We start from the raw sequence: 112,701 nt of genomic DNA, 5'->3' as shown, positions 1-112,701 counted from the left end.
GTCATAGACGCGGGTATGCACCACCGGCCTCTCGCCATAGTGGCGCACGAAGTCGCGCACCCGCGCCGACAGCGCGGCGTCGTCGAGGCTCACGCCGCGCAGCGCGAAAGCCTTGCGGGTGCGGACCCGGCCGCCTTCGCCCATCAGCGAGCGCATGGTCGCCTCGTCGAGCGGCTCCAGACCATGCTCGGCCAGCACGCGATTGACCGCGTCGCCGACGTCGCGGGCGCTGTCGATCAGGGTGCCGTCGAGGTCGAAGACGATGGTGCGGAAGGGAAAGGTGGCGAGGTCCAGCGGCATGCGCCGCTTCTCTTGCGGCAGGGGATGATCGATGGCAAGGGGGCGCCTGCATGCTAGTCTGGGCGCCGCCCGCCGCGGCGGGCCAACCAACACGGGATCGATGCCCCTGACCCTCTCTGTCGTCGTGCTGGCGGCGGGCGCCGGCAAGCGGATGAACTCGGACCTGCCCAAGGTGCTGCACCGCGTCGCGGGCGTGCCGATGATCAATCACGTGGTCGCCGCGGTGCGCGCCCTGGAGCCCTCGACCATCGTGGTCGTGGTCGGCGCCGGGCACGAGGCGGTCGGCCGTGCCGTCGCGCCGTGCCCGACCGTCGTGCAGGATCCGCCCAAGGGCACCGGCCATGCGGTGATGACGGCCCTGCCGGCGCTGCCCGCCGGTGGCGAGGTGCTGGTGGTGCTCGGCGATACGCCGTTGCTGAGCGCCGACACGACGCGTCGGCTGGCCGAGGCGCGCCGCGCGGCCAATGCCGCCGTCGCCGTCCTGGGTTTCCGGGCGGCCGATCCGGCACCTTACGGACGTCTGGTCTGCGACGCGGCCGGTGAGCCGCTGAAGATCGTCGAGGCGCGCGACTGCACGCCGGAGCAGCTGGAGATCGACCTGGTGAATTCCGGCGTGATGGCCTTCGACGGCGCGTCGCTGCCCGGCCTGCTGGAGCGGCTGCGGCCGACCAATGCGCAGGGCGAGTACTACGTCACCGACCTGATCGAGCACGCCCGCGCCGATGGCAGGCGCTGCGTGGCAGTCGAGGCGCCGGAGGTCGAGGTCCTGGGCGTCAACTCGCGCGCCGAGCTGGCGGCAGTCGAGGCGGCGATGCAGGACCGCCTGCGCCGGCGGGCGATGGAGGGCGGCGTGACGATGATCGACCCGTCGTCGGTCTGGCTGAGCGCCGATACGGTGCTGGGCCGCGACGTGCGCATCGAGCCCAACGCCGTGTTCGGCCCGGGCGTGCGCGTCGGCGATCGGGTGGAGATCAAGGCGTTCTGCCATATCGAGGGCGCCGAGATCGGCGACGACGCCATCGTCGGGCCCTACGCGCGCGTGCGGCCGGGCAGCCGGATCGGCCGCGCCGCGCATATCGGCAATTTCGTCGAGGTCAAGAACGCCACCCTGGGCGAGGGCGTGAAGGCCAACCATCTCGCCTATCTCGGCGACGCCGACATCGGCGCGCGCAGCAATATCGGCGCCGGCGTGATCTGCGTGAACTACGACGGCTTCGGCAAGTGGCGCACGGTGGTCGGCGCCGATGCCTTCGTCGGCTCGAACGCCGCGCTGGTCGCGCCCGTGCGCGTCGGCGATCGCGCCAACGTCGCCGCCGGCAGCGTGATCACGAGCGACGTCGCCGACGACACGGTGGCCTTCGGCCGTGCACGCCAGGACGACAAGCCGGGCACCGCCCCGGTCATGCGCGCCAAGCTCAAGGCACGCGCCGCCGACCCGGCGATGAAGAACCGCAAGGCCTGAAAGGACCCCTCACGATGTGCGGCATCATCGGCATCATCGGCAAGGCACCGGTCACGCCCCTGCTTCTCGACGCGCTCAAGCGCCTCGAGTATCGCGGCTACGACTCGGCCGGCGTCGCCACCCTGATCAACGGCCACATCGATCGCCGCCGCGCCGAGGGCAAGCTGGTGAACCTCGAGGCGCGGCTGAAGGCCGAGCCGCTGCCCGGCACGATCGGCATCGGCCACACACGCTGGGCGACGCACGGCAAGCCCTCGGAGCGCAACGCGCACCCGATCGCCACCGATCGCGTCGCCATCGTGCACAACGGCATCATCGAGAACTTCCAGGAGCTCAAGGACGAGCTGGTGGCCGAAGGCCGCCGCTTCGACACCGACACCGACACCGAGGCGGTGGCGCAGCTGCTGACATCCTATCTCGAGCGCCAGATGTCGCCCGAGGCGGCGATGGGCAAGGCGATGGAGCGCCTCAAGGGAGCCTTCGCGCTGGTCGCCATGTTCAGCGGCCGCCACGACATCCTGATGGGCGCGCGGCGCGGCAGCTCGCTGGCGGTCGGCCACGGCGACGGCGAAATGTATGTCGGCACCGACGCCCTGGCGCTGGCACCCTTCACCAGCCGCGTGACGTATCTTGAGGACGACGACTGGGTGGTGCTGAACGCGACCGGCTGCACGGTCTACCAGGGCGCGACGCCGGTCGAGCGACCGGAGAAGAAGAGCGGGTTGTCGGGGGCGCTGATCGGCAAGGGCAACCATCAGCACTTCATGCTGAAGGAGATCTACGAGCAGCCGGCGGTGGTCGGTGACACGCTGCAATCCTACCTCGACCCGGCGACGCGCTCCGTGCGCGCGCCGGCGATGCCGCTCGACTGGACCAAGGTCAGTCGCGTGACCATGACGGCCTGCGGCACGGCGTTCTACGCCTGCATGATCGCCAAGTACTGGTTCGAGAAGCTGGCCCGCCTGCCGGTCGAGATCGAGGTCGCCTCGGAGTTCCGCTATCGCGAGCCGCCGCTGCCGGAGGGCGGCGTGTGCATCGCCGTCTCGCAGTCGGGCGAGACCATCGACACGCTCGAGGCGCTGCGCTACGCCAGATCGCAGAAGCAGATCCTGCTGTCGGTCGTGAACGTGCCGGAAAGCGCCATCGCGCGGCTCTCGCACGCCGTGCTGCCGACGCTCGCCGGGCCGGAGATCGGCGTCGCCTCGACCAAGGCCTTCACGACGCAGCTCGTCGTGCTGCTCGGCGCCGCGATCGCCGCCGGTCGCGCGCGCGGCAGGCTCGACCGCGAGCAGGAGGAGAAGCTCGCCCTGGCGATGATCGAGCTGCCGGCGCGCATCAACGAGACGCTCAACATGGAGGCCGACTACCGCCGCATCGCCGAGAACACCCTCGCCGCGGCGCGCGACGTGCTCTATCTCGGCCGCGGCTCGTCCTTCCCCGTCGCGCTCGAGGGCGCGCTGAAGCTCAAGGAGCTCAGCTACATCCACGCCGAGGGTTATGCCGGCGGCGAGATGAAGCACGGGCCGATCGCGCTGATCGACGATGCCGTGCCGGTCGTGGTCGTGGCGCCCAGCGACTCGATCTTCGACAAGATCGCCTCGAATTTCGAGCAGGTGCGCGCGCGCGGCGGCAAGCTGGTGCTGCTGAGCGACGCCCGGGGCGTCGCGCGGCTGGGCGCCAAGGCCGAGACCTCGATCGCCGTGCCCGACATCGATCCGATCGTGGCGCCGATCCTCTATAGCGTCGCCGTGCAGTTGCTGGCGTACTACACGGCGCTGGCCAAGGGCACCGACATCGACCAGCCGCGCAACCTCGCCAAGAGCGTCACGGTCGAGTAGCCTTGGAGGGTGACATGGACCTCGAAGCCAAGAAGCGTGAGCTGCTCGACAACGGATTCTGCGTCGTGCCTGGCGTCCTCTCGCCAACCGAGACGGATCTGGTCCGCGAAAGACTGTGGCAGGCGGCGGAGGAAAGCGAGCGGCTTGGCGTGCCGACGCGCCAGATCGGGCTGGATCCCAACGAGCACAATGTGCGCGTCTTCTACCTGCTCGAGCGCGACGCGATCTTCCGCGAGCTCATCCAGCATCCGACGGCCATCGAGCTCGTCACCGCGCTGCTGACCAGCGACTTCCTGATCTCCAACTTCACCGCGAATATCGCGCTGCCCGGAAGCAAGTCGATGGAGCTGCACTCCGACCAGGGCATTGTCGTGCCGGAGCCATGGCTGCAGCCCTGGAGCGTCAACGTCATCTGGTGCCTCAACGACGTCGACGAGGAAAACGGCGCCACGCGCTACATCCCGGGCAGCCACCGGATCCGCACGGTGTCGGAGCTTCCGGAGAACGCCGCCGAGAGGACCGTAGCGTTCGAGGCGCCGGCGGGGTCGATCGTCGTCATGGACGGCCGTGTCTGGCACACCTCGGGCGCCAACGTCTCCAGCTCGCGCGAGCGCGCGTTGCTGTTCGGCTACTATTCGCGCTCGTTCGTTCGCCAGCAGCAGAACTGGAACGTCAGCCTGTCGCCGGAAACGCTCGCCGGGCTCTCGCCGCAGCTGCAGGCATGGCTCGGGCTGGAGGCTCGCGCAAACGTGAAGCTGGGCGCCCGGCTCCGGATCCACCCAGCGCCCGGCCGACGATCGGCGACGTGATGGCCGGCCGGCCGCGGCAGGATCGCCGCCGGCCTATTTCAGCGGCGTGCCCGGTTGCAGGCCGCCACGTGGTGGTGGTGGCGGGGGCGGCGGCGCCCTGACCGGTCCAGGGGCGGGCTTGGCTTGCGGCTTGCCCGCGGTGGGCGGCTGCTTGGGAGTCGTCGCCGGCGGCTTCGGCGGCGGCGGCGTCTCGCTCTGCGGCGTGTTGGCGATCAGCCATTCCGACGGGTTGAGCTTGCCGTCGCCATCCAGATCCAGGCGCTTGAAGACGGCGGTTGCCCAGGCGCGGATCTCGCCGGCGTCGATCACGCCGTTCTTGTCGGCATCGATTTCGTTGAAGCGCTGGGTCACCTGCTCGCGCCGCTGCTGGTAGGTCGGCTGACCCGGGACGTTGGCCGGCGATCCGGCGAGCGCGAGGAATGATTGCAGGGTGATCCTGCCGTCATTGTCCTGATCGAGCCGCTCCATGAGACGGGCGGTCTCGTAGCCGACGAACTCCTCGAGATCGATCACGCCGTCGCCGTTGCAGTCGACGTTCGTGCGGCAATGCGCGTCCCGCGCCTTCTTCCGCGCATCCTCGGCGAGGCGCTCGACCAGCATCACTTCCTCGCGCGTGGCCCGGCCGTCGCCATCGAGGTCGACTTCGCGGAAGCTCAGCGCCGCGGAGACCTGGAACTCCGCCTTGCTCACCTTGCCGTCGTCGTTGGTGTCGATGGCGCTGAACTGCCGATCGTAGACGGCGCGAAGGCCGACCAGGGTTTCGGCGTCCGGCGGCGCCGGAGCGAAGGGCGGCTCGGCCAGCTTGATGAACTCCAACCGGCTCAGCTGGCCGTCCTTGTCCACATCGAGCTGCTCGAAGACCTTCAGTCTATGGGCGATGAACTGCTCGCGGGAGACGACGCCCGCGTTGGCGGTATCGATCTCCGAGAACCAGGGCGGCAGTTGCACCGCACGCCGCTGCTCCGCCGGCTGCTGCCCGGATGCCGGCGATTGCAGCAATGGCAGCGCCGCGGCGATCGCCGTCAGAAGCCTCGTCGTAGGTCCGATCAGCTGCGTCCTCCCTGGTGGTTCAGCGGCCCAGCGGCACGCCAGGCTGCAACCCGCCCGGGCCGGGTGCCGGCGCGGGACGCGGTGCCGGCGCCGGGCGCGGCTGGGCGGCGGGCGCGGGCCTGGGTGCCGCCTTCGGCGCTGCCGCAGGCGGCTGCGGCGTATTGGCGGTCTGCCATTCCTGCGGCGTGATCTTGCCGTTACCGTCGAGATCGATACGCTTGAACAGCGCCAGCGCCATGGCGCGGATCTCGGTCTGGTCGAGCTGCCCGTCCTTGTTGGTGTCGATCTCCTGGAAGCGCCTGGTGAGCGCTTCGCGGCGCTGCTGGTAGGTCGGCTGCCCCGGCGGGTTCTGGTTCGCCGCGCCGGCGAGCACCAGCCACTCCTGCAGGTTGATCTTGCCGTCCTTGTTGGTGTCGAGTTCCAGCATGCGAGCGGTCTCGAACGCGACGAATTCGTCCGGATCGATCACGCCGTCGCCATTGCGGTCGGGGTTGTTCCGGTTGCGCTCGGCGATGGCCCTGTCGATCTCGTCCTGTCGCTGCTGCGCCTGGCGGACCACCAGCAAGACCTCCTCGCGCGTCGCGCGCCCGTCCATATCGATGTCGAACTCGCGAAAGCCCAGCGCGATATAGGCCTGCACCTCGGCGCGCGTCAGCTTGCCGTCGGCGTCGGTGTCGATGGCTTCGAACTGCTTCTCGAAGACCGACTTGCGCTGGTCCAGCGGCGGGAGATTCGGCCCCTCCGGGGTGAACGGCGGCTCCGCCAGCTTGAGGAACTCCTCCTTGGCCAGCACGCCATCCTTGTTGGCGTCGAGCTGGTCGAAGAGCTTCATGCGGTGGGCGATGAATTGCTCGCGAGTGACGACGCCAGTGTTGGCTGTGTCGATCTCCTTGAACCAGTCAGGCAGCTGAGCTGCGCGCGGCGCGGTGGATGCCGCAGCAGGCGCCGGAGCGGGCGCAGGACCGGGTGGTTTCGCCGCTGGAGGCGCGGGGGCGATACGTGGCGGGCCGGGTGGCGTCTGCTGGGCGAGGGCGCTCAGCGGCGGCACGAGGGTCAGCGCCGCGGTCAGGCTGATCGCCACAAATTTCATCATCCCGTCACCCCGCCATGCATCGAGCGCGGCGGTCCCGTACCGCGTGCACCCCGCGGCGGCGAGATATCGGTCCCTGTGCCGGCGCCTGTCAACCCTGCGGGGGCATTGAGTCGCCATTGAGGCGTGTCCGCTCAGCGGAATCGCATTGCGAGGACGATGCTGCGTCGGGGTGCCGCTATTGAAAGGCCAGATCGAATCGTACAAGGTGCGCCGCCACGACGGGCGGCACACGCCCGCACCGGCAGGGAGCGGTGAACGTTTCCAGCATCCGCGACGCGACGGCTCCGCCGTGCGCTCGGTGAACCGGGACGGCGACGCCATCGGGCGACAAGCCGTGCCGGCGGGGGTTGGGGACAAGCCGCGAAGGAGACAACCGGACGCTCATGATGGCCATTGCAGAGAACAGCCGCGACCTGCGGCCATCGTCCGGCGACCCACTATTGAGTGTCCAAGGCGTGTCCGTTCGTTTCGGCGGCATCGTCGCGCTCGATGGCGTGAGCTTCGAGGTCTTCTCCGGTCAGATCGCCGGCCTGATCGGGCCCAACGGCGCCGGCAAGACCACGCTGTTCAACTGCCTCAGCCGGCTCTACCAGCCGAGCAGCGGCGACATCCTGTTCGAGGGCCGCTCGATCCTCGGCTCGCAGCGTCACGACATCCCGGTCATCGGGCTGGGGCGCACGTTCCAGAACGTGGCGCTGTTCGACAAGATGACGGTGATCGACAACGTCAAGGTCGGCTGCCACAGCCAGACAAGCGCCAGCTTCTTCGCCAACGCGCTGCGCCTGCCTTCGGTGCGCGAGGAGGAGCGGCGTATCACCGAGCGGGCGCACGAGCTGATCGAGTTCATGGATCTCAAGCCGTTCACCAGCATGCCGGCCGGCCCGCTGCCGTTCCCGATCCGCAAGCGCGTCGAGCTGGCGCGTGCGCTGGCGGCCAGCCCCAAGCTGCTGCTGCTCGACGAGCCCGCCGCTGGCCTGAACCACGACGAGATCGAGGTGCTGAAGGAGCAGATCCGCCGCGTGCGCGACCTGCAGCACGTCACCGTCCTGCTGGTCGAGCATCACATGAGCCTGGTGATGTCGGTGTCCGACAAGGTCGTGGCCATCGATTTCGGCAAGAAGATCGCCGACGGCACGCCGGCGGAAGTGCAGCGCGATCCCGAGGTGATCCGCGCCTATCTGGGGACTTCGTGAGATGACGGCGGTTCTCGAGGTCAAGGACCTCAAGGCCTACTATGGCCAGACCCAGGCACTGCACGGCGTCAGCTTCGAGCTCGAGCAAGGCGGTATCACCACGCTGCTGGGCGCCAACGGCGCCGGCAAGACGACGACGCTGCGGGCCATCTGCAACCTGGTGCGCACCGAAGGCGACGTTCTCTACCAGGGCCGCTCGATCCGCGGCCAGGCCACCGAGTCGATCGTGCGCCTCGGCTTCGCGCACGTGCCCGAAGGCCGCGGCACCTTCACCACGCTGACCGTCGACGAGAATCTGCGCATCGCCGCCTACACGCGGTCCGACAAGGCCGCCGTGAAGCGCGACCTCGAGATGGTGTTCGAGTACTTCCCGCGCCTGCGCGAGCGCATCCAGCAGCAGGCCGGCACGCTTTCCGGCGGCGAGCAGCAGATGCTGGCGATCAGCCGCGCCCTGATGCTCGGGCCGCGCGTCATGCTGCTCGACGAGCCCTCCTTCGGTCTCGCGCCGCTGATCGTGCAGGAGATATTCCGCATCATGCGGCGCATCAACAGCGAGGCCAAGTGCAGCATGCTGCTGGTCGAGCAGAACGCCGCGCTGGCGCTCGAGCTGGCCGACCACGCCTATGTGCTGGAGACCGGCCGAGTCGTGATGTCGGGGGCGTCGGACGTCGTGAAGAACGACGAGAACATCCGCAAATCGTACCTGGGATACTGAGGGCCGCGCCATGGAACAGCTGCTGCAGCAGGTCGTCTCAGGCCTCGCCAACGGCGCGATCTACGCCTGTGTCGCGCTGGCGCTGGTGATGATCTTCGTCTCCACCGACCGCATCAATTTCGCCCAGGGCGAGATGGCGATGTTCTCGACCTACATCGCGTGGCAGCTGATGCAGTGGGGCCTGGGCTTCTGGCCCGCCTTCTTCGCCGCCATCGTCGTATCCTTCGTCGCCGGCCTGGCGATCGAACGCACGGTGCTGCGGTCGCTGCACTCCGCGCCGATCCTGTCGATCGTCGTGGTCTTCATCGGCCTGCTGGCGATCTGCAACTCGGTCGCCGGAACGATCTGGAGCTACCTGATCAAGGAGTTTCCCTCGCCGTTCCCGAAGGAGCAGTTCGGCCTGTCGGGCCTGATCGGCGCCCACCAGTTCGGCGTGGTCCTGGTCACGGTCGGGGTGCTGACGCTGCTGTTCCTGTTCTTCCGCTTCACGCCGCTGGGGCTCGCGATGCGCGCCGCGGCGCAGAACCCGGTCTCCGCGCGTCTCGCGGGTGTGCGCGTTGACTGGATGCTGGCGCTGGGCTGGGGACTGGCCGCCGCTGTCGGCGCCGTGGCCGGCACCATGGTCGCGCACATCGTCTATCTCGACCCCAACATGATGGGCGGCATTCTGCTGTACGCCTTCGCGGGGGCGCTGCTGGGCGGCATCTCCAGCCCGGGCGGCGCCGTCGTCGGCGGCTTCATTGTCGGCGTGCTCGAGAACCTCGTGGCCTTCTTCGGCAACCTGATCGAGAAGGTCAGCGGCGTCTACATCATCGGCAATGGTGAGAAGCTGACGGTGGCGCTGATCATCGTCATCGCCGTGCTGACCCTGAAGCCGAGCGGTCTGTTCGGCCGACACGAAGTGAAGAGGGTGTAGCCATGGCCAGCACCGAGACTGCCGACGCGGCACCGCAGGAAGTGGCCGTCCCGGCGCCGCCGGCGGCTCCTGCCGCGGTAAAGCCCTGGGTCTGGATCGTCGTCGCCGTGGCCTTCGTGCTGCCGCTGCTGAAGTTCGTCGTTCCCAACGTGATCTCCGATTACCGGCTGTTCGTCATCAGCACGATGATGATCGCCGCGATCGCGGTTCTCGGCCTCAACCTGCTGACCGGCTTCAACGGCCAGATCTCGCTCGGCCACGGCGCGTTCTACGCCGTCGGCGCCTACACCGCGGCCGTCCTGCTCGACAAGATCTCGTGGATGCCGGACTTCTACTTCCTGACCATCCCGGCGGCGGCGGTGATGTGCTTCATCGTCGGCTACCTGTTCGGACTGCCGGCGCTCAGGCTGGAGGGCCACTACCTCGCCCTGGCGACGTTCGCGCTGGCGCTCGCCGTGCCGCAGCTGCTGAAATACCGATGGCTCGAAGGCATGACCGGCGGCGTGCAGGGCATCGTGCTGCTCAAGCCCGAGCCGCCCTTCGGATTGCCGCTGAGCGAGGATCAGTGGCTCTACTACTACATCCTCGTCATCATGGTGGCGCTGTACTTCATCGCCTTCAACATCCTGCGCGGCCGCAACGGGCGCGCGATGATGGCGATCCGCGACCACCACATGGCCGCCGACACGATGGGCATCAACAGCGCCCAGTACAAGACGGTGACCTTCGGCATCAGCGCGGCCTATACCGGCATCGCCGGCGCGCTTTCGGCCTCGACCATCGCCTTCGTGGCGCCCGACAGCTTCGGCTTCTTCCTGTCGATCTCGCTGCTGATCGGCCTGGTGGTCGGCGGCGTTGCATCGCTCGCCGGCTCGATCATCGGCGGCGTCTTCACGGTGATCGTGCAGAACTCGGCGCAGGCGCTGTCGAACTTCGTGAAGAACGACCTTGGCCTGCCGTTCGACCTGTCGGCCTACGCCGTCTACGGCATCCTGCTGCTGATCCTGATGTACGTCATGCCGCTGGGCATCGCCGGCGGCATCGTCATGGCCTGGCGGCGGCTGAAGCGCTGAGCCCGAGCACGCGTTGAGTTCGCGCACCTGACGGAGGTGCGTCCTGGTGGAGGAGTGAGTGCGTATGCGTACGAGTAGGCGTAGCTTTGTCGGCGGCGCGTCGGCCGCCGCGGCGTTGTTGGGCAGTGGCGTCGCGTTCGCGCAGAAGAAGTACGACGATGGCGCGAGCGACGGCGAGATCAGGATCGGCCACACCGGGCCGTACAGCGGGCCGGCGTCGGCCTACGGCGTGATCGGCAAGGCGATCGAAGCCTATTGGAGGATGGTGAACGACCAGGGCGGCATCAACGGCCGCAAGGTGAAGTTCGTCACCCTCGACGACGGCTACAGCCCGCCCAAGATGGTCGAGATGGTGCGCCAGCTGGTCGAGCAGGAGAAGGTGCTGTGCACCTTCAACACGCTGGGCACGCCGACAAACACGGCGATCCATCGCTACATGAACCAGCGCAAGGTGCCGCACCTCTTCGTCGCCACCGGCGCCTCGAAGTGGGGCAAGCCGAAGGACTTCCCGTGGACCATGGGCTTCCAGCCCGACTACCACACCGAGGGCGCGATCTACGCCAGGCACGTGCTGGAGTCCGTCAAGGATGCCAGGATCGGCGTGCTGATGCAGAACGACGACTACGGCAAGGACTACTGGGAGGGTTTCAAGGACGGTCTCGGCAAGGAGACCGGCAAGGTGGTCAAGCACGTGACCTTCGAAGTCACGGACCCGACTGTCGATTCGCAGGTCATCCAGCTCAAGGATTCGGGCGCCAACGTCTTCTTCAACATCGCCACGCCCAGGGCCGCGGCGCAGGCGATCCGCAAGGCGGCCGACCTCGGCTGGAAACCGGCGCACTATCTCAACAACGTCTCGGCGTCGGTCGGCGCGGTGCTCAAGCCGGCGGGTTTCGACAACAGCCAGGACATCATCACCGCACAGTACCTAAAGGATCCCACCGACAAGCAGTGGGACGAGGCGCCCGACATGAAGGCCTGGCGCGAGTTCATGGCCAAGTACATGCCCGGCGCCAACACGTCGGACGCCAACTACATCTTCGCCTTCGCCGTCTCGTTCCTGATGCACGAGACGCTGAAGAAGTGCGGCGACGAGCTGACCCGGGCCAACGTCATGAAGCAGGCGGCCAACCACAAGAAGCTGGCGGTGCCGCTGCTGCAGCCCGGCATCACCGTCAGCACCAGCCCGACGGACTACTATCCGATCCAGGCAGTGCGGCTGTCACGCTTCAAGGGTGAGACGTGGGAGCTGTTCGGCGACGTGCTGTCGGCCGAAAGTACCTGAGCGACTGACCTGCCTGTTTTTCGGGCGGTCGCCGGCAAGACGCCAGCGACCGCCCCGGCGCGCCCGCGCATCTGCGATTTCAGCCGCGGTGCGGAATGGTCGCAGGTCCGGGGGGAGTGAAAAACCCAAGCCGGCAGCGCATTCTCCCATCCATGGCGGATCACAGAACACCGCCTGGAAATCGGAGGATCCTGATGGGAACGACTAGGCGTAGCTTTGTGGGTGGTGGCACGGCGGCGACAGTGTTGCTGTCGAGTGGCGTCGCGTTCGCGCAGAAGAAGTACGACGACGGTGCGACCGACACCGAGATCAAGATCGGCCATACCAACCCGTATTCCGGCCCCGCGTCATCCTACGGCGTGATCGGCAAGGGCATCGAAGGCTACTGGAAGATGGTCAACGACCAGGGCGGCATCAACGGCCGCAAGGTCAAGTTCGTGACCCTCGACGATGGCTACAGTCCGCCAAAGACCGTGGAGATGGTGCGTCAGCTGGTCGAGCAGGAGAAGGTGCTGTGCGTGTTCAACACGCTGGGCACGCCGACCAACACGGCGATCCACCGCTACATGAACCAGAAGAAGGTCCCGCACCTCTTCGTCGCCACAGGTGCCTCGAAGTGGGGCAAGCCGAAGGACTTCCCCTGGACCATGGGCTTCCAGCCCGACTACCACACCGAGGGCGCAATCTACGCCAAGCATATCCTGGCCAACGTCAAGGACGCCAAGATCGGCGTGCTGATGCAGAATGACGACTACGGCAAGGACTACTGGGAAGGCTTCAAGGACGGCCTCGGCAAGGAGACCGGCAAGGTGGTCAAGCACGTGACCTACGAGGTCACCGATCCCACGGTCGACTCGCAGATCATCCAGCTCAAGGACTCGGGCGCCAACGTATTCTTCAACATCGCCATCCCGAAGTTCGCCGCCCAGGCGATCCGCAAGGCGGCCGATCTCGGCTGGAAGCCGATCCACTACCTCAACAACGTCTCGTCCTCGGTCGCCTCGACGCTCAAGCCGGCGGGCTACGACAACAGCCAGGGCATCATCACCGGGCTATGGCTGATGGATCCCACCGACAAGCAGTGGAACGACCACCCCGAGATGAAGGCCTGGCGCGAGTGGATGGCCAAGTACATGCCCGGCGCCAACACCGAGGACGGCAACTACATCTACGCCTACGCCGTCTCCTCGCTGATGCGCGAGACGCTGAAGAAGGCCGGCGACACGCTCACGCGCGCGAACGTGATGAAGCAGGCCGCCAACCATCAGAAGCTGCGCGTGCCGCTGATCCTGCCGGGCATCAACGTCAGCACCAGCCCGACGGATTTCTACCCCGTGCAGGCGATCCGGCTGGCCCGCTTCAAGGGCGAGACCTGGGAGCTGTTCGGCGACGTGCTGTCGGCCGAGAGCACCTGAGCCCGGGCCTCGCACCGCAATTTCGCAGATCGACGCCGCCGGGCTCCGTCCGGCGGCGTTTTCACGACTCCGGGATTCGACTCCGGCAGGCGATTGGCCCATTCTTCCCGGGTGACCGAGCGTTAAGTTTCGGCATTCAGGGAGGATATCGTGAAGACCAGTAGACGCCTACTCATGGGCGGCGCGGCGGCCATGCCCGCGCTCTATGTCCTTGGACCCGCATTCGCGCAGAAGGCCGGGGCGAAATACGATGACGGCGCGACCGACAGCGAGATCAAGATCGGTCATACCAATCCGTATTCGGGTCCGGCCTCGTCGTACGGCGTGATCGGCAAGGCCATCGAGTCGTACTGGAAGATGGTCAACGACAACGGCGGCATCAACGGCCGCAAGGTCAGGTTCGTGACCCTCGATGACGGCTACAGCCCGCCGAAGACCGTCGAGATGGTGCGACAGCTGGTCGAGCAGGAGAAGGTTCTCGCGCTGTTCAACACGCTGGGCACGCCGACCAACACCGCGATTCACCGCTACATGAACCAGAAGAAGGTGCCGCACCTCTTCCTGGCCACCGGCGCCTCGAAGTGGGGCAAGCCCAAGGACTTCCCGTGGACCATGGGCTTCCAGCCCGACTACCACACCGAGGCGGTGATCTACGCCAAGCACATCCTGGCCAATGTCAAGGATCCGAAGATCGCCGTGCTGATGCAGAACGACGACTACGGCAAGGACTACTGGGAAGGCTTCAAGGAGGGACTCGGCAAGGACGCCAACAAGGTGGTCAAGCACGTGACCTACGAGGTCACCGATCCGACGGTCGACTCGCAGACCATCCAGATGAAGGATTCCGGCGCCAACGTCTTCTTCAACATCTCGATCCCGAAATTCGCCGCTCAGTCGATGCGCAAGGCGGCTGAGATCGGCTGGAAGCCGGTGCAGTACCTCAACAACGTCTCGGGCCAGGTCTCGACGACGATGAAGCCGGCCGGCTTCGACAACGTGCAGGGCGTCATCACCGCGGCCTGGCTGATGGATCCCACCGACAAGCAGTGGGCCGACCACGCCGAGATGAAGACGTGGCGCGAGTGGATGGCCAAGTACAACCCGCAGGGCAACGTGCAGGACGTCAACTACTGCTACGCCTACGCCGTCTCGTTCACCATGCACGAGACGCTGAAGAAGTGCGGCGACGACCTGACCCGCGCCAACCTGATGAGGCAGGCCGCCAACCACAAGAAGCTGCGCGTGCCGCTCTTGCTGCCGGGCATCACGCTCAGCACCAGCCCGACCGACTTCTACCCGGTGCAGGCGGTGCGCCTGCAGCGCTTCAAGGGCGAGACCTGGGAGCTGTTCGGCGACATCCTGTCGGCCGAGAGCACCTGAGTCGCACGCCTGCATCCGCTGGGCGATGGGGGCCGCCGGCGCCGAGCCGGCGGCCCCTTCATTTGGCCGGGGTGCCCTTGAAGCGGATCATGGGCTGGCAGCCCGACTGCCCAAGGGTCAGCGGGCCTTGCGTGCCTTGCGCTGGCTGAACTCGGCGAAGCTGAGCTTGCCGTCCTTGTCGGTGTCGCGGCGCGCCAGCGACTTCTCGGCACGGGCGACGAACTCGTCGCGGCTGATGGTGCGCTGGGCGTTGGCGGCGCGCTGACTCCGGCTCGGACGGCCGGCGCGCATCTCCTCGGTCGTGAGCTGGCCGTCCTTGTTGGTGTCGAGGCGGTCGAACAGGGCGGCGCGACTGGCGCGCATCTCGGCGAGGTCGACGAAGCCGTCCTTGTTGGCGTCGAGACGGTCGAACGCCGCCTGGGCGCGGCCCTGACGAGCACCTGTATCGGCGGGGGGTGGCGCGGCCTGGGCCAGCGCGGGCAGGGCCATGAGGCCGGCGACCAGGGCGGCGGCGGCGATACGGATCGTGGACATGTCGGTGGGACTCCTGTTCAAGGCGGTTGCAATCTCCGCCCTTCCTTCGACCCTTACGATGCGTGAGAGCAATTCATCCCCGCAGACTTCAAACCGGGCCGGCGAAACCGATATAGTCGGCTTCCGAAGGCGGGTTGGAGACGGTTTCGCGGCGGAAACGCGGCGAAGCGTTACAGAGGAAGTCGCATGAGCGCGTATGACTACGACCTGTTCGTCATCGGCGCCGGTTCCGGCGGGGTGCGCGCCAGCCGCGTCGCCGCCGGCCACGGCGCGCGGGTGGGCATCTGCGAGGACGACCTGGTGGGCGGCACCTGTGTCATCCGCGGATGCGTGCCGAAGAAGCTGCTCGTCTACGGCAGCCACGTGCATGAGGAGGTCGAGGACGCGGCCGCCTATGGCTGGACCATCCCCGCGCCGAGCTTCGACTGGGCCACGTTGCGCGACAACGTGCAGAAGGAGGTCATGCGGCTCAACGGCATCTACAAGAACCTGCTGAAGAACGCCGGCGTCGAGCTGGTGGTCGGCCGCGGCCGGCTGATGGACGCCCATACCGTCGCCGTCGGCGAGAAGATGATCACCGCCGACAGGATCCTGTTGGCGACCGGCGCGCGGCCGTGGCGGCCCTCGATCCCGGGCGCCGAGCTGGCGATCGTCTCCGACGACGCCTTCCACCTGCCCAGCCTGCCCAAGCGCATCCTGATCGTCGGCGGCGGCTATATCGCGGTGGAGTTCGCCGGCATCTTCAACGGGCTGGGCTCCGAGGTGACGCTGGTGCCGCGCCGCGAGCTGGTGCTGCGCGGCTTCGATGAGGAATGCCGCAAGGTCGTGCAGAGCGGCATGGCCGACAAGGGCGTGCGCTTCAGGACCGAGACCGAGCTGGCGAGGATCGAGCGGCGCGGCGGAGCGTTGGTCGCGACCACGACGAGCGGCCAGGCGATCGAGACCGATTGCGTGATGTACGCCACCGGCCGCGTGCCAAACACCGCCGGGCTGGGCCTGGACAAGGTCGGCGTCACGCTCAACAAGGCCGGCGCCGTCGCGGTCGACGAGTGGTCGGCCTCCACGGTGCCCAACATCTACGCCGTCGGCGACCTGACCGACCGCATCAACCTCACGCCGGTGGCGCTGATGGAAGGCCACGCCTTCGCCGACACCGTGTTCGGCAAGAAGCCGCGCAAGGCCGACCACCAGGATGTGCCGTCGGCGGTGTTCAGCCAGCCGCAGATGGCGACGGTGGGCCTGACCGAGGAGCAGGCGCGGCGGGTCTATCCCCGGCTCGACGTCTACGCCTCGAGCTTCACGCCGATGAAGCACACGCTGACCGGCCGCAAGGGCAAGACCTTCATGAAGCTGCTGGTCGACGCCGAGAGCGACCGGGTGGTCGGTGCACACATGGTGGGCGACGACGCGGCCGAGCTGATCCAGGGCATCGGCATTGCGGTGAAGGCCAGGGCGACCAAGGCGATGTTCGACGCCACCGTGGGCATCCACCCCACGGCCGGCGAGGAGTTTGTCACCATGCGCACCAGGCGGCCCGACCCGAAGCCGGCGGCGAAGGCGGCGGAGTAGGTTAAGCCACTGAAATACCGATACCTTCCCCCGGAGGGGAAGGTGCCCGCAGGGCGGATGGGGGATGTCGAAGACGGACAGCGGTGTCGTTGAGACATCCCCCATCCGTCGCTTCGCGCCACCTTCCCCCTCTTGGGGGAAGGAAAAATGGCCGCGCTCCCCCAACGCTGGCGGCGTCTGTGGAAAAATCGTAGAACCTTGCGCCCGCCGCGACCGGCGGATGCATGGAGGAAGTCATGAACGCGATCCAGGCTGCGACGCAGCGCAAACCGACCACCCTCGGGGCGGCGGGCGCGGCTTCGTTTCCCTGGTCCCCCGAATCGTGGCGCTCCTTTCCCGCCCAGCAGATGCCGGTCTACGAGGACAAGGTCTCTCTGGAGAGCGCCGAGGCGCGCCTGCGCCGCTACCCGCCGCTGGTCTTCGCCGGCGAGGCGCGCAAGCTGACCGCGGCGCTGGCCAACGTGGCGGAGGGCAAGGCCTTCCTGCTGCAGGGCGGCGATTGTGCCGAAAGCTTCCAGGACTTCACCGCCAACACTATTCGCGACACGTTCCGCGTGCTCCTGCAGATGGCGGTGGTGCTGACCTACGGCGCCGGCGTGCCCGTGGTGAAGGTCGGCCGCATGGCCGGCCAGTTCGCCAAGCCGCGCTCCTCGGACGTCGAGGAGATCGACGGCGTGACGCTGCCGAGCTATCGCGGCGACAACGTCAACGGCTTCGAGTTCACGCCCCAGGCGCGCCGGCCCGATCCCGAGCGCATGGTGCAGGCCTACAACCAGTCGGCCGCCACCTTGAACCTATTGCGCGCCTTCGCGCAGGGCGGTTATGCCGACCTGCACGAGGTCCATCGCTGGAATCTCGACTTCGTGTCGAACTCGCCGGCCTCGGCGCAGTACGAGGATCTCGCCAAGCGGCTGGACGAGACGCTGACCTTCATGGCGGCGTGCGGTCTGACCTCGTCGACCACGCCGCAGATCGCCGAGACCGATTTCTTCACCAGCCACGAGGCGCTGCTGCTGCAGTACGAGCAGGCGCTGACCCGCGTCGATTCGACCTCGGGCGACTGGTATGACTGCTCGGCCCACATGCTGTGGATCGGCGATCGCACGCGTCAGCCCGACGGCGCGCATGTCGAGTTCCTGCGCGGCGTGAAGAACCCTCTGGGCTTCAAGGCCGGCCCGACGACCAGGCCCGACGACTTCCTGCGCCTGCTCGATTCGCTGAACCCGCGCAACACCGCGGGCCGCATCACCGTCATCGCCCGCATGGGCGCCGGCAAAGTGGGCGACCACCTGCCGGCGCTGATCCGCGCCGCCAAGCGCGAGGGCCGCTCGATCGTCTGGTCGTGCGATCCCATGCACGGCAACACGGTGAAGGCGGCCAACGGGCTGAAGACCCGGCATGTCAGCGCCGTGCTGCAGGAAGTGCGGGAGTTCTTCGCCATCCACCGCGCCGAGGGCACGCATCCCGGCGGCGTGCATTTCGAGATGACCGGCCAGGAGGTCACGGAATGCGTCGGCGGCGCCGTCGACATCACCGTCGAGGGCCTGACCGCGCGCTACGAGACGCAGTGCGATCCCAGGCTCAACGCCAGCCAGGCGCTCGAGCTCGCCTTCCTGCTCGCCGAGCAGCTCAAGTCCGAGAGGCTGACGCGCGAGCGGCCCGCCGCTTCCGGCAAGTAAACGATCGTCCGCTTTCCGCCGCCGCGAGGCGGCGGAAAAAGGCGAGGGGGACCCCATGCATCCGGTCGACAACGATATCGCCCGGTTCACCGACCATTACTTCAACCGCACCAAGGCGGTGATCGGCAGGTTCGGCGACAGCCGGGTGACCTACGCGATTTTCATGCGCCGCCCGGTGATCTGCGCGCCCAAGCTGGCGCTCGACTGGCTGCGCGAGCTGATGGCCACGCGCGGCACGCAGATCGAGATCGATTTGCGCTACCCCGAGGGCAAGTGGGTCGGCGCCGGCGAGCCGATGCTGTACATCACCGGCTCGTTCTTCCATCTCGTCGACCTCGAGACGATCTTCCTGCAGAAGCTCGGTCCCGCCTGCGTCGCCGCCTACAACGCCTACACCATGTGCGCGGAGATGCCCAAGACGGCCTTCCTCGCCATGGACGCGCGCCACTGCGCCGGCACCGAGATGGCCGAGATGATGGCCTACGCCGCCTCGGTCGGCTCCAGGCGCGCCCAGCGCAAGGACGGCGCCGTCGGCTTCATCGGCAACGCCACGCACGCCACGGCGCATTTCTTCGGCCGCGAGCAGGGGCTGGGCACCATGCCGCACGCCCTGATCGGCTATGCCGGCTCGACCCTGCGCGCCGCGCAGATGTTCGCCGCGACCTTCCCGGGCGAGCCGATGACCGTGCTGGTCGACTACTTCGCGCACGAGGTCACCGATTCGCTCGCGGTCTGCCGCGGCTTTCCCGAGCTGGCCGCCGCCGGCAACCTCTCGCTGCGCCTCGATACGACCGGCGGCCGCTACATCGAGGGCCTCGATCCGGCGCGCTCCTACGCGGTGATGGAGAAGCACGCGCGCGAGGCGACGCGCGGCTATCGCTCCGAGGAGGAGCTGCGCCACCTGATCGGCACCGGCGTGTCGGCGGCGGCGATCTTCCATCTGCGCGAGAACCTCGATGCCGCCGGCTTCCCCAGGGTGAAGATCGTCGCCTCCTCGGGCTTCGGCCCGGCCAAGTGCCGCGTCATGGCCGAGGCCGGCGCGCCGATCGACGTGGTCGGCTCGGGCTCGTTCCTGCCGGCCAACTGGACCGAGACCTACGCCACCGCCGACATCGTCGAGTACGACGGCACGCCGCGCGTGAAGGTCGGCCGCGAGTTCCTCCATCGCCGCCGCGCCGGCAACGGAGAGCTGAAGCAGCCCTGATATGACGAGGGTTATCGCAAATCGGCTTGGCCCACTTCCCTTCTCCCCGCGAATGCGGGGAGAAGGTGCCCGAAGGGCGGATGAGGGCTTCGCGGAGTCTCCACAATGACAGCGTTCGTCGTTGCGCGAGGAAGCCCCTCATCCGCCTCGCTGACGCTCGGCACCTTCTCCCCGCCTCCGCGGGGAGAAGCAAAGACGTCATGACGCTCGCGCTGCCGGGTTTCGTCGACGGCCACTGCCATCTCGACAAGACGCTGTGGGGCATGCCCTGGCGGCCGCATGCCGCCGGCGCCACCGTGGCCGAACGCATCGAGGCCGAGCGGGCGGTGCGTGGTTCATTGCCGGTGCCGACCATCGAGCGCGGCCGCGCGCTGCTGGAGCAGATGATCGCCTGCGGTACCACCGCGCTGCGCACCCATGTCGACATCGACACGGCGCGCAAGCTCGACGACCTGCACGCGATCCTCGAATTGCGCGAGCAGAACCGCGATCGTGTCGACATGCAGATCGTCGCCTTCCCGCAATCCGGCATCCTGCGCGATCCCGGCGTTGCCGATCTGCTTGACGCCGCGTTGAAGGAAGGTGCCGATCTGGTGGGCGGCCTTGATCCTGTCGGGATCGACCGCGATCCGAAGGGTCATCTCGACGTCGTCTTCGCCGTCGCCTCGCGCCACGGCAAGGGCGTCGACATCCACCTGCACGACGGTGGCGACGGCGGCCTGGCGCAGATCGAGGACATCGCCGCGCGCACGGCGGCGCACGGGCTGGGCGGCAGGGTCGCGATCAGCCACGCCTTCGCGCTGGGTGACGCCAGGCCCGATGCGCTGAAGCGCGTGGCCGACGATCTCGCGAGAGCCGGCGTGGCGATCATGACCCATGCGCCGGGCGCCGCCCCGATGCCGCCGGTGAAGGCGCTGCGCGCGGCCGGCGTCGAGGTGTTCTCCGGCTCCGACAACATCCGCGATCTGTGGTCGCCCTACGGCAATGGCGACATGCTCGAGCGCGCGCGCCTGATCGGCTACCGGCAGAACTTCCGCAAGGACGAGGAGATGCTGATCGCGCTCGATCTCGTCACCGAGGCCGGCCGGCGCGCCACCGGCCTGGGCGGCGGCGACACGGTCGTCGAGGTCGAGGCCGAGACGATCGCCGAAGCGATCGCGACGTGCCCGCCGCGGCTTGCCGTGCGGCGGGGCGCCTCTAGAGTGGTGACATGACCGATCAGCTTTCCATCGCCATCGCCCAGCTCAATCCGATCGTCGGCGACGTCGCCGGCAACACCGCCAAGGTACGCGCCGCGCGCGCCGAGGCGGCCAGGCAGGGCGCCGACATCGTGATCTTCGCCGAGCTGGTGCTGTCGGGCTATCCGCCGGAGGACCTGGTGCTGAAGCCGGCCTTCCAGCGCCGCCTGCACCAGGCCGTCGAGGAATTGCGCGCCGACACCGCCGACGGCGGCCCGGCCCTGCTGGTGACCACGCCGTGGCGCGAGGACGACAAGCTCTACAATGCCATCATCGCGCTCGACCGCGGCGAGATCATCGGCAAGCGCTTCAAGGTCGACCTGCCGAACTACGGCGTGTTCGACGAGAAGCGCGTCTTCGCACCCGGCCCGATGCCCGGCCCGATCGTCTTCAGGGGCGTACGCATCGGCGTGCCGATCTGCGAGGACGTGTGGACCGCCGACGTCGTCGAATGCATCACCGAGACCGGCGGCGAGATCATCCTGGTGCCCAACGGCTCGCCCTTCGACGTCAACAAGCCGGAGATGCGCCTGCAGCTGGGCGTCGCGCGCGTCGTCGAAAGCGGCCTGCCGTTCTGCTACGTCAACCAGGTCGGCGGCCAGGACGAGCTGATCTTCGACGGCGGCTCCTTCGTCATCGGCGCCGATCGCAAGATGCGCACCGTGCTGCCAAGCTTCCGCGAAGCCGTCGTGACCACGAAATGGCTGCGCACCGCCGATGGCGGCTGGGACTGCCAGCCCGGCCCGATCGCGCCCACGCCCTCGCGGCTGGAATCGATCTACGAGGCCATGGTGCTGGGCCTGCGCGACTACGTGAACAAGAACAAGTTCCCCGGCGTGGTAATCGGCCTGTCCGGCGGCATCGACTCGGCGATCACCGCCGCCGTCGCCGCCGACGCGCTGGGGGCCGACCGCGTGCGTACGGTGATGATGCCCTCGCCCTACACCAGCAAGGACAGCCTGGAGGACGCGCAGCAATGCGCCGACATGCTGGGCATCCGCTACGACATCGTCTCGATCGAGCCGGCGATGAAGGCCTTCGGCGCGATGCTGGCGCCGATCTTCGCCGGGAAGAACGCCGACGTCACCGAGGAGAACATCCAGGCGCGCGCCCGCGGGCTCACCCTGATGGCGATTTCCAACAAGTTCGGCGGCATGGTGGTGACCACCGGCAACAAGTCGGAGATGGCGGTCGGCTACTCGACGCTCTACGGCGACATGTGCGGCGGCTACAACGCGTTGAAGGACGTCTACAAGACGACCGTCTTCCAGCTCTGCCACTGGCGCAACCAGCACCGCCCCGAGGGCGCGCTGGGGCCCGAGGGACGCGTGATCCCCGAGCGCATCATCACCAAGCCGCCCTCGGCCGAGCTCAAGCCCGACCAGAAGGACCAGGACACGCTGCCGCCCTACGACCAGCTCGACCGCATCCTCGAGGGCCTGATCGAGCGCGACCTCGCCACCGAGGAGCTGGTCGCCGAGGGCCATGACGCGGCTACCGTGGCCCGCGTCTGGCGCATGCTCGAGAACGCCGAGTACAAGCGTCGCCAGGCGCCGCCGGGGGTGAAGATCACCACCCGCTCGATCTCCAGGGACCGGCGGTATCCGATTACCAACGCCTTCCGGGGCTGACCCGGCACCGGATCAGTGCCGTCAGTGCCGTTTTGGACGTTTGTGCCGTTATCTGCCCTCTCCCCTTCTCCTCTTTCAGAGAAAGGGGGAGGAAGAGGCAAACAAACGTCCAAAACGGCACTGGACGTCCAAACGACACCCCTTCTTTCAGAGAAGAGGGAGGGGGAAGAGGCAAACGAACGTCCAGAACGGCACTGAACGTCCAAACGGCACCCCGACGACATCGTGAACGGCGGTGATCGGCCGACTTGCCTATTCTGATGGCATGGCGGAACTGAGCAGACGGCACTGGGTTCTGGGCGTGGGCGCGCTGGCGATCGGCGGCGTGGCCGGGCGCACGGGTTCGGCCAGGGAGCCGGGACCGTTCGAGGTCGTCCACTCGGACGAGGAATGGCGCAAGCGGCTGACGCCGGAGCAGTACCGGGTGCTGCGCAAGGCCGGTACCGAGCGCGCCTACACCTCGCCGCTCGATCGCGAGAAGCGCGCCGGCGTCTATCACTGCGCGGGGTGCGAGAAGCCCCTGTTCTCCTCGGCGCACAAGTACGACAGCCGGACCGGCTGGCCAAGCTTCTGGCAGCCGATCGAGCCCTCCGCCATCGGCACCAAGCCCGAATGGTCGATATTCGGGCGCCAGACCGAGGTGCATTGCGCGCGCTGCGGCGGCCATCAGGGCCATGTCTTCGACGACGGCCCCAAGCCCACCGGCCTGCGCTACTGCATCAACGGCGTGGCGCTGCAGTTCCGCCCGTCCGCCGCCTGAGGGTCCCGCCCATGCGCCGCTGGTTGATCGCGCTGACAATGTCGCTGCTCGCCCTGCCGGCGCTGGCGCAGGCGCCGACCCCGAAGCCCGGCCTCGCCGTGGCGATCTTCGCTGGCGGCTGCTTCTGGTGCATGGAGCCGCCCTACGACAAGCTCGAGGGCGTGGTGGCGACCACTTCGGGCTACACCGGCGGCACCAAGGCCAATCCGCGCTACGAGGAGGTCACCTCGGGCCGCACCGGCCACTACGAAGCGGTGCGCATCGACTACGATCCGGCCAAGGTGACGTACGAAACCTTGCTGCAGGTGTTCTGGCGCAACATCGATCCGCTCGATGCCCGCGGCCAGTTCTGCGACAAGGGCCCGATGTACCGCTCGGCGATCTTCCCGGTTGACGAGGCGCAGCGCACGGCAGCCGAGGCATCGAAGGCGGCGCTGGAGAAATCCGGCACGCTGCCCGGCAAGGTGGTCACCGAGATCCTGCCGGCGGCGCCGTTCTACGACGCGGAGGACTACCACCAGGACTACTACAAGAAGAACAGCCTGAAGTACTCATATTACCGCTGGAACTGCGGCCGCGACCGAAGGCTCGAGCAGCTCTGGGGACCGCAGCCCAAGAGCTGACTCAGTCTCGCCGTCTCCGGGACGTTCTCCGCGCCGTTCGGGCCGCGTCGCGCCGGCGACGCATCATGGGCATCGCTGGCGCGGCGCGGCCCGACTGCCGGCGTGCCGTCTCGTCAGCGGCGCTTGACCGCTCGCAAGCCAGCGCTCACAACCACGCCCGCCATGGCCAGCGCCCCGATCGTCCGTTTCGCGCCCAGCCCCACGGGCCGACTGCATGTCGGCAACGTGCGCGCCGCGCTGCTCAACTGGCTGTTCGCGCGCAGGCATGACGGGTGCTTCATCCTGCGCCTGGACGACACCGACCGCGAGCGCTCGACCCGGGAGTTCGCCGAGGGTATCGCCGATGACCTCGTCTGGCTGGGGCTGGGCTGGGACCGGCTGGAACACCAGTCGGCCCGCTTCGCCCGCTACGACCGCGCCCGCGACCTGCTGATCGCCGCCGGCCGGCTTTACGCCTGCTACGAGACCCCGCAGGAGCTGGAGTTCAAGCGCAAGCGCCAGATGGCGCAGGGCAGGCCGCCGGTCTACGACCGCGCCGCGTTGCGGCTCACCGATGCCGATCGCGCCCGCCTGCAGGCCGAGGGCCGCGCGCCGCATTGGCGCTTCAGGCTCGAGCCCGGCGACGTGCGCTGGACCGACATGGTGCGCGGCGAGCAGCACATCGACGAATCGAGCCAGAGCGATCCGGTGCTGATCCGCGCCGACGGGACCTATCTCTACACGCTGCCCTCGGTGGTCGACGACATCGACTTCGCCGTCAGCCACGTGATCCGCGGCGAGGATCACGTCACCAACACCGGCACGCAGATCCAGCTCTTCACCGCGCTTGGCGCCACGCCGCCCGCCTTCGGCCACTTCCCGCTGCTGACCGATGCGCAAGGCGGCGGCCTCTCCAAGCGCGCTGGCTCGCTTGCGGTGCAGGAGTTGCGCGAGCAGGGCATCGAGGCGCTGGCGATCGCCGCGCTGCTGGCGCGGCTGGGCACCAGCCACGCCATCGAGCCGGTGAGCGCGCTGACGCCGCTGATCGAGACCGTCGATCTCGGCCATGTCGGCCGCGCCGCCGCGCGCTTCTCCCTCGACGAGCTGCGCACGCTCTCGGCGCGCACCGTGCACGGCCTGCCCTACGACGCGGTGCGGCCGCGGCTGCAGGCGCTGGACGCCGATTTCGGCGAGGCCTTCTGGCTGGCGGTGCGCGGCAACATCGCCACCGTCTTCGACGCGCGCATCTGGGCGGACGTCGTGCGCGGGCCCATCACGCCCGTGCTCGAGGACGCGCCGCTGCTGGCCGCCGCGGCCCGGTCGCTGCCGCCCGAGCCGTGGAACGGCGGCACCTGGAAAGCCTGGAGTGCCGCCGTCGGCGCGGCCGCCGGCAAGAAGGGCCGGGCACTGTTCCACCCGCTGCGGCTGGCGCTGACGGGCCGCGAGCAGGGCCCGGAAATGGCGGGGATGCTTCCCCTGATCGGCCGTGCTAAGGTGCTGTCCAGGCTTCGAGGAGACGTCTCGTGACGTTCGGACGGCGATGTAGGGAGGGCGGCCCCGCCTGAGGGGTTCGATCAACGCGGGCGATCACGTCGCCGCGCGCGTCCTGCCGTCTTGAATCCCGGAGTTTCCCGTGTCGCTGCTCATCCACAACACGCTGACGCGCGAGAAGGAACCGTTCGCGCCGCTCGATCCCTCGCATGTGCGCATGTATGTCTGCGGCCCGACCGTCTACGACTACGTGCATATCGGCAACGCGCGGCCGGTCGTCGCCTTCGACGTGCTCTACCGCCTGCTGAGGCGGCGCTATCCACGCGTCACCTACGTGCGCAACATCACCGACATCGACGACCGCATCATGACGCGCGCCGCCGACAACGGCGAGAGCATCGAGGCGCTGACCACGCGCACCGCCGACGCCTACCAGGGTGACATGAAGCGGCTCGGCGCGCTGCCGCCGGACTTCGAGCCGCGCGCCACCGAGTTCGTGGCGCAGATGGTCGGCATCATCGAGCGCCTGGTCGCCAAGGGCCACGCCTACGCCGCCGAGGGCCACGTGCTGTTCAGCGTGCCCTCGATGCACGACTACGGCCGCCTCTCGCGGCGAACGCGCGACGAGCTGGTGGCCGGTGCGCGCGTCGAGGTCGCGCCCTACAAGAAGGATCCCGCCGACTTCGTGCTGTGGAAGCCCTCGACGCCGGACCAGCCGGGCTGGGCCAGCCCCTGGGGCCGCGGCCGCCCGGGCTGGCACATCGAGTGCTCGGCGATGAGCGCCGAGCATCTGGGCGAGACCTTCGACATCCATGCCGGCGGCCTCGACCTGATCTTCCCGCACCACGAGAACGAGATCGCCCAGAGCCGCTGCGCCTTCGGCCACGGCCTGATGGCGAAGTACTGGATGCACAACGGCTTCCTCAACATCTCGGGCGAGAAGATGAGCAAGTCGCTGGGCAACTTCTTCACCGTGCACGAGCTGCTCGAGCAGTATCCCGGCGAGGCGATCCGCCTGCTGCTGCTGTCGGCCCACTACCGCCAGCCGCTCGACTTCACGCATGAGGGGCTGGTGCAGGCCAAGGCGACGCTCGATCGCTGGTACGGTCAGCTGCGCGGCAAGCCGGTGGCGGTGCTCGACGCGGTGCCGTCCTCGGTCGAGGACGCATTGTCGGACGACCTCAACACGCCGCTGGCGATCAGCGCGATCCACCAGCTCGACGATTCCGCCCGGCTGCGGGCCGGCGCGCTGGCGCTCGGCGTGCTGCAGCAGGATCCCGAGGCCTGGTTCCGCTGGACGCCCGCGGGCACCAGCGGGCCGACCGAGGCCGAGATCGACACGGCGATCGCCGCGCGGCAGGCGGCGCGCAAGGCGAGGAACTTCGCCGAGGCCGACCGCATCCGCGACGATCTCGCGGCGAAGGGCGTGGTGCTCGAGGACGGCCCGAAAGGCACGGTGTGGAAGCGGGGCTGACCTTTGATACCTTCCCCCGGAGGGGGAAGGTGCCCGAAGGGTGGATGGGGGATGTCAAAGACGGACTCCCGCGTTCGTCTTCAACATCCCCCTTCCGTCGCTCCGCGCCGGCTTCCCCCTCCGGGGGAAGGTAGTTTGATGCGCGTCTATCACATCGCCGAGGCTGACAACTGGCCGTCGATCGAGCGCGATGGCCTGCTGTCGGCGCGCGCGTTGTTCGAGCGTGCCGGTGCGCGGCCGGAGGATCGTGCGGCGGTCGAGCAGCATCGCCCGGTGCGCGCCGTGCTGAGCGACGGCACGGTGATCCGCGATCAGTCGCCGATGCCGCCGGCGGCGTTGAAGCCCTGCCTGCGCGGCGTGACGCCGACTCAGTGGTACGCGCTGCTCAACGGCAAGGTCTTCTTCTGGTTCGACGAGGAGCGCGTCGCGCGGCACCTGCACGCCTGCCGGCGCACGGCGCAGATCGTGCTGACGATCGACGCCGGGGCGCTGCTGGCGCGTCACGCCGTGCGCGCAGCGGTGGCGCCGTTCAACACCGGCAATGCGCGGCGCAAGCCGGCGGTGCGCGGCCGCGCCACCTTCGTGCCGTGGCTGTCGTGGCAGGCATCCGGCTGGCGCGCCGAAAGCGACGGGCTTGGCACGAGCCTGCGCGCCAGCAGCCACAAGCCGGCCGAGCTCACCATCGATCACGCGGTGCCGGACATCCTCGACTTCGTCGTCGCGCGGCGCGCGGTGGCAGCCTCCGCTCACGTCGGGTCGTAGCGATCCTTCAGGCGCACCCAGGCCATCGGAAAGTCCAGCCCTTCTTCGTCGCGGCCCTTGGGCACCAGATCGAGCAGCTGGTAGGTGCCGTTGAGCGCGTCCAGGCCGCGTGAATAGGTCGAGTAGGTGTGGAAGATCGCGCCGTCGGCATCGCGCATGAACACGCTGAGCCCCGGCGCCTCGCCGCCGCCGAAGGTCTGAGTGCCGAAATTGTAGTTGGGCTGGCGCGGCCTGCCGTCGTCGGGCGGGAACGACACGGCGAAGTCGAAGTTGAAGTCGCTGCCCAGCGACGACACCCAGGGGAAGCGCCAGCCGAAGCGCTGCTTGAACCGCTCGATCTTCTCGACAGGCGCACGCGACACCGCGGCCAGCTCGACATCGCGATGCGCCAGATGCACGCGCGTGGCGTCGTGATGCTCGGCCCAGAACGAGCAGCTCTTGCACGGCTCGTTCCAGTCCGGCCCGAGCATGAAGTGATAGACGATGAGCTGGCTGCGACCGGCGAAGAGCGCGCCCAGGCTCACCGGGCCGGACGGTCCGGCGAACACGTAGTCCTTGTCGATGCGCACGCGCGGCAGGGCGCGACGCAGCGCCGCGACCTCGTCGCGCAGGCGGGTGAGGTCCTTCTCCTTGCGCAGCAGCGCGCGGCGGGCGTCGAGCCAATCGCCGCGATCGACGGTCCTGGTCATGAGTCCTCCATACGTGGCCGCTTGACTCGGGACAGGGAGACGTTTACTTAACCGAGGAGTTAATAACAGCATACCGCGTGTCGCGGAAGAGGTCGATCATGGACGGCGTCACCGAGCTTGACACCAGGCGATTGCGCATCGTCAGGCGCTTCAAGGCGCCGCGCGAGATGGTGTTCAATGCGTGGACCGACGGCGCGACGTTCGCCCGGTGGTTCGGCCCGGATCATTACCGCACCACGCGCTGCGCGCTCGACGTGCGCGAGGGCGGCGCCTGGTCGGCGACCATGAAAGGGCCGCAGCGCATGCATTCGGTCAGCGGCCGGTTCCTCAAGGTGAAGCGTCCCTCGACCCTGGAGTTCACCTGGGCGTGGCACGAGTCCGGCGATCCCGCAGCGCCGCGCGAGCACGAGACGATCGTCAGCGTCGAGCTGGTCGATCGCGGCGAGGAGACCGACATGGTCTTCACTCAGGGCCTGTTCCGCGACGAGGAGGGCACCAGGAGTCACACCGAGGGCTGGGACAGCGGTTTTGAGTGCCTCGACCGCCTGCTGGCCGGACAAGAGCCGAAGACCGCCTGAGGAGGACAAGCATGGCCGAGCTCAAGATCCACGGCTTCGCACCGAGCACTTTCGTGCGCGCCACGCGCCTGGTGGCGCACGAGAAGGGCCTGGACTACGACCTGCTGCCGCCGGAGGAGGCCGGCGCGGCGGCACATCCCTACCGCCGAATGCCCGTGGCGCGCCTGGGGGCCACGGTGGTCTACGAGACCCTGGCGATCACCACCTGGTTTGACGCCATCGGCAGCGGCCCCGCGCTGATCCCGGCCGATCCCCTGAAGCGCGCGCGCATGTACCAGTGGATCAGCGTGGTGTGCGACTACCTCTACGGCACGATCTCGCGCGGTATCCTGCTGCCGCGCTTCGGCCTGCGTCCGGCGCCGGAAGAGAGCGTGCGCGCCAGCCTCGCGCAGGTGGCGGAGCTGTGGCGGCCGATCGAGGCCGAGCTCGCCGCCAACCGGTATCTCGTCGGCGATCAGCCTTCGCTGGCCGATTTCTTCCTGGTGCCGATCATGTTCTACGTGCCCGAAGCGCCCGAGCTGGCCGCCATCGCCGACCGCAGCCATCCCTCGATCGTGCGCTGGGCGCGCGACATGGGCGGGCGCGCCAGCGTGCGCGCCACCGATCCCATGCCCGCGCTGCGCGAGATCATGGCCGCGCACACGGCTTCCGCGGCCGCTTCCTAGGAGACAACGACCATGGCCGACGCACCCCAGCCCCACGTCATGCCGCATCTCGACGTCGATGGCGCTGCTGCGGCGCTCGACTTCTACAAGAAGGCGTTCGACGCCGTGGAGATGGTCCGCATGCCGGCCCAGGACGGCAAGCGGCTGATGCACGCATCGATCAGGATCGGCGATGGCGTGATCATGCTGCATGACAGCTTCCCCGAGTATGCCGAGATGGGCGGCACCAGCAATCCGAAGGCGCTGGGCAAGAGCACCGTGACCATCCATCTCTATGCGCCCGATGTCGACAAGACCTACAGGCAGGCGATCGATGCCGGCGCCACCGGCCTGATGACGCCCGAGGACATGTTCTGGGGCGACCGCTACGCCAAGCTGCGCGATCCCTTCGGCCATGTCTGGTCGCTGGGCGCGCCGATCAAGAAGTAGGTCGCGCTACCAAGCCATGACATACTCAACCGCCGCGGTCGCGGCGGGGGGGATGTCATGGCCAACAACGCCACCTGCGACGTCCTGGAACGGGACGAGACGCCTGGGCCACCGGTGATCGAGGCGGCCGACATCCGCCATCAGATCAAGGTCGACCTGATCGACAAGGAGGTCCAGAGCGCGGCGACCTATTCCTATCTCTGGATGGCTGACCAGATGGGCCATATCGGCATCGGCCTGCTGATCGCCGCCGTCGCCGGGGCGCTGGTCTCGATCTTCGGCGCGCTTTCGGTGTGGTGGCACTGGCTGGTCGCCGCGGCGCTGCTCGGCGCCATCCCGGCGCTCAAGGAGGTCAAGGACTTCCACAAGTTCAACGTCGGCGCCAATCGCTACTTCGCCGTAGATCGCAAGCTGCTGATCCGCAACGCGACCACGGCCACGCTGTACATGCTGGCCGGCCTGCTGATCGGTGTCGTCGTGGCAATGCCGTTGCCTTTGGTCTCGGCGCTGGCGCCGTGGACCTGGACCATCCTGGGCATCGACATCGCCATCTCGCCGGCGATGCTGGTGCGCACCGCGATCGTCGTGGCGATCGGCGCCTTGGCGCTGAGCGGCGCGTGGTGGTGGCTGCGCCAGAAGATCGTCTGGCAGAAGGCGGCGCTGCCCTACCTGTCGCGCCTGTCGCGCGTCGAGGTGGCCTTCGCGCCGGCCGCGCCCCCGGTGTCCGATGACCCCGGCCCGACCATCGAGGCCTACATCGCCGGGGCGAGCAAGGTCGACGGCGGCACGACCGAGCGGCCCCTGCTGCTGCTGGGCCCGCTGGGCGTCGGCAAGACCGACCTCGCCGCGGCGATCGGCACCGAGGCCGCCTTCGCCGGCGCCAAGGTGCGCTACGTGCCGTTCAGCAAGCTCGCCCAGTCGGCGCTGGCGCAGCGGGCCACGCATGGGCGCGGCCCCTATGCCGGGCCGATCGAGCGCGTGCAGGCGATCGATGCCGCCGATGCCGGCCCGCCGAACATCCTCTACTGGCAGTGGCGCCGCGCCCAGCTGGTGATCATCGACGACATCCGTCCCGGGCTGGGCGAACGCGACTACATCACCCTCGAGGAGTTCTGCGAGCGCTTCGCCGAGGACCGCAAGCTGGGCGCCGACGGGCTGGGCACGCTGCGGCGGCGCCGCTCCGTCTGGGTGATCGGCGTTACCGCGGCCGAGGAGCCGGACTGGATCGCCGCCTTCGGCGAGCTGTTCGGCGTGAAGCCGCTGGTGGTGCGCATGCGCCTGACCGAGCGCCACAGCTCCGGCCTCGAGGCCATCGCCCTGCGGACCTGAAACGGGGTGCGCGCCGATGACTCGAACTCGAGCGATCGGACACGCATGTCCATCACCTGTCGGCGAACGCCGCGTTGTGCATCAGGTCTTGATCTCGAAACCACCGACCCGGCAGTCCCTGAGGATCTCGGGCCTGAAGCGCAGACCGTGTCCGGGCGCTTCGGGCGGCACCAGGAAGCCGTCGACCGGGATCGCCGGCTCGACCCACAGGTCGTCGTTCCAGTCCATGTACTCGAGGTAGTTGGCGTTGGGGATCGAGGCCATCAGGTGCACCGTCAGCTCGTGGAAGAGATGCGGCGCGATGGCGATGCCCCAGGTCTCGGCGACGGCGGCGATCTTGCGCAGTTCGGTGAGCCCGCCGCGCATCGGGTCGGGCTGCAGGATCGGCGTGCTGGGCGGGCTGACGAAGAACGGCCGCAAATCGTAGCGCGTGAAGTGGCTCTCGCCGCCGACCACGCGAGTCTTCAGCGCCTGGGCGACGCGCTTGTAGCCCTCGAAATCCTCGCAGACCACCGGCTCCTCGAGCCAGTAGGGATCGGCCTCGTCGATGTGGTGGCCGGCCTGGATCGCGGTGTCGGCACTCCAGCCCATGTTGACGTCGATCATGATCTCGATGTCGGGCCCCAGCGCCTCGCGCATGGCGTGGACGTTCTTCACGTCTTCGCGCCACGGCCTGATGTGCGCCACCTGCATCTTGATCGCCGTCAGGCCCATTCCGGTGAAGTACCTGGCGCGTTCGATCATGCCGTCGCGGCCCAGCCCGCGCCAGCAACCCGAGCCATAGGCCGGCACCCTGTCGCGCGCGTTGCCCCACAGGCGATGCAGCGGCAGTCCGGCCTTCTTGCCCAGAATGTCCCACAGCGCGATGTCGACGGCCGACTGGCAGAAGGTGGCGATGCCGCCGCGGCCCAGCCAGTAGGTGCTCTTCCACAACGTGGTCCAGATGCCCTCGATCTCGGTGGCGTCGCGGCCCAGTACCTTGGGCGCGATCATCTCCCTGAGGCAGGCATCCAGCGTGAGCAGCCCGCCCGACAGCGGCTGCAGGTAGCCCGTGCCGGTGATGCCGCCGGCCGTCTCGATCTCCAGCACCAGGAGTTCGCGGTGCGTCGGCGGCATGATGCCATTGGCCGGCGGCGCGCCGACGAAGGGCACCTGCAGCAGGCTCGTGCGCAGCGCGGCGATGGTCGTCGCCGATGGCATCAAAGCTGCTTGACGTAGTTGATGCTGATGCCGATCGCTTCGTCGAGGCCGCGGCGCTGCCGGAAGCCGGTCTCGAAGCCCTGCACGATGGCGGCGGCGCGCTCGTCGGGCCGGCCGTGATGCTTGGGCGAGTTCACCATGTTGTCGCCGAAATTGTACTGCGTGAGCGCGTAGACGGCGGCCGGATATTGTGGACGCGAGAGCTTGCGCACGCCGGCGAAGTAGCCGGCGAAGAAATCGGCCTGCAGCTCGACGCGCTTCACCGTCGGCTGGCCGGCGCCGACGATGGCGGTCAGGCCGCGCTTGTACTGCAGGATATGGCCGAACTCATGGGCGCAGACGGCGGCGACGCTGACGTCGGGATGCTCCTTCTGGCCCATCAGCCGGCGCAGCAGGCGCTGGCCGAACAGCACCGTGCCGTCGCCGCGGTTGAGCCTGACGCGGTTGGTGGCATAGGCGTTCATGGCCTCCGAATCGTCGAAGTAGCAGAAGCCGGGCAGCACGTGCAGCAGCTCGGACATCGCCGACAGGGTGTGCGCCAGGGCGTAGTCGAACTGCGCGTCGCCCGATTTCGGGAACATCTCCTCGTTGCCGCTGAGCGACAGCCAGGGCGGAGCGCTGCGGTTGAGCAGGATGTTGGCCGCCGGGTCAGGCAGCATGCATCCAGTCACCTCATGGCCGCCGATCCTGGCGTGCGCGCAGGTCGCGCCGACGCCCCACAGGATGCTCAACGCTCCACCGAAGATCGTCTCACGGCGCGTCCACATGGTTCGCTCCCGGGATCAGCACAGATTGGGGAACCGTCGGCAGGCTTCCGACGACGGCGGATTGATGTCAGGCCGGGGACTGGGATCACTGGCCGGCGACGGCCTCGGCGCCGGTTGCGGGGCAGGCTGGGGCTGGGGCTGGGGCTGCGGCTGAGCCTGGGGTGGCGGTGCCCAGGAAGGGGCAGGCGATGCCGGTCCGCCGCCGGGCCCCGCCGGCTCGGGCTCGGTCACCAGCTTGGTCGGCTGGCGCTGCGGTGGTTGCGAAGGTGGCGACGGAGTGTTGACGGGCGGCGCAGGCCGACGCTGTGGCGGCGGGGCGGCGCGGGGATCGGCCGGCTCCGGCTCGGTGACCACCCGGCCGCGCTGGGCCAGCAGCTCCGCGTTCGCCGGCGCGGTCGGGATGGCTGCCACGAGGACGGACAGCGCGAACGCCACCGTCCAGGCCTGTCGGCGAACTCCCCCTCGAGCCAGCATCCGCCCCAAAGCTCCCCTGATGCGAACCTGATTACCCTACACCACCCGCACGTCGGCGCCGAGGCAGGAAAATGGCGACGGCGGGGCAGACGCCGTCTGGCGGAGGCGGCGAATGCTTCGCAGAATGAGCGCCGACCGCCGGGAGCACGCACGCCATGAACGACAGCACGAAGCCAGCACCGACCGCCGTCATTGCCGCGTCGGTCGCGCCACGCACCAAGCCTTCGAACTATCCCGAGCCGTTCTTCAGCCGCATGGCCCGACGCGAGAAGCGTCAGCTGGGCGACGTGTTCGGGCTGAAGAACTTCGGCGTCAACCTCACGCGCCTGGCGCCGGGCGGCGAGTCGGCGCTGCTGCACACCCACAGCAAGCAGGACGAGTTCATCTACATCCTGCAGGGCCAGCCGACCCTGGTGACGGAAAAGGGCGAGACGCAGCTCGAGCCCGGCATGTGCGCCGGCTTCCCGGCCAAGGGCATGGCGCATCAGCTGGTCAATCGTACCAGCGACGATGTCTTCATCCTCGAGGTCGGCGACCGCACGCCCGGCGACGAGGGCAGCTATCCGCGTGACGACATCCAGGCGGTGCTGGGCGCTGACGGCAAATGGCAGTTCACCCACAAGGACGGGCGGCCGTACTGATGCCCTGGACCATCGCCATCACCGGACCTGATCTGGCCAAGCCCGGCCTCGACGTGCTGAACGCCGCCGGCTGTCGCGTGCATTTCGTCGCCGACAACAGCAGCGATGCTGAGCTCTTGGCCCTGGTGCGCAAGGAGACGATCGACGGCATCCTCGCGCGGCACGGCGTGTCGGGCAATGTCATCCGCGCCGGCGATTCGATCCGCTGCATCTCGCGCCACGGCGCCGGCTACAACAGCGTCGACATTCCCGCCGCGACGGCGAAGCGGATCCCGGTGTTGGTCGCCGCCGGCGTCAACGCCCAGTCGGTCGCCGAGCTGACGATCGGCCTGATGATCGCCGTGGCGCGCGCCATTCCGACGCACGATGCCAACCTGCGTGGCGCACGGTGGATCAAGGGACCGGCGGGCGTGCAGCTCGGCGGTCGTACCATGGGCATCGTCGGGCTGGGTGCCGTCGGCAAGCGCGTGGCCCGGGCTGCGGCGGGGCTGGGCCTGAAGGTGATGGCCTACGATCCCTACATCAACGCCGTGATCGAAGGTGTCGAGCGCGTGGCCTCGCTTGGCGATCTGCTGGCGCGCGCCGAGGTGCTCAGCCTGCACTGCCCGCTGACGGAGGAGACCGAGGGCATGATCGGCGCCGCGCAGCTCGCCGCGCTGCCCAGGGGTGCGGTCCTGCTCAACGCCGCGCGTGGCCCGGTGGTCGACGAGGGCGCCCTGGTGGCGGCCTTGCGCGCCGGCCATCTGCTGGGCGCCGGCCTCGACACCTTCCGCGACGAGCCGCCGGCTCCCGACTGTGCGCTGCTGGGGCTGCCCAATGTCGTGCTGAGCCCGCATATCGGTGCCCATACCGGCTACGCCACCGACGCGGTATCGGCGACGGCGGCCGAGAACCTGCTGCGCGTGCTCGACGGCAAGCCGGTCGATCCGGCGCTGTGCGTCAACCGCGCGGTGCTGGCGTGAGGACGTCGCGCAGCCACCGCAGGGTATCGGCGGTGATCTCGTCGCGGTTGGTCTCGTTGAGCAGCTCGTGGCGGGCGTCGTCGTAGAAGCGGTGCGTGACGTTGCGCAGGCCAGCGTCGCGATAGGCGATCAGCAGTGACGGCAGGCCTTTCGCGCCATCGCTCACCGGGTCGGCAGTGCCGGCGATGACGAGGATCGGCAGCTCCTTGGGGATCCGGCCGACCAGCGCCGGGTCGGTCTGTCGCGCGACGCCGCCGATCAAGTCGATCCAGAGCTGGCCGGTGGGCACGAAGCCGCACAGCCTGTCGGCGACATAGGCGTCGACCTCGGCCGTATCGCGCGACAGCCAGTCGGCGTCGGTGCGGTTGGGCCGGAAGCGCTTGTTGAAGTCGGCGAAGGACAGCGTGAGCAGCAGCGAGCTGCGCCCGCGCGGGCCCAGCCGCCAGCGCTCGAAGCGGGCGATCAGCTTGCCCAGGGTGGCGATCGGCGGGGGCTTGCCGTTGGAGCCGCAGAGCACCGCGCCGGCATAGTCTGCGCCGCGCTCGGCGATCGTCCACTGAGTCAGGAACGAGCCCATGGAATGGCCGAAGATCGCCACCGGCAGGCCCGGATGGTCGGCCGCGACGCGCTTGCGCAGCAGCGCCATGTCGGCGAGCACGCGGCGCCAGCCATCGTGCTCGGCGAAGAAGCCCAGATCGTCAGCCGTGGGCGCGGTCAGGCCGTGCCCGCGATGGTCGTTGGCGTGCACCGCCCAGCCGGCGTCGGTCAGCGCCTGGGCGAAGCGGGCGTAGCGGCCGGCATGCTCGCCCAGCCCATGGGCGATCTGCACCACGGCCCGGGGCTCGCCGTCCGGCAGCCAGCGATGGACATGCAGGGCGTAGTCGTCGTCGGCCGGCAGGATGTAGGAGGCGGTGCGCATCGCCGCAGGGTGGCATGGTCGGGCTTCGTTGACGATGCCCTGAGGCGGTGCGATACGACCCCTTCTCCCCGCGCAGGCGGGGAGAAGGTGCCGAGCGAAAGCGAGGCGGATGAGGGGCTTTCTCACGTAGCGACAACGCTTGCCGTTGGTGAGACGCCGAGAGGCCCCTCATCCGCCCTTCCGCCCTTCGGGCACCTTCTCCCCGCCTTCGCGGGGAGAAGGCAATGGGAGGGCGGGACACGTGGCCGACGACAAGCGCGTCTATCTGTTCGACACCACGTTGCGCGACGGCGCGCAGACGCAGGGTGTCGATTTCTCGGTGGCCGACAAGGTCGCCATTGCCCGCGCGCTGGACGAGATCGGCATCGACTACATCGAGGGCGGCTGGCCGGGCGCCAACCCGACCGACGATCGCTTCTTCGCCGCACCTCCCAACTTCAGGCGCTCGAAGTTCGTCGCCTTCGGCATGACGCGGCGTGCCGGGCGCAGCGCCTCGAACGATCCCGGGCTCAACGCCCTGGTCGGCACCAAGGCACGTACTGTGTGCATGGTCGGCAAGACCTGGGACTTCCACGTCGACGTCGCGCTCGAGCTGGGCCGCACCGAATACGTCGAGATGATCGCCGACTCGGTGGCCTTCGCGAAGAGCCGCACCGAGGAGGTGATGTTCGACGCCGAGCATTTCTTCGACGGCTTCAAGGCCAATCGCGACTACGCGCTGACCTGCGTGCGCGAGGCGCACGCCGCCGGCGCGCGCTGGGTCGTGCTCTGCGACACCAACGGCGGCACGCTGCCGCACGAGATCGAGCGCATCGTCGGCGAGGTCACCCGCGAGATTCCCGGCACGTCGCTGGGCATCCACACCCACAACGACACCGAGAACGCGGTGGCCAACACGCTGGCCGCGGTCAACGCGGGCGTGCGCCAGGTGCAGGGCACGATCAACGGGCTGGGAGAGCGCTGCGGCAATGCCAACATGATCGCGCTCATTCCGAACCTGGCGCTGAAGATGGGCTTCGACGTCGGCATGAACGGCGAGAAGATCGCCACGCTCACGCACCTCTCGCGCCTGCTCGACGAGCGGCTCAACATCGCGCCCAACCGCAGCGCGGCCTATGTCGGCACGCGCGCCTTCGCGCACAAGGGCGGCCTGCACGTCTCGGCGGTCGAGAAGGATCCGCGCACCTACGAGCACATCGATCCGGAGATCGTCGGCAACCAGCGCATCATCGTCGTCTCCGACCAGGCCGGCCGCTCCAATGTCGTCGCGCGCTTCCGCCAGATCGGGCTGGAGATCGATCCGAAGAGCCCCGATGTCTCCAGGCTGCTGGAGATCGTCAAGGAGCGCGAAGCCAACGGCTACGCCTATGACGGCGCCGACGCCTCCTTCGAGCTGCTGGCACGGCGCGAGCTGCACACGGTGCCGGACTATTTCGCGCTGCAGAGCTTCCGCGTGCTGGCCGAGCGGCGCTGGAACGCACGTGGCGAGCTGATCACACTCTCCGAGGCGACGGTGAAGCTCGACGTCGCCGGCCGGCACCTCATGGAGGTCGGCGAAGGCAATGGCCCGGTCAACGCGCTCGACCAGGCGCTGCGCAAGGCGCTGCTGCCGCACTATGCCGAGCTCGGCGACATGGCGCTGGTGGACTTCAAGGTGCGTATCCTCGACTCCGCCGGCGGCACCGCGGCGGTGACGCGCGTGATGATCGAGAGCGAGGACGGCGAGGACCGTCGCTGGACCACCATCGGCGTGTCGCCCAACATCATCGACGCCGCCTACAACGCGCTCTACGACGCCATCACCTACAAGCTGTTTCGCGACGGCGCGACGGTGGCGGCCTGAGCCATCTCCAGCAGGAACATCGGCTATCGCTTCAATGTTCCGTGTTGCCGCCAGGCGATCGCGTCCTCGAGACGATCGTCTCCCCAAAACACTTCGCCGTCGACCACGAAGCTTGGCGAGCCGAACAGCCCGAGCCGTCGTGCTTCGTTCGTTTCCTCTTCGAGCAGCCGGAGGTTGTCTTCGCCATCCGCTGTCTGTAGGACGCGGGCGACGTCCTGTCCCAATCTGTTCAGCGTGTCGGAGAGTCCGGGATCCTCGTACGGCTCCTCGCCGTGAAAATACAATCGGGTGTAGCTGTTCTTGACAAACTCCTTGCCCCAACCCTCACGCATGCCGAGGAAGGCGACTTGGATGCCGAAGGCGATGCGCTTCGCTGGATAGGGCGCGGGCAGCTTAGCCTTAATGCCGCGAGCCTCTGCCCTCCTGGCGATGTCGCGCCACATATAGGCCAACTTCGCTGGCTTGTCGGCGAACGGAACGTGGCCCATTTCGTGAAGGATCTTCCACATGCTGAAGGGCCGCCAGCGAAACTGCACGCCGTACTTCTTCTCAATTTCGTCGAGGCGCATTAACGACAGGAAATTGTACGTCGAGCCTACGGAGAACCAGTAGTCGATGGTACCCATGGGGATCACTCCGGCACGCCGGCTAGCCGTAGTCCGGCTCGAAATCGCTCCTTGTCTTCCTCACGCTTGATCATGCTGCGTTGTCCGGATGATGCCTTGATGGTAGACAAAGAGTAGCTGGGCATGATCTCGAGTACTCGGCGCATTGCGTCACGGGCCTCTTCGAGGCGGCCCATATGGGCGAGCGCAGCCGCGAGGTAGGCTTGGTTGGCATGCCAGTACGGCTGCAGACGCGCGTGCTCGCGTGCCAGGCGCGCCGCCTCTGGATAGTTGCCGGAGAAGAAGTGAGCCAGCATGAGGCCCATCAGCCTCCCCGACCGGTCAGGATCGCGCGGACTAAGAAACTCGCTTTCGTGATACGCCGCGATGGCCTCTTCGCATCGCCCGGCGAAAGCAAGCGCGCTGACCAATGTACCGTGGGCGGCCATCAGGACCGGACAGAGTTCGATCGCTCGCCGCGCTGTCGATATTGCCTCGACGACGCTTCCGACGCTCATTTCTGCGGATGCCAGCGCGTCATGGGCTAGCCCCTCTTCCTCATCGAGCTGAATGGCGCGTTCAGCTAGTTCAAACGCCTCCCGTTCCGCCGTCGCCCGATCCATCCATCCCCTGTAGCAAGCCTTGAGCCGACACGAGGACAGTTTCGCGTAGGCGGCCGCGAAATCCGGCTTCGCGTCGATCGCGCGCTTCAGCAGGCTCTCGGCCTCCTCGACGCGGCTTCGCTCGTAGCTGCGGCCGAGCGGCAGCGCCTGCAGGTACAAGTCCCACGCGGTTAGGTCTCGCGCAGGCTTCTTCCTTGAACGCTCGATCTCGGTCGTTGTCAGTGCAGGCTGGATTTGCGCTACGATGCGACTGGTCATCTCGTCCTGCAGCGCGAACACGTCGGCCATTGGTCGATCGTAGCGCTCTGCCCAGATGTGACCACCGGTCGTCGCGTCGGTGAGCTGCGCCGTCGTTCGCACTTTATCGCCATAGCGGCGCACACTGCCCTCGAGCACATAGCGAACACCCAGGTCGCGCCCGACGGTCCGCACGTCGACCGCTTTGCCTTTGTAGGTGAACGTGCTGTTGCGCGCGATGACCAGCAGGGACCGGAAGCGAGCGAGTTCCGTGATGATGTCTTCCGTGACGCCGTCGGCGAAATACTCCTGCTCCGGATTCCCGCTCATGTTAGTAAAGGGCAGCACTGCTATCGACGGCTTATCAGGCGCGGTCGTCGGTGGGTCAGGTGCCGGCGTCGCCCTGACGTGCGCAGGCCAATCGGCGGCTGACCACCGGACGCGATACGCCCGTAGGGGCCGTACGATGTTCTTGAGCGCCAGATCGCCCAAATCGTCGAACGTGGCCTGCAGCCGGCCCGCGACGGCGTTATGGACATCGCCCGATATGACAATGCCGCCGGCGGGCGCTTCGCCTTCCAGCCGTGCCGCCACATTCACGCCGTCGCCGTACAGGTCATCGCCATCGACGATCAGGTCGCCCAGATGCACGCCGATGCGGAACGCGATGGCCTGCTCCGCCGCTTCGTCGCAGTTCGCATCAGCCATTTCCTGCTGAATCTCGATGGCCGCCGACACGGCCTCGACGGCGCTCGAAAACTCCACAAGCGCACCATCGCCGGTCAACTTGACGATCCGCCCGCGGCGCCGCTTCACGGCGGGCTCCAACTGCTGCGATCGGTGCGTGCGCAGGCGCGAAAGCGTGCCGCTCTCGTCGCGACCCATGAGCCGCGAGTAGCCGACCACGTCAGCGGCAAGAATCGCCGCCAGCCTGCGTTGATCACCCGTCAATGGCCCTCCGCGAGTGCCAACGATAAACCTAATCCTGCGGATGCCAGCTCGGCAACGATGCCTCGCCGTCTACAATGCGCTCTCAAACGCCATCAATCACACGCGGGGATGGCCGCCTGACGGAATAGGGCAACCGGACCGGCGAAAAGGCGCAGGCTGCCATGCCGGTCAGTAGGCTGACGCGGCCGGGCGGGGCGGGTATCGGCGTGGTATAGAGAGAGGTCCACATGGTCCTCGGGAGGGGCCATGTCCGATCCCGAGGGTTCAGTTGGTAGCATCATGAGCGAGCAGCAACCCGCCCCGGCGCCCATGCCGCGTCGGCGTTCCCGGCGGTCGCTGGCGCGTGCCGTGATGTGGCTGCTGCCCGTCGCCGCCGTCGCCATCGGCATCTGGGGCTATCTCGCGTCGGGTCGGTACGTCGGGACCGATAACGCCTATGTGAAGGGTGACCGGGTTCTGATCGCGCCGGAAATCGCCGGCATCGTGGTCGAGGTGCTGGTGCAGGAGAACCAGCCGGTGACCAGGGGCCAGTTGCTGTTCCGCCTCGACGACTCGCCCTACAGGCTGGCGCTGACCAGAGCCGAGGCCGAGCTGGAAAGCGCGCGGGCGGAAATCCAGGGCTTGCGGGCGAGCTGGCGGCAGAAGCGCGAGGAGGTGAAGCTGTCGCGCAGCCAGGAGCATTTCGCCCAGCAGGAGTTCGAGCGGCAGAGCGACCTGGCCCAGCGCAGGATCGGGCTGGGCATGCGCATGGACGAGGCGCGGCGCGACCTCGACGTGGCGCGCCAGCGCATCGCCATGCTGCAGGAGGAGATGCTGCGCATCGAGGCGCAGCTGGCCGGCGACCCAAAGATCAAGGCCGAGGATCATCCCAAGGTGCGCCAGATGCGCGCCATGCGCGACAAGGCGATCCTCGATCTCAAGCGCACCCGCATCGAGGCGCCGATCGCCGGCATCGCCGCGCGCAAGCCGACGGTCGGCGCCTATGCCTCGGTCGGCACGGCGATGATGGCCGTGGTCGCCGACGCCGGCCTGTGGATCGAGGCCAACTACAAGGAAACCGATCTGGCGCGTGTGCGGCCTGGCCAGCGCGTGACGCTGCATGTCGACACCTATCCCGGCCGGACCTGGCACGGCGTCGTCACCAGCATCAGCCAGGCGACCGGCGCGGAGTTCGCCGTGCTGCCGCCGCAGAACGCCTCGGGCAACTGGGTGAAGGTGGTGCAGCGCATCCCGGTGCGCATCGAGGTGCGCACCACCGACAGCGATCCGCCGCTGCGCGTCGGCATGAGCGCCTCGGTCGACATCGACACCGGCTACCGGCGCTCGTTCGGCGACCTGGTGGCCAGCGTCGAGCGCCTCTTCGGACTGGGCGGTGCCAACGCCCAGACGGGCGCCGCCCGCAGCAAATGACCGCGGCGGCGGTCGAGGTCAGACATCGCGGTCTGCTGGCGCTGGCGATGATGGCGGCCACCATCATGCACGCGCTCGACGCCACCATCGCCAACGTCGCGCTGCCGCACATGCAGGGCACGCTGTCGGCGACGCACAACCAGATATCCTGGGTGCTGACGTCCTACATCGTCGCTTCGGCGATCATGACGCCGCTGACCGGCTTCCTGGCCGGCCGCTTCGGCCGCCGCTACGTCTTCTTCTGGGCGGTGGTCGGCTTCACCCTGGCCTCGATGCTGTGCGGCGCGGCGATGACGCTGGATCAGATCGTGCTCTTCCGCGCCCTGCAGGGTGCCTTCGGCGCGGCGCTGGTGCCGCTGTCGCAATCGACCCTGCTCGACATCTATCCGCCGGAGCAGCACAGCTCGGTGATGGGCTTCTGGGGCGTGGGCGTGATGGTCGGACCGATCATGGGCCCGACGCTCGGCGGCTGGCTGACCGAGGAGTTCACCTGGCGCTGGGTGTTCTACATCAACGTGCCGGTCGGCATCCTGGCGTGCCTGGGGATCGCGACGCTCATGCCGGCCGAGGAATCGCGGCGACGACCGTTCGACTTCACCGGCTTCGCGCTGCTGGGCATCTCCATCGCCTGCCTGCAGCTCGTGCTCGACCGCGGCGAGCTGCTCGACTGGTTCACCTCGACCGAGATCGTCATCGAGACGGTGGTTGCCGGCGTCTGCTTCGCCATGTTCGTGATCCATGTCATGACCGCCGACTACCCGTTCTTCGACCTGCGATTGTTCGAGGATCCGAACTTCTCGGTCAGCCTGCTGTTCACCGCGACGTCGGGCATGGCGCTCATCGCCTCGGCGGCGCTGATGCCGCCCTTCCTCGCCTATCTCGGCGGCTATCCGGCGATCACCATCGGCCTGGTGATGGCGCCGCGCGGAATCGGCATGATGTTCTCCATGCTCATCGTCGGACGGCTGACGCGGCGGTATGATCCGCGCATCATCATGGCGCTGGGCCTTCTGATCGGCGCCGGCTCGCTGTGGGTGATGACCGGCTTCACCATGGACATCGACATCTGGGACGTGATCTGGACCGGCGTCGGCCAGGGCTTCGGCCTGGGCTTCGTCTTCGTGCCGATCAGCGTGCTGATGTTCGCGACCATCGCGCCGGCCCTGCGCACCGAGGCGGCGGCGATCAACGCGCTCCTGCGCAATCTCGGCGGCAGCCTCGGAATCGCCGTGCTGGTGGCGATGGTGTCGCAGAACATCCAGATGAACCGCTCCGAGCTCGCCGGCCACATCAGCCCGTTCAATCCCAACCTCACCTTCGCGCCGGCCGGCGTGTCGACGCTGGCCATGTGGGACGCGGAGCTGACCAGGCAGGCGACCCTGATCGCCTACCTCAACGACTTCCGCGCCATGGCGTGGTTCATGCTCGCCACCGTGCCGCTCCTGCTCCTGCTGCGCCGCCCGCCGCCGGTGCCGGGCATGCGTGCCTGATGGGACGGCCGTCGAAGGCGTCGCGGCCGGCCGGCGCCGCGCCCGTCGTGATCCTGGTGCGCCCGCAGCTCGGCGAGAACATCGGCATGGCGGCGCGCGCCATGCTCAATTGCGGGCTGGGCGAGTTGCGCCTCGTGGCGCCGCGCGACGAATGGCCCAACGCCAGGGCCGAGCGCGCGGCGTCGGGCGCTGACGAGGTGCTGAAGGGCGCGCGGGTGTTCGACGACGTCGCTGCCGCGGTCGCCGACCTTCACCGCGTCTACGCCACCTCGGCGCGCAGCCGCGAGCTGACGCAGCGCATCGCGCCGCCGCGCGACGCCGCCGCCGACATGGCGCGAGCCGTCGCGGTGGGCAGGCGGGTCGGCCTGATGTTCGGGCCGGAACGCACCGGGCTGGACAACGAGGACCTGGCGCACGCCGACACGGTCGTCACCATCCCGCTCAATCCGGCCTTCTCCTCGCTCAATCTCGCGCAGGCGGTGCTGCTGGTCGCCTATGAATGGTCGCAAGCCGTGCGCGCGGCCGGCAAGACGCGGCTGGCGACGAACGATTCGACCGTCGCCAGCCGTGCCGAGCTGGAGGAGTTCGTGCGGCGGCTCGAGGGCGAGCTCGACGCGGCCGGCTTCTTCAAGGTGGCCGAGAAGAAGCCGCGCATGATGCTGAACATTCGTGCGCTGTTCTCCCGGGCCGAAGCCACCGACCAGGAGATCCGCACGCTGCACGGCATCGTCAGCGAGCTCGTCGGCAAGCGGCGGCGCAGGACGCCGCGTTAGGGTCCCCGCGCCCCACGCGAAGGCGGGAGAAGACAGCAGTGGCGAGGGGAAAATGGTAATGTAATCGCATGATCCACATGTGCTCCGGCCGGGCGTGCCGCAGGGAACAGCCCGGCCTGTGGCGTTCGCGCTAAAGAGGGCGACATGAAACTGCTGAGCTTCCGGGCCGAGGGCCGCGCGCTGTACGGCGCCGTCGCCGGCGAGGGCGTGGTCGATCTGGCCAACAGGGTGGGCGACCGATTCCCGACCCTGCGCGCGGCGCTGTCCGGCGGCGCCCTGCGGGAACTCGATCGCATCGCCCGCGGTGCGTCGCCGGACTACGCGCTCAAGGACATCGCCTTCGACCCGGTGATCACGGCACCGGACAAGATCCTGTGCGTCGGCCTGAACTACCGCAGCCACGCCGCCGAGATGGCGCGCGAGCTGCCGGCTCATCCCAGCGTCTTCTCCCGCCTGCACAACACCCTGGTCGGGCACGGCGACACGCTGCTGCGGCCGCGCGCCTCGACCCAGCTCGACTTCGAGGGCGAGCTGGCCGTGATCATCGGCAACGGCGGACGCCACATCCGCGCCGAGGACGCGCTGAAGCACGTGGCCGGCTACAGCTGCTTCCTCGACGGCTCGGTGCGCGACTTCCAGAAGCATTCCGTCACCGCCGGCAAGAACTTCCCGCGCAGCGGCCCGCTCGGGCCGTGGATGACGACGGCCGACGAGATTGCCGACCCGGCGACGCTCACCCTCGTGACGCGCCTCAATGGCGCCGAAGTGCAGCGCGATACCGTCGATCAATTGATCTATTCGATCCCGACCCTGATCCAGTACCTCTCGACCATCACGCCGCTGGAACCGGGCGACGTCATCGCCACCGGCACGCCGCATGGCGTCGGCGCCGGCCGTACGCCGCCGTTGTGGATGAAGGCGGGCGACGTGATCGAGGTCGAGGTTTCCGGCGTCGGCACGCTGCGCAATGCCGTGGTCGACGAGGCATAGTGACATGCCGAGAATCGAAATCGTTCAAGGGGCTCACGCCATGACGCTGGCTGTCCGCAATCTCACCGCAGGTGCGTTGGTTGTCGTGGCCTCGCTGGTCGCGATCCAGCCGTCCGCCGCCCAGGGCCCGCAGCGGGTCGCCCTCGTGATGGGCAATGGCGGCTACACCGTGCAGCCGGCGGTGCCGGCCTGTCCCCCGGCCGCGCGGGCGGTGGCCGACCGGCTGCGCGCGGCGGGCTATGACGTCGTCGACCGCAACGACGTCAGCGGCGGCGGCTTCGACGCGGCGCTGGCCGATTTCAGCGGCCGCCTGACCAAGGCGCCGGGCGCCGGCGCCTTCGTCTACATCTGCGGGCGCGGCGCCAGCCTCAACGACCGGGCCTTCCTGCTGCCGGTCTCGGCGACGCTGGAACGGCCCACCGACCTGTTCACCCAGGGCATTCTGGTCAAGGCGGTCTACGACGCGCTGTCGCGCAGCAAGGCCGGCCCCTCGGTGGTGGCGCTCGATGTCATGCCGCCTTCGGGGCCCAGGCCGACCGGCTTCGACACCGTGGCGAAGAGCGCGGCGTCGGACGGGCTGGCCGCCATCACCGTGTTCGAGGCCTCTCCCGGACCGGCCGGCACGCCGATGTCGGCGGCGCTGGTCGCGACGCTGGGCAGCGCGACCATGATCGAGAACGGCGCCTTCGTGAGCGCGCTGCAGGAGCGGCTCGGCTCGACCTCGGCCAGCGCCATCGCCGTGGTGCGCCAGCCCAAGACCGCCGGGCTGATCGTCGGCCGCCCCTTCGCGCCGGTGGCGCCGCCTGTGGTGGCGACACCGCCCACACCGCCGACGCCGCCCGTCGCCACGCCGCCCGTCGCGACGCCGCCCGTCGCGACGCCGCCCGCGCCCGAATTGACCATGCCTGAAGAAGACCTGATGACGCTCGAGCATCGCCGGCGCATGCAGGAGGCGCTGAAACTGCTGGGGTACTACAATGGGCAGCTGGACGGCGTGTTCGGGCCCGAGACGCGGGCGGCGATCCGCCGCTTCCAGATGCAGGTCATGGCCGAGCCCACGGGCCGGCTGACGCCGCAACAGGCCAGTCGCCTGGCAACCGTCCGCTAGTCGGGGGAGCGCTTCGTCATGGGACTCAAGGCCAAGTTCAACATCGTGATGGCCGTGGCCTTCCTGGTCGGGCTGGGGCTGGCGGCCTTCCTCGCCAACCAGGCGTTGCGCGACAGCGGCCGCCAGCAGGTGCTGCGCGACGCCAGCATGATCATGGCCCAGGCACAGGCCGTGCGCGGCTACACCGCGACCGAGGTCGAGCCGCTGCTGCGCGAGCAGATGAAGGCGCGCTTCCTGCCGCACTCGGTGCCGAGCTGGTCGGCGCAGACCGTGTGGCGCAGCATGCAGAAGCAGTTCCCTGACTATGCCTACAAGGAAGCCGCGCTCAATCCGACCAATCCGGCGGATCGTGCCGTCGATTGGGAAGCCGACATCATCGAAAGGTTCCGCAACGATCCCAAGCTGACGGAAGTCGTCACGACGCGCGACACGCCCACCGGACAGGTGCTCGTGCTGGCCAAGCCGCTGCGCATCACCAATCCGGCCTGCCTGATCTGCCACACCACGGCGAAGGAGGCGCCGCAGACCATGGTCGACCTCTACGGGCCCAACAACGGCTTCGGCTGGAAGCTCAACGAGACCATCGGCGCGCAGGTCGCCTCGGTGCCGATGGCCGTCGTCGACAAGCAGGCCGACCGGATGCTGATGCTCTATGTCGGCGCGCTGGCCGCCGTGTTCGCCGTGGTGATCGCGCTGCTCAACGTCATGCTGCACTACATCGTCGTCAAGCCGGTGCGGCAGATGTCGGCGGCCGCCAACGATGTCAGCCTGGGCAACATGGATGCGCCGGAGGTCGAGGTGACGGGCCGCGACGAGATCGCCTCGCTCGCCGAATCGTTCAACCGCATGCGGCGCAGCCTCGCCAATGCGATGAAGATGCTGGGTAGCTAAGAGCGATGTCACCGTCTTCGGCGCCGCAGAAGATCGGCCGCTACGTCATCGAATCGACCATCGGCAAGGGTGCCATGGGCGTGATCTATCTCGCCCACGATCCCATGATCAACCGCCCGGTGGCGCTGAAGCTGGTGAACACCGACCTGCTCGAGGGCGACGACCGCGCCGCGTTCGTCGAGCGCTTCCAGCGCGAGGCGCAGGCGGCCGGCCGCTGCTCCCACGGCAACATCGTGGCGATCTACGATTTCGCGCTGCACGGCAACGATCCCTACATCGCCATGGAGTTCGTCGCCGGGCGCAGCCTGGCGCAAGTGATCGACGGCGGCGCGCGCCTGCCGATCGACGCCTCGGCGATGATCGCGCGCCAGATGCTCGACGCGCTGGCCTGCGCCCACGGCCAGGGCGTCGTGCATCGCGACATCAAGCCGGCCAACGTGCTGCTTACGGGCGACGGGCGGGTGAAGGTGACCGATTTCGGCATCTCGCGCGTCGGCGGCTCGTCGCTGACGCAGACCGGCGCGCTGATCGGCACGCCCAACTACATGTCGCCCGAGCAGTGCCGCGGCGAGGAGGTCGACGCGCGCAGCGATCTGTTCTCGACCGCCGCCGTGTTCTATGAGCTGCTGACCGGCGTGCGGCCCTTCGCCGGGCGCAACTTCCACGAGGTCACCTACCAGCTGCTCTACGGCGAGCCGGCGCCGCTGTCGAAGCATCTGCCGACGGCGCCGGCGGCACTCGTCGCCTTCATGACCAGGGCGCTGGCGCGCGATGCGGCGCGGCGCTTCGAGTCGGCCGACGCGATGAACGCCGCGCTGAGCAACGCCCTGCGCGGCCAGGCGCCGGCGGCGGCCGGGACATCGGACGCCACGGTGGTCGCCCCGTCGCCGGCGGCGGTGATCGGCCCGCACCTGCAGGAGATCGAGCGCAGGCTGGCGGCCTATGTCGGGCCGATCGCCGGCTATCTCGTGCGCAGCGCCAGCGGTCGCACCAGCTCGATCGAGGAGCTTTGCCGCAGCCTGAGCACCAGCATCGACAAGGCCGAGCAGCGCGAGGCCTTCCTGCGCGACGCGCTCAAGGCGTCGCGGACCGGCGCCGGCGTCTCGGGCACGATCGCCTCGACACTGATCGCGCCGCAGCCCAGCGCAGCGACAGCCTCCATCGCCCAGGCCGATCTCGATCGCGCCCAGGCCGAGCTGGCGCGCCACATCGGGCCCATCGCGACCCTGCTGATGCGCCGCGAGCGGGCGGCGGCGAGCGGCGCCGAGGATCTGTGGCAGCGGCTGGCCGGGCACATCGACAAGCCCGCCGACCGCGAGACTTTCCTGCGCAACCGCGCCCAGCGCTGAGCGGCAACTGGCTCGGCCGGGATCTAAATGGCTGATTTTCCTTTATCTTTCGCCGTTTGACTCGGGCCGCGCGATGCGTATAGTCCGCGCCTTCCTCCGGAGAATGCGGATCGGTGCCCCTGGGCGTCGATCCCGCCCGGGTGCGTCGCACCCGACCCAGGCCTATCCGGACAAACGTGTGACGAAGGATAACCGTTCGTGAGCAAGCGCGAATCGTCGAAGTACAAGATCGACCGACGCCTCGGCGTCAACCTCTGGGGCCGTCCGAAGAGCCCGATCAACAAGCGCGAGAGCCGCCCCGGCCAGCATGGTGCCAAGCGCACCAAGCCGACCGATTTCGGCACGCAGCTGATGGCCAAGCAGCGCATCAAGGGTTACTACGGCAATGTCAGCGAGCGCCAGATGCGCCGCTACTACGCCGAGGCGATGCGCCGCCGCGGCGACACCGGCGAGAACCTGATCGCGCTTCTGGAGCGCCGTCTCGACGCCGTCGTCTACCGCATGAAGTTCGCCGCCACGGTGTTCGCCTCGCGCCAGCTGGTGAGCCACGGCCATGTCCGCGTCAACGGCAGGCGCGTCAACATCGCTTCCTACCAGGTGCGCGACAATGACGTGATCTCGCTCGGCAGCAAGGCCAAGGACCTCGCCGTCGTCATGGAGGCCGCCCAGCTCGCCGAGCGCGACGTGCCGGAGTACATGCAGGTCGACCACAAGGAGATGAAGGGCACCTATCTGCGTGCCCCCAAGCTCTCCGACGTGCCGTACCCGGTGCAGATGGAACCGTCGATGGTGGTCGAGTTCTACAGCCGCTGATCTTTCCGTCCATGGCAGGACGCGCGAACCCCGGGCCGATCGCCCGGGGTTTTTCGTTGGCGCTTCGTCAGCGCGGCGCGCGCCCGCGGGCGACGATCACGCGGCCCTCGAGCTTCGCCGACACCGTGCCCAGCCTGCGGATGTGCTCGACGACGTGCCTTGAAACCAGCAGCGCGTCGTTGGGCCCGACCAGCATGCGCGCGCCGACCAGCGCCGTGTAGCCGTCGCCGCCGCGCGCCAGGAAGTCGTTGGTCACCAGCCTGTAGAGCCTGTCAGGCTCGACCGGCGCGCCGCCGACCAGCAGGGCGACGATGCGATCGCCGTCGGGCCGCGTCAGGTCGGCGCGGATGGTCATGCCGGAGACCTGCGGGAAGCGGCCGACCTCGTTCTCGGCGCCGGCGAGCCCGGCCTCGAGCGCCGCGCGCAGCGCCTTGCCGCTGACCTCCAGGACCAGCGCGCGGTTGAGGAACGGCAGCTCGGCCAGGATGTGGCGTTCGGTGATCTGGCTGTCCGCCGGATAGACGCGGTTGCCGCGGAAGCCGCCGCCGTTGAGCAGCGCCGCATCGGCGCCGGTGGCGGCGCGCAGCGCGTCGGTGAACAGGTTGCCGATGGCGGCCTCGCCGCCGCGTACCGCGGCGTTGCGGCTGTCGAGCTCGGTGGCGGTGCGGCCGATGGCGATGTCGAGCGACTTCGAGAGCCGCGATTCGTAGACCGCGACGCGCGCCGCGACATCGGGGTCGGGCGCCACGTCGGCGGTGTCGATGATGCGGAAGCGCGGCCACCACGCGACCTTGCGCCGGCCGCCCGCGGCGGTGTCGATCCTCACCTGGAGGTCGACGACGGCGACGAAGATGCCGTCCATCGCCGCCTCGACGATCGCCGTCTGGCCGTTGTAGCGCAGGTAGAGATCGTGGTCGTCGCCCGACAGGATCACGTCGGCGATGCCGGCATCGACCAGGGCCCCGTCGATCTCGCGGTTGGAGTGCGAGACCAGCACGATGATGTCGGCGCCCTCGCGGCGCAGCTTCGCGGCCTGCTCGCTCGCGGTGTCCAGCATCCCGGCGATCTTCAGCCGGCCGGGTTGCGACTTCCTGTGGGAGTCCTCCGCCGTCAGCCCGATGACGCCGACCTTCACCTCGCCATAGGTGTGGATGCGCGAATCGACGATGCCGGGGATGACCGAGCCGTCGGCCTCGCGCAGATTGGCGGCGTAGACCGGGAAGCGTGCCTCGCGCAGGCGCTCGAGGAAGACGTCGGGGCCGAAATCGAACTCGTGGTTGCCCGGCACGAAGACGTCGATCGGCATCATGTTGAGCAGGTCGACCATGTGGGCGCCCTTGTCGAAGCCCGACATCAGCGACGGCGAGAAGGTGTCCCCGGCGTGCGCCACCAGCACGTGCGGCGCGCGCGCCTTTTCGGCCTTCACCACCGCCGCGACGCGGGCCATGCCGCCGCGGCCGGCATCCTCGTTCATGTTGTAGATGTCGCAGATCAGCACCAGCGAGATGCGCGTCTCACCGGCCCGCGCCGACAGCGCCAGCGTCGCCAGCAGCGCCGCCGCGACGAGCCGCAGGACCAGGCGCATGCGCTACTTCTTCGCCGGCTCGGGCGGCGGCGGCGGCTCCTTCTGCATCGCGCCGGTCATCGGGATGAAGTAGACGCCGAGATCCTTCTTGGAATGCACCTTGCCGTCGGCGTCCTTGCTGAAGACGTAGAGGAACTGCTCGCGCTTGAAAGGCTGGCCGATCGGGATCACCAGCCTGCCGCCGGGCTTGAGCTGCTTGAGCAGCGGCGGCGGCACGTACTGCGCCACGCAGGTGACCATGATCAGATCGAAGCCGTCCTTCTCCTCGGGCCAGCCGTAGAAGCCGTCGCCGATGCGTGTCTCGAGGTTCTTGTCGAAGCCCAAAGGCGCGAAGATGCGCGCCACCGCCTTGCCCAGCGGCTCGATGATCTCGATCGAGCAGGCCTTGCGGACGATGCGCGAGAGGATCGAGATCTGGAAGCCAGAGCCGGTGCCGATCTCCAGCGCGACGCTGTCGGCGGTCGGCCTGCACAGCTGGGTCATGTAGGCCTGGCCGCGATAATCCGACAGCGCCGAGCCCAGGCCGATGCGCCAGGGCTTGGACTCCGCCTCGTAGGCGACGGCGGCGAAATCGGCGTTGGCGGCATAGTCGTAGTGGTAGTACTCGCGCGGCACCTCGCGAAAGGCGCGCACGATCTCCGGATCGGCGGCGCCGAAATGGTGGTGCAGCACGCTGGCGATGGTGTTGAGCGCGCCGGGCCGGCGCTTCTGCATCACCTGCCAGTCCTCGGCCGAGATCTTGACGTTGCGGCCGCTGGCTTTCATCGCGGCGACAAAGGCGGCATAGGTCCAGGGTGTGGGTTGGGCGTGCACGATCGCCGGCGCCGCCAGGGTGGCTCCGGCGGCTGTCACCAACGCGCGCCGTCGGGTCAGAGTCATCGGTCCGGTCTCCCCTTCCGGAAGGTCAGAATTCGACGTCAGGGTAAGGCTTCACGCGTGCGATTCCTAGGGCACGATCGCGCCGTCATCCCGCACGTTCTGTCATCCCGAGCGCAGCGAGGGATCTACGGGCTGCCTGGATCCCTCGCTCTGCTCGGGATGACAGAAGGCGCTAACGCCCCTGCGAGATGCGGCCGGTCATCGGAATGAAATACACGCCGACGTCGCGCCTGCTGTGGATCTTGCCATCGCGGTCCTTGGTGTAGACGTAGAGCACCTGGTGGCGGCGGAAGGGCTGGCCTACCGGGATGATCAGCCGGCCGGTGCCGGGCTTGAGCTGGGCGAGCAACGGCGGCGGCACGTGCTGCGCCACGCAGGTCACCATGATAATGTCGAAGCCGTCCTTCTCCTCCGGCCAGCCGAAGTAGCCGTCGCCCACCCTGGTGGCGACGTTGTCGAAGCCCAGCGGCTTGAAGATCTTCGACACCGCGCGGCCCAGCGGCTCGATGATCTCGATCGAGCGGGCCTTGGCGCAGATTCGCGAGAGGATGGAGATCTGGTAGCCCGAGCCGGTACCGATCTCGAGCGCGCTCTCGCCCGGCAGCGGCCTCGACAGCTGGGTCATGTACATCTGGCCGAGATAGTCCGACAGCGCCGAGCCGTAGCCGATCGCCCAGGGATGGGCGTTGGCCTCGTAGGCGGCGTGGCCGAAATCGAAAGGGCCGGCGTAGTTGTAGTGGAAGTACTCGCGCGGCACCTCGGCATAGGCGCGCAAGGAGTGCGGATCGGCCGCGCCGAACTTGCCGCGCAGGTAGCTCTCGACGATGCGCAACGCCTGGTCGCGCCGCCGCATGACGCCGTCGAAGGTCGGCTTGTTCATGCCGATGCGCCGCTCGCTGGCGCGCATCGCCGCGACATAGCGATCGTAGTGCCAGCCGCCGCCGAAGGGCTGCGCCAGGGCCGGCGCGGCCAGGGCCGCGGCGGCGCCCTGGGCGATCAGCGTGCGGCGGGTCAGCGGGACCATCGGGGAGGCTCCGGGCTACCTGGCCGGGATGCGGTCGGCCGGGAGGGTGAAGACGACAACCGAATAGAGGAAGGCGCCGAGCAGCAGCAGCGCCTTGAGCCCGATCGAGATCGCCAGGAGATTGGCCAGCGGCGTCGAGATGATCGAGCAGGCGCCGTTGACCGCCCAGGCCCACGGCAGGAAGGCCAGGCGGTTGCCGTAGAACTGGCTCAGCCCCAGCGCCATCGGCATGCCCAGCGCGACCGAAACCGGCAGGGCGATCGCCACCAGGATGGCGATCCTGACCGCCATCGGCTCGGTGGCGGTGGCGATCAGCAGCGGGTCGAGCCAGACGAAGGCGACCTCGCACCACACCAGCACGGTCATGACGGCGATGCCCAGCCAGGTGCGCGGCCTGGCGCGCACGCGCTCGGCCAGCAGGCTGCCCGCGCCGGAGCAGACCAGCATCATGGCCAGCACCAGGCCGAAGGCGAAGACGCGGTCGTGCAGGTACTGCGAGGCCTTCTCGATCAGGTAGATCTCGAGGGTCAGGAAACCCAGGCCCAGCCCGGCGAAATAGACCGCCGACTTGGCGAAGCGGCCGATCGGCAGCGCGTCGCCGCGCCGCGTCAGCAGCGGCATCAGCAGCACCAGCGCGGCGATCACCAGGGCCTGCGCCAGCACCGCGAGATTGATCAGGTAGACCAGCTCCTCGCGTGGCACGAGCTCGATGCGGTCGAGGATGGTCGACACCTCGGTCAGCGGCAGGACGGCGTTGAAGTAGGGCCGATCGAGGCTGGGCGGCGTCAGCTTGAAGAAGGCGTGATAGGGCGAGGCCTGGCCGGCGACCGCCGCGCCGGCCTCCTCGCTCAGCGGATCCGAACCGGCGGGCTGCGCCCGGGTGACGTCGAACGACACGACCGGCAGCTCGTTGAAGATGGTGCGCTTCACGCCCTCGCGCGCCGGCGGAAAGACGACGTCGAAGGAGCGCTCGTCGCAGAATATCTCGACCGCCGCGATCGCATCCGCCGTCCATGGCGTGGCGCTGAGCAGGATGCGCACGTTCCACGCCGAGCGATAGATGACGATGTGCCGGTCGGGCTCGGCGATGCCGGCGCGACGCAGGGCCCCGCGCGCGGTGGCGAACATCTTCACGGCATAGACCGTGAACTCCCGGATCGACACCGGGATCGACACCGTGCCGCCGGGTCCGAGCATGCCGACATAGTCGCCGAGCACCTCGACCGACAGCGCGGCGCGGTTGGTGTCGGACTGCGCGAGGAACTCGCGCGTGACGTCGATGACGTCGAACGGGCCGTCGCGCGCCACCACTCGCGTCGCCAGCGGGCTGGTGTCGCGGATGATCACCCGCTCGTCGACCGGAAACGGCGGTGCCGGACCGATGCCGCGTTCGAGCGCGCCGCGCAACGCCGCGTCGGGCTCCAATGTCACGATGCGCCGGGCGCCGGCGCGCAGCGCCTCGTGGATGCGAAAGCCGCCGGCGGCGCCCAGCAGCAGCGTCTTTTCGGGCGGGCGCAGGCGGTAGGGCAGGGAGTCGAGCGCGGCGACGAAGTAGCGCGTGTCGACCTCGCTGGTGCGCGGCAGCGCGGCCAGGCGGTTGCCGTCGGAGTACAGGCCATAGGCGCGCGGCATGGTGGCGCCGGCCATGACGTCGGGGTTGTTGGAGATGTCGGTGTCGAGACGCTCGGTGAAATTGTCGAGCAGCTGGTACAGGCCCTTGGGCGAGGTCACCGTGGCCAGCACGCGCGCGCCCTGGGTGTTCATGGGCGCGAAGACTTCCTTGTATTCGTTGATGCGCGGCTGGCCCAGCAGCGCGGTCGCGGCCAGCGAAACCGCCAACGCGGCGAGCGCGGCGAGTCGTACTCTTCCTCGCGGCCAGAGCGGCGAGATCTCGAGCCAGGCGGCGAGCGCCAGAACCGGCAGCAGGCAGGGCACCAGCCAGAACGGATGCACCACGAACATCAGCGCCAGCAGGAGCGCCGCGCCCAGCCCGGCGCCGGCCAGGTCGAAGGCGTAGACCCGGCCGATGCGGTAGTTATAGAGCACGAAATAGGCCGAGACGTAGAGCCCGACCATGAAGAAGAACGGGAAGATCGCGGCGTAGTACTGCGCGATGTTCAAGAGCTGGTCGTACCATAGCTGCTTGTTCTGCAGCTCCAGCGGGTTGAACGGCACGATGGTGACCCAGACCCAGCCCAGCGACGCCGCCAGCAGCATCAGGATCGGCAGCGCCGGCAGCAGGATCGGCAGCGAGCGCACCAGCAGGCGCGAGAACAGCGAGGCGACCACGCCGCTGGCCGCCAGCCCGGCCATGGTCATGGAGATCACCCAGTAGCCGTACTCCGACCAGCTGGCGATGGCGAAGAAGCGGGTGAGCGAGATCTCGTAGGCGATCGAGGCCAGGCAGACGAGAAACAGGGGAAAGAGACGCGCAGCCGGGACGTCCTTGATCGCGACTGTCGCCACTCCTGGCTTCTCCCCCGGCGCCTTGTTGAGGCGTCACGCGCCCGTCCGCGCGACTGTAGCGGCTGGCTGGCGAAGCGCAATTGCCTCATTTTTGTCGCTGGTGCCGCCGCCCGTTTTCGCGACAGCCTTGGGCATGGCTTGCACGACGGGCTTCGAAGCCGCGGCTGACGAACGAGACCGGCCAGCCTTCGCTGGTGCTCGACCCAGCCTGCATTTTGTCGAGGGTGAAGGCCTGCTGCTCGACCCGGACGCCCGGCGCCTGTACCGCCTCAATGCCGGTGCCGCCCTGGTCTGGAGCTTGCTGGAAGAGGAAAGTTCCCTGGGCTCCGTCAAGCATCGGCTCCGTGCCGAGCACGGCCTTTCAAGCGAGGAGGCCACGCGCCTTGTCGGCGAGGTGTTCCGGCAATGGCGAACCCGCCGGCCTGCGACGGCAGCGGCGATTTCTTCCGTTCGGGTAGAAGCTGCGCCTGCGCTCTCTTCAGCCGTTCGAGAGCACTATTCGTTACGCGACGTGAGATTTCGCGTTGCCTTCGCTTCGGCCGCCCTGAGGGAAAGTGTGCAACCCCTGCTGTCGAACTGGGCCACGGCACCCGGACCCGCCATCGACATCGCGATGGTCGAACGCGCGCAGGGCGTGAAAATCGTCGTGGCTGGCCACGTGATCGGCGGCGCGCCGAGCGCGGCCCAGGCGGCGGTCGCCTTGCGAGCCGTGCTGACCCAGCTTGCGGTCGAGCACTGCGGCGGCCTGTGCGTCGTCCACGCCGGCGCACTCGCCGTCGCCGGCGGCGCCCTGCTGCTGCCGGGACATGCCGGGAGCGGCAAGAGCACGCTGTCCGCAGGCCTCGCGGCCAGCGGCTTCGACATGATGAGCGACGACACGACGCTGCTGACGGGCGATCCGCCGGGGGTGGCGGCCCTGCCGACCGGGCTTTGCGTCAAGCGCGGTTCCTATGCCGTGCTGGCGTCACGCTTTCCGATGCTTGCGGCGCTGCCGGAATGGTCGCGCCCCGATGGCGTGGTCGCCAAGTATCTGAGGCCCGGCCGCGATGTGCCGTGGGCCGCCGACGAGCCCATCGTCCCGGTTCGATGGCTCGTCTTTCCCCACTACCATCCCGCCCATGAGACGCGACTCGTTCCGCTGTCCCGCGCCCGGGCGCTCGAGCGTCTGCTGCCGGAAGTCTACTGCCTCTCCGGCACGCTCGATGCCGCCAATCTCGATGCGCTGATTGCCTGGATCGGTCGGGTCGAGTGCTACGAGCTGCCGCTGTCTTCGCTCGACGCCGCGGTCGCCGAGGTGCGTCAGCTGTGCCGGTAAGGGCGCAGGCCGGCACGGTGCGCGCCCTGGCTTCGGCGCTTCGCGGCCAGGCGCTTCCCGCCGACTGGACGCCGTTGCTCGGGCTCGCCAATCAACATCTGCTGACGCCGGCGCTGTGGACGGCACTCGATGCCTCGCCGCTGCGCTCGAACATGCCCCCGGAGGTCGTGGACTACCTGCAGGTGCTGCATCGCCTGAACGGGGAGCGCAACCACGTGATTCGAGCGCAGATCGTCGAGCTGGTCGGAGCCCTGAACGAAGCTGCGATCGAGCCCATGCTTCTCAAGGGGGCGCTGACCCTGTTCGCCGGACCCTATCCCGACATCGGCGCGCGCATGATGCGCGACATCGACCTGCTGGTGCCGGCCGCCGCCCGCGACACTGCGATCGCCGTGCTGAACCGCAAGGGCTACATCCTGGCGCGCGGCTACGGCGAGGAGCATCACGCTTTCGGCGATTTCGCCCGGTCAGGCAGTCCCGCCGCGGTCGACCTGCACCTCGAGCTGGTCGATCCGCGACACCTGCTGCGGGCCGCCGAGGTGCGCGAGCGGGCAACGCCGCACGAAGCGGACGGCGTGCGCTTCTTCGTTCCATCGCCGACGGATCGCGTGGTGCATAATTTTCTCCACGCGCAGATTCATCATCTTGGCCACTACTATCGCGGGGAGATGCCGGTTTCCCAGCTCCACGAATTCTCGATGCTGGCGCGGAGCTTTGGCGGTTCGATCGACTGGAAGTTCATCGAGGCGCGGCTCGAGGCGCATCGGCTGGGCGCTGCGCTGCGTGCCTATGTGCTGGCCGCCACCAGGCTGTTCGGACCGTCGTGGCCGCTGTCGCGAAGACCCGGTCTGCGAAGCCGGCTGCATGGCCTGCGTTGCGAGCTGCAGGCGGCATCGCCCGTGCTCGACTGGATCGGCGTGACATGGGGCAATCTGAGCGGTCCGCTCGCCTGGCATCGCATGCGCGCGCTTCATGGATCAAGCGGCAGCGCCTTCGGCTGGCGCTGCCGTCACCTGGCGCGCTTCCTCGGCAAGAAAGGCGCGGGAGCCGGGCTCGCGCGCCTGCGCCGGCTTGCCTGATCAGCGCTGCGTGTCGGACTTCATGCTGGGCTGCTGCGGGCCGGGATTGCTGCCGGACTTGCCCGGGACGCCGTCGGATCCGCCGTTGCCCCAGCCGTTGTTGCCCTGCTGCCTGGGCAGCGAGCCGCCGGCACCGCCGGATTGCGCGGCCGCGTAGTTCTGGGCGGTGCTCGAGAGCAGGACGGTCATCGCCGGCGGGGTGATCAATGCAAACCTGCCGCAGCTGGCGAGGAAGCGACGGCGGGCTTCAACCTGATCGCGAGGCCTGGTCATGGGGATCTCCGTTGCCAACGCAGAATACTTGAGCGCCGGAACCTCCGAAGTCGCGTGACCAAAAAGAGGGCGTGCCTGCAGCCGGTGCGGGATGTGCGCGGGGGCGCTGTTGTCGGCGTCCTGGTTTCGGCGTGAGATTTACGTTTACGTTAACGTCAAACGAGTCTAGTCTGCCCGCATCAGCCGCCGGGAGAGCGGCGCGTACCCATGGAGGAAGCGATGAGCGGCTCGTTCCGAGACGACCAGCACATCACGCGCGACCCGGCCTACCGGGTGGTGGCCCCCGACGATTTCCCGGCGATGATCGAGGTCGATCGCTACGATACGCGCTCGGATGCCTTCGACGGCATCATCGGCGCGACGCACGATCATTTCTGGGATCCGTTCAACCCGGCCTATCTCGACTACGCCACGCCCTTCGACGTGACGAAGGAATATATCATGCCGCCCGAGCGCGTGCCGGAGCTGCAGAGCGCGGTGGGCGACAGGCTGGACGAGGGCCAGAAGATCCGCCTGGCCAACAACATCACGCGCTTCCGCATGTCCGGCATCCTGCACGGCGAACAGGGCGCGCTGTCGCTGTCGGCGTCGCTGTGCGACATCCTGCTGGATCCCGGCGCGCAGGAATACGCCGCCAACCAGGCGCGCGAGGAAGCCCGCCACGTCGCCGGCTTCGGCCGCTACATCAAGGCGCGCTGGGGCACGCCCTATCCCTGCAGCCCGGAGCTGGCGAAGTTCCTCAACGAGATCGTGCTCAGCCCGATCGTCTACAAGAAGCTGGTCGGCATGCAGATCATGCTCGAGGGCCTCGCCATGGGCGCCTTCGCCGACACGCACGCCTATACGCGCGATCCGCTTCTGAAGCGGCTGGTGCAACTGGTGATGACCGACGAGGCCTTCCACCACAAGTTCGGCAAGATCTGGGCCGACCGCACGCTGCCCAACCTGACGCCGAAGGAGCACGACAAGGTCGAGGACTGGGCGGCGCACGTCTTCGAGTCGCTGCTGTTCAACCTCACCAGCATCAGCCAGCGCCCGTATATCTACGAGGAGTTCGGGCTCGATCCGCAATGGGTGCGCGAGGCGATCCGCGAGCGCTTCGGCAGCAACAGCCGCAAGAACTCGATGAAGGAAAGCACCAACATCTTCCGCGTGCTGGTGAAGACTCTCCTGAAGGCCGGCATCATCACCGAGCGCACCCGGCACGTGTACAGCCCGTGGCTCGACATGGACGAGCTGGCCGGCGAGGGCGACTCGATGATCGGCGACGCCGTCGCCGCCGAGGGCATCGAGTACCTGCGCGAGATCAACCGCAAGCGCCGGGTGATCGGCCAGAAGCTGGTGGGCTGAGCCCTCACCGTCCCGCTCTGACCGTCATTCCGAGCGTAGCGAGGAATCCAGGCGCAACCCTGGATCCCTTGCTACGCTCGGAATGACAGGTATTGGTCCGTCGTTCCGGGCGGAGCGCGGAATCTCCTTGAAGCGGGGCCCTCGCTGGCGGGAGATTCCGCGCTGACGCTCGCAATGACGGTGAACGCATGACCGCCTCTCAGACCCTGAAGCAGGCCATCGCGCGCGAGGGACTGGCGCACGCGATGGCCGCGCACAACCCGCTGTCGGCGAGGCTGGCCGAGCGCGCCGGCTTCCACGCGATCTGGGCCAGCGGCTTCGAGCTGTCGGCGGCCTATGGCGTGCCCGACGCCAGCCTGCTGTCGATGACCCAGCACCTCGACATGACGCGCGCGATCTGCGAGCAGGTCGCCATTCCGGTCATCGCCGACATCGACACCGGCTACGGCAACGCCATCAATGTCGGCCACGTCGTGGCGGCCTATGACCGCGCCGGCGTCGGCGCCATCGTCATCGAGGACAAGACGTTTCCCAAGGATACCAGCCTGCTCGCCGGCGGCCGGCAGGAACTGGTCCGTGTCGAGGAGTTCCAGGGCAAGATCGAAGCCGCCTGCGCGGCGCGCTCGCAGGACGGGCCGCTGGTGATCGCGCGCACCGAGGCGCTGATCGCCGGGGCCGGGCTGGATGAGGCGCACAAACGCGGCCGCGCCTATGTCGAGGCCGGTGCCGACCTGGTCCTGGTGCATTCGAAGCAGAAGACGCCGCACGAGGTGCTGGCGTTCTGCGCGCATTGGGATCTGACGACGCCGATCGCGCTGGTGCCGACCGCCTATCCCGATCTCACCGAGGCCAAGATGCGCGCCACCGGCAAGATCGGGCTGGTGATCTACGGCAACCACGCCATCCGCGCCGCCGTGACCGAGATGAAGCGCGTCTTCGCGCGCATCCGCGAGGAAGGCGGCATCAAGTCGGTCGACAAGGAGATCGTCCCGGTCGAGGAGATCTTCGAGCTGCAGGACGTATCAGGCATGAAGGCGCGCGAGCAGCGGTTCCTGCGCTGACGCTCCGGTCTTTTCAGATGCGTTCGTCCGTCACGCTGCGCCGCACAACCGTGGCCAAGGTCAATCCCTGCACGATGATGCTGAAGAGCACGACGGCATAGGTCGCGGCGAGGATCACCGGTTTGACCTCGTTCTCCGGCAGCGACAGCGCCAGGGCCACGGAGATGCCGCCTCGCAACCCGCCCCAGGTCAGCACCATCGTCGTGCCGCGCGTGAAGCGCTTGCCGAACAGGCGCAGCAGGGTGACCGGGGTGGCGACGGCGGCCAGGCGCGCAAGCAGGGCGATCGGGATCGCTGCCAGGGCGAAGCCGCCGAGCGACAGGTCGAAACGCAGGATCAGCACCTCGAGGCCGATCAGCAGGAACAACAGCGAGTTCAGGATCTCGTCGAGAAGCGTCCAGAACGAGAACAGGTGCTCGCGCGTCTGCTCGCTCATGGCATTGAGCGCGCCGTGATTGCCGATCAGCAGGCCGGCGACGACGACAGCGATCGGTCCGCTGGTGTGCAGCTTGGTCGCCAGCGCGTAGGTGCCGGCGACCAGCGCCAGCGAGATCAGGATCTCGATCGAGTAATTGTCGATCGCGCGCATGGCGCGGTAGGCGAGGAAGCCGGTCACCAGCCCGAGCACGCCCCCGCCCACCGCCTCGATCAGCAGCAGCTTGGTGACCGTCAGCGTGCCGATCTCCCCGCCGGTGCCCACGGCGAGCGCCACCAGGATGGTGAACAGCACGACGCCGACGCCGTCGTTGAACAGCGATTCGCCGGTCATGTCGGTCTCGAGCGCGGCCGGCACCTTCACCGCCTTCAGCGTGCTCAGCACCGCCACCGGATCGGTCGGGCTGATCAGCGCGCCGAATACCAGCGCCCAGACGAAGGGCAGATCGAGGCCGAACCAGCCGGCGATCAGCCACACCGCGGTGCCGACAATCGCCGCCGACAGCGCCACGCCGACCGTCGCCATCAGCCCAACCACGCGCGCCCGGCTGCGCAGCACGCCGAAATCCACGTGCAGCGCGCCGGCGAACAGCAGGAAGGCCAGCATTCCGTTCATGACCGCTTCGTAGAAGTCGATCTGCCGGATCGCCGCGACAACCTCGGCGTAGATCTGGGTGCGCGTGATCGCCAGCTCGATGCCGATCAGCAGCAGCGAGGCGAACAGGCCCATCACGAGCAGGCCGATCGTGTGCGGCAGGCGGATATAGCGGTGGTTGATCCAGCCAAAGGCGGCGGTGAGCGTCAGCAGCAGAGCGATCAGATCGAAGGTGGTCAGCAAATCCCGTTCTCCCCCGTGGCCACGTCGCAACCGGCTCATGGCCACGTTCTGCCTTCGACCATACAGGGGCGTTCGGCCGAACCCAAGGTTCGCGGCTTGCTTGCCGGTCGTGGCGGTCGGCAGACTGGCGGACGACCGAGCACGGAGGAACAATGAACGACCGCAAGCCCAGTCGGCTGAGCCCCGATATCGATCTCGAAGCCGAGGGCAAGCGCACCGGCTTCGTGCGCATCCCGCATTCGGTGCACCGCTCCGCCTATGGCTGGCTGCCGCTGCCGATCGCCTGCATCAACAACGGCGAGGGCCCGCGCGTGCTGCTGATGGCCGGCAATCACGGCGACGAGTGGGAAGGCCAGCTGGCGCTGGGCGGGTTGATCCGCTCGCTCGAGCCGAGGAACGTGCGCGGCAGGCTCACCATCCTGCCGTCGTCGAACTTCCCGGCGGCGATGGCCGGCATGCGCACCTCGCCGATCGACGAGGGCAACCTCAACCGCTCGTTTCCCGGCAGTCCCGACGGCACCGTCACGCAGCAGATCGCCTACTTCATCGAGCATGCGCTGATGCCGAAGTGCCAGTTCCATTTCGACCTGCATTCCGGCGGCAGCTCGCTGATATACATCCCGAGCTCGCTCTGCCGGCTCGACCCCGATCCGGCGCGGCGGCAGGCGCAGATCGCGCGCATGCGCGCCTTCGGGGCGCCGATCGGCTATGTCAGCACCTCGCCGATGGGCGACGAGCGCACCGCGACTTCGGCGGCGATGCGCCAGGGCGTCGAGCACATGGGCACCGAGCTGGCCGGCGCCGGCGCGGTCACGCCGGCGGCGCTGAAGATCGCGCAGGACGGCCTGCTGCGCGTGCTGGCGCATATCGGCGTGCTGCATGGTCTGGAGATTCCGCCGCCGCCGAAGGTGCCGACGCGGCTGATGCGCGTCGAAGGGCCGGACTACTACGTCTACGCGCCCGATGGCGGCGTGTTCGAGCCGCTGGTCGAGCTCGGCGACGACGTGGTCGCGGGTCAGCCGGCGGCGCGCGTGCACCAGCACGACACGCCGTGGCGCGAGCCCGTCGTGGCGCGTTTCCAGCGCGCCGGCACGGTGATCTGCAAGCGCCAGCCCGGTCGCACCGAGCGCGGCGACTGCCTCTTCCACCTCGCGACGGATTACGTGGAGTAGGCGGCTACTCCGCCGCCTGGCGCGGCGCGGCCGGCGCCGTGGCGTCCTCGACCAGCCACTTGCGGCCCAGCCCGGCGAGCTGGTCGAGCACGCCGCGCAGCTCGTGGCCGCGCGCGGCCAGCGCGTAGGTCACCTTGGGCGGGATGGTCGCCTCGTAGTGGCGCGTCACCAGGCCGGCCTGCTCGAGCGAGCGCAGCCGCTCGGTCAGCATCTTGGCCGATACGCCGGTGACCCGCCGCTTCAGCTCGCCGAAGCGCTGCGGGCCGTGCTCGCCCAGGGTGTAGAGGATGTAGGTGGTCCACGGCCCCATCAGCAGCCGCAGGATGAAGTCCATCGGGCAGGACGCGCTGGTCCCGTCGCCGCCGCCGTTCTTTCCCAACATCATCGCCGGAATCCTCGCCCCGATTGCATGGTGAGGCTGATCTGGGGATTATCTTTGGTTACGTCAAGGTACCTACTTTAAAAAGGTTTCCCCTGCCTCTATCTCCCTCAGGTAACGAAAGGTGACTAGATAGGTACTGGTTACCGATCCCATCCTGAAGGAGAGACTTCCATGGTCAATGTCGCTGTCGTCTACCACTCCGGCTTCGGCCACACCCAGGCGCTGGCCGAGGCCGTTGCTGCCGGCGCCCGCTCGGCCGGCAACACCGTCAACGTCGCGCTGATCCCGGTCGCCGAGGCGGAGGCGCGCGGCGAGGAGCTCGATCGCGCCGACGCCATCGTCTTCGGCTCGCCGACCTACATGGGCGGCGTGTCGGCGGAATTCGCCAAGTTCAAGGACTGGAGCTCCAAGCGCTGGTACGCCGATGCCTGGAAGGACAAGATCGCCTCGGGCTTCACCAGCTCCGCGGCGTGGAGCGGCGACAAGCTCGCCACGCTGAACCAGCTCATGACGCTCGCCATGCAGCATGGCATGGTCTGGGTCGGGCTCGGCCTGAAGCCGGGCAACAACCACTCCAAGGGCAGCGACGCCGACCTCAACCGCGTCGGCTCGTTCCTCGGCGCCATGGCCCAGGCCAATGGCGACCAGGGCGTCGAGGGCATAGCGGCCAGCGACTTCGCCACCATGGAGGTGCTGGGCAAGCGCGTCGCCGAGATCGCCCGCCGGCACAAGGCGGGCCGGACGCAGCTGGCCGAGGCGGCGTAGGCTTTTTCCGACAATCGGACAAACGGTGGTGCGCGGGCATCACCGTTTTTTGCGAATGAGAATCAATATTGTCATCTCTATTGCCCGTCACTTGATCACATTTGTTGCACCTCAATTCCGCTCTGCGTTGATTCCCGCAACGACCTGACGGATACTTTCGACAGACGAAAGAGTGCGCATCGAACGCACGGTGCCGGGGAGTGCAAACGCAGGACGGGCCGTCGCGGCGAACCGCGACGTCCGACTCCCGGCGCCTGATCGTCGAGGAGGTGCCATGGGCTCGATGAACATCACCAGGCGCGGCGCGCTGAAGCTGACCGGAGCGACGCTCGGCGCCTCGACGCTCACCGCGCTGGGCTTCTCGCCGGCGCAGGCGCAGGGCGCGGTGCGCGCCTTCAAGCTCGAGCGCACGACCGAGACACGCAACACCTGTCCTTACTGCTCGGTGGGCTGCGGCGTGATCCTGTACTCGATGGGCGATCGCGCGAAGAACGTCCACGGCAAGATCATCCATATCGAGGGCGATCCCGACCATCCGACCAACCGCGGCACGCTCTGCCCCAAGGGGGCGGCGCTGATCGACTTCATCAACGCTCGCACCCGCCTGCAGTATCCCGAGTACCGCGCGCCCGGCGGCAAGGCGTGGACGCGCATCTCGTGGGACGAGGCGATCGACAAGATTGCGCGCCATGTGAAGGCCGACCGCGACAAGAACCTCATCGCCAGGAACGCCGACGGCCAGACGGTGAATCGCTGGCTGACCACCGGCTTCCTGGCGGCTTCGGCGACGACCAACGAAACGGCATGGGCGACCTACAAGGTGGTGCGCTCCATGGGGATGGTCGTCTTCGACAACCAGGCGAGGGTTTGACACGGTCCGACGGTGTCCAGTTTGGGCCCGACTTTCGGACGCGGTGCGATGACGAACCTGTGGGCTGACATCAAGAACACGGATCTCGTCGTCATCATGGGCGGCAACGCCGCGGAGGCGCATCCCTGCGGCTTCAAGTGGGTGACCGAGGCCAAGCATCACAAGAAGGCCAAGCTGATCGTCGTCGATCCGCGCTTCACCCGCTCGGCGGCGATGTCGGACCTCTTCATCCAGATCCGGCCGGGCACCGACATCGCCTTCCTCGGCGGCGTCATCAAGTACCTGCTCGACAACGACAAGATCCAGAAGGAGTACGTCCGCACCTACACCAACGCGGCCTACCTGCTGCGCGAGGACTTCAAGTTCGAGGACGGCCTGTTCTCGGGCTACGACGAGGCCAAGCGTGACTACAACCGCGCCAGCTGGGACTACCAGCTGGGCGACGACGGCTTCGTGAAGTCGGACGACATGCTGCAGGATCCGCGCTGCGTCTTCCAGGTGATGAAGACGCATTTCTCGCGCTACACGCCCGAAATGGTCGAGCGCATCACCGGCGCCAACAAGGACAGGTTCCTCGAGGCGTGCAAGTGGATCGCCGAGACGTCGGCACCCGACAAGGTCATGACGTCGATGTATGCGCTGGGCTGGACGCAGCACTCCAAGGGCTCGCAGAACATCCGCACCATGGCGATGATCCAGCTGCTGCTGGGCAATATCGGCATGTCGGGCGGCGGCATGAACGCCCTGCGCGGCCACTCCAACATCCAGGGCCTCACCGACATCGGCCTGATGAGCAACCTGATCCCGGGTTACCTCACCCTGCCGACCGATCGCGAGGCCGACTTCGCGACCTACATGCGCACGCGCGGCTTCAAGCCGTTGCGGCCCGGCCAGACCAGCTTCTGGCAGAACTACGACAAGTTCTTTGTCTCGTTCATGAAGGCCATGTGGGGACCGGCGGCGACGAAGGAGAACGACTGGGCCTACGACTACCTGCCCAAGCTCGACGTCGGCGCCTACGACGTCCTGCGCGGCTGGGAGCTGATGCACCAGGGCAAGATGAACGGCTACTTCTGCCAGGGCTTCAACCCGCTGATGTCGTTCCCCAACCGGCGCAAGCTGCAGGCGGCGCTGGAGAAGCTGAAGTTCCTGGTGGTGATGGACCCGCTGGCCACCGAGACCAGCGAGTTCTGGCAGAACCACGGCGAGCACAATCCGGCCGATCCGGCGAAGATCCAGACCGAGGTCTTCCGCCTGCCGACCACGGTGTTCGCCGAGGAGAACGGCTCGCTGGTGAACTCGGGTCGCTGGCTGCAATGGCACTGGAAGGGCGCCGAGCCGCCCGGCGAGGCGATCAGCGATATCGAGATCATGGCCCGCATATTCCTCAAGGTGCGCGAGCTGTATCGCAAGGAAGGCGGCGCCTTCCCCGATCCGATCGTCAACCTGACCTGGGATTACGAGAACCCGGCCTTCCCCAATCCCGAGGAGCTCGCGCGCGAGCTCAACGGCCGCGCGCTGGCCGACGTGCCCGATCCGCGCGATCCGGCCAAGCTGCTCCTGCGCAAGGGCCAGCAGCTCGCGGGCTTCGGCGAGATGCGCAACGACGGCACCACCATGGGCGGTTGCTGGATCTATTCCGGCTGCTGGACCGAGGCCGGAAACCAGATGGCGCGGCGCGACAACAGCGATCCGGGCGGTCTGGGCCTGACGCCGAAATGGGCGTGGTCGTGGCCGGCCAATCGCCGCATCCTCTACAACCGCGCTTCCGCCGACGCCAAGGGCGATCCCTGGAATCCAAAGCAGAAGCAGATCTGGTGGAACGGCGAGCGCTGGACCGGCTATGACGTGCCCGACTACGGGCCGTTGGTGAAGCCGGAGGCCGGCGTCGGCCCGTTCATCATGAACCCGGAAGGCACCGCGCGGCTGTTCACGCGTGGGCTGATGCGCGACGGGCCCTTCCCGGAGCATTACGAGCCGTTCGAGGCGCCGGTCGCCAATCCGCTGCATCCCAAGGTCGGGCCCAGCCCGGTCGCCCGCGTCTTCAAGGGCGACATGGAGCAGTTCGGCAAGGCAAGCGATTTCCCGATCGTCGCCACGACCTATCGCCTCACCGAGCACTTCCACTTCTGGTCCAAGCACGTGCGCATCAACGCGATCACGCAGCCCCAGGAGTTCATCGAGCTCGGCGAGGAGCTGGCCAAGGAGAAGGGCATCGCCAGCGGCGACCTGATCGAGGTGCGCTCGAACCGCGGCCGCGTGAAGGCCGTGGCCGTGGTCACCAAGCGCATCAAGGCGCTGCAGGTCGACGGCAAGACGGTGCACACCGTGGGCATCCCGCTGCACTGGGGCTTCACGGGCGAGACCAAGAAGGGCTTCGGCTGCAACCAGCTGACGCCCTATGTCGGTGACGCGAACATCGAGACGCCGGAGTACAAGGCGTTCCTGGTGGACGTGAAGAAGCTCGGCACGACGGCGGCATAGGGAGGCGACGATGAGCAATCTGCAGTCTCTCGACCTTCGCCGCCGCTCGGCGACGACGACGCAGCCGCCCAGCCAGCGCGAATCGATCGAGGTCGCCAAGCTGATCGACGTCTCGCGCTGCATCGGTTGCAAGGCCTGCCAGGCCGCGTGCCTGGAATGGAACGACCTGCGCGAGGAGGTCGGCGTTACCGTCGGCGTCTACGACAACCCGCACGACCTGACGGAGAACACCTGGACGCTGATGCGCTTCACGGAGATCGACGTCGACGGCCGCTTCGAATGGCTGATCCGCAAGGACGGCTGCATGCATTGCGCCGATCCGGGCTGCCTGAAGGCCTGCCCGGCGCCGGGCGCGATCGTGCAGTACAAGAACGGCATCGTCGACTTCATCTCGCAGAACTGCATCGGCTGCGGCTACTGCGTGAAGGGCTGCCCCTTCAACATCCCGCGTATCTCCAAGAAGGACGCCAAGGCGTACAAGTGCAGCCTGTGCTCCGACCGGGTGGCGGTGGGCCAGGCACCGGCCTGCGCCAAGGTATGTCCGACGCAGGCGATCTCCTTCGGCACCAAGAAGGACATGGTCGCCTGGGCCGACAGGCGCATCGCCGATCTGAAAGAGCGCGGCTACAAGAGCGCCGGGCTCTACGATCCGCAGGGCGTCGGCGGCACGCATGTGATGTACGTGCTCAAGCATGCCGACAGGCCGGAGATCTATGCCGGCCTGCCCAAGGATCCGAAGATCAGCCCGCTGGTCGATCTGTGGAAGGGCATCGCCAAGCCGCTGGCGCTGGCGGGTGTCGGCCTGGCGGCGCTGGTCGGCTTCTTCCACTACGTCACCCATGGGCCCAACGAGGTCCAGGCGGAGGACGAGGAAGCCGCCGACAAGGCACGGCGCACGTCGGCGGAGTGATCGGCGGCGCGCACGAAGCGTAGCGCGGGAGCCGGCATACCCGGCCTCGCGCGGTAGTGCAGGGAGGGCCGTACCATGGCCGGCAAGAACAACATCTTCGATCGCTATACGTCGGGCGCGCGCCTCAATCACTGGATCAACGCGATCCTGATGATCTGCCTGGTGCTCTCGGGCATGGCGCTGTTCCATCCGTCGCTGTTCTTTCTTACGGAGCTGTTCGGCGGCGGACCGACGGCGCGCATCGTCCATCCCTGGATCGGCGTGCTGGCGATGCTGAGCTTCCTCGGCCTGTTCATCCGCTTCGTGCGCTTCAACCTGTGGAACAAGGACGACAGCGCCTGGATGCGCAACGTCAAGCACGTGGTCGCGGGCGACGAGGCCAAGGTGCCGGAGGCCGGCAAGTACAACGCCGGGCAGAAGCTGGTGTTCTGGCTGATGTCGATCCTCACCATCCTGCTGCTGACCAGCGGGCTGGCGATGTGGGCCTCGCAGCTCGGCGAGTACACGACGATCGAGCAGAAGCGGCTGGCGGCCGTCGTCCATTCCGCTTCCGCCGTGCTGCTGCTGATCGTCGTGATCACCCATGTCTATGCCGCGATCTGGGTCCGCGGCACGATCCGCGGCATGACCCGCGGCTCGGTCACCGGCGGCTGGGCGTGGCGCCATCACCGCAAGTGGCTGCGCGAGGAAGTGGGCAAGAGCAAGTGAGCCTTAAAGGACGCGTCGTCCCCGATCCGGTCGATATCGGCCAGATCGCGGCGCCGCCCTTCGTTCGCCTGCCCGACATCGCCACGCACTTCGCGCGGCGCGCGGCGCGGCTCGACGCGCTGGCATCGGGCAATCCGCTCGAGCCGTTCCTGCGTTTCGTCGCCGAAATCGCGCGCGCGCAGCACAAGGCGGCGGGCGAGCTGCCGGCCGGTACGCTGCCCGGCGACGACCACATCGCCTTCTGCAAGGCGCACGGCTTCGCGCTGATCGAGCGCCTCACCTGGGCGCGCGACGCGTCGTTCGTGGCCGGCGCGCGCGCCGTCGCCCGCGCGCTTCAGGACGTGACGATGCCCAAGCCGGCGATCGACGCGCTCGCCGCCTTCGCGGCGCGCGACGACAAGTCGATCGACGCCCTGGCCGATCGCCTGCTGCGCGAGAAGCAGGAGTCCTGGGACATGGCCGAGGTGCCGCTGGCGGCCGCGGCGCTGGAGCTGCACTGGGCGCGCATGGCCGCGCTGCTCGATCCGGCGGCGCCGGTGCCGCTGGAGCCGCGCAATCTCTGCCCGGTGTGCGGCTCCACGCCGCTCGCCTCGGTGATCGATGCGGCGGCGGGCCGGCAGGGCTCGCGCTTCCTGTGCTGTGGCCTGTGCCAGACGCAGTGGAACTACACCCGCATCCAGTGCGCCCATTGCGTCTCGACCAAGGGCATCGCCTACCACCATGTCGAGGGCGGCTCGAAGGCGGTGCGCGCCGAGACCTGCGACGAGTGCCGCACCTACACCAAGGCGCTCTATCTCGAGGAGGCGCCGGATGCCGAGCCGGTGGCCGACGATCTCGCCACGCTCGCGCTCGACATCCTGGTCGGCGAGGCTGGCTGGCAGCGCGCGCGGCTGAACTGGTACCTCATGCCGCAGGGCGAGGACGCGCCCGAGCCCCTGAGCGCTGCCGACGGCGCGGCCGACGCGTGATCGGCGCCCTGCGCCGATGGCTGGCCGGCAGCGAGCCGGTCGAGGCCGCGCTGGCCCGCGCGCGCTTGGCCTTCGATGCCGGCGATATCGGCACCGCCTTCGACATCTGGCACGCGCTGGCGCATCGGGGCGTGGCGCGTGCCCAGGCCAATCTCGGCGGCCTGTTCGCCACCGGTAACGGCGTCGGGCGCGACGACGCGGAGGCGGCGCGCTGGTTCCGCATCGCCGCCGAGGCCGGCGACGCCGTGGCCCAGCAGAACCTGGCGCTGATGTACTACGAGGGCCGCGGCACCGACGGCGATCTGGCGCAGGCCGCGCACTGGTACGCGCGCGCCGCCGAGGGTGGCGAGACCGAGGCGCAGAACATGCTGAGCTGGATGGCCTACGAAGGCGTCGGCATGGACCGCGACGTGATGCTGGCGCGGCGCTGGGCCCAAACCGCGGCGGCAGCGGGCAGCGCCTCGGCGATGGGCCGGCTGGGCATGATCTTCCACAATGCCGAGGGTGTCGAACGCGACCCCGAAGCGGCGGCGGCGTGGTTCGAGAAGGCGGCACGGCTGGGTGATAGCGAGTCGCAGGCGATGCTCGGCGCCGCCTATCACCTGGGCCTCGGCGTGCGGCAGGACCAGATGCTCGCCTATCGCTGGCTGGCACGCGCGCAGCGGCGTGGTAACGAGGTCGCCGCCGGCTTCCTGCCGCGCGTGCGCCCGCTGCTGGGCGACGCCGAGCGTGACGAAGCCGAACGACTGATCGCCGCCGGCGATGGTGCGTGATGACGTCTTTCCCCCGGAGGGGGAAGGTGCCCGAAGGGCGGAAGGGGATGTCGAAGACGAACGCCGGAGTCCGACTTCAACATCCCCCTTCCGTCGCGCTGCGCGCGCCACCTTCCCCCTCCGGGGGAAGGGAACAGAGTGAAGGAGACACCATGCCGGCCCAGGTCGACGAATTGCGGCGGCGCGCGGAGGAGGCGGGGCGGATCGAGGCTGCCTATCGACTCGAGTCGCGTGATCGACTGGCGGCGCTGGAGCAGGCGCGCGTCGCCGCCTATCGCCGGGTCGAGCTGGTCGACGCGCTGCTGCGCGCCGTCGCCGCCGGCGAGGATCGCGCCACCGCGGTCGATGCCGGCGTGCGGGTGCTGTGCGACATGACCGGCTGGACCGCCGATGACGCCGCCTGCGAGGAGGTGCGCGAACAAATGGCAGCAGTTGCCGACCAGGCCTGGCTCGCGGCGCATCCTGGCGAGGCGGGGGGCGACGTGGTGCAGGCCTTTACCCGCTTCGAGGCGTGGTATGCCTCGCGCTTCCAGACCGCCTTCACCGCGCTGGTGGCGCGCGAGGAGCCCAGCCTCACGCCGCTGGTCGACTTCTGATGTCCGCCGCCTTCGACGCCTGGCTGCGCGACACCTTCGCGCGCACCAGGGGCTTCACCGCGCTCCTGATCCTGGTGAAGCGCGATCGCGCGACGATCTGGCCGCTGGGCTCGTCCTACGCCAATGTCATCGGCAACGAGATGGCGTGGCGCGACTTCCGCGACATGCTCGACAGGTCGAAGCTGCAATGGGATGCGGTCGCGATCTTTCCCGCCACTGCGCCGCACGGCGGCCCGCTGACTGACGGCGAGGCGCGCTTTCGCCTGAAGCAGGCGCAGGATCGCCTGATCGAGGACCACGCCACGATCAACGAAGGCGCCTTCTTCGACCGCAAGGGCCGGCCGCTGAGGCTCGACCCGGCTTGAGTGCAGGGTGATAGCATATGGATCTCGGGCTTCCCTTCCCCCGGAGAGGGAAGGTGGCGCGCGAAGCGCGACGGATGGGGGATGTCTCAACGAAGTCGGTGTCCGTCTTCGACATCCCCCTTCCGCCCTTCGGGCACCTTCCCCCTCCGGGGGAAGGTAAGACCAAGGCAAATCGGTCATATGCGAGATTGACTGGGATCGCAGCCTTCGAACTCTTCCGCCGCCATCTTTGCGAGGAACGGCTCGATCGCTGCTGGCCCATACAGCAGCGCCGCGCTCGCGGCGGCCCAGTCGTCGGGCCGCACCAGCACGAACCAGCCCTCGCCATAGGGATCGCGGTTCACCGGCGAGGGATCGTCCATCAGCTCCTCGTGGCTTTCGACCACGTGGCAGGCGAAGGCGATCTTGGCCGGGCCGACATACTTGCCGGCCTCGACCACGGCGCAGGCCTGGCCGGGCTCGAGATGCCGGTCGGCCCGCTTGGGCGTGGCACCCACCACCTCGCCGCCCATCGCCACGGCGATGCGTGTCGGGCCGACGCGCACCAGACCCTCGGCTTCGGGCCGGTACCACAGCATGTTCTCGACGTCGTACCAGAGATCGTCGGGCAGCTCGCAGCCCTTCACGGTGGCCATGGAAGCCCTTCAGTGTGATTGTCATCCCGAGCGCAGCGAGGGATCCCGGAAACCGCCTGGATCCCTCGCTGCGTTCGGGATGACAGGTGAAGCACGTCTCAATAGGTCAGCACGCGGCAGTCTTCTTCCATGATCTTCTGCACCAGGTAGCCGGCGCCGACGAGCCCGGCGCATTCCGGGATCAGCTCCTCCTTCGTCATGTCGAAGAGCTCGAGGTTGTTGGAGCAGGCGTAGAGCTTGGCGCCGTTCTCGTGCGCTTCCTTGATGAAGTCGTAGACCGTGGTCCTGGCGCCCGCCTTCACATGCAGCTTCTCGGCCACGCCGCGCTTGAGCAACCGGCCGGCGGTGGCGGTGCAGATCACCTCGACCTCGTAGTCCATCGCCGCGGCCACGGCGGCCTGGTAGAACGGCGCGCCCAGTTCCTCGCCGTTGCGCGGATCGGTGTTGACCATCACGATCACGAGCTTCTTCATGGCGCGAGGCTAGCATGTCTGCGCTGCGCGTGCTCGATTTCGGCTCCGTCCCGCCGGTGATGTCGCTGGCGATCTGGCACGGCATCGCCGACGCCATGGGCGCCGATGACGATCCCGTGATGACCTTGTCGAACCCCGACGCGCCCTTCATCTGCGTCGGCTTCCACCAGGACGTGGCGCAGGAGGTCGACGCGGATTGGTGCGCCGCCCAGGGCATGCCGGTGATCCGCCGCGAGGCCGGCGGCGGCGCCGTGCTGCTCGATGCGCCGCATCTCTTCGTGCACTTCGTCTACCCGCGGCGGCTGGCGACGGGCCGCGCGGCGGCGCTCTATCCGCGCTTCATCGCGCCGCTGGTCGAGACCTATCGCGCGCTGGGCGTGGCCGCCGAGTACCGGGCGCTCAACGACATCCACGTCGATGGCCGCAAGATCGGCGGCTCGGCGATCGCGGCGATCGGCGAGGCCGTCGTGTTCGCCGGCATGATCCTGTTCGACTTCGACGCAGAGCGCATGGCGTGTGCCCTGCGCGTGCCGTCGGAGAAATTCCGCGACAAGCTGCGCACCTCGCTGGCCGATTACATCACCAGCCTGCGCCGCGAGCTCGGCACGCCGCCGTCGCGCGAGCAGGTGATCGCGACATTGCTGCACGGCCTGCCGCGCACGCTCGATGCCGCGCCAGTACGGGGCGAGCCGCGCAAGGACGAGCGCGTCGCCATCGCCCGGCGTGCGGGCTCGTTGCTCGACCCTGACTGGACGTACCGGCGCGGGCGGCGCGCAGTCGCCGATGGCGTGAAGCTGATGGCCGGCGCGGCGCTGGTCGAGGCCGACCACAAGGCGCCAGGTGGCCTGCTGCGCCTTCGGGCGCTGGCGCGCGACGGCGTGCTGGTCGATCTCGATCTCGCCGGCGACTTCACCTGCCTGCCGATCGACGGCCCGCCGAAGCTGGCCACGGCGATGTGCGGCCTGCGTCTCGACGCCTCCGACCTGCCGGCGCGCATCGACCGCTTCATTGCCGAACTCGGGCTGGACATGCCGGGGGTGAGCGGTGCCGATCTTGCGGCCGCGCTGGTCCGGGTCCTGCCCGCCTGGGCCGCGCGGAGCTGATCCCTGCCGATTCCTGAGTTTGCCGCCGCGATCGCTCGCCGATTTCGAACTCGGCGAGATTTGATCGCGCGACTCTGGCGGGATGGGCGCCTGGGCCGGGAGGGACCATGCGCAAGCCATTGATGATCGCCAGGCAGGGGCGGCGGCCGGAGGGCCTTCTGGGCCGCCTCGTGGCCCGCATCATGGCGCGCGAGACCGCCGCGGAGAACGACAGGGCGCTGGAATTTCTGCGGCTCGAACCCGACGATCGCGTGCTGGAGGTCGGATCAGGCCATGGCGCGACCCTGGCGAAGGCGGCGTCCATGGCCCCGCGCGGCGATCTGTCGGGAGTCGACTTCTCGCCGGTCATGCATCGCCACGCCACGCGCCGCCACCGCGCCCTGGTGCGGGAGGGGCGCGTCGGCTTCCATCTCGGGCGCAGCGACCGGCTGCCCTTCGCCGATCGGACCTTCGACAAGGCCTACGCGGTCCACACCATCTATTTCTGGTCCTCGCCGCAGGATCACCTGGGAGAGATCCATCGCGTGCTGAGACCCGGCGGCCGCTTCGTGCTCGGCTTCCGTCCCGCCGAGGATTCGCGGTTTGGTGCCATCTTCCCGGCGGAGATCTATTGCATCCGTCCCGAGGCCGAGGTCGTGGACTGCGTGCGCCGCGCCGGCTTCGACGTGCTCGACACGCAACGGCGTGACTTCGGCGCCAGGCAGATGAGCTTCATCGTGGCGGCGAGCTGAGGGCTCAATTGCGCCTGTCATCCTCGGGGCCGTCCGCGGCCCCTGTAGTGCAGGGGGGGGTCTCTTTGGGAGCGCCGGCGCTCCCAGGAAGACATGCTGGATCCCTCGCTACGCTCGGGATGACAGTTGCGTTTGATGGGCGGCGCGTCGCAATGGGCGAGCAGGGCGCCGTTTGCTCCCTCTCCCCGCTCGCGGGGAGAGGGTCGGGGTGAGGGGCCGCATCAAGCGTCGCACCGCCACCGTGCGCAACCAGGATCAACCCCTCACCCCAACCCTCTCCCCGCAAGCGGGGAGAGGGAGCAGAGCACTACTTCTTGCTGATGTTCCAGAACACCGCGGCCGGGCCCTGCAGCCAGCCCTCGACCACGCCCTTGCGATAGGCGCCGAAGGCCTTGTACTGGCCGACGACGAGGTAGTGCGCCTGCTCCATCACGCGGTCCTGGATCTTGAAGGCGAGATCCTTCTTGGCCGCGTCGTCGGTCGCGCGCGAGTAGTCGGCGCGCAGCTTCTCCAGCGCCTCATCGCACGGCCAGCCGAACCACGCCTTCTCGCAGCCGCCATTGGTGAAGGCGTTGGCCACCGGGTTGGCGGCATCGACCGCCACCGTCGTGGTGAAGAACATGTTCCAGCCGCCCTGTGCCGGCGGATCCTTCTTGGCGCGGCGCGACACCACCGACTGCCAGTCCATCGAGTGCATGTCGACCTTGAAGCCGGCCCGCTCGAGCTGCGCCTTGGCCACCGGCGCCAGGCGGTTGGACGATTGCAGGTCGGTCTGGTGCATCAGCACGATCGGCGTGCCGTCATAGCCCGACTCCTTGAGGAGCGCGCGCGCCTTCTCCAGGTTGGGCTTGAGCAGCAGATCGCCATAGGTCTTGGTGTGCGGGTTGCCGCAGGTCAGTGGCGCGTTGCACTCGAAATAGATGTCCTTGTCGCCGACCTGGGCCTCGAGATAGTCGCTCTGTGCCGTGGCGTAGAATGCCGCCAGCCGCGCCTTGGGGTTGTTGAACGGCGGGTGCAGGTGGTTGAAGCGGCCGATGATCTGGCTGCCCAGCGGGTTCCAGCCGTAGAGCGCGATGTTCTTGTCCTTCTGCAGGACCGGGAACAGGTCGGGCGGCGGCGCCTCGATCATGTCGATCTCGCCGGCGAGCAGCGCGTTGGCCGCGGTCAGCGGGTCGGGCATGGCGATCCATTCGACGCGGTCGACCTTGACCACCTTGCCGCCGGCCATCCCCGAGGCCGGCTCGCCGCGCGGCTTGTACTTGGGGTTCTTGAGGTAGATGACCTTGTCGCCGGGCTTCCACTCCTTGGCGCTGAAGATGAACGGGCCGGAGCCGGTGAAATCCTTGATCTGCTGGTTCGACGGCGTCGCCGCGACCCGCGCCGGCATGATGAAGGGCACCAGCGAGCTCGGCTTGCCCAGGGTCTCGATCACCAGGCCGTAAGGCTCCTTCAGCACCAGCTTGAAGCTCTTCGCGTCGATGGGCGTGATCTCGCTCACCCGCGTCCACAGTTGCTGGGCCATCGAATCGCGCTCGGCCCAGCGCTTGAGCGAGGCCACCACGTCGGTGGAGGTCACCGGCTGGCCGTCGTGGAACTCCAGGCCGTCGCGCAGGGTGAAGGTCCAGGTGAGCTTGTCGTCGCTCACCGTCCACTTCTCGGCCATCTGCGGGCGGATCGCCAAGGTCGAGTCCTGGCCCAGCAGCGTGTCGTAGATCAGGTAGCCGTGGTTGCGCGTGATGTAGGCGGTGGTCCAGATCGGATCGAGGATCTTCAGGTCCGAATGCGCCACGACCCGCAAGGTCGTCTGCGCCTGCGCCGCGGCCGCGAACGAAAGCGCCATCGCGCTGGCCGCCGCCGATTTCGCGATCTTCCCGATGAACGACATGGTCCGTCTCCGTTACCAACAACCGGCGCCACGATAGCAGGCGCCGACGCCCTGCCAAACAATCATGCCAATTCGCTTGCACGCACCATGCCGGCGCCGCAGGCTCAGGCACGATCCGTCATCCCGAGCGCAGCGAGGGATCCAGGCTGCTCCTGGATCCCTCGCTGCGCTCGGGATGATGGGGTGGACGGCCCCCAAACGGCATCGAGCGTGCCACACTGGTGTCGTTGAAGCAGCCAGTCAAAGGGGACCGTCCATGGAACAGGCTATCACGATCGGACTGGACATCGCGAAGAACGTCTTCGAGCTGCATGGCCGCGACGCCAGCGGCAAGGTGGTGTTGCGTCGTCGCCTGAAGCGGGCGCGGATGGCGGAGTTCTTCGCCGGGCTGCCGAAGGCGACCATCGGCATGGAGGCGTGCGGCTCGGCGCACCACTGGGGGCGGGTGCTTCAGGGTCTGGGCCACGAGGTTCGGCTGATGCCGCCGGCCTACGTGAAGCCCTACGTCAAGCGCAACAAGAACGACGGGCGCGACGCTGAGGCGTGCTGCGAGGCGATGAGCCGTCCAGACATGCGCTTCGTGCGGCTGAAGACGGTGGAGCAGCAGGCGGCGCTGTCGCTGCATCGCAGCCGCGAGCTGCTGGTGCGCCAGCGCACGCAGACGGCCAACGCCCTGCGCGCGCTGCTGGGCGAGTTCGGCATCGTGGCGCCGGTCGGCAAGCGCGGCCTGGATCAGCTGCTGGCGGCGATCGGCGAGGACACGGCAGGGCTGCCGCGCTCGGCTCTGATGTCTGCGCGCAGCCTCGCGGCCCATCATGCCCAGCTCGAGACGACGATCGAGGAGCTGCAGGCAAGCATCGTGGCTGAAGCGCGGGCCGACGCCCGGGCGCTGCTGTTGGGGAGCGCGCCCGGGGTCGGCCCGCTCACCGCCCATGCCCTGCTCGCCACCATGCCGGATCCGGCGATGTTCAAGAGCGGCCGCGACTTCGCCGCCTGGCTCGGCCTGACGCCGCACGACCAGTCGAGCGGCGACAAGCAACGCCTCGGCGCCATCACCAAGCAAGGCGACCGCACCCTGCGCCGCCTGCTCGTGCTCGGCGCCACCGCCTGGCTGCGCCACGTCGCCCGCCAGCCCGACAAAGCCTCGCCCTGGCTGCGCCGCCTGATGGCGCGCCAGCACAAGAAGAAGGTGCTGGCCGTCGCCCAGGCCGCCCGCACCGCCCGCATCCTGTGGGCCATGCTCAGGGACAACCAGCCCTATCGCGCTCCGCTCGCCGCCTGAGACGACGAGCCGGCGCCAACCCTTCGCAAGGAGCCAGCAACGATAGATGGCGAAATCGGTAGGCCTACCGGACCGGGAACACTCCCTGCTGTCATCGCCCCTCGAGGGCGTCGGGATGATTGGAGATCACGGCCACGGATACCTTCTTGGCCAGCGGCTCTCACTGCCGCACACACAGGTCGCATACATGACTGCTCCTACCTGCTCGCCAAACGTCGCTACTCACACCTTGCGAAACGGGGGCCGTCCATACATGACAGCCAGTGCAGGAATGGGAGGCAGGCATGGCGACGATGGGCGTCTATCGCTATCCGCACATGGACCAGGTCGTGTTCGGCAAGCCGTGCGCCGAGGCGCTGGCCGAGGAAACGGCGCGCATCGGCGCCAGCAAGGTCTTCATCGTCGCCAGCGGCACGCTCAACCGCACCTCCGATGTGGTGCGCAACGTGGTCGGCAGGCTGGGCAACCGGTACGCCGGCACGTGGGATCGCATCGCCGCGCACACGCCGCGCACCGACTGCGTCGCCGCCGCCAACGCCGCGCGCGAGGCCGGCGCCGACCTGATCGCCACGGTGGGCGGCGGCTCGGTGACCGATGCCGGCAAGATGATCCAGCTCTGCCTCGCCAACGACGTGACCAAGCCCGAGCAGCTCGACGACTACAGGCGGATCACCAATGCCACCCCGCCGACGCGCCGGCCGGTGAATGCGCCCACGGTGCGCCAGGTCGCCGTGCCGACCACGCTGTCGGCCGGCGAGTTCAATCCCGGCGCCGGCTGCACCGACACGGCGACGAGGAAGAAGGAATCGTATTTCCACCCGCTGCACGTGCCGCGCGTCGTGATCCTCGATCCGGCGGCGACGGTGCACACGCCGCTGTGGCTGTTCCTGTCCAGCGGCATCCGCGCCGTCGATCACGCCGCCGAGGACATCTGCTCGCCGCGCTGCAACGCCTACTCCGAGGCCGCCGACATCCACGCCCTGAAGCTGCTGAGCCGCGGCCTGCGCGGCGTGAAGGCCGACGAGTCCGACATGGCGGCGCGGCTCGACTGCCTGATGGGCATGTGGCTCTCCGTGGTGGGATCGCAGGCCGGCGTCGACAAGGGCGCCAGCCACGCCATCGGCCATATCCTGGGCGGCACCGCCGGCGTGCCGCACGGCTACACCTCGTGCGTGATGCTGCCCACCGTCATGCGCTGGAACAAACTGGTGAATGCCGAACGCCAGGCGGTAGTCAGCGAGGCGCTGGGCCGGCCCGGCATCGATGCCGGCGACGCGCTGCACGAGCTGATCAGCGGGCTCGGCCTGCCGCGCACCCTGAAGGAGGTCGGCGTCGGGCCCGAGCAGTTCGACCTGCTGGCCGAGAACACCATGCACGATCGCTGGACCTACACCAACCCGCGCAAGATCGCCGGGCCGGCGGACGTGAAATCGATCCTCGAGATGGCGGCCTGAATCGGCAAGGGGTCCCGGCGATTGCCCGCCGGGACCCCTTCGGCTCAGCGCGTGTGATCAATACGTGCGCCGATCCCACCAGTAGCTGGGATAGCGCCGGTCAGGCGAGGCGCCCGGACCGCCGCGCGGGCCGGGCGGATTCTCCCAGTTCGTGCCCGGACCACCGCGCGGACCCGGCGGGTTGTCGTCGCGGTCGAACAGGTAGTCGCGGCCATAGCGTGGCGAGTAGTAGCGTGGCGGCTCATGCCACACCCAGCGGCCGCGCCAGCGGTCCCAGCGATACTCGGCCTTCTCGACCGCCGTATCGCCCTGGGTGGACATCATCGGGCCCGCGGCCAGCACGGGCGCGGCGCTGAAAGCCAGCAGGGCCGCGCCGGCACCGGCCAGCAGGATCTTCTTCATCGGCGTCATGGGACAGCTCCCTTGTTGCCTGCCCGCTGCTCGCGGGCTTCAAGGAGTCAATGGTGCTTGCGGGGACCGGGTTGCCGGCGGCCAGGAGGCATTTGCCCGTCGAGGCGTGACGCGCGGGCCGCCCGATTGCTGCCGCAAGTGCCTTACCATCGCCAGTGGCCGGAATAGCCGCGATGGGGCCTGTGGTAACTGTTCCAGGAGCGATATCCTGGCGCGTAGTAGGGGCGGTGGCCCCAGTAACGGTGGCCGTAGCGCGGTACGTAGTGGTTGCGGTAGCGCCACTGCCCGTGGCCGTAACGCGGCGAATGATAGTAGCGGCGCGGCGCGGCATGGCCGGGCCAACGATGGCGCCAGCGGTCGCCGCGGTACTCGACCTCCTGCACGCTTCCGCCGTTGACCGTCCGATCGCTGGCGCCCGGCATCATCGGGCCCGCGGCCCGTCCGGGCGCGGCACTGAAGGCCAGCAGACCTGCGCAGGCGGCTGCCAGCAGGATCTTCGTCATCGTCATGGGCCAACTCCCTTGGCTGCCCACCCGACGGTGGCGGGCTTCGGGAGTCAGGTAGGGATCGCGCCGCCGAGATTAGGGGCGGCAAGGGGGCATTTGCGTATCGGGGTGTGACCGCGCCACATGCAAAAGGCCGCCCTCGCGGGCGGCCTTTGGCGCCATGGGCTGGCGGCTCTTCAGGCGGCCTGCTGGACGGTGATGCCCTTGTCCCTGAAGACCTGCTCGAGCTCGCCGGTCTCGTACATCTCGCGCACGATGTCGCAGCCGCCGACGAACTCGCCCTTGACGTAGAGCTGGGGGATCGTCGGCCAGTCGCTGAACTCCTTGATGCCCTGGCGGATGGCCGGATCGACCAGCACGTTGACGCCCTTGAAGCGCACGCCCAGGTGCTCGAGCACCTCGACCACGGCGGCCGAGAAGCCGCATTGCGGGAACACCGGCGTGCCCTTCATGAACAGCACCACGTCGTTGCTGGTGACCTCTTCCCTGATGCGGTTGGCGACGTCGCTCATCGCAATCTCCTGTGGAACCTGTATGTCCAGTGTACCCTAACTGGCCCCGGGCGCCATGGTCGTCAACTTGAGCGCATGCAATTCCCCGCCCATGCGACCACCCAGCGCGGCGTAGACCATCTGGTGCTGCTGGACCCTGCTCTTGCCGGCGAAGGCTTTGGAAACCACTGTCGCGGCGTAGTGGTCGCCGTCGCCCACCAGGTCCTCGATCCGGACCTCGGCGTCGGGCAGCCCGGCCTTGATCAGGGCAACGATGTCGTCGGCGGCCATGGGCATGGATCGGGGTCCTTCAGGCCGCTTCGCCGGCCATGTAGGCGGGCAACCAGGTCTCGTGGGCGCGGCGCAGCTCGCCCAGCGATATGGCCATCAGGCCGCTGACCGTCACCGCGCCGCCGCCCGAAACGCCGATCCTGTGGGCCGGCACGCCCGCCTTGGTGGCGGCGGCCAGTACGGCATCGGCCTGGGCGGTTGCCAGCAGGTAACGGCCCTGGTCCTCGCCGAACAGCCAGGCATGGGTGGGGAGGTCGGCCGGCGGCTCGATCGTGGCGCCGGTCGCGCCCGCCATCGCCATCTCGGTCAGCGCGATCAGCAGGCCGCCGTCCGACAGGTCGTGGCAGGCGGCGACCTGGCCGGCGCCGATCCGCTCGCGCACGAAATCGCCGTTGCGGCGCTCGACGGCGAGGTCGACCGGCGGCGGCGCGCCCTCTTCGCGGCCATGGATCTCGCGCAGGAAGATCGACTGGCCGAGATGGCCCCCGGTCTCGCCGACCAGCACCAGCGAAAGGCCGGCCTCGCGCAAGGCGATGTCGACGCAGCCCTGCACGTCGGCCAGCAGCCCGACGCCGCCGATCACCGGCGTCGGCATGATCGGCCTTCCCTCGGTCTCGTTGTAGAGCGAGACATTGCCGGAGACGACCGGGAAGTCGAGCGCGCGGCAGGCTTCGGCCATGCCGGTGATGCAGCCGCCGAACTGCCCCATCACCTCGGGCTTGGTCGGGTTGCCGAAATTCATGTTGTCGGTGCAGGCCAGCGGCCGCGCGCCGACCGCGGTGAGGTTGCGCCATGCCTCCGCCACGGCCTGCCGGCCGCCGGTCCGGGGATGGGCGGCGCAGTAGCGCGGCGTGCAGTCCGAGGTGATCGCCAGCGCCTTGGGCTTGCCATGCGCCACGCGCACCACCGCCGAATCGCCGCCGGGGCGGATCGCCGTGTTGCCCATGATCAGGTGATCGTATTGCCGCCAGATCCACGCCTTGGACGCGAGGTCCGGGCAGCCGATCATCTTCAGGAGCGCCGCGCCGTAGTCCTTGGGCGCCGGCACGTCGGCGATGGCCAAGGTCGCCGGCAGCGTGGTTTCGGTCCACGGCCGCTCGTACATCGGCGCCTGGGTGACTACCGGCGGGATGGGAATGTTCGCGACCACGTCGCCGTGCCAGCGCAGCACCATGCGGCGCGTGTCGGTCAGCGTGCCGATGATCGCGAAGTCGAGCTCCCACTTCTCGAACACCTTGCGCGCCATCTCCTCGCGGCCGGGCTTCAGCACCATGAGCATGCGCTCCTGGCTCTCCGACAGCATCAGCTCGTAGGGGTTCATGCCGGTCTCGCGCATCGGCACGCGATCCAGATGCAGCTCGACGCCGAGCTCGCCCTTGTCGGCCATCTCGAACGACGACGAGGTGAGGCCCGCGGCGCCCATGTCCTGGATGGCGACGATGGCGTCGGTGGCCATCAGCTCAAGGCAGGCCTCGAGCAGCAGCTTCTCGACGAAGGGATCGCCGACCTGAACCGTGGGCCGCTTGCTCTCGCTGTCCTCGCTGAACTCGGCCGAGGACATTGTGGCGCCATGGATGCCGTCGCGGCCGGTCTTCGAGCCGACATAGACGATCGGATTGCCCAGCCCGGCGGCCGCCGAATAGAAGATGCGATTGGCGGGCGCGATGCCCACGGTCATCGCGTTGACGAGGATGTTCTCGTTGTAGGCGCGATGGAAATTGGTCTCGCCGGCGACCGTGGGGATGCCCATGCAGTTGCCATAGCCGCCGATGCCCGCCACCACGCCCGAGATCAGATGCCGCGTCTTGGGATGCGACGGGTCGCCGAAGCGCAGCGCGTTGACGTTGGCGATCGGCCGCGCGCCCATGGTGAAGACGTCGCGCAATATGCCGCCCACGCCTGTCGCCGCGCCCTGGTAGGGCTCGATGTAGGAGGGGTGGTTGTGGCTCTCCATCTTGAAGATGGCGGCCTGGCCGTCGCCGATGTCGATCACGCCGGCGTTCTCGCCCGGCCCGCAGATCACCCACGGCGCCTCGGTCGGCAGCTTCTTCAGCCACACCTTCGAGGATTTGTAGGAGCAGTGCTCGCTCCACATCGCCGAGAAGATGCCGAGCTCCACCATGGTCGGCTCGCGGCCCATGATGCCCAGCAGGCGTTCGTACTCGTCGGGCGCCAGGCCATGCTCGGCGACGACCTGCGGCGTGATCACCGGCTCGTTGGGCAGCTTGACTGGCGGGTTCTTCTCGGGAGCGTTCATGGTCAGGCGATGGCGGCGACGAGGCTTTCGAACAGGCCCTTGCCGTCGGTGCCGCCGAAGCGCGGCTCGATGGCGTTCTCGGGATGCGGCATCATGCCGAGCACCGTCTTGGTCTCGTTGAAGACGCCGGCGATGGAGCGCAGCGAGCCATTGGGATTGCCCGAGGCGAGGTCGCCGTCGTGCCCGCAATAGCGGAAGGCGATCTGGCCGCGATCCTCCATGCGCTTGAACGTGTCCTCGTCGACGAAGTAGTTGCCCTCGGCGTGGGCCACCGGCACGCGGATGATCTGGCCCTGCTGGTAGCGGTTGGTGAACAGGCTCTGGCTGGTCTCGACCGTCAGGTGCACGTCGCCGCAGACGAATTGCAGGTGCGCGTTGCGCATCAGGGTGCCCGGCACGATGCCCATCTCGGCCGCGACCTGGAAGCCGTTGCACACCGCCAGCACCGGCACGCCCTTCCCGGCGCGCGCCTTGACCTCGCGCATCACGGGCGAATGCGCCGCCATGGCGCCGCAGCGCAGATAGTCGCCGTAGGAGAAGCCGCCGGGGATCACGATCAGGTCGACCTTGGGCAGCTCGCTGTCGCCGTGCCAGACCATCGCCGGCGGCGTGCCGGACGTAACCGCGATCGCGTTGGCGATATCGTGCTCGCGATTGGTGCCGGGGAAGACGACGACGGCGGCTTTCATGGATCTCTCATTCCGCGGCCGAGATGGCGGGCGCAACATGGATCAAGTGGAAACCGCGCTTACGAATATCCGCCTTCGCCGACTTCTCCGAGAAATCGACGCGGCGAGCGCCAGTTTCCGCGAACGACTTGAACTTCAGCCAACGACCACTGTTGGGGCAGTTCACAAAGCGCGTCGGCGCTGTGCCGTCAGTCACCACGATCAGACTGTGGTCGACGGACGAGCGATAGAGATGGAAGATCATGCCACCGCTCACCGGCTCCGGTCGCCGCAAACCGGCGCCGATGAACGCGCCGACCCAGTCTTCGCGGGCCGTCGGCGGTATCTCGGGGTCGATCTTGCGTTGCGTGTTCATGAGCGCTGCAGGTATCGGGCGGTTTCGGCCGGCGTAGCGTGGCGTGCCGTGATCAAGCGCGCGCAATCCTGACGCCACGTGTAGACTACCATGACGACCCGTCCGCGACACGGCGTGAGGGCGCGCCAGCGGTCCTCATCTGTCGAGTGATCGAGGTCCTCCCCGAAGATCGCGGCCGCCTCGAGCGCGGCCGGCAGATCGACGAAGTCCACACCATGCTTGCGCAGCGTGCGGCGACGCTTCTCGTCATCCCACTCGTAGCATTGGCCGTTGACGACGACCCTGCCCACCGGTTGCTCACGCCACCAGCTCGATGCGGTAGTTCTCGATCACCGTGTTGGCCAGCAGCTTGCGGCACATGTCCTCGAGCCGGGCCTTGGCGCGGGCCTCGTCGGTCTCCTCGAGCTCCAGCTCGATGAACTTGCCCTGGCGCACGTCGCCGACCTCGGGGAAGCCCAGGCGATGCAGCGCGTTGCCGATCGCCTTGCCCTGGGGATCGAGGACGCCGTTCTTCAGGGTGACGTGCACGCGCGCCTTCATGGTCTCCTGCCTATTGCCCCGATGGCCTATTGAACCGTGGTCGGGCCGCGATGGTCGCCGGCGCCGGGGTCGAGCAGGATGCCGAGCCGCCGCGCGACTTCCTGGTAGGCCTCCTCGACCTTGCCGAGGTCGCGGCGGAAGCGGTCCTTGTCCATCTTCTCGTTGGTCTTCAGGTCCCACAGCCGGCACGAGTCCGGGCTGATCTCGTCGGCGAGCACGATTCGGACCATCTCGTCCTCGTACAGCCGGCCGAACTCGACCTTGAAGTCGATCAGCTTGATGCCGATGCCCAGGAAGAGGCCGGAGAGGAAGTCGTTGATGCGCAGCGCCAGGGCGACGATGTCGTCGATGTCCTGCGGCTGGGCCCAGCCGAAGCAGGTGATGTGCTCCTCGGTGACCAGCGGGCTCTTGAGCTGGTCGTTCTTGTAATAGAACTCCAGGATCGAACGCGGCAGAGGCTGGCCCTCGGGGATGCCGAAGCGCTCCGCCAGCGAGCCGGCGGCGACGTTGCGGACCGCGACCTCCAGCGGGATGATCTCGACTTGGCGGATCAGCTGCTCGCGCATGTTCAGCCGGCGGATGAAATGGGTCGGCACGCCGATCTCGTTCAGCCGCGTCATCAGATATTCCGAGATGCGGTTGTTGATTACGCCCTTGCCGGTGATCGTGCCCTTCTTCGCGTTGTTGAAGGCGCTGGCGTCGTCCTTGAAGTACTGGACGATGGTTCCGGGTTCGGGCCCCTCGTAGAGGATCTTGGCCTTGCCCTCGTAGAGGCGGCGGCGGCGGCTCATGGGGCTGATCTCCGGGGCATCGGCGGAGGAGGCCCGCCGCACCCGTTTTCCGAGGCGGGTTCTAGCAGGCGCATGCGCCGGGGTGCAACACGCAGGGGCCACCGTGACGCAGCCCCTTGCGAGTCACCGTGATCACTACCAAGTCACTGTCATTCTGTGCTTTTTTCGGTTAAATGACGCTCTAGTCACGTTGTCGCACGACCCTTTTCGGAGCCCGTGATGGCCGCCCGCCAGATCACCTACGATGCCGCCTACGACACCGTCGACCGCGACGATTTCCCGGCGATGATGGCGACCGGCCGCTACGGAAGGCGCAGCGACGCCTTCGACCGGATCATTTCACAGACGCACGATCACTTCTGGGACCCGCTGGACCCGACCTATATCGATTTCAGCCAGCCTTTCGACATGGCGACCACGCCGATCCTGCCGCTCGAGAACATCATGGAACTCAGGAGCGCGGTGGCCGACAGGCTGGACGAGCGCCAGAAGATCCAGCTCGCCAACGACGTCACCCACTGGTCGCTCAGCAGCCTGCTGCATGGCGAGCAGGGTGCGCTCTCGCTGTCGGCCAGCCTGTGCCACATCCTGCTCGACCCGGGCGCCCAGGAATACGCCGCCAACCAGGCGCGCGAGGAGGCGCGCCATGTCGCGGGCTTCACCAGGTACATCGGCCTGCGCTGGGGCGAGCCGCTGCCGGTGGGCGCCACGGTGGGCAAGCTGCTCACCGAGCTGGTCACCACGACCGAGGTCTATCGCAAGATCGTCGGCATGCAGATGCTGGTCGAGGGCCTGGCGATGGGCGCCTTCGCCACGCTCAACGCCCAGACCAACGATCCCGTGCTGCGCCGGCTGGTGCAGCTGGTGATGAGCGACGAGGCCTTCCACCACCGCTTCGGCCGCATCTGGGCGCAGCGTACCATCGGCAACCTGACGCCGGAGGAGCACCAGCGCGTCGAGGACTGGACCGCCGAGGTCTTCCAGGTGCTGTTCTTCAATCTCGTCAACGCCGAGCAGAAGCAGGTCATCTACGGCAAGTACGGCCTGCACTGGGAATGGGTGCGCGACGCCATCCGCGAGGTGTTCTCCGACGAGGACCGCCGCCAGCAGCTCACCAGCAGCACCAACATCTTCCGCGTGCTGATCAAGACCCTGCTGCATGCCGGCATCATCACCGACCGCACACGGCCCCTGTACGCCGTGTGGGTCGACATGAAGGAGCTGGCGAGCGACGGCGAGGAGATCCCCGGCGCGGCCGTGGCGGAAGAGACGATGATCATGCTGCGCGAGATCAACGCCAGGCGTAAGCGCATCGTCAGCAAGGATATCGTCGCGGCGCAGTAGCGATCATGCCTTCTCCGGAGGGGGAAGGTGGAACTGGAGCCACGGGCGTCGAATCAAATGCAACTGTCATCCCGAGCGTAGCGAGGGATCCAGGCGGCTTCCCTGGATCCCTCGCTGCGCTCGGGATGACAGGGTGCGCGCGTCGCTCTACGCCGGCTCCGTCAGCGCCGCCGCCAGCGCCATGCGCTCGCGCGGGCCGATGTTCATCGTGTCCTCGAGGTAGCGCTCGACACTGCCCCAGCGGCCCTCGATCGTGTCCAGCGCGGCGTTGAGGAATGACGGCCGCACCTTGACCAGCGCGGCGCGCACCTCGTCGGGGAACTCCGACGTGGTCAGCACCCGAGGCACGTAGTGATCGTTGCTCAGCAGGTAGTCGGCCTCGATCACGTCGCGCGGCACGCCCAGCACCGAGAGGATCAGGGCGGCGGCGACGCCGGTGCGGTCCTTGCCGGCGGCGCAGTGGAACAGCAGCGGCTTCTCGCCATCCTCCAGCAGGCGCTGAAACATCCTGGCGAACGAATCGTGCTTCTCCAGCGCGTACCAGCGATAGGTCTGCTCCATCACCTCGACGGCGACGGCGGCATCGAGCGGTCCGCTCTCGCGCCGACGGCGCAATTCGTCGGCCACGGTGGGCTCGATCGGCGCGTGCAGGCGCACGCCGGGCGCGAAGGCCGGCGCGGCTGCCGCCTCGTTGACGCCGCGGAAATCGACGATGGTGCCCAGACCCATCTCGTCGAAGCGGGCACGGCCGGCCGGGCTGAGTTCGTCGAGATTGGCCGAGCGATAGATGCGCCCGCGCCTGACGTGGCGACCGTCGCGCGTCGCATAGGCGCCGACGCAGCGGACGTTGCTGGTGCCTTCGATGGGGATCAGGCGGTCGTAGGTGGTCATGGCATCGGTGTAGAAGGCCAGTGTTTCAGAATTGATACCGCCGTAGCCCGCCATCGACCGGGATCACCGTGCCGGTGATGTAGCCGGCCAGCGGCGAGGCGAGGAAGCAGACCAGGGCGGCGATCTCCTCCGGCTCGCCGTAGCGGCCGACCGGGATCTCGTTCTCGGACTGCCATTGGCGATATTCCGGCGCGTAGTTGCGCAGGATCTGTTCGCTGTGGATGCGGCCGGGCGGGATGCAGTTCACGGTGATGCCGTGCTTGCCGACCTCGCGCGACAGGCCCTTCGACCATGAATGCATCGCCGCCTTGGCGCAGAAGGCACCGTTGATGCCGTCGGGCTCGGACTTGCCGGTGATGTTGACGATGCGGCCCCACTTGCGCTCAATCATGCCGTCGATCAGCCGATCGGCGATCTGGCGCTGGCGCGTGAAATTCAAGGTCATCGCCTCCTGCCACTGCGCCTCGTCGGTGTGCAGCTTGAAGTGGCGGCTGCCGCCGGCGTTGTTGACCAGGATGTCGACGCCGCCGAGCGCCTTGACCGCCGTGTCGACGATGCTCGCCGGCGCGTCCTCGCGCATCATGTCGCACTCGATCAGTGTCGGACGCGCGCCGCCGGAAGCGGCGATCTCCTCGGCGAGCGTCTCCAGCAGGTTGCGCCGCCGGGCGACGACGGCGAGCCTCACGCCCTCCGCCGCGAGCGCTTTGGCGATGCCGCGGCCGATGCCGATGCTGGCGCCGGTGACCAGCGCCGAGCGGCCGGCGAGCTGCAGGTCCATCTGCGCTACTTCGATTCTTCCATGACCTGGTGCTTGGCGTCCTCGAGCAGCTTGTCCATCTGCTTGCGCACGACGCCGGCGTCGGCCGGCAGGCCGGCGGCCCGCAGGTCGCCCAGCACCTTCTGCAGCACATCGTCGTCGCCCGGCTTCTCGAAGTCGGCCATGACGACTTCCTTGGCGTAGGCGTCGGCGTCCGGTCCGGCCTTGCCGAGCTGCGCGGCGATCCACTGGCCGAGCAGCCGGTTGCGCCGGTTGTTGACCCTGAACTGCAGGTCCTGGTCGCGCTTGAACTTGTTCTCGAAGGCCTTTTCCCGCTCGTCGAAGGTGCTCATCGCGATCTGTCTCCCGGGTCCGCAGGTCGTATTGCCGCGCGCAGTATATAGCGTCGGAGATGGGCCTCCGCCACCCACCCACACCTACCTTCCCCCGCGAGGCGGGGAAAGGTAGGGAAGAGTGTCGGGGTATCAGGAGGAAGACCGCATGAGCGACGATCTGGCGAGCTTGCGCCAATGGATCGGGCGAGGCGAAGCGCGCGACGATTTCGCCGCACCGTTCCCGCCGCATGCCCTGATCCAGACATTCGACACCGGCGATTCGCGCATGGCGGCGGGCGATGCGCTGCCACCGCTGTGGCACTGGCTGTACTTCCTCGACACCACGCCGCGCTCGAAGCTGGGGCCCGACGGCCTGCCGGGCCGCGGCGATTTCATGCCGCCGGTGAGCTTGCCGCGCCGCATGTGGGCGGGCAGCCGCTTCACCTTCCACGACGTGCCGCTGAGGCTCGGCGACACCTTGCGCCGCGAATCGGCGATCGCCGCGATCGAGGGCAAGAGCGGCAGCACCGGCGAGATGGTCTTCGTCACCGTGCGCCATCGCATCTTCGGTGCCGGCGGCCTGGCGGTGGAGGAGGAGATCGACGGCGTCTATCGCGAGGCGGCGAAGCCGGGCGAGGTGCAGAAGGCGGGGCGTCCGGCGCCCGGCGACGCGACGTGGAGCAAGACCATCAGGCCGGATCCGGTGCTGCTGTTCCGCTTCTCGGCGTTGACCTTCAATCCGCACCGCATCCACTACGACCAGCCCTACGCGACGTCGGCCGAAGGCTATCCCGGCCTGATCGTGCACGGCCCGCTGATGTGCCTGCTGCAGGTCGAGCTGGCGCGCCGATCGGTGCCGGATCGCCGGATGAAGAGCTTCGCGCTGCGCGCCCTGGCGCCGGTCTACGACCTCGCGCCCTTCGACGTGCAGGCCAGGCGCGAGGCGGACGGCTCGGTGACGACATGGATCCGCGACCCGCAGGGCGCGATGGCGCAGCAGGGCAAGGCGGTGTTCGCATGAGCGCGATGATCGACAAGCTCGACCACTACCGGACCTGGATCGGCCGGACCGACACGCGCGAGGACGTCGTCACCGCCTATCCGGTGCGCGCGATGATGGCGACGCTCGACACCGGCGATCCCGATCCGAAGATCGGCGACGAGCTGCCGCCCTACTGGCACATGTTCTACTTCCTCGAGGCCGCGCCGGCCTCGCAGATCGGCCCCGACGGCCACCCGCGGCGCGGCGGATTCCTGCCGCCGATCGAGCTGCCGCGGCGCATGAACGCCGGCAACCGCATCGAATTGCTGAAGCCGGTGCGCATCGGCGATGCGCTGCGCCGCGAGGCCAGGGTCACCGACGTGCAGGGCAAGACCGGCAGCAGCGGCGCCATGGTCTTCGTCACCGTGCGCAACACCATCGGCGGCAGGGACGGCCCGGCGATCGTGCACGAGCAGGATCTGGTCTATCGCGGCGATCCGGCACCCGACGCCAGGCCGGCCACGCCGAAGGCGGCGCCGAGCGATGCCACGTGGTCGCGCATGGTGACGCCCGATCCGGTGCTGCTGTTCCGCTACTCCGCCCTGGTCTTCGTCGGCCACCGCATCCACTACGACCTGCCCTACGTCACGCAGGTCGAGGGCTATCCCGGCCTGCTGGTGCACGGGCCGCTGATGGGGCTGATGCAGCTGGAGCTGGCGCGGCGCGAGAATGGCGGCCGCCGCGTCGCGCGCTACGAGTTCCGCGCCACGAGTCCGGTCTATCACACCGCGCCGTTCAGCGTGAACGCCCGCGCCGAGAAGGACGGCACGGTCACGACCTGGATCGCCAACGGCAACGGCGCGCTCTGCCAGCAGGGCAAAGTAACATTCGCGACATGAGGGCGGTTGCCGTTCGGGTCGCCTGACGCGAGCGTTGCACCAACCACAACACGGAGCCCCCATGCCGCTTGTTTCCGAAGTCACCGAGGACGGTGGCGATCCCATCCTGAGCAAGGCCTTCGCGCGCCAGCGCGAGATGTTCGGTGAGCTGCTCAATCCGACCAAGGTGATGGCGCATTGTCCGCCGATCCTCGAGGCCGCCGGCCGTCTGACCGTGGCGCTGGAACAGTCCAACCGCCTGCCGGCCAGCCTGCGCGCATTGCTCTACCTCAGGGTGGCGACGATCAACGGCTGTCCCTTTTGAATGGACATCAACGCATCACGTGTGATGCAGGCTGAGAAGGGTGGCGAAGAGAAGATGCAGAACGTCGCGCGCTGGCGCGATGCCCCTGTGTTCAGCGAGGCCGAGCGCCTGGCGCTGGAGTTCGCCGAGAAGGCGACCATCACCGGCCAGCGCGTCGAGCCCGAGCTGATCACCAGGCTCAAGCAGCACTTCGACGATGCCCAGATCGTCGAGCTCTCCGCCGCGGTGGCGCTGGAGAACTTCCGCAGCAAGTTCAACGTGCCGCTGGGGGTGGAGGCACAGGGCTTCTGCATCGTGCCGGCGCGCTGACTGAACGACTGTCATCCCCGGGGCCGTCCGCGGCCCCTGTAGCGCAGGGATCTATGCGTCTGAGCCTGGATCGCTACGCTCGGGATGACAGGAGACCGACCGCCGTAGGGGTGGAAATTGACCGGCCGCGCCGTCCTGCCATGATGCGCCGGACACAAAGTGGCGCGGACATCGCATGGCGGATTCGGCGGCAACCATAGAGAACCATGGCAAAGGGGCGCTGGCCGCCCCGTGGCGCATCGGCGTCGATGTCGGCGGCACCTTCACCGACCTGGTGCTGCAGGACGCCGAGGGCCGCATGGTGATCGGCAAGGTGCCCTCGGTGCCGGCCGATCCCAGCAGGGGCGTGCTCGACGCGGTGATCGACGTGGCGCGCCGGCAGGGCATGGCGGTGCGCGAGCTGCTGCAGGGCTGCGCCATGTTCGTGCACGGCTCGACCATAGCAACCAATACCATTCTGGAAGGCAAAGGCGCCCGGGTCGGCATGCTGACCACCGAGGGCCTGCGCGATTCGGTCGAGATCCGCCGCGGCCTGCGCGAGAACATGTGGGATCACCGCACACCGTTCCCGCCGGTTCTGGTGCCGCGCTACCTGCGCCGCCCGGTGCGCGGGCGCATCGCGGCCGACGGCCACGAGCTGGCGCCGCTCAGGATCGAGGACGTCGACGCCGCCATCGCCCGGTTCCGCGAGGAGGGCGTCGAGGCGGTGGCGATCTGCCTGATCAACAGCTACGCCGAGGGCGCGCACGAGGCCGCCGCGGCGCGCCGCGTGCGCGAGGCCAACAATGAATGGGCGGTCTCGGTATCGAGCGAGATCATGCCCGTGGTCGGCGAGTACGAGCGCGGCTCGACCACGGTGGTCGACGCCTATGTCGCGCCGCGCGTCGCGCCCTACCTGCGCGCGCTCGACGAGACGCTGCGATCGGAAGGCCTGCCGCGCGGCCTGCTGCTGGTGCAGAGCAATGGCGGCGTGGCCTCGGTCGCGCAGGCCGCGACGCGGCCGGTGAACCTGGCTCTGTCGGGCCCGGCCGCCGGCGTCGGCGCGCTGTCGATGTTCGCGCGCGCCGCCGGCACCGACGACCTGCTGTCGATGGAGATCGGCGGCACCTCCTGCGACGTGATGCTGATGGCCGAGGGCAGGGTCGCGGCGGCCGATCACCTGATGGTCGGCGGCTATCATCTGTCCACGCCGGCCATAGAAATCCATACGGTCGGTGCCGGCGGCGGCACCATCGCCGGCGTCGATGCCGCGGGCATGCTGTTCGTCGGTCCCAAGGGCGCCGGCGCGCGGCCGGGCCCGGCCTGCTATGGCTTCGGCAACACCGAGCCCACCGTCACCGACGCGCTGCTGGCGCTGGGCCGGCTGCGGCCCGGCCCGATCGCCGGCGGCGCCGTGACGCTCGATGCGTCGCTCGCCGAGACGGCGCTCGACCAGGCCATCGGCCGCAAGCTCGGCCTGTCGGTCGAGCAGGCCGCCTCGGGCGTGATCCGCCTGGTCGAGCAGAACCTGCTGCATGCCGTCGAGCGCATTTCGATCGAGCGCGGCGTCGATCCGCGTCGCCTGACGTTGGTGGCCGCCGGCGGCGCCGGCCCGATGCACGGCGCCTCGGTGGGCCGCGCGCTGGGCTGCAAGCGGGTCTACGTGCCGCGGGTCGCCGGCGCGTTCTGCGCGCTGGGCATGCTGCACACTGATGCGCGCCAGGACTGGCTGCGCGTCTATGACGGCGACACCGACTCGCTCGACACGGCGGCGCTCGCCGCGGCCTTCGCCGCGATGGAGACCGAGGCGCGGCGCACCTTGCATGCCGAGGGCTTCGGCAACGACCGCCTGCTGGTCGTGCGCGCGCTCGACCTGCGCTATCCCGGCCAGCAATCCTCGCTGCAGGTCGAGGTGCCGGCCGCGGGCTTCGACGCGGCTGCCGTGCGCAAGGACTTCGAGGCGCAGCACCAGCGCCTGTTCGGCCACATCCAGCCCGGCGGCCGCATCGGCGTGGTGGCGCTGCGCGTCGCCGGCATTGGCCAGGTCGGCGCGGTCGATCCGCAAGGGCCGCCCGCGGCGAGCGGCGAGGCGAGGCCCGTCGCGACGCGCCGCGTGTGGATCGGCGAGAAGGACGGCTGGGCCGAGGCGCGGGTCTATGCCGGCGCCGACCTGCGGCCGGGCCACGCGCTTGTCGGTCCGCTGATCGTCGAGGAGGTCACCACCACGGTGTTCGCCGGTCCGCGCGATACGCTCACCGTGGATGCCGCCGGCAATTTCGACATCGCGCTGGAGCAGCCATGACCGTCGATCCGACCACGCTCGATCCCATCGCGCTGGCGCTTGTGCAGAACCGGCTCGACCACATCTCGCGCCAGATGGGCTGGGTGATGACGCGCACCGCGCGCAGCCCGATCTTCAACCAGAGCCACGATTTCTCCTGCTTCCTCGCCGACGCGCACGGCACCCTGATCAGCCAGGCCGACGGCATTCCGATCCACACCGGCGGTGGCGGCTTCGCAGTGCGCGCCGTGCTCAAGGCCTTCGGCGGGCGCATCGAGCCGCTCGACGTCTTCCTGCTCAACGATCCCTACGAGGCCGGCGGCAACCACCTGCCGGACTGGGTGATCGCGCGGCCGGTTTTCGTCGACGGCACGCTGGCGGCCTTCGCCTGCAATCGCGCGCATCAGTCGGATATCGGCGGCGGCGCGGCCGGCACGTACAACGCCGAGGCGACCGAGATCTTCCACGAGGGCATCCGGTTGCCGGTGCTGAAGCTGGTCGAGCGCGGCCAGCTGCGCGAGGACCTCTGGGCGCTGCTCAAGCTGAACTGCCGCACGCCCGACCTGCTCGATGGCGACCTGCGCGCGATGATGGGCTCGACCCAGATCGGCGCCGAGCGCCTGCAGGCGCTGCTCGAGGAGTATGGCTTCGAACGCGGCCTGGTGCTGATCGAGGGCGTGCTGGCGCACGCCGATCGCAGCTTCCGCAACGCGCTGGCGTCGCTACCGCGTGGCGTGTGGCGCGGCGAGGAGCGCACCGACAACGATTGCTTCGAGACGCGCGACGTGTGGATCCGCGTCGCCCTCGATCTGCGCGACGACGGGCTGACCGTCGACTTCACCGGCACCGATCCGCAGATCAGGGGCTTCAAGAACAGCTCGGTCGCCAACACCTGGTCGGCGGTCTACATGGCGCTGGCGTCGTTCTTCGATCCGGCCCTGCCGCGCAACGAGGGCACCTTCCGCTGCGTCAGGATCGTCGCGCCCGAGGGCACGATCGTGAACGCGCGGCCGCCGGCGCCGATGACCATGAACACCGTGTTCATCGCCCACGAGATCGTGCACGCGATCTGGAACGCGCTGGGCAAGGCCTCGCCTGAGCGCGCCTGCGCCGGCTGGGGCAAGAGCATCCACAACGGCAGCGCCGGGCGCATCGGCACGGCCAGGCCCTATGTCGCCTATCACTGGCACGCCATGGCCGGCGGCGGCGCGGTCGACGGGCGCGACGGCTTCAACCAGATCGGCCACCTGATCGCGCTGGGCGGGCTCACCATCCCCAATGTCGAGGGCTACGAGCGCGCCTATCCGCTGACCATCACCCGACACGAGTTCCGCATCGATGCCGCCGGCCCCGGCAAGTATCGCGGCGGCACGGGCATCCAGTACGAGGTCGAGGTGCTCGAGCCGGCGGAGTTCTCGTTCCGCGGCGAGGGGCTGAACTACCGGACCGGCTTCGGCATCCAGGGCGGCGGCGCGGGCGCCGCCGGCGAGATGGAGCTGACGCTCGCCGACGGCACCGTCATGCCGGCGCCGAAATACGGCATCCGCCGCATCGACCAGCCGCTCACCGAGCGCGCGCTGTCGCCCGGCGGCGGCGGCTGGGGCAGCCCGCTGGAGCGTGACCCCGAGCGCGTGCTGCGCGACGTGCGCGACGAGGTCGTCAGCCCGCAGGCGGCGCACGACGTCTATGGCGTGGTGCTGGGCGCCGACGGCCGCGGCGTCGACGCCGCGGCGACGGCGACGCGGCGCGCGGCGCTACGTGAACCTCTGTCATCCAGAGCGCAGCGAGGGATCCAGGGTGACGACTAGATCCCTCGCTGCGCTCGGGATGACAGGTCACCCGAACACCCGCCTGAAGATCGTGTCGACCTGCCTGGTGTGATGGCCCATGTCGAAGATCGCCACGATCTCGTCGTCCGAGAGCAACTGGCGGATCTGCAGGTCGGCGCGGCAGAGCTGCATGAAGGCGGCGTTGCCCTTCCAGCCTTCCATGGCGTTGCGCTGCACGGCGGCGTAGGCATCCTCGCGGCTCATGCCCTTCTGCGTCAGCGCCAGCAGCACGCGCTGCGAGAACACCAGCCCGCCCAGCGAATCGAGATTGCCCTGCATGCGCTCGGGGTAGACCAGCAGGTTCTCGACCACGCCGGCCAGCCGGTTGAGCGCGAAGTCGAGCGTCACCGTGGCGTCGGGGCCGATCATGCGCTCGGCCGAGGAGTGCGAGATGTCGCGCTCGTGCCACAGCGTGATGTTCTCCAGCGCCGGCGTCACGAAGGCGCGCACCATGCGCGAGAGCCCGGTGAGATTCTCGGTCAGCACCGGGTTACGCTTGTGCGGCATCGCCGAGCTGCCCTTCTGGCCGGGCGAGAAGAATTCCTCGGCCTCGCGCACCTCGGTGCGCTGCAGATGGCGGATCTCGGTGGCGAGGTTCTCCATGCAGCCGGCGATCACGCCCAGCGTGGCGAAGAACATCGCGTGGCGGTCGCGCGGGATGATCTGCGTCGAGACCGGCTCGATGCCGAGACCCAGCGCCTTGGCGACATGCGCCTCGACGCGCGGATCGATGTTGGCGAAGGTGCCGACGGCACCGGAGATCGCGCAGGTCGCGACGTCGGCGCGCGCCGCCACCAGGCGTACCTTGCAGCGGCTGAAGGCGGCGTAGTGCCCGGCCAGCTTGACGCCGAAGGTCGTCGGCTCGGCATGGATGCCGTGGCTGCGGCCGATGGTCGGCGTCATCCTGTGCTCGAGCGCGCGCTTCTTCAGCGCCGCCAGCACGCGGTCGAGGTCGGCCAGCAGGATGTCGGCGGCCTGGGTGAGCTGGACTGCGAAGGTCGTGTCGAGCACGTCGGATGAGGTCAGGCCCTGGTGCACGAAGCGCGACTCGGGGCCGACATATGCGCTCAACCAGGTGGTGAAGGCAGTGATGTCGTGCCTGGTGACGCGCTCGATGGCGTCGATCTTCTCGATCTCCCCGGCCGGGTCGGCGGCCATCGCCGCCACGGCCTTCCGGCCGCCGTCCCGGATCGCCCTGGCCGCTTCCCGGGGGATGATGCCCAGCTCGCCCATGGCATCGCAGGCATGCGCTTCGACCTCGAACCAGATACGGAAGCGGTTCTGCGGCTCCCAGATGGCGGCCATCTCGGGGCGGGAATACCGGGGGATCATCGAGGCCTCGGATTTTTTTCGAGGTCTTTTACCCGATCCATGGGAGAAGTCATCCTCCCCCGGTTGACTGGACCGTGCCCTGTGGACGACCGACGCCTGCGGCCGATCGCCGAGTTTCCTGCTGCCGACCGCCGCGCCATCCGCGGCGTCTTCACCGACATCGACGAGACGGTCTCGAGCGAGGGCCGGCTCACTGCCGAGGCCTACGCGGCGCTGGAGCGGCTGAAGGCCGCGGGGCTGATGGTGATCCCGGTGACCGGCCGGCCGGCGGGCTGGTGCGATCTGATCGCGCGGTTCTGGCCGGTCGACGCCGTGGTCGGCGAGAACGGCGCCTTCTGGATGTGGCTCGACCGCTCGGCCGGAAGGCTGCGCACCCGCTATGTCCAGGACGAGTCGATGCGGACGGCGGGGCGGCGCCGGCTGGAGGCGGTGAAGGCCGAGGTGCTCAGCGAGGTGCCCGGCTCGGGCGTCGCCTCGGACCAGCCGTATCGCGCGGCCGACCTCGCCATCGATTTCTGCGAGGACGTGCCGGCCCTGCCGCGCCGCGAGGTCGACCGCATCGTGGCGATCTTCGAGCGCCATGGCGCGCACGCCAAGATCAGCTCGATCCACGTCAATGGCTGGTTCGGCGACTACGACAAGCTGACGACGACGCGGCTGATGATGGCCGAGCTCCACGGCGTCGACCTGGACAAGACCGCGGGCGAGTGGGTGTTCAGCGGCGATTCGCCCAACGACGCGCCGATGTTCGGCTTCTTCCCCAACGCCGTGGGCGTGGCCAACGTGGCCGACTTCGCCGACCGCATGGCGCATCTGCCGCGCTGGATCACCAGCGCGCGTTCCGGCGCCGGCTTCGCCGAGATGGCCAGCGCGCTGCTCGAGGCGCGTCGCTAGCTTGACCCTGCGCGCCGGCTGTCCGACTGTACGGCCGGCCGACAAGTTCGCCATACGGGGAGATTTTCTGATGCGCCTGTGCACCATCCAGCGCGACGGCAAGGCCGTCGTGGGCGTCAAGACCGACGCGGGAATCATCGATCTCAGCAAGCAGATGCCCAGGGGGCCCAAGACCGTCGTCGAGATCCTGGCCGGCGGCAAGGCCGTGCAGGACGCGGTCAAGAAGGCCTGCGCCAAGCCCAAGGCCGGCGCGCTGGTGAAGGAGAAGCAGGCCAAGTACCTGCCGCCGATCCCCAACCCCGGCAAGATCCTGTGCATCGGCCTGAACTACCGCAAGCACGCCGAGGAGACCAACAACCCGATCCCGGCATACCCGATCGTCTTCTGCCGCTTCAACAACACGCTGGCGGCGCACAACACGCCGATGCTCTCGACCTCGCATTCCGACCAGTACGACTGGGAGGCGGAGCTCGCGGTGGTGATCGGCAAGCGCACGCGCAACATCCCCAAGGAGCGGGCGCTGTCGGCGGTCGCCGGCTACGGCGTGTTCAACGACGGCTCGGTGCGTGACTGGCAGCGCAAGTCGGGCGGCCAGTTCACGCTGGGAAAGAACTTCGACGGCTCGGGCGGCTTCGGGCCCGACATCGTCACTTCGGACGAGCTGCCCAAGGGCGGCGCGCCCTTGCGCATCATGTGCCGGCTCAATGGCGAGACCATGCAGGACAGCAACACCGAGGACATGATCTTCGACACCGTGACGCTGGTCTCGGAGCTGTCCAAGGTCATGACCCTGGAGCCGGGCGACATCATCATCACCGGCACGCCCTCGGGCGTCGGCGCCGGCCGCACCCCGCCGGTGTGGATGAAGCCGGGCGACGTCTGCGAGGTCGAGATCGAGAAGATCGGCGTGCTGCGCAACCCGATCAAGGCCGGCAAGTAGCTGCCGCGCTCCTGAAACGCCAAGCGCGCCCCGCGGGGCGCGCTTTCATTTCACGACTGTCATCCCGAGCGCAGCGAGGGATCTATGCATCCTTGATCCCTCGCTGCGCTCGGGATGACAGCGGCGCTCAATGGTGATGCAGGATCTGGCCAAGGAACGTCTTGGTCCGCTCGTTCTGCGGGTTGCTGAAGAAGGTCTCGGGCTCGTTCTGCTCGACGATCTCGCCGCGGTCCATGAAGATCACGCGGTCGGCGACGGCGCGGGCGAAGCCCATCTCGTGCGTGACGACCAGCATGGTCATGCCTTCGCCGGCCAGCTCGGTCATGACGTCGAGCACCTCCTTGACCATCTCGGGGTCGAGCGCCGAGGTCGGCTCGTCGAACAGCATGATCTTGGGTCGCATGCACAGCGCGCGGGCGATGGCGACGCGCTGCTGCTGCCCGCCCGACAGCTGGCCGGGATATTTCAGCGCCTGCTCGGGGATGCGCACCCGCTCAAGCAGGCTCATGGCGATCTCCTCGGCGTCCTTCTTGGGCATCTTCTTCACCCAGATCGGCGCCAGGGTGAGGTTCTCCATCACGGTGAGGTGCGGGAACAGGTTGAACGACTGGAACACCATGCCGACCTCGCGGCGGATGGCCTCGATGTTCTTGACGTCGTTGGTCAGCGTGATGCCGTCGACCACCAGGTCGCCTTCCTGGTGCTCCTCGAGCCGGTTGATGCAGCGGATCAGCGTCGACTTGCCCGACCCCGACGGGCCGCACACGACGATCTTCTCGCTCTGGCGCACCGTCAGGTTGATGTCGGTCAGCACGTGGAACTGGCCGAACCACTTGTTGACGCTGCGCAGCTCGATGACGGTCGGCGCTCCCGAGAGATCGCGTCGCTGACGGGCCATGCGTGGTGCTCCCTGGGCGGCGCTCAGCGCCGCGTTCCCTTGTTGAGCTCGACCTCGAGGTACTTGCTGTAGCGCGACATCGAGTAGCAGAAGACGAAGTAGATGGCCGCGGCGAAGATGTAGACCTCACCGGGGAAGCCTGCCCAGTTGGGATCGACCAGCGCCTGGTTGGCGGTGTTGAGGAAGTCGAAGATGCCGATGATCAGCACCAGCGACGTGTCCTTGAAGAAGCCGATGAAGGTGTTGATCAGCGGCGGGATCACCACGCGCAGCGCCTGCGGCAGGATGATCAGCGAGGTCCGCTGCACGTAGTTCAGGCCCATCGCGTCGGCCGCCTCGAACTGGCCGCGCGGCAGCGACTGCAGGCCGCCACGGACGATCTCGGCGATGTAGGCGCCGGCGAACAGGATCACCGCGACCAGCGTGCGCAGGAACTTGTCGATGTTCGTGCCCTGGGGCAGGAACAGCGGCAGCATGACCGAGGCCATGATCAGCAGCGAGATCAGCGGCACGCCACGGATCAGCTCGATGAAGCCGACGCACAGCCCCCTGACCAGCGGCAGCTTCGATCGCCGGCCCAGCGCCAGCAGGATGCCGTAGGGAAAGGCGAACACCAGGCCGTAGGTCGCCAGGATGATGGTCACCGGCAGGCCGCCCCACAGGCCGGTCTCGACGTAGCTGAAGGCCTTGATCTCCAGTCCCCAGGACGGGATGACCCCGAGGATGCGCAGCAGCAGCCCGGCGCCGCCGACGATCGTCAGCACGCGGTGGACCATCATCTCGCCCGCGCCGGCGATCCCGGCGCGCATGCCCCAGCCGATCCCGCCGGCAAGGAGTCCGGCGAAGAAGAAGAGCGTGAGCGGGAAACGCAGCTCGCCGAACATCAGCAGGAAGGCGACGAAGGAGCCGGTGCCCCAGATCACCAGCAGGCGCCAGTTCCACATCCGCCGGTCGCAGCTCAGGACCAGCATGGCCAGCATGGCGAGGCAGGCGAAGAGCGGCCGCCAGTGCTGCTCGTAGGGGAACGAACCGAAGAAGATATAGCGGTACTTCTCGCCGATCAGCGCCCAGCAGGCGCCCTGGCTCTTGCCGCATTCCGGTCCGCTCTTGGCCTCGAAGGTGGCCTGCAGCAGCGCCCATTCGATGAACCAGGCGCCGATCCAGACGACGAAGCCCAGCAGCACCACCGTGGTCAGCGCGTTGCCCCAGCTCGAGAACAGGTTGCGCCGCAGCCAGCCCAGCGCGCCGCCCTCGACGGTTGGCGGGGCCCGGGTCCTGCCGGCCTGTTCGCGCTCGGCGATGTCGGCCATGGCTCAGCGCTCCTTCAGGGCGATCTGTCTGTTGTACCAGTTCATGAACAGCGAGATCGACAGGCTGACCGTGAGGTAGGCCGCCATGATGATCAGCACGTTCTCGATCGCCTGGCCGGTCTGATTGATCGTGACGTTGATCGAGGACACGAGGTCGGGATAGCCGATGGCGATCGCCAGCGAGCTGTTCTTGGTGATGTTGAGGAACACGCTGGTCATCGGCGGCACGATGACGCGCAACGCCTGCGGCAGCAGCACCAGCCGCATCGACTGCCCGCGTGACAGGCCGATCGCGGCGGCCGCCTCGCTCTGGCCCTTGTGCAGAGCGAGGATACCCGAGCGCACGATTTCGGCGACGAAGGCGGCGGTATAAAGCGTCAGGCCGACGAGCAGGGCGGTGAATTCCGGCTGGATGACGATGCCGCCCTGGAAGTTGAAGCCCTTCAGCTCGGGCCAGCTCATCGTCGAGGGCGCGCCGCCCATCAGCCAGACCAGGAAGGGCACTGCGAAGACGAGGCCGAAACCGACGAGGATGGAGGGGAACTGCTGGCCCGTCGCCGCCTGCCGCGCCCTGGCCCAGCGGTGCACCGCCCAGGCCGCGGCGATGCCGGCCAGCAGCCCGACGCCGATCCATTGGTGGACCGGATCGGCCACCGGGACCGGGAAGTACAGGCCGCGATTGCTGAGGAACACCGAGTCGCCCAGCATCCTGATCGCCTGGCGCGGACCGGGGAAGGCCTCGCTGATCAGCTTGTAGAACAGGAACAGCCACAGCAGCAGCGGCACGTTGCGGAAGATCTCGACGTACCACTCGCAGATCTTGGCCAGCAGCCAGTTCGGCGAGAGCCGGCCGATGCCGATGAGCGTCCCGAGAATGGTCGTGAGGAAGATGCCGAGCACCGCCACGCGCAGCGTATTGAGGATGCCGACCCAGATGGCGCGGCCGTAGGTGCTGGCCGGCGAGTACTCGATCATGGTGTCGCCGATCTCGAAGCCGGCTTCGCGACCGAGATAATCGAACCCGCTGGCGATCTTCTGCCGCTCCAGGTTCACCATCGTGTTGTTGACGAGGTACCAGGCGAGCCCGCCCACCAGGCCGACGACGACAATCTGAAAGACCCAGCCCCGAATGACCGGGTTGTTCCAAGGCGCCACCTTTGTTTGCGGCAGCGAGCCTATGGTGTCGACCGCCATGCTCTGCGCCCCCTGTGCGTCGCGGTTATGTCCGCGTTCGGCTTGTGCTGCGATCCGGGCCGGGACCGCCACCCGCGCGGGGCGACGGTCCCGGAGAGGCTATCAGCGGATCGGCGGGGCGTACTGCAGGCCGCCCTTGGTCCACAGCTGGTTCAGGCCGCGCTCGATCTTCAGCGGCGAGCCCATGCCGAGGTTGCGGTCGAACGCTTCGCCGTAGTTGCCGACCTGCTTGATGATGTTGACGACCCACTTCTCGTCGACGCCCAGCGCCTTGCCCATGCCGGGCGTGACGCCGAGGATGCGCTTGATCGTCGGATCCTCGCTCTTGAGCATCTCGTCGACGTTCTTCGAGGTGATGCCGTACTCCTCGGCCTCGACCATGGCGAACAGCGACCAGCGCACGATGTCGCCGAACTGGTTGTCGCCGTGACGCACGACCGGGCCGAGCGGTTCCTTGGAGATGATTTCGGGCAGGATGACGAAATCGGCGGCGGTCAGCGGCGCCGGCACGTTGGCGGCGCGCACAGAGTAGAGGCTCGAGGCGTCCGTCGTGTAGACGTCGCAGCGGCCGGAGAAGAAGGCGGCGCGGATCTCGTCGGCCTTCTCGATGACCACCGGCTTGAACTGCATCTTGTTGGCGCGGAAATAGTCGGCCAGGTTCAGCTCGGTGGTCGTGCCCGGGCTGACGCAGACCGTGGCGCCGTTGAGCTCCTTGGCGCTCTTCACGCCGAGCTTCTTGTTCACCATGAAGCCCTGGCCGTCATAGTAGGTGACGCCGGTGAAGTCGAAGCCCAGCGCGGTGTCGCGGGTCAGGGTCCACGTCGTCGTGCGCGACAGGATGTCGACCTCGCCCGACTGCAGCGCGGTGAAGCGCTGCTGCGCCGTGGTCGGCACATACTTCACCTTGGTGGCGTCGCCGAAGACCGCCGCGGCCACGGCGCGGCAGACGTCGACGTCCATGCCCGTCCACACGCCCTTGCTGTCGGCCAGCGCGAAGCCAGCCGTGCCGGTGCCGACGCCGCAGATCAATTGTCCGCGGGCCTTGACGGCATCGAGATCCTTGCCGGCATGGGCCGCACCGGCGGCGCCGATAGTGACGGCCAGCGCGGCTGCGCCCGCAAGCGATGTAATCGTCCGCATCATGTCTCTCCCTGTGATTCCAGATCCGGCTTTCGCCGCCCAAGTGACCGATCGTCGAGATGGAAGCACGAAGTGTGCCTGTCCCAGTGTTCGATGGCGACGCCCCTGCGATCGATGGTCCGTCGCCAGTTGGTCCCATGACCTCCCGGTTGTGCCCTCCCGCTTCTTAATTGGGCAGAATGCTTGCACGAGCATCGCTCCGGCGCAATCGCTTCGTGCATGCAGATGCACCGCGCAGGCAGGTTGCCCGCACGATATCCGGCGAGCCCGAGGCGCCGGTCGCCATCAGAGGAACGGCTCAGAGCCGGTCGCTGCGGCCGACCGGCTGTTGGCTGCGCTGCGCGCCGCGGCTGAGCTCGGTGCCCTGCCGCTGCCACTCGCGGAAGGCGACCAGGTCCTGGCCGGCGAGGTTGCCGCTGCCGGCCTGAACATAGGGCGCCGGATCGACGAACTTGCCGTCGATCAGCACGCAGAAATGCAGATGCGGGCCGGTCGAGCGGCCGGTGCTGCCGACATAGCCGATCACGTCGCCGCGACGCACCCTTGTGCCGGGCTTGGCGAGCGGCGAGAAGGTCGACATGTGGCTGTAGGTGGTGGCCAGCTGGTCATTGTGCACGACGCGCACGGTGCGGCCGTAGTTGTAATACCAGCCGGAGTAGTCGACGACACCGTCGGCGGCGGCCATGATCGGCGTGCCGCTCCTGCCTTCGATGTCGATGCCGTTGTGGAAGGCATAGCCGCCGCGACGCCACAGCCGGCGATAGCCGAAGGGCGAGGAGATGCGGGTGTCGATCGGCATCCTCAGCGCCGCGCCGCCGACGCGACCACCGTTGTCGTCGAAGAAACCTTCGGGCTGGCCCTTGGGCGCGAACCACCAGATCCGGGCCCGCCGGCTGTCGTCGTAGATCGACGCGGCGACCATGGTGACATGCCCGTCGGCGCCCTGCCGGCGCACGATCTCGACATTGGCGGCGGCCACGTTGAGACCGATGGGGGCGACGGACGTCAGTGCGGCGGCGGCGGCCTGGGCCGAGCCGGTGTCGAGGCCGGCGCCCGAGAGGGCGGCCACGGCGTTGCCGTTGGCCCGCACGCGATAGACGCCGGGGCCGGCGGCCACGGGCGCACTGCGCGGCACGGTGGACAGGCGCGGCGCGACCGGGCTGTCGCCGGGCGCGCGCCAGCTGCGCGGGTCGTCCTCGTTCTGTGCGCTGTCGGCCGACGCCTGTGGCGTCGGCGCGGCGGCGGCGACCTGTGCAGCGCTCGCCGCGGGCGCAGCCGGCGCGCCGCCGGAAAGGGCGAACTGTCCCGCGTCGCCGCGCTGCAGCTCGATCGAGCCGCCGCTGCTGTTGAACAGGCGCACATTCTCCAGCTGGCGGCCGCCGGCGCCGGGGATGGTCGCGCCGATCATGGCGCGGCCCGAGGTCACCGCCATCGGCCGCGCGGCCAGCTCGGTCTCGATCGCCCGGGCGGCGGTATCGGCATCGGTCCTGGCGACGCCCAGCGCCGTCAGGTGGTCGGCCCAGCCCTTCTGCGGATCGACGGAAAAGGCGGAAGCCTCGCCACCGGGCACGGCGCCCATACGGATATTGGCCGGCGGCGTCGGTGGACGTCGCACCGCGGCGGAGGCCCCACGATTGGTCGGCACGCCGCGATATACGGTGGGCTTCTTGGCGGAGGTGGCTGCCTGCGGCGGGCGCACCTGCAGCTGCGTCGGCTTGGCCTTGGCCTTGGCCTGCTGGGCGGCGCTGTGCTGCGCGACGAGAAGGCTGGATGCGGACACGGCGACAACGGTCACCACGGCGAGTGAGCGCCAACGGCGCGCGATCGTCTCTGGCATGAAACCCCTTCCCGCTTTTCCCGTACAGGGACGCTACGCCACTCTTTCTTTCTGTCTGTCTTGTTGTCGGGACGGGGTGGGTCGATCCGCGACGGCGCGTGGATCGGCCGGCCCTGTCCAAAACTCGGCCCTTTTGGACCACGGCAAGTATAGCCTGTCCAGCCAAAATCGTGACAAAATTGCCACACTGTGACGGTGTGGGCACAGTGCTTGGGGATAAGAAACCCTTGCCTTGTCAGGATGATAGAGGCAGCGCCGGCTTCGTCAGGCGTTGGGCACCGTCCAGGTCGCGTCCTCGTCGAGCGGATAGACCGGACGCGGCAGCTTGGTCCACTCGAAGTTCCCGAGGTTGGGCGAGGTCAGGCCGGGATTGTCGACCTCGATGATGTTCTGCGGCGTGGTGAACTGATCGAAGCCGGCGCGGAAATGGCCGCGGCTCTTCACGCACAGCGTGCGCGCCCCGGCCAGGATGTCGGGATCGAAGACCTCGAGCTGCATCGGGTCGAGGCATTGCTGGCGCAGGGTGATGACGGCGACGCGGATGCCGCCGAGGTCGAGCAGGGCGGCCGGGCCGAGATCGGACGCCACGCCGCGGATCAGGCCGCGGCGGCCGACGAAGGGCCCGTCGTGCAGCTTCACCACGGACGCGTCGGCCTCCCAGGGCTGGGAGAAGGACTGGGTCTCGCCGCTGTTGAAGCGGGCGCGGAAGCTGGCGCCTTCGCCCAGGCGATGCGCCTCGGCGGCCAGCGCCGGATCGTTGATCAGGCCGAACAGCACGTGCTGCGCACCCGCGGCCTTCAGCGCCTTGAGCAGGTACATGGTGTTGCCGCGCCCGCCGCCGCCGGGATTGTCGGCGCAGTCGGCGAGGATCAGCTTCGGCTTCGACGGATCCAGCCCGGTCTCGACGGCGCGGCGCACCGCGGCGTCGAGCGAGGTCATGGTGCGCTTGAAGCGCGCGCGCATGCTCCACGCCCGCGTGCCGATCTCCAGAGCCACGGCGCGGCCGGGGCTCACGTCGTCGCCGCGCACGGTGACGATGGTGCACAGCCCGTTGAGCGGCGAGTCGGCGAAGGCGAAGCCGGCCATCACCGAGACGTTCATGACCGGTCCGCCCACGCGCGTCTGGCCGTGCTGGATCAGGTCGGCGTAGGGCCCCTGGTTCGGGCCGGTGGCGGTCAGCAGCGAGATCGGCGGCGAGACGATCGGCGTCTTCACCATGGTGCAGCGTGTGCGCGTGCCGCCCAGCGCCTCGCGCATGTGACGGGCGGCCTCGATGCCGCGCTCGCGGATGTCGGTGTGCGGGTTCTCGCGATAGCCGACATAGACGCTGATGGCATCGACCAGACGCTGCGAGACATTGGCGTGCAGGTCGAAGACGCCGATCACCGGCACGTCGGGGCCGACGACCCTGCGGATCATGGCGTAGATCTCGCCGTCGGGGTCGTCGCTGCCCACCGCCAGCGCGGCGCCATGCGAGGAGACGTAGACCGCGTCGAGCGGCAGGTTGCGCCTCAGCCCGGCCTCGAAATCGGCCATCAGCTCGGCGAAATAGGCGGCATCGACCGGCCCGCCGGGCTGCGCCTGCGCCACGCGCAGCGGGATCGGCATCCAGGCGCCGGTGCGGTCCATCTCGGCGACGAAGCCCGGCAGGTCGGGCAGCATCATCTAGGCCGCCAGGCGGGCATCCTTGATGATGGCGTCGCCCGAGAGGTCGACGTCGCTGGCGAAATCCTCGCGCGTCGCGACCGGAGCGAAACGGTTGCACTCGATGGCGAAGCCCAGCAGGGCGATGCGCGGCACGGCGGCGGTCATGGTCGATCTCCCGGAGCGGGCGTCAGAGCTTCCTTCTCCCCGCGAAGGCGGGGAGAAGGTGCCGAGCGTCAGCGAGGCGGATGAGGGGCTTCTCGCGCAACAACATCGACTGTCGTTGTCGCGGCACCGCGAAGCCCCTCATCCGCCCTTCGGGCACCTTCTCCCCGCCTTCGCGGGGAGAAGGGAACAGTACGCCGGTCCTCGTCACCAGGCTGCAATGTCGTGCCGGGCTCATGGCCGCTCTGCGCTGGACGCAACCGACGCATGCGATTGTTGGTCTGCCCAACAATCAGTGGTACGACTGGTGGCATGGCGCGCCATTCGTCCGCCGGCCATCCACCGATCGATCGCGGCCTGCTCAGCGGGCTGGTCGGCTACGCGCTGCGTCGTGCGCAGTTCGCGGTGTTCCGCGATTTCGCCCGCGCCATGGCCAGCCTGCCGGTGCCGCTGTCGCCCGGCGAGTTCGGCATCCTGGTGCTGATCGAGCGCAATCCCGCGCTCAGCCAGACGGCGCTGGCGCGCGCCATCGGCGTCGACCGCTCGACCCTGGTGCCGATCCTCGACCGGCTGGAGCAGCACGGGCTGGTGGCGCGCAGGGCGGCGCCGCGCGACCGCCGCCGCCACGCCCTGGCGCTGGGGCGGCGCGGCAGCCGGCTGATGGCCGGCTATGTCGCCGCGGTGCGCAGGCACGAACGGCGCATCCAGCGCGGGCTCACGCCGCGCGAGACCGCCCAGCTGCTGCGCCTGCTCGACCGCCTGCGCGAGGGCGCGCGCTGAGCGGTTGTCGCGGGCGCTGGTTTGCGGCAAGTATCCGCGCCCCTCTTCCGGGGGGAACGGCGCGGAGTACGGGTGCATGGACGGCGAACGCAGGCTGACGGCGGCGGAGATCATCGAGCGCTTCAACGGCATGAAGCAGCCCGCCATCGAGACCCTGGGCGGCGAGGTGATCGCCGTCGAGCCCGAGACCGGGCGGCTGACCTTCCGGTTCAAGCCGACCGTCGCGATGTGCCACACCACCAACATTCCCGAGGGCGGCATCGTGCAGGGCGGCTTCGTCGCCGGCTGGCTCGACACGGCCATGGCGCATGCCTGCGCCGCGCGTTCCAACTTCACCATGCGCATGCCGACCCTGGAGCTGAAGGTCAGCTACCTCGCGCCGGCGCACCCCAACCGCGTCTACTACGCCGATGCCGAGATCATCCGCTGGGGCCGCAGCATCGTCTTCCTCGAATCGCGCCTGCGCGACGAGCACCAGCGCCTGATCGCCACCGCCAGCTCGACGGCGATGCTGACGCCGATCCCCAAATGACGACGCGCGTAGCCCTCGTCACCGGCTCGACCCAGGGCATCGGCGAAGCGGTCGCGCGCCGGCTGGCGGCCGACGGCTTCGCCGTGGCGCTGCACTCGCGTTCGTCGGTCGAGGCCGGCGAGCGCCTGGCGGCCGAGCTGCCGGGCGCCAGCTACACCCGCGCCGATCTGTCGGACGATGCGCAGACGCGCAATCTGGTCGCCGAGGTCGTGCGCAAGCACGGCCGCCTCGACGTGCTGGTCAACAACGCCGGCGAGGTGGCGCGTTTCGCGCACGCCGACCTCAAGGCCGCGACGCCTGAGGTCTGGCGCCGCATGATGGACGTCAACGTCGTGGCGCCGTGGACCTTGATCGCCGAGGCGGAAGAGGCGCTGCGCGCCGCGTCGACGCCCGGGCTTCCGGCCTGCGTGATCAACATCGGCACGCACGCGGCCGTGCGGCCCAAAGGCTCGTCGATCCCCTACGCCGCGGCCAAGGCGGCGCTGCATCACATGAGCAGGCTGCTGGCGCTGACCCTGGGGCCGGCGATTCGCGTCAACGTCGTGGCGCCGGGACTGGTCGACACCGCGATGTCGACCGGCTGGGAAGCCGCCTACGAGCTGTGGAACACGAAGTCGCCGATGCGCCGCCCGGCGCAACCGGCCGACATCGCCGACATGGTGGCTGCGCTGATCGCCAATCGCTACGTGACCGGCGAAGTCGTCATCGTCGATGGCGGTCTCAATCTGACGTAGTCTTCTTCTTCCTCCCTCTCCCCGCCCGCGGGGAGAGAGAGCATGACGAGGATTGTTCCATGCGTTTCGGCTGGCTGACCCTGCAGCTCTCGCCCTCGCCGGCGGAGGATGGCGCGCGCATCGACAACATCCTCGAGCAGGCGGTCTTCGCCGAGACGTTGGGCTTCGCCGATGTCTGGCTGACCGAGCACTACTTCACCGGCGAGAGCGTCTACAGCGACGCGCTGATGTTCGCCACGGCGCTGGCCATGCGCACGTCGCGCATCCGCATCGGCTTCGCCGTCGTGCAGACGCCGTTCCATCACCCGGTGCGGCTCGCCGTGCAGCTGGCGCTGCTCGACAATCTCAGCAAGGGCCGCATCGATGTCGGCGTCGGCAAGGGCACGGTCTACAACGAGTACGAGTTCGTCGGCCACGGGCTGCGCAGCCACGACAGCCGCGAGCGCATGGCCGAGGCGGTCGAGATCCTCGAACGCGCCTGGCGCGAGGCGCCGCTCAGCTACAAGGGCCGGTACTTCGACATCCACATGCCCGAGCTGCGGCCCAGGCCGGTGCAGCAACCGGGCCCGCCGCTGTGGCGCAGCGTGATCTCGCCGGGCTCGTTCACGGAGTGCGGCAGGCTGGGCGTGCCGATCCTCACCGCGCGCCTGCCGGTGCCGCGCATCCGGGAGCGCTGGGCGCTCTACGAGAAGGGCCTCGACGAAGGCGGCCATGACGCGGCGACGCGCCAGCGCCTGCTCGAGCAGAGCGCGCTGTGGCGCAACGTCTACATCGCCGATTCCGACGCCCAGGCCGAGGACGAGCTCAGCGAGCTCCTGACCGAGACGCGCCACCACATGATGCATGTGCGCGAGGCCTTCAATCCGCCCGACTTCGTCGTCGAGCCGGCGGCGCTCAATCCGTGGACCGACCCCGCCGTGCCCGACTCGGTCGGCGTGCCCTTCGCGCTGTCGACCGGCTCGCTCTACGGCACGCCCGGCCGCGTGCGCGAGCAGGTCGCCGAGCTGCGCGACGTCGGCGTGCGCCACCTGCTGTGCCAGACCGGCTTCGGCGCCATGGACCACGCCCGCAACATCGCCTCGATGCGCAGGTTCGGTGAGGAGGTCATGCCGGCGTTTCGGCAGACGTGACTTTTCAGGGGCGGAACCTCCGCCTTTTTGGGTGCGTTGCAGAATCCCGTACCCATGGAGGGCCGCATGAATTGGGATCGTATCGAAGGCAACTGGAAGCAGTTCAAGGGTCAGATCAAGGAGGGCTGGGGCAAGCTCACCGACGACGACATCGCCATGATCAACGGTCAGCGCGACCAGCTCGTCGGCAAGATCCAGGAACGCTATGGCTGCGCGAGGGACGAGGCGGATCGCCAGGTCAGGTCCTGGGAGCAGCGCCTGCATTGACGTCCTGAGGACGCGCACCAGACGCCCGCCACCCTGCGAGGGGTGGCGGGCGTTCGGTCTTCAGGACGCGTCTCAGGAGAACACCTCGCGCTCGACGTCCATGGCGAACAGGATCAGCGGCACACGCTTGTGCGTGAAGTGCGCGACCTTCTCGCGTGCGCGCGGCGTGACCGAGGTGTAGACGACCTCGCCGTCCTCGATGGTGGTGACGCGGCGCATCTCCGCCTGGGGCGTCCGGTAGCGCCGGCCGATGCCGATCTGCTGCGGGTCGATCGCCATGATCCGCTCCTCGTGAAACTCGCCCCGTGAAAACGTGATGTGCGCGAGGCGGTTGCCCGCGCCATTCGGGGCATTACCATGGCGACGGTCGGTTGCCGCGCAGGGAGCGGGGTCGGAATGGAGCTGAGGGAGCTGGCGGCGCCGCGCCGTCGCCGAAGGCCGGGCGCGACGTTCCGTCCGCGCCTCGTGACGCGCCACGACCTGTCGCCCGTCCGCGTCCTGTCGGTGCGTCTGGCCATCGTCCTGGGCTTGCTGGCGATCACCGTCGCCATGTTCTGGTTCAAGCGCGACGAGCTGGTCGACACGCGCGACGACCACGTCAGCTTCACCGATGTCGTCTACTTCACCATGGTCACGATCACCACGGTGGGCTACGGCGACATCGTGCCGGTCACCCAGTCGGCGCGCCTGATCGACGCCATCGTGGTGACGCCCATCCGGCTCGCGGTGCTGCTGATCTTTGCCGGCACCGCCTATCAGATGCTGGTCCAGAGGATGTGGGAGGAATGGCGCATGGACAGGCTGGCGGCGGCGATCAAGGACCACATCCTGGTGTGCGGCTTCGGCATCACCGGCCACAGCGTCGCCGGCGAGCTGGTCGGCCAGGGCGTGCCGGCGGACCGTATCGTCGCGATCGATCCGTCCGATCGCGCGCTCGACGAGGCGGCCCACCAGGGCTACCACGCGATCCGCGGCGAGGCGTCCAACCCCGAGGTCCTCGCCGACGCCGCGGTGAAGCGGGCGCGCGGCGTCATGGTGTGCGTCGATCGCGACGACACGGCGATGCAGATCTGCCTGGCCGTGCGGCTGGCGGCGCCGAAGATGCGCATCGTCGCGGCGCTGACCGAGTCGCGGCTGGCGCCGCTGGTCCGCCAGGCCGGAGCCGACGTGGTGCTGTCGCCCAGCCGCATCGGCGGCGTCGTCCTGGCCGACGCCCTGGTGTCGCCCGACGCCACCGGCGTGCTGCTCGACATGCTGAGCGCGCGGGGCGACGCGGCGGTGAGCGACCGCGCGCCGCTGCCCGAGGAGATCGGCCGCGATCCCCGCTCGCTGCCGACCTGCGTCGTGCTCGCCCTGCGCCGCGGCGGCGAAACCATATGGCCGTGGGACGCGCGCGCCCATCGCATCGAGCCCACCGACCGGCTCGTCGTGCTGCGGCGGGCCGACGACATCGCGCCGCCCAGCCAGCGACCGGCGGCGGATCAGACGGTGAGGTAGCGCCGCATCTGCTCGGCGTCGAGCGCGGCCTTGGGGCCGTTCATCACCACCTCGCCGCGCTCCATCACGACGATGGTGTCGGCGAGCTCCTGGGCGAAATCGAGATACTGCTCGACCAGCAGGATCGCCATGTCGCCGCGCGACGCCAGCAGCTTGATGACGCGCTCGATGTCCTTGATGATCGAGGGCTGGATGCCTTCGGTCGGCTCGTCGAGGATCAGCAGGCGCGGCCGGGTGATCAGCGCGCGGGCGATGGCGAGCTGCTGCTGCTGGCCGCCCGACAGGTCGCCGCCCCTGCGGCCCAGCATGCTCTTGAGCACCGGGAAGAGCTGGAAGATCTCCTCCGGAATGGTGCGCAGCGGCTTGGCCAGCGGCGCGAAGCCGGTCAGCAGGTTCTCGTAGACGGTCAGCCGCGGGAAGATATCGCGGCCCTGCGGCACGATCGCCAGGCCCTTGCGCGCGCGCTCGTGCGGCTTCAGGCCGGCGATGTCCTCGCCTTCCCACAGGATCTTGCCTGAGCGGATCGACTGCAGGCCGAAGATGGCGCGCAGCAGCGAGGTCTTGCCCACGCCGTTGCGGCCCAGCACGCAGGTCACCTTGCCGATTTCGGCGGCGATGCTGACGCGGCGCAGCGCGTGGCTGGCGCCGTAGAACAGGTCGATGGCTTCGACGTTGAGCATGGCGTCAGCGTCCCAGGTACACTTCGATCACGCGGGGATGGGCCTGCACGTGGTCGATCGAGCCCTCGGCCAGCACCGAGCCCTCGTGCAGCACGGTGACGCGCGCGCCGAGATCGCGCACGAACTGCATGTCGTGCTCGACCACCACCAGCGTGTGCTTGCCGACCAGGCGGCGGATCAGCTGCGCCGTCTGCTCGGTCTCGTGGTCGGTCATGCCGGCCACCGGCTCGTCGAGCAGCAGGATCTGCGGATCGTGGATCAGCAGCATGCCGATCTCCAGCCACTGCTTCTGTCCGTGGCTCAGCGCGCCGGCGCGGCGATGGCGATGCTCGGTCAGCCCGGTCGTCACCAGCGTCTCGTCGATGCGCGCGAGGTCGGCGCCGCTCAGCTTGGCCAGCAGGGTCCGGAAGATGCC

At 68.4% G+C, this 112,701-nt stretch carries 108 protein-coding genes and 2 pseudogenes (2 of these 110 running past the window's edge); 67 read left to right on the top strand and 43 right to left on the bottom strand.

Annotation, left to right across the window (positions count from 1 at the left end; genetic code table 11):
- Positions 1-300: the 5' end (the start) of an HAD-IA family hydrolase gene (locus tag KF889_24755; protein ID MBX3502669.1), read on the bottom strand. 399 nt of this gene lie to the left of the window's left edge; the window shows 300 of its 699 coding nt (coding positions 1-300); its start codon is at positions 298-300; its stop codon lies off the left edge, out of view.
- 100 nt (positions 301-400) lie between these two features.
- On the opposite strand from KF889_24755, the gene glmU reads away from it, so the two are divergent.
- Genes glmU through KF889_24740 form a run of 3 tightly spaced genes read left to right on the top strand, consistent with a single transcriptional unit; the run spans position 401 to position 4,409 of the window.
- Entirely contained in the window at positions 401-1,762 is a 1,362-nt protein-coding gene (gene glmU / locus KF889_24750) for a bifunctional UDP-N-acetylglucosamine diphosphorylase/glucosamine-1-phosphate N-acetyltransferase GlmU (GenBank protein ID MBX3502668.1), read from the top strand.
- 14 nt (positions 1,763-1,776) lie between these two features.
- On the top strand, positions 1,777-3,600 hold the full coding sequence (gene glmS / locus KF889_24745) for a glutamine--fructose-6-phosphate transaminase (isomerizing) (protein ID MBX3502667.1): 1,824 nt from the start codon (positions 1,777-1,779) through the stop codon (positions 3,598-3,600).
- A 14-nt stretch (positions 3,601-3,614) separates the two neighbouring features.
- Positions 3,615-4,409 carry a phytanoyl-CoA dioxygenase family protein gene (locus KF889_24740; protein ID MBX3502666.1) on the top strand — a complete coding sequence of 265 codons (795 nt, stop codon included), beginning with the start codon at positions 3,615-3,617 and terminating at the stop codon, positions 4,407-4,409.
- A gap of 33 nt (positions 4,410-4,442) precedes the next feature.
- Here KF889_24740 and KF889_24735 read toward each other — a convergent pair whose 3' ends face one another.
- Positions 4,443-5,357 carry an EF-hand domain-containing protein gene (locus KF889_24735; GenBank protein ID MBX3502665.1) on the bottom strand — a complete coding sequence of 305 codons (915 nt, stop codon included), beginning with the start codon at positions 5,355-5,357 and terminating at the stop codon, positions 4,443-4,445.
- A gap of 121 nt (positions 5,358-5,478) precedes the next feature.
- On the bottom strand, positions 5,479-6,756 hold the full coding sequence (locus tag KF889_24730; GenBank protein MBX3502664.1) for an EF-hand domain-containing protein: 1,278 nt from the start codon (positions 6,754-6,756) through the stop codon (positions 5,479-5,481).
- Positions 6,757-6,938: 182 nt separating this feature from the next.
- Here KF889_24730 and KF889_24725 point away from each other — a divergent pair, with 182 nt between their 5' ends.
- From KF889_24725 to KF889_24695, 7 genes are all read left to right on the top strand, one after another.
- Positions 6,939-7,745, top strand: a complete 807-nt coding sequence (locus KF889_24725; protein ID MBX3502663.1) for an ABC transporter ATP-binding protein — start codon at positions 6,939-6,941, stop codon at positions 7,743-7,745.
- A gap of 1 nt (position 7,746) precedes the next feature.
- Entirely contained in the window at positions 7,747-8,460 is a 714-nt protein-coding gene (locus tag KF889_24720) for an ABC transporter ATP-binding protein (protein ID MBX3502662.1), read from the top strand.
- Between the two features lie 10 nt (positions 8,461-8,470).
- Complete coding sequence (locus tag KF889_24715; protein MBX3502661.1) at positions 8,471-9,376, top strand: branched-chain amino acid ABC transporter permease; 906 nt, start codon at positions 8,471-8,473, stop codon at positions 9,374-9,376.
- 2 nt (positions 9,377-9,378) lie between these two features.
- Positions 9,379-10,449 carry a branched-chain amino acid ABC transporter permease gene (locus KF889_24710; protein MBX3502660.1) on the top strand — a complete coding sequence of 357 codons (1,071 nt, stop codon included), beginning with the start codon at positions 9,379-9,381 and terminating at the stop codon, positions 10,447-10,449.
- Between the two features lie 64 nt (positions 10,450-10,513).
- Positions 10,514-11,734 (top strand): ABC transporter substrate-binding protein, encoded by a 1,221-nt coding sequence (locus KF889_24705; GenBank protein ID MBX3502659.1) that lies wholly within the window; start codon positions 10,514-10,516, stop codon positions 11,732-11,734.
- A gap of 194 nt (positions 11,735-11,928) precedes the next feature.
- Positions 11,929-13,149, top strand: coding sequence for an ABC transporter substrate-binding protein (locus KF889_24700; protein MBX3502658.1), 1,221 nt, complete (start codon positions 11,929-11,931; stop codon positions 13,147-13,149).
- Positions 13,150-13,323: 174 nt separating this feature from the next.
- Positions 13,324-14,529, top strand: coding sequence for an ABC transporter substrate-binding protein (locus KF889_24695; GenBank protein MBX3502657.1), 1,206 nt, complete (start codon positions 13,324-13,326; stop codon positions 14,527-14,529).
- 117 nt (positions 14,530-14,646) lie between these two features.
- On the opposite strand, the gene KF889_24690 is transcribed toward KF889_24695, so the two are convergent.
- Positions 14,647-15,063, bottom strand: coding sequence for an EF-hand domain-containing protein (locus KF889_24690; GenBank protein MBX3502656.1), 417 nt, complete (start codon positions 15,061-15,063; stop codon positions 14,647-14,649).
- Positions 15,064-15,249: 186 nt separating this feature from the next.
- On the opposite strand from KF889_24690, the gene gor reads away from it, so the two are divergent.
- The 10 genes from gor (at position 15,250) to KF889_24640 (ending at position 27,473) form a co-directional block, all read left to right on the top strand.
- On the top strand, positions 15,250-16,632 hold the full coding sequence (gene gor / locus KF889_24685) for a glutathione-disulfide reductase (protein MBX3502655.1): 1,383 nt from the start codon (positions 15,250-15,252) through the stop codon (positions 16,630-16,632).
- A gap of 236 nt (positions 16,633-16,868) precedes the next feature.
- Positions 16,869-18,311 carry a 3-deoxy-7-phosphoheptulonate synthase class II gene (locus KF889_24680; GenBank protein ID MBX3502654.1) on the top strand — a complete coding sequence of 481 codons (1,443 nt, stop codon included), beginning with the start codon at positions 16,869-16,871 and terminating at the stop codon, positions 18,309-18,311.
- Positions 18,312-18,366: 55 nt separating this feature from the next.
- Positions 18,367-19,515, top strand: coding sequence for a nicotinate phosphoribosyltransferase (locus KF889_24675; GenBank protein MBX3502653.1), 1,149 nt, complete (start codon positions 18,367-18,369; stop codon positions 19,513-19,515).
- 200 nt (positions 19,516-19,715) lie between these two features.
- Positions 19,716-20,729, top strand: a complete 1,014-nt coding sequence (locus tag KF889_24670) for an amidohydrolase family protein (GenBank protein ID MBX3502652.1) — start codon at positions 19,716-19,718, stop codon at positions 20,727-20,729.
- Positions 20,726-22,384, top strand: coding sequence for an NAD+ synthase (locus KF889_24665; GenBank protein ID MBX3502651.1), 1,659 nt, complete (start codon positions 20,726-20,728; stop codon positions 22,382-22,384). Before KF889_24670 ends, KF889_24665 begins: the two co-directional genes overlap by 4 nt.
- A 265-nt stretch (positions 22,385-22,649) precedes the next feature.
- Entirely contained in the window at positions 22,650-23,144 is a 495-nt protein-coding gene (gene msrB, locus KF889_24660; GenBank protein MBX3502650.1) for a peptide-methionine (R)-S-oxide reductase MsrB, read from the top strand.
- 11 nt (positions 23,145-23,155) lie between these two features.
- The gene (msrA, locus tag KF889_24655; GenBank protein MBX3502649.1) at positions 23,156-23,767 is read left to right on the top strand and encodes a peptide-methionine (S)-S-oxide reductase MsrA; all 612 of its coding nucleotides are present in this window, start codon (positions 23,156-23,158) and stop codon (positions 23,765-23,767) included.
- Between the two features lie 162 nt (positions 23,768-23,929).
- Positions 23,930-25,273 carry a glutamate--tRNA ligase gene (locus tag KF889_24650; GenBank protein MBX3502648.1) on the top strand — a complete coding sequence of 448 codons (1,344 nt, stop codon included), beginning with the start codon at positions 23,930-23,932 and terminating at the stop codon, positions 25,271-25,273.
- A 106-nt stretch (positions 25,274-25,379) separates the two neighbouring features.
- Entirely contained in the window at positions 25,380-26,711 is a 1,332-nt protein-coding gene (gene cysS / locus KF889_24645; protein MBX3502647.1) for a cysteine--tRNA ligase, read from the top strand.
- A 138-nt stretch (positions 26,712-26,849) separates the two neighbouring features.
- Positions 26,850-27,473, top strand: coding sequence for a hypothetical protein (locus tag KF889_24640; GenBank protein ID MBX3502646.1), 624 nt, complete (start codon positions 26,850-26,852; stop codon positions 27,471-27,473).
- Here KF889_24640 and KF889_24635 read toward each other — a convergent pair.
- Positions 27,458-28,162 (bottom strand): DUF899 domain-containing protein, encoded by a 705-nt coding sequence (locus KF889_24635; protein MBX3502645.1) that lies wholly within the window; start codon positions 28,160-28,162, stop codon positions 27,458-27,460. The two genes, KF889_24640 and KF889_24635, sit on opposite strands and share 16 nt — an antisense overlap.
- 98 nt (positions 28,163-28,260) lie before the next feature.
- On the opposite strand from KF889_24635, the gene KF889_24630 reads away from it, so the two are divergent.
- From KF889_24630 to KF889_24615, 4 genes and pseudogenes are all read left to right on the top strand, one after another.
- A complete protein-coding gene (locus KF889_24630; protein MBX3502644.1) occupies positions 28,261-28,740 on the top strand; it encodes an SRPBCC domain-containing protein in 480 nt (159 codons plus the stop codon).
- 11 nt (positions 28,741-28,751) lie between these two features.
- Positions 28,752-29,405 (top strand): glutathione S-transferase family protein, encoded by a 654-nt coding sequence (locus KF889_24625; GenBank protein MBX3502643.1) that lies wholly within the window; start codon positions 28,752-28,754, stop codon positions 29,403-29,405.
- A 12-nt stretch (positions 29,406-29,417) separates the two neighbouring features.
- The gene (locus KF889_24620; protein MBX3502642.1) at positions 29,418-29,834 is read left to right on the top strand and encodes a VOC family protein; all 417 of its coding nucleotides are present in this window, start codon (positions 29,418-29,420) and stop codon (positions 29,832-29,834) included.
- Positions 29,835-30,395: 561 nt separating this feature from the next.
- Positions 30,396-30,725: pseudogene (locus tag KF889_24615) on the top strand (hypothetical protein).
- Between the two features lie 519 nt (positions 30,726-31,244).
- Here KF889_24615 and KF889_24610 read toward each other — a convergent pair.
- A complete protein-coding gene (locus KF889_24610) occupies positions 31,245-32,363 on the bottom strand; it encodes a mandelate racemase/muconate lactonizing enzyme family protein (GenBank protein MBX3502641.1) in 1,119 nt (372 codons plus the stop codon).
- On the bottom strand, positions 32,363-32,944 hold the full coding sequence (locus KF889_24605) for a metalloprotease (GenBank protein MBX3502640.1): 582 nt from the start codon (positions 32,942-32,944) through the stop codon (positions 32,363-32,365). Before KF889_24605 ends, KF889_24610 begins: the two co-directional genes overlap by 1 nt.
- A gap of 815 nt (positions 32,945-33,759) precedes the next feature.
- Here KF889_24605 and KF889_24600 point away from each other — a divergent pair.
- Both KF889_24600 and KF889_24595 read left to right on the top strand, forming a co-directional pair.
- Positions 33,760-34,245 carry a cupin domain-containing protein gene (locus tag KF889_24600; protein ID MBX3502639.1) on the top strand — a complete coding sequence of 162 codons (486 nt, stop codon included), beginning with the start codon at positions 33,760-33,762 and terminating at the stop codon, positions 34,243-34,245.
- Complete coding sequence (locus tag KF889_24595; GenBank protein MBX3502638.1) at positions 34,245-35,207, top strand: hydroxyacid dehydrogenase; 963 nt, start codon at positions 34,245-34,247, stop codon at positions 35,205-35,207. Before KF889_24600 ends, KF889_24595 begins: the two co-directional genes overlap by 1 nt.
- Here KF889_24595 and KF889_24590 read toward each other — a convergent pair.
- Entirely contained in the window at positions 35,185-36,126 is a 942-nt protein-coding gene (locus KF889_24590; GenBank protein ID MBX3502637.1) for a lysophospholipase, read from the bottom strand. The genes KF889_24595 and KF889_24590 overlap by 23 nt on opposite strands.
- 241 nt (positions 36,127-36,367) lie before the next feature.
- Between KF889_24590 and cimA the strand changes: the two genes are divergently transcribed.
- On the top strand, positions 36,368-37,969 hold the full coding sequence (cimA, locus tag KF889_24585) for a citramalate synthase (GenBank protein ID MBX3502636.1): 1,602 nt from the start codon (positions 36,368-36,370) through the stop codon (positions 37,967-37,969).
- A gap of 23 nt (positions 37,970-37,992) precedes the next feature.
- On the opposite strand, the gene KF889_24580 is transcribed toward cimA, so the two are convergent.
- On the bottom strand, positions 37,993-38,595 hold the full coding sequence (locus tag KF889_24580) for a DsbA family protein (GenBank protein MBX3502635.1): 603 nt from the start codon (positions 38,593-38,595) through the stop codon (positions 37,993-37,995).
- Between the two features lie 5 nt (positions 38,596-38,600).
- On the bottom strand, positions 38,601-40,385 hold the full coding sequence (locus KF889_24575; GenBank protein ID MBX3502634.1) for an adenylate/guanylate cyclase domain-containing protein: 1,785 nt from the start codon (positions 40,383-40,385) through the stop codon (positions 38,601-38,603).
- A 279-nt stretch (positions 40,386-40,664) separates the two neighbouring features.
- Between KF889_24575 and KF889_24570 the strand changes: the two genes are divergently transcribed.
- The 8 genes from KF889_24570 to rpsD all read left to right on the top strand — a co-directional run bounded on the left by KF889_24570 (position 40,665) and on the right by rpsD (position 49,209).
- Positions 40,665-41,795 (top strand): HlyD family secretion protein, encoded by a 1,131-nt coding sequence (locus tag KF889_24570; protein ID MBX3502633.1) that lies wholly within the window; start codon positions 40,665-40,667, stop codon positions 41,793-41,795.
- On the top strand, positions 41,792-43,285 hold the full coding sequence (locus KF889_24565) for a DHA2 family efflux MFS transporter permease subunit (GenBank protein ID MBX3502632.1): 1,494 nt from the start codon (positions 41,792-41,794) through the stop codon (positions 43,283-43,285). The genes KF889_24570 and KF889_24565 overlap by 4 nt, the downstream gene beginning before the upstream one ends.
- A complete protein-coding gene (locus tag KF889_24560) occupies positions 43,285-44,058 on the top strand; it encodes an RNA methyltransferase (protein ID MBX3502631.1) in 774 nt (257 codons plus the stop codon). The genes KF889_24565 and KF889_24560 overlap by 1 nt, the downstream gene beginning before the upstream one ends.
- A gap of 144 nt (positions 44,059-44,202) precedes the next feature.
- A complete protein-coding gene (locus tag KF889_24555) occupies positions 44,203-45,048 on the top strand; it encodes a fumarylacetoacetate hydrolase family protein (GenBank protein MBX3502630.1) in 846 nt (281 codons plus the stop codon).
- Between the two features lie 40 nt (positions 45,049-45,088).
- On the top strand, positions 45,089-46,156 hold the full coding sequence (locus KF889_24550; GenBank protein ID MBX3502629.1) for a peptidoglycan-binding protein: 1,068 nt from the start codon (positions 45,089-45,091) through the stop codon (positions 46,154-46,156).
- A gap of 18 nt (positions 46,157-46,174) precedes the next feature.
- Positions 46,175-47,047, top strand: coding sequence for a DUF3365 domain-containing protein (locus KF889_24545; protein ID MBX3502628.1), 873 nt, complete (start codon positions 46,175-46,177; stop codon positions 47,045-47,047).
- A 5-nt stretch (positions 47,048-47,052) separates the two neighbouring features.
- Entirely contained in the window at positions 47,053-48,396 is a 1,344-nt protein-coding gene (locus tag KF889_24540; GenBank protein MBX3502627.1) for a serine/threonine protein kinase, read from the top strand.
- Positions 48,397-48,594: 198 nt separating this feature from the next.
- Entirely contained in the window at positions 48,595-49,209 is a 615-nt protein-coding gene (rpsD, locus tag KF889_24535; GenBank protein ID MBX3502626.1) for a 30S ribosomal protein S4, read from the top strand.
- A gap of 67 nt (positions 49,210-49,276) precedes the next feature.
- Here rpsD and KF889_24530 read toward each other — a convergent pair whose 3' ends face one another.
- The 4 genes from KF889_24530 to KF889_24515 all read right to left on the bottom strand — a co-directional run bounded on the left by KF889_24530 (position 49,277) and on the right by KF889_24515 (position 55,163).
- Positions 49,277-50,794 carry a bifunctional metallophosphatase/5'-nucleotidase gene (locus KF889_24530; protein MBX3502625.1) on the bottom strand — a complete coding sequence of 506 codons (1,518 nt, stop codon included), beginning with the start codon at positions 50,792-50,794 and terminating at the stop codon, positions 49,277-49,279.
- 3 nt (positions 50,795-50,797) lie between these two features.
- The gene (locus KF889_24525; protein ID MBX3502624.1) at positions 50,798-51,673 is read right to left on the bottom strand and encodes a protein-L-isoaspartate O-methyltransferase; all 876 of its coding nucleotides are present in this window, start codon (positions 51,671-51,673) and stop codon (positions 50,798-50,800) included.
- 172 nt (positions 51,674-51,845) lie between these two features.
- On the bottom strand, positions 51,846-52,697 hold the full coding sequence (locus KF889_24520) for a protein-L-isoaspartate O-methyltransferase (GenBank protein MBX3502623.1): 852 nt from the start codon (positions 52,695-52,697) through the stop codon (positions 51,846-51,848).
- A 15-nt stretch (positions 52,698-52,712) separates the two neighbouring features.
- Complete coding sequence (locus KF889_24515; GenBank protein MBX3502622.1) at positions 52,713-55,163, bottom strand: hypothetical protein; 2,451 nt, start codon at positions 55,161-55,163, stop codon at positions 52,713-52,715.
- Between the two features lie 133 nt (positions 55,164-55,296).
- Between KF889_24515 and KF889_24510 the strand changes: the two genes are divergently transcribed.
- Together KF889_24510 and KF889_24505 are read left to right on the top strand one after the other, a co-directional pair.
- A complete protein-coding gene (locus KF889_24510; protein ID MBX3502621.1) occupies positions 55,297-56,478 on the top strand; it encodes a PqqD family peptide modification chaperone in 1,182 nt (393 codons plus the stop codon).
- Complete coding sequence (locus KF889_24505; protein MBX3502620.1) at positions 56,469-57,557, top strand: nucleotidyltransferase family protein; 1,089 nt, start codon at positions 56,469-56,471, stop codon at positions 57,555-57,557. Before KF889_24510 ends, KF889_24505 begins: the two co-directional genes overlap by 10 nt.
- On the opposite strand, the gene KF889_24500 is transcribed toward KF889_24505, so the two are convergent.
- Positions 57,558-57,830, bottom strand: coding sequence for a hypothetical protein (locus tag KF889_24500; protein MBX3502619.1), 273 nt, complete (start codon positions 57,828-57,830; stop codon positions 57,558-57,560).
- A gap of 219 nt (positions 57,831-58,049) precedes the next feature.
- On the opposite strand from KF889_24500, the gene KF889_24495 reads away from it, so the two are divergent.
- Both KF889_24495 and KF889_24490 read left to right on the top strand, forming a co-directional pair.
- Positions 58,050-59,180 carry a ferritin-like domain-containing protein gene (locus KF889_24495; protein MBX3502618.1) on the top strand — a complete coding sequence of 377 codons (1,131 nt, stop codon included), beginning with the start codon at positions 58,050-58,052 and terminating at the stop codon, positions 59,178-59,180.
- 188 nt (positions 59,181-59,368) lie between these two features.
- Positions 59,369-60,241 carry a phosphonopyruvate hydrolase gene (locus KF889_24490; GenBank protein MBX3502617.1) on the top strand — a complete coding sequence of 291 codons (873 nt, stop codon included), beginning with the start codon at positions 59,369-59,371 and terminating at the stop codon, positions 60,239-60,241.
- A 13-nt stretch (positions 60,242-60,254) separates the two neighbouring features.
- Here the strand turns inward: KF889_24490 and KF889_24485 are convergent, their stop codons facing one another.
- A complete protein-coding gene (locus KF889_24485; GenBank protein ID MBX3502616.1) occupies positions 60,255-61,511 on the bottom strand; it encodes a sodium:proton antiporter in 1,257 nt (418 codons plus the stop codon).
- Between the two features lie 155 nt (positions 61,512-61,666).
- Here KF889_24485 and KF889_24480 point away from each other — a divergent pair, with 155 nt between their 5' ends.
- Positions 61,667-62,686 carry a succinylglutamate desuccinylase/aspartoacylase family protein gene (locus tag KF889_24480; GenBank protein MBX3502615.1) on the top strand — a complete coding sequence of 340 codons (1,020 nt, stop codon included), beginning with the start codon at positions 61,667-61,669 and terminating at the stop codon, positions 62,684-62,686.
- A gap of 4 nt (positions 62,687-62,690) precedes the next feature.
- Here the strand turns inward: KF889_24480 and KF889_24475 are convergent, their stop codons facing one another.
- Positions 62,691-63,020, bottom strand: a complete 330-nt coding sequence (locus KF889_24475) for a helix-turn-helix transcriptional regulator (GenBank protein ID MBX3502614.1) — start codon at positions 63,018-63,020, stop codon at positions 62,691-62,693.
- Between the two features lie 219 nt (positions 63,021-63,239).
- Between KF889_24475 and KF889_24470 the strand changes: the two genes are divergently transcribed.
- The 8 genes from KF889_24470 (at position 63,240) to KF889_24435 (ending at position 71,508) form a co-directional block, all read left to right on the top strand.
- Complete coding sequence (locus KF889_24470) at positions 63,240-63,833, top strand: flavodoxin family protein (protein ID MBX3502613.1); 594 nt, start codon at positions 63,240-63,242, stop codon at positions 63,831-63,833.
- A 283-nt stretch (positions 63,834-64,116) separates the two neighbouring features.
- Positions 64,117-67,188: a formate dehydrogenase-N subunit alpha gene (gene fdnG, locus KF889_24465; protein MBX3502612.1), complete on the top strand. Its 3,072-nt coding sequence runs from the start codon at positions 64,117-64,119 to the stop codon at positions 67,186-67,188.
- Between the two features lie 10 nt (positions 67,189-67,198).
- Positions 67,199-68,098, top strand: a complete 900-nt coding sequence (gene fdxH / locus KF889_24460; GenBank protein ID MBX3502611.1) for a formate dehydrogenase subunit beta — start codon at positions 67,199-67,201, stop codon at positions 68,096-68,098.
- 75 nt (positions 68,099-68,173) lie between these two features.
- The gene (locus KF889_24455) at positions 68,174-68,806 is read left to right on the top strand and encodes a formate dehydrogenase subunit gamma (protein MBX3502610.1); all 633 of its coding nucleotides are present in this window, start codon (positions 68,174-68,176) and stop codon (positions 68,804-68,806) included.
- Complete coding sequence (gene fdhE, locus KF889_24450; GenBank protein MBX3502609.1) at positions 68,803-69,774, top strand: formate dehydrogenase accessory protein FdhE; 972 nt, start codon at positions 68,803-68,805, stop codon at positions 69,772-69,774. The genes KF889_24455 and fdhE overlap by 4 nt, the downstream gene beginning before the upstream one ends.
- A complete protein-coding gene (locus tag KF889_24445; protein MBX3502608.1) occupies positions 69,771-70,547 on the top strand; it encodes a sel1 repeat family protein in 777 nt (258 codons plus the stop codon). Before fdhE ends, KF889_24445 begins: the two co-directional genes overlap by 4 nt.
- Before the next feature lie 152 nt (positions 70,548-70,699).
- On the top strand, positions 70,700-71,143 hold the full coding sequence (locus tag KF889_24440) for a hypothetical protein (protein MBX3502607.1): 444 nt from the start codon (positions 70,700-70,702) through the stop codon (positions 71,141-71,143).
- Complete coding sequence (locus KF889_24435) at positions 71,143-71,508, top strand: hypothetical protein (protein MBX3502606.1); 366 nt, start codon at positions 71,143-71,145, stop codon at positions 71,506-71,508. The genes KF889_24440 and KF889_24435 overlap by 1 nt, the downstream gene beginning before the upstream one ends.
- A gap of 176 nt (positions 71,509-71,684) precedes the next feature.
- Here the strand turns inward: KF889_24435 and KF889_24430 are convergent, their stop codons facing one another.
- On the bottom strand, positions 71,685-72,143 hold the full coding sequence (locus KF889_24430) for a glycine cleavage system protein H (protein ID MBX3502605.1): 459 nt from the start codon (positions 72,141-72,143) through the stop codon (positions 71,685-71,687).
- Positions 72,144-72,241: 98 nt separating this feature from the next.
- Positions 72,242-72,616, bottom strand: coding sequence for a DsrE/DsrF/DrsH-like family protein (locus tag KF889_24425; protein ID MBX3502604.1), 375 nt, complete (start codon positions 72,614-72,616; stop codon positions 72,242-72,244).
- A gap of 14 nt (positions 72,617-72,630) precedes the next feature.
- On the opposite strand from KF889_24425, the gene KF889_24420 reads away from it, so the two are divergent.
- Entirely contained in the window at positions 72,631-73,719 is a 1,089-nt protein-coding gene (locus KF889_24420; GenBank protein ID MBX3502603.1) for a lipoate--protein ligase family protein, read from the top strand.
- Between the two features lie 107 nt (positions 73,720-73,826).
- Positions 73,827-74,450 carry a class I SAM-dependent methyltransferase gene (locus KF889_24415; protein MBX3502602.1) on the top strand — a complete coding sequence of 208 codons (624 nt, stop codon included), beginning with the start codon at positions 73,827-73,829 and terminating at the stop codon, positions 74,448-74,450.
- Positions 74,451-74,757: 307 nt separating this feature from the next.
- Here the strand turns inward: KF889_24415 and KF889_24410 are convergent, their stop codons facing one another.
- A complete protein-coding gene (locus tag KF889_24410; GenBank protein MBX3502601.1) occupies positions 74,758-76,335 on the bottom strand; it encodes an ABC transporter substrate-binding protein in 1,578 nt (525 codons plus the stop codon).
- 256 nt (positions 76,336-76,591) lie between these two features.
- Between KF889_24410 and KF889_24405 the strand changes: the two genes are divergently transcribed.
- Together KF889_24405 and KF889_24400 are read left to right on the top strand one after the other, a co-directional pair.
- On the top strand, positions 76,592-77,617 hold the full coding sequence (locus tag KF889_24405) for an IS110 family transposase (protein ID MBX3502600.1): 1,026 nt from the start codon (positions 76,592-76,594) through the stop codon (positions 77,615-77,617).
- A 317-nt stretch (positions 77,618-77,934) separates the two neighbouring features.
- A complete protein-coding gene (locus KF889_24400) occupies positions 77,935-79,071 on the top strand; it encodes an iron-containing alcohol dehydrogenase (protein MBX3502599.1) in 1,137 nt (378 codons plus the stop codon).
- A gap of 57 nt (positions 79,072-79,128) precedes the next feature.
- On the opposite strand, the gene KF889_24395 is transcribed toward KF889_24400, so the two are convergent.
- From KF889_24395 to KF889_24350, 10 genes are all read right to left on the bottom strand, one after another.
- Positions 79,129-79,482: a hypothetical protein gene (locus KF889_24395; protein ID MBX3502598.1), complete on the bottom strand. Its 354-nt coding sequence runs from the start codon at positions 79,480-79,482 to the stop codon at positions 79,129-79,131.
- A 143-nt stretch (positions 79,483-79,625) separates the two neighbouring features.
- Positions 79,626-79,991 carry a hypothetical protein gene (locus tag KF889_24390; GenBank protein MBX3502597.1) on the bottom strand — a complete coding sequence of 122 codons (366 nt, stop codon included), beginning with the start codon at positions 79,989-79,991 and terminating at the stop codon, positions 79,626-79,628.
- A gap of 173 nt (positions 79,992-80,164) precedes the next feature.
- Positions 80,165-80,500 carry a Grx4 family monothiol glutaredoxin gene (gene grxD, locus KF889_24385; protein ID MBX3502596.1) on the bottom strand — a complete coding sequence of 112 codons (336 nt, stop codon included), beginning with the start codon at positions 80,498-80,500 and terminating at the stop codon, positions 80,165-80,167.
- 36 nt (positions 80,501-80,536) lie between these two features.
- Complete coding sequence (locus KF889_24380; GenBank protein ID MBX3502595.1) at positions 80,537-80,776, bottom strand: BolA family transcriptional regulator; 240 nt, start codon at positions 80,774-80,776, stop codon at positions 80,537-80,539.
- A gap of 13 nt (positions 80,777-80,789) precedes the next feature.
- Entirely contained in the window at positions 80,790-83,027 is a 2,238-nt protein-coding gene (gene purL, locus KF889_24375; GenBank protein MBX3502594.1) for a phosphoribosylformylglycinamidine synthase subunit PurL, read from the bottom strand.
- 2 nt (positions 83,028-83,029) lie between these two features.
- Complete coding sequence (purQ, locus tag KF889_24370; GenBank protein MBX3502593.1) at positions 83,030-83,716, bottom strand: phosphoribosylformylglycinamidine synthase subunit PurQ; 687 nt, start codon at positions 83,714-83,716, stop codon at positions 83,030-83,032.
- A gap of 7 nt (positions 83,717-83,723) precedes the next feature.
- Positions 83,724-84,071, bottom strand: a complete 348-nt coding sequence (locus KF889_24365) for a hypothetical protein (GenBank protein MBX3502592.1) — start codon at positions 84,069-84,071, stop codon at positions 83,724-83,726.
- A complete protein-coding gene (locus tag KF889_24360; GenBank protein MBX3502591.1) occupies positions 84,068-84,361 on the bottom strand; it encodes a BrnT family toxin in 294 nt (97 codons plus the stop codon). Before KF889_24360 ends, KF889_24365 begins: the two co-directional genes overlap by 4 nt.
- A 7-nt stretch (positions 84,362-84,368) precedes the next feature.
- On the bottom strand, positions 84,369-84,611 hold the full coding sequence (gene purS, locus KF889_24355) for a phosphoribosylformylglycinamidine synthase subunit PurS (protein ID MBX3502590.1): 243 nt from the start codon (positions 84,609-84,611) through the stop codon (positions 84,369-84,371).
- A 26-nt stretch (positions 84,612-84,637) separates the two neighbouring features.
- On the bottom strand, positions 84,638-85,402 hold the full coding sequence (locus KF889_24350) for a phosphoribosylaminoimidazolesuccinocarboxamide synthase (protein ID MBX3502589.1): 765 nt from the start codon (positions 85,400-85,402) through the stop codon (positions 84,638-84,640).
- Between the two features lie 219 nt (positions 85,403-85,621).
- On the opposite strand from KF889_24350, the gene KF889_24345 reads away from it, so the two are divergent.
- On the top strand, positions 85,622-86,746 hold the full coding sequence (locus tag KF889_24345) for a ferritin-like domain-containing protein (GenBank protein ID MBX3502588.1): 1,125 nt from the start codon (positions 85,622-85,624) through the stop codon (positions 86,744-86,746).
- A 147-nt stretch (positions 86,747-86,893) separates the two neighbouring features.
- Here KF889_24345 and KF889_24340 read toward each other — a convergent pair whose 3' ends face one another.
- From KF889_24340 to KF889_24330, 3 genes are read right to left on the bottom strand one after another with little or no spacing between them, the layout of a single operon-like run.
- Complete coding sequence (locus KF889_24340; GenBank protein ID MBX3502587.1) at positions 86,894-87,691, bottom strand: tyrosine-protein phosphatase; 798 nt, start codon at positions 87,689-87,691, stop codon at positions 86,894-86,896.
- Positions 87,663-88,415, bottom strand: coding sequence for an SDR family oxidoreductase (locus KF889_24335; GenBank protein MBX3502586.1), 753 nt, complete (start codon positions 88,413-88,415; stop codon positions 87,663-87,665). Before KF889_24335 ends, KF889_24340 begins: the two co-directional genes overlap by 29 nt.
- A gap of 5 nt (positions 88,416-88,420) precedes the next feature.
- The gene (locus KF889_24330; GenBank protein ID MBX3502585.1) at positions 88,421-88,747 is read right to left on the bottom strand and encodes a DUF1476 domain-containing protein; all 327 of its coding nucleotides are present in this window, start codon (positions 88,745-88,747) and stop codon (positions 88,421-88,423) included.
- 148 nt (positions 88,748-88,895) lie between these two features.
- On the opposite strand from KF889_24330, the gene KF889_24325 reads away from it, so the two are divergent.
- The 6 genes from KF889_24325 to KF889_24300 all read left to right on the top strand — a co-directional run bounded on the left by KF889_24325 (position 88,896) and on the right by KF889_24300 (position 95,291).
- On the top strand, positions 88,896-89,750 hold the full coding sequence (locus tag KF889_24325; GenBank protein ID MBX3502584.1) for a MaoC family dehydratase N-terminal domain-containing protein: 855 nt from the start codon (positions 88,896-88,898) through the stop codon (positions 89,748-89,750).
- The gene (locus KF889_24320; protein MBX3502583.1) at positions 89,747-90,610 is read left to right on the top strand and encodes a MaoC family dehydratase N-terminal domain-containing protein; all 864 of its coding nucleotides are present in this window, start codon (positions 89,747-89,749) and stop codon (positions 90,608-90,610) included. Before KF889_24325 ends, KF889_24320 begins: the two co-directional genes overlap by 4 nt.
- A gap of 61 nt (positions 90,611-90,671) precedes the next feature.
- The gene (locus KF889_24315) at positions 90,672-90,914 is read left to right on the top strand and encodes a carboxymuconolactone decarboxylase family protein (GenBank protein ID MBX3502582.1); all 243 of its coding nucleotides are present in this window, start codon (positions 90,672-90,674) and stop codon (positions 90,912-90,914) included.
- Between the two features lie 24 nt (positions 90,915-90,938).
- Positions 90,939-91,223 carry a carboxymuconolactone decarboxylase family protein gene (locus KF889_24310; GenBank protein ID MBX3502581.1) on the top strand — a complete coding sequence of 95 codons (285 nt, stop codon included), beginning with the start codon at positions 90,939-90,941 and terminating at the stop codon, positions 91,221-91,223.
- Positions 91,224-91,398: 175 nt separating this feature from the next.
- A complete protein-coding gene (locus KF889_24305) occupies positions 91,399-93,504 on the top strand; it encodes a hydantoinase/oxoprolinase family protein (protein MBX3502580.1) in 2,106 nt (701 codons plus the stop codon).
- Positions 93,501-95,291: a hydantoinase B/oxoprolinase family protein gene (locus tag KF889_24300; protein ID MBX3502579.1), complete on the top strand. Its 1,791-nt coding sequence runs from the start codon at positions 93,501-93,503 to the stop codon at positions 95,289-95,291. The genes KF889_24305 and KF889_24300 overlap by 4 nt, the downstream gene beginning before the upstream one ends.
- Positions 95,292-95,318: 27 nt before the next feature.
- Here KF889_24300 and KF889_24295 read toward each other — a convergent pair whose 3' ends face one another.
- Positions 95,319-96,644, bottom strand: a complete 1,326-nt coding sequence (locus KF889_24295) for an adenylosuccinate lyase (protein ID MBX3502578.1) — start codon at positions 96,642-96,644, stop codon at positions 95,319-95,321.
- 39 nt (positions 96,645-96,683) lie between these two features.
- Here KF889_24295 and KF889_24290 point away from each other — a divergent pair, with 39 nt between their 5' ends.
- Both KF889_24290 and KF889_24285 read left to right on the top strand, forming a co-directional pair.
- Positions 96,684-97,538: an HAD-IIB family hydrolase gene (locus KF889_24290; GenBank protein MBX3502577.1), complete on the top strand. Its 855-nt coding sequence runs from the start codon at positions 96,684-96,686 to the stop codon at positions 97,536-97,538.
- Positions 97,539-97,608: 70 nt separating this feature from the next.
- Positions 97,609-98,478, top strand: coding sequence for a fumarylacetoacetate hydrolase family protein (locus tag KF889_24285; GenBank protein MBX3502576.1), 870 nt, complete (start codon positions 97,609-97,611; stop codon positions 98,476-98,478).
- A 127-nt stretch (positions 98,479-98,605) separates the two neighbouring features.
- On the opposite strand, the gene KF889_24280 is transcribed toward KF889_24285, so the two are convergent.
- From KF889_24280 to KF889_24255, 6 genes and pseudogenes are all read right to left on the bottom strand, one after another.
- A complete protein-coding gene (locus KF889_24280) occupies positions 98,606-99,376 on the bottom strand; it encodes an amino acid ABC transporter ATP-binding protein (protein MBX3502575.1) in 771 nt (256 codons plus the stop codon).
- Between the two features lie 23 nt (positions 99,377-99,399).
- Positions 99,400-100,356 (bottom strand): amino acid ABC transporter permease, encoded by a 957-nt coding sequence (locus KF889_24275; GenBank protein MBX3502574.1) that lies wholly within the window; start codon positions 100,354-100,356, stop codon positions 99,400-99,402.
- A gap of 333 nt (positions 100,357-100,689) precedes the next feature.
- Positions 100,690-101,880: an amino acid ABC transporter permease gene (locus tag KF889_24270; GenBank protein ID MBX3502573.1), complete on the bottom strand. Its 1,191-nt coding sequence runs from the start codon at positions 101,878-101,880 to the stop codon at positions 100,690-100,692.
- Positions 101,881-101,982: 102 nt separating this feature from the next.
- On the bottom strand, positions 101,983-103,020 hold the full coding sequence (locus KF889_24265) for an amino acid ABC transporter substrate-binding protein (GenBank protein MBX3502572.1): 1,038 nt from the start codon (positions 103,018-103,020) through the stop codon (positions 101,983-101,985).
- A gap of 298 nt (positions 103,021-103,318) precedes the next feature.
- Entirely contained in the window at positions 103,319-104,599 is a 1,281-nt protein-coding gene (locus KF889_24260) for a M23 family metallopeptidase (protein MBX3502571.1), read from the bottom strand.
- Between the two features lie 522 nt (positions 104,600-105,121).
- Positions 105,122-106,669, bottom strand: a pseudogene (locus KF889_24255) (M81 family metallopeptidase).
- A gap of 309 nt (positions 106,670-106,978) precedes the next feature.
- On the opposite strand from KF889_24255, the gene KF889_24250 reads away from it, so the two are divergent.
- From KF889_24250 to KF889_24230, 5 genes are all read left to right on the top strand, one after another.
- Positions 106,979-107,446, top strand: coding sequence for a MarR family transcriptional regulator (locus tag KF889_24250; protein ID MBX3502570.1), 468 nt, complete (start codon positions 106,979-106,981; stop codon positions 107,444-107,446).
- Between the two features lie 76 nt (positions 107,447-107,522).
- Positions 107,523-107,978 carry a PaaI family thioesterase gene (locus KF889_24245; protein ID MBX3502569.1) on the top strand — a complete coding sequence of 152 codons (456 nt, stop codon included), beginning with the start codon at positions 107,523-107,525 and terminating at the stop codon, positions 107,976-107,978.
- A complete protein-coding gene (locus KF889_24240) occupies positions 107,975-108,712 on the top strand; it encodes an SDR family oxidoreductase (GenBank protein MBX3502568.1) in 738 nt (245 codons plus the stop codon). Before KF889_24245 ends, KF889_24240 begins: the two co-directional genes overlap by 4 nt.
- Positions 108,713-108,771: 59 nt before the next feature.
- Positions 108,772-109,842 (top strand): LLM class flavin-dependent oxidoreductase, encoded by a 1,071-nt coding sequence (locus KF889_24235; protein ID MBX3502567.1) that lies wholly within the window; start codon positions 108,772-108,774, stop codon positions 109,840-109,842.
- Positions 109,843-109,908: 66 nt separating this feature from the next.
- Positions 109,909-110,109, top strand: a complete 201-nt coding sequence (locus tag KF889_24230) for a CsbD family protein (protein MBX3502566.1) — start codon at positions 109,909-109,911, stop codon at positions 110,107-110,109.
- Positions 110,110-110,181: 72 nt separating this feature from the next.
- Here KF889_24230 and KF889_24225 read toward each other — a convergent pair whose 3' ends face one another.
- Positions 110,182-110,388 carry a hypothetical protein gene (locus KF889_24225; protein ID MBX3502565.1) on the bottom strand — a complete coding sequence of 69 codons (207 nt, stop codon included), beginning with the start codon at positions 110,386-110,388 and terminating at the stop codon, positions 110,182-110,184.
- A 117-nt stretch (positions 110,389-110,505) separates the two neighbouring features.
- Here KF889_24225 and KF889_24220 point away from each other — a divergent pair, with 117 nt between their 5' ends.
- Entirely contained in the window at positions 110,506-111,606 is a 1,101-nt protein-coding gene (locus KF889_24220; protein ID MBX3502564.1) for an NAD-binding protein, read from the top strand.
- Here KF889_24220 and urtE read toward each other — a convergent pair.
- Together urtE and urtD are read right to left on the bottom strand one after the other, a co-directional pair.
- On the bottom strand, positions 111,591-112,286 hold the full coding sequence (gene urtE / locus KF889_24215) for an urea ABC transporter ATP-binding subunit UrtE (GenBank protein MBX3502563.1): 696 nt from the start codon (positions 112,284-112,286) through the stop codon (positions 111,591-111,593). The two genes, KF889_24220 and urtE, sit on opposite strands and share 16 nt — an antisense overlap.
- Positions 112,287-112,290: 4 nt before the next feature.
- Positions 112,291-112,701, bottom strand: the 3' end of a protein-coding gene (gene urtD, locus KF889_24210) for an urea ABC transporter ATP-binding protein UrtD (protein MBX3502562.1). The gene runs 411 nt beyond the window's last position; the window shows 411 of its 822 coding nt (coding positions 412-822); the start codon falls outside the window, past its right edge — the gene reads right to left on this strand; its stop codon occupies positions 112,291-112,293.

Source organism: Alphaproteobacteria bacterium, from assembly GCA_019635875.1.
Lineage (GTDB): Bacteria > Pseudomonadota > Alphaproteobacteria > Reyranellales > Reyranellaceae > JAFAZJ01.
This window is presented reverse-complemented; position numbering and strand designations above follow the sequence as displayed.

Excerpts from the sequence above, each read along its gene's own strand:
- glmU (MBX3502668.1), top strand. The coding sequence starts at position 401 with ATGCCCCTGACCCTCTCTGTCGTCGTGCTGGCGGCGGGCGCCGGCAAG.
- glmS (MBX3502667.1), top strand. The coding sequence starts at position 1,777 with ATGTGCGGCATCATCGGCATCATCGGCAAGGCACCGGTCACGCCCCTG.
- KF889_24740 (MBX3502666.1), top strand. The coding sequence starts at position 3,615 with ATGGACCTCGAAGCCAAGAAGCGTGAGCTGCTCGACAACGGATTCTGC.
- KF889_24725 (MBX3502663.1), top strand. The coding sequence starts at position 6,939 with ATGGCCATTGCAGAGAACAGCCGCGACCTGCGGCCATCGTCCGGCGAC.
- KF889_24720 (MBX3502662.1), top strand. The coding sequence starts at position 7,747 with ATGACGGCGGTTCTCGAGGTCAAGGACCTCAAGGCCTACTATGGCCAG.
- KF889_24715 (MBX3502661.1), top strand. The coding sequence starts at position 8,471 with ATGGAACAGCTGCTGCAGCAGGTCGTCTCAGGCCTCGCCAACGGCGCG.
- KF889_24710 (MBX3502660.1), top strand. The coding sequence starts at position 9,379 with ATGGCCAGCACCGAGACTGCCGACGCGGCACCGCAGGAAGTGGCCGTC.
- KF889_24705 (MBX3502659.1), top strand. The coding sequence starts at position 10,514 with ATGCGTACGAGTAGGCGTAGCTTTGTCGGCGGCGCGTCGGCCGCCGCG.
- KF889_24700 (MBX3502658.1), top strand. The coding sequence starts at position 11,929 with ATGGGAACGACTAGGCGTAGCTTTGTGGGTGGTGGCACGGCGGCGACA.
- KF889_24695 (MBX3502657.1), top strand. The coding sequence starts at position 13,324 with ATGGGCGGCGCGGCGGCCATGCCCGCGCTCTATGTCCTTGGACCCGCA.
- KF889_24690 (MBX3502656.1), bottom strand. The coding sequence starts at position 15,063 with ATGTCCACGATCCGTATCGCCGCCGCCGCCCTGGTCGCCGGCCTCATG.
- gor (MBX3502655.1), top strand. The coding sequence starts at position 15,250 with ATGAGCGCGTATGACTACGACCTGTTCGTCATCGGCGCCGGTTCCGGC.
- KF889_24680 (MBX3502654.1), top strand. The coding sequence starts at position 16,869 with ATGAACGCGATCCAGGCTGCGACGCAGCGCAAACCGACCACCCTCGGG.
- KF889_24675 (MBX3502653.1), top strand. The coding sequence starts at position 18,367 with ATGCATCCGGTCGACAACGATATCGCCCGGTTCACCGACCATTACTTC.
- KF889_24670 (MBX3502652.1), top strand. The coding sequence starts at position 19,716 with ATGACGCTCGCGCTGCCGGGTTTCGTCGACGGCCACTGCCATCTCGAC.
- KF889_24665 (MBX3502651.1), top strand. The coding sequence starts at position 20,726 with ATGACCGATCAGCTTTCCATCGCCATCGCCCAGCTCAATCCGATCGTC.
- msrB (MBX3502650.1), top strand. The coding sequence starts at position 22,650 with ATGGCGGAACTGAGCAGACGGCACTGGGTTCTGGGCGTGGGCGCGCTG.
- msrA (MBX3502649.1), top strand. The coding sequence starts at position 23,156 with ATGCGCCGCTGGTTGATCGCGCTGACAATGTCGCTGCTCGCCCTGCCG.
- KF889_24650 (MBX3502648.1), top strand. The coding sequence starts at position 23,930 with ATGGCCAGCGCCCCGATCGTCCGTTTCGCGCCCAGCCCCACGGGCCGA.
- KF889_24640 (MBX3502646.1), top strand. The coding sequence starts at position 26,850 with ATGCGCGTCTATCACATCGCCGAGGCTGACAACTGGCCGTCGATCGAG.
- KF889_24635 (MBX3502645.1), bottom strand. The coding sequence starts at position 28,162 with ATGACCAGGACCGTCGATCGCGGCGATTGGCTCGACGCCCGCCGCGCG.
- KF889_24630 (MBX3502644.1), top strand. The coding sequence starts at position 28,261 with ATGGACGGCGTCACCGAGCTTGACACCAGGCGATTGCGCATCGTCAGG.
- KF889_24625 (MBX3502643.1), top strand. The coding sequence starts at position 28,752 with ATGGCCGAGCTCAAGATCCACGGCTTCGCACCGAGCACTTTCGTGCGC.
- KF889_24620 (MBX3502642.1), top strand. The coding sequence starts at position 29,418 with ATGGCCGACGCACCCCAGCCCCACGTCATGCCGCATCTCGACGTCGAT.
- KF889_24610 (MBX3502641.1), bottom strand. The coding sequence starts at position 32,363 with ATGCCATCGGCGACGACCATCGCCGCGCTGCGCACGAGCCTGCTGCAG.
- KF889_24605 (MBX3502640.1), bottom strand. The coding sequence starts at position 32,944 with ATGTTCCCGAAATCGGGCGACGCGCAGTTCGACTACGCCCTGGCGCAC.
- KF889_24600 (MBX3502639.1), top strand. The coding sequence starts at position 33,760 with ATGAACGACAGCACGAAGCCAGCACCGACCGCCGTCATTGCCGCGTCG.
- KF889_24595 (MBX3502638.1), top strand. The coding sequence starts at position 34,245 with ATGCCCTGGACCATCGCCATCACCGGACCTGATCTGGCCAAGCCCGGC.
- KF889_24590 (MBX3502637.1), bottom strand. The coding sequence starts at position 36,126 with ATGCGCACCGCCTCCTACATCCTGCCGGCCGACGACGACTACGCCCTG.
- KF889_24580 (MBX3502635.1), bottom strand. The coding sequence starts at position 38,595 with ATGGGTACCATCGACTACTGGTTCTCCGTAGGCTCGACGTACAATTTC.
- KF889_24570 (MBX3502633.1), top strand. The coding sequence starts at position 40,665 with ATGAGCGAGCAGCAACCCGCCCCGGCGCCCATGCCGCGTCGGCGTTCC.
- KF889_24565 (MBX3502632.1), top strand. The coding sequence starts at position 41,792 with ATGACCGCGGCGGCGGTCGAGGTCAGACATCGCGGTCTGCTGGCGCTG.
- KF889_24560 (MBX3502631.1), top strand. The coding sequence starts at position 43,285 with ATGGGACGGCCGTCGAAGGCGTCGCGGCCGGCCGGCGCCGCGCCCGTC.
- KF889_24555 (MBX3502630.1), top strand. The coding sequence starts at position 44,203 with ATGAAACTGCTGAGCTTCCGGGCCGAGGGCCGCGCGCTGTACGGCGCC.
- KF889_24550 (MBX3502629.1), top strand. The coding sequence starts at position 45,089 with ATGACGCTGGCTGTCCGCAATCTCACCGCAGGTGCGTTGGTTGTCGTG.
- KF889_24545 (MBX3502628.1), top strand. The coding sequence starts at position 46,175 with ATGGGACTCAAGGCCAAGTTCAACATCGTGATGGCCGTGGCCTTCCTG.
- KF889_24540 (MBX3502627.1), top strand. The coding sequence starts at position 47,053 with ATGTCACCGTCTTCGGCGCCGCAGAAGATCGGCCGCTACGTCATCGAA.
- KF889_24530 (MBX3502625.1), bottom strand. The coding sequence starts at position 50,794 with ATGCGCCTGGTCCTGCGGCTCGTCGCGGCGGCGCTGCTGGCGACGCTG.
- KF889_24525 (MBX3502624.1), bottom strand. The coding sequence starts at position 51,673 with ATGACTCTGACCCGACGGCGCGCGTTGGTGACAGCCGCCGGAGCCACC.
- KF889_24520 (MBX3502623.1), bottom strand. The coding sequence starts at position 52,697 with ATGGTCCCGCTGACCCGCCGCACGCTGATCGCCCAGGGCGCCGCCGCG.
- KF889_24510 (MBX3502621.1), top strand. The coding sequence starts at position 55,297 with ATGGCTTGCACGACGGGCTTCGAAGCCGCGGCTGACGAACGAGACCGG.
- KF889_24500 (MBX3502619.1), bottom strand. The coding sequence starts at position 57,830 with ATGACCAGGCCTCGCGATCAGGTTGAAGCCCGCCGTCGCTTCCTCGCC.
- KF889_24495 (MBX3502618.1), top strand. The coding sequence starts at position 58,050 with ATGAGCGGCTCGTTCCGAGACGACCAGCACATCACGCGCGACCCGGCC.
- KF889_24490 (MBX3502617.1), top strand. The coding sequence starts at position 59,369 with ATGACCGCCTCTCAGACCCTGAAGCAGGCCATCGCGCGCGAGGGACTG.
- KF889_24480 (MBX3502615.1), top strand. The coding sequence starts at position 61,667 with ATGAACGACCGCAAGCCCAGTCGGCTGAGCCCCGATATCGATCTCGAA.
- KF889_24475 (MBX3502614.1), bottom strand. The coding sequence starts at position 63,020 with ATGGACTTCATCCTGCGGCTGCTGATGGGGCCGTGGACCACCTACATC.
- KF889_24470 (MBX3502613.1), top strand. The coding sequence starts at position 63,240 with ATGGTCAATGTCGCTGTCGTCTACCACTCCGGCTTCGGCCACACCCAG.
- fdxH (MBX3502611.1), top strand. The coding sequence starts at position 67,199 with ATGAGCAATCTGCAGTCTCTCGACCTTCGCCGCCGCTCGGCGACGACG.
- KF889_24455 (MBX3502610.1), top strand. The coding sequence starts at position 68,174 with ATGGCCGGCAAGAACAACATCTTCGATCGCTATACGTCGGGCGCGCGC.
- KF889_24440 (MBX3502607.1), top strand. The coding sequence starts at position 70,700 with ATGCCGGCCCAGGTCGACGAATTGCGGCGGCGCGCGGAGGAGGCGGGG.
- KF889_24435 (MBX3502606.1), top strand. The coding sequence starts at position 71,143 with ATGTCCGCCGCCTTCGACGCCTGGCTGCGCGACACCTTCGCGCGCACC.
- KF889_24430 (MBX3502605.1), bottom strand. The coding sequence starts at position 72,143 with ATGGCCACCGTGAAGGGCTGCGAGCTGCCCGACGATCTCTGGTACGAC.
- KF889_24425 (MBX3502604.1), bottom strand. The coding sequence starts at position 72,616 with ATGAAGAAGCTCGTGATCGTGATGGTCAACACCGATCCGCGCAACGGC.
- KF889_24420 (MBX3502603.1), top strand. The coding sequence starts at position 72,631 with ATGTCTGCGCTGCGCGTGCTCGATTTCGGCTCCGTCCCGCCGGTGATG.
- KF889_24415 (MBX3502602.1), top strand. The coding sequence starts at position 73,827 with ATGCGCAAGCCATTGATGATCGCCAGGCAGGGGCGGCGGCCGGAGGGC.
- KF889_24410 (MBX3502601.1), bottom strand. The coding sequence starts at position 76,335 with ATGTCGTTCATCGGGAAGATCGCGAAATCGGCGGCGGCCAGCGCGATG.
- KF889_24405 (MBX3502600.1), top strand. The coding sequence starts at position 76,592 with ATGGAACAGGCTATCACGATCGGACTGGACATCGCGAAGAACGTCTTC.
- KF889_24400 (MBX3502599.1), top strand. The coding sequence starts at position 77,935 with ATGGACCAGGTCGTGTTCGGCAAGCCGTGCGCCGAGGCGCTGGCCGAG.
- KF889_24395 (MBX3502598.1), bottom strand. The coding sequence starts at position 79,482 with ATGACGCCGATGAAGAAGATCCTGCTGGCCGGTGCCGGCGCGGCCCTG.
- KF889_24390 (MBX3502597.1), bottom strand. The coding sequence starts at position 79,991 with ATGACGATGACGAAGATCCTGCTGGCAGCCGCCTGCGCAGGTCTGCTG.
- grxD (MBX3502596.1), bottom strand. The coding sequence starts at position 80,500 with ATGAGCGACGTCGCCAACCGCATCAGGGAAGAGGTCACCAGCAACGAC.
- KF889_24380 (MBX3502595.1), bottom strand. The coding sequence starts at position 80,776 with ATGCCCATGGCCGCCGACGACATCGTTGCCCTGATCAAGGCCGGGCTG.
- purL (MBX3502594.1), bottom strand. The coding sequence starts at position 83,027 with ATGAACGCTCCCGAGAAGAACCCGCCAGTCAAGCTGCCCAACGAGCCG.
- purQ (MBX3502593.1), bottom strand. The coding sequence starts at position 83,716 with ATGAAAGCCGCCGTCGTCGTCTTCCCCGGCACCAATCGCGAGCACGAT.
- KF889_24365 (MBX3502592.1), bottom strand. The coding sequence starts at position 84,071 with ATGAACACGCAACGCAAGATCGACCCCGAGATACCGCCGACGGCCCGC.
- purS (MBX3502590.1), bottom strand. The coding sequence starts at position 84,611 with ATGAAGGCGCGCGTGCACGTCACCCTGAAGAACGGCGTCCTCGATCCC.
- KF889_24350 (MBX3502589.1), bottom strand. The coding sequence starts at position 85,402 with ATGAGCCGCCGCCGCCGCCTCTACGAGGGCAAGGCCAAGATCCTCTAC.
- KF889_24345 (MBX3502588.1), top strand. The coding sequence starts at position 85,622 with ATGGCCGCCCGCCAGATCACCTACGATGCCGCCTACGACACCGTCGAC.
- KF889_24340 (MBX3502587.1), bottom strand. The coding sequence starts at position 87,691 with ATGGCGGGCTACGGCGGTATCAATTCTGAAACACTGGCCTTCTACACC.
- KF889_24335 (MBX3502586.1), bottom strand. The coding sequence starts at position 88,415 with ATGGACCTGCAGCTCGCCGGCCGCTCGGCGCTGGTCACCGGCGCCAGC.
- KF889_24330 (MBX3502585.1), bottom strand. The coding sequence starts at position 88,747 with ATGAGCACCTTCGACGAGCGGGAAAAGGCCTTCGAGAACAAGTTCAAG.
- KF889_24325 (MBX3502584.1), top strand. The coding sequence starts at position 88,896 with ATGAGCGACGATCTGGCGAGCTTGCGCCAATGGATCGGGCGAGGCGAA.
- KF889_24320 (MBX3502583.1), top strand. The coding sequence starts at position 89,747 with ATGAGCGCGATGATCGACAAGCTCGACCACTACCGGACCTGGATCGGC.
- KF889_24315 (MBX3502582.1), top strand. The coding sequence starts at position 90,672 with ATGCCGCTTGTTTCCGAAGTCACCGAGGACGGTGGCGATCCCATCCTG.
- KF889_24310 (MBX3502581.1), top strand. The coding sequence starts at position 90,939 with ATGCAGGCTGAGAAGGGTGGCGAAGAGAAGATGCAGAACGTCGCGCGC.
- KF889_24305 (MBX3502580.1), top strand. The coding sequence starts at position 91,399 with ATGGCGGATTCGGCGGCAACCATAGAGAACCATGGCAAAGGGGCGCTG.
- KF889_24300 (MBX3502579.1), top strand. The coding sequence starts at position 93,501 with ATGACCGTCGATCCGACCACGCTCGATCCCATCGCGCTGGCGCTTGTG.
- KF889_24295 (MBX3502578.1), bottom strand. The coding sequence starts at position 96,644 with ATGATCCCCCGGTATTCCCGCCCCGAGATGGCCGCCATCTGGGAGCCG.
- KF889_24290 (MBX3502577.1), top strand. The coding sequence starts at position 96,684 with ATGGGAGAAGTCATCCTCCCCCGGTTGACTGGACCGTGCCCTGTGGAC.
- KF889_24285 (MBX3502576.1), top strand. The coding sequence starts at position 97,609 with ATGCGCCTGTGCACCATCCAGCGCGACGGCAAGGCCGTCGTGGGCGTC.
- KF889_24280 (MBX3502575.1), bottom strand. The coding sequence starts at position 99,376 with ATGGCCCGTCAGCGACGCGATCTCTCGGGAGCGCCGACCGTCATCGAG.
- KF889_24275 (MBX3502574.1), bottom strand. The coding sequence starts at position 100,356 with ATGCTGGCCATGCTGGTCCTGAGCTGCGACCGGCGGATGTGGAACTGG.
- KF889_24270 (MBX3502573.1), bottom strand. The coding sequence starts at position 101,880 with ATGGCGGTCGACACCATAGGCTCGCTGCCGCAAACAAAGGTGGCGCCT.
- KF889_24265 (MBX3502572.1), bottom strand. The coding sequence starts at position 103,020 with ATGCGGACGATTACATCGCTTGCGGGCGCAGCCGCGCTGGCCGTCACT.
- KF889_24260 (MBX3502571.1), bottom strand. The coding sequence starts at position 104,599 with ATGGGCGCCGTGCCCGGTGGCGAGGCTTCCGCCTTTTCCGTCGATCCG.
- KF889_24250 (MBX3502570.1), top strand. The coding sequence starts at position 106,979 with ATGGCGCGCCATTCGTCCGCCGGCCATCCACCGATCGATCGCGGCCTG.
- KF889_24245 (MBX3502569.1), top strand. The coding sequence starts at position 107,523 with ATGGACGGCGAACGCAGGCTGACGGCGGCGGAGATCATCGAGCGCTTC.
- KF889_24240 (MBX3502568.1), top strand. The coding sequence starts at position 107,975 with ATGACGACGCGCGTAGCCCTCGTCACCGGCTCGACCCAGGGCATCGGC.
- KF889_24235 (MBX3502567.1), top strand. The coding sequence starts at position 108,772 with ATGCGTTTCGGCTGGCTGACCCTGCAGCTCTCGCCCTCGCCGGCGGAG.
- KF889_24230 (MBX3502566.1), top strand. The coding sequence starts at position 109,909 with ATGAATTGGGATCGTATCGAAGGCAACTGGAAGCAGTTCAAGGGTCAG.
- KF889_24225 (MBX3502565.1), bottom strand. The coding sequence starts at position 110,388 with ATGGCGATCGACCCGCAGCAGATCGGCATCGGCCGGCGCTACCGGACG.
- KF889_24220 (MBX3502564.1), top strand. The coding sequence starts at position 110,506 with ATGGAGCTGAGGGAGCTGGCGGCGCCGCGCCGTCGCCGAAGGCCGGGC.
- urtE (MBX3502563.1), bottom strand. The coding sequence starts at position 112,286 with ATGCTCAACGTCGAAGCCATCGACCTGTTCTACGGCGCCAGCCACGCG.